Origin of the sequence: Yoonia rosea (assembly GCF_900156505.1) — a bacterium.
GTDB lineage: Bacteria > Pseudomonadota > Alphaproteobacteria > Rhodobacterales > Rhodobacteraceae > Yoonia > Yoonia rosea.
Map to the genome: position 1 here is coordinate 1754610 of NZ_FTPR01000001.1, position 114145 is coordinate 1868754.

At 58.4% G+C, this 114145-nt stretch carries 106 protein-coding genes and 2 tRNA genes (2 of these 108 only partly in view); 63 read left to right on the forward strand and 45 right to left on the reverse strand.

Annotated features, from left to right (window positions below):
- Positions 1-368 carry the 5' portion of an Lrp/AsnC family transcriptional regulator gene (locus B0B09_RS08755; RefSeq protein WP_076659238.1) on the reverse strand. The gene continues 130 nt to the left of window position 1, outside the view, so only the first 368 of its 498 coding nucleotides appear in the window; its start codon is at positions 366-368; the stop codon falls past the left edge of the window.
- 106 nt (positions 369-474) lie between these two features.
- Here B0B09_RS08755 and putA point away from each other — a divergent pair, with 106 nt between their 5' ends.
- On the forward strand, positions 475-3957 hold the full coding sequence (gene putA / locus B0B09_RS08760; RefSeq protein WP_076659239.1) for a bifunctional proline dehydrogenase/L-glutamate gamma-semialdehyde dehydrogenase PutA: 3483 nt from the start codon (positions 475-477) through the stop codon (positions 3955-3957).
- Between the two features lie 31 nt (positions 3958-3988).
- Positions 3989-4723, forward strand: coding sequence for a rhomboid family intramembrane serine protease (locus B0B09_RS08765; protein ID WP_076659240.1), 735 nt, complete (start codon positions 3989-3991; stop codon positions 4721-4723).
- Here B0B09_RS08765 and B0B09_RS08770 read toward each other — a convergent pair.
- Positions 4720-5508 (reverse strand): inositol monophosphatase family protein, encoded by a 789-nt coding sequence (locus B0B09_RS08770; protein WP_076659241.1) that lies wholly within the window; start codon positions 5506-5508, stop codon positions 4720-4722. The genes B0B09_RS08765 and B0B09_RS08770 overlap by 4 nt on opposite strands.
- Before the next feature lie 160 nt (positions 5509-5668).
- On the opposite strand from B0B09_RS08770, the gene B0B09_RS08775 reads away from it, so the two are divergent.
- Entirely contained in the window at positions 5669-7621 is a 1953-nt protein-coding gene (locus B0B09_RS08775; protein WP_076659242.1) for a putative bifunctional diguanylate cyclase/phosphodiesterase, read from the forward strand.
- Here B0B09_RS08775 and B0B09_RS08780 read toward each other — a convergent pair.
- Positions 7618-8523 (reverse strand): LysR family transcriptional regulator, encoded by a 906-nt coding sequence (locus B0B09_RS08780; protein ID WP_076659871.1) that lies wholly within the window; start codon positions 8521-8523, stop codon positions 7618-7620. The two genes, B0B09_RS08775 and B0B09_RS08780, sit on opposite strands and share 4 nt — an antisense overlap.
- 92 nt (positions 8524-8615) lie before the next feature.
- Between B0B09_RS08780 and metF the strand changes: the two genes are divergently transcribed.
- Positions 8616-9482 carry a methylenetetrahydrofolate reductase [NAD(P)H] gene (gene metF, locus B0B09_RS08785; RefSeq protein ID WP_055294211.1) on the forward strand — a complete coding sequence of 289 codons (867 nt, stop codon included), beginning with the start codon at positions 8616-8618 and terminating at the stop codon, positions 9480-9482.
- 37 nt (positions 9483-9519) lie between these two features.
- A complete protein-coding gene (locus tag B0B09_RS08790) occupies positions 9520-10005 on the forward strand; it encodes a PaaI family thioesterase (protein WP_076659243.1) in 486 nt (161 codons plus the stop codon).
- On the opposite strand, the gene B0B09_RS08795 is transcribed toward B0B09_RS08790, so the two are convergent.
- Positions 9967-11034, reverse strand: coding sequence for a T6SS phospholipase effector Tle1-like catalytic domain-containing protein (locus tag B0B09_RS08795; protein ID WP_076659872.1), 1068 nt, complete (start codon positions 11032-11034; stop codon positions 9967-9969). The genes B0B09_RS08790 and B0B09_RS08795 overlap by 39 nt on opposite strands.
- Positions 11021-13321: a xanthine dehydrogenase family protein molybdopterin-binding subunit gene (locus B0B09_RS08800; protein ID WP_076659244.1), complete on the reverse strand. Its 2301-nt coding sequence runs from the start codon at positions 13319-13321 to the stop codon at positions 11021-11023. Before B0B09_RS08800 ends, B0B09_RS08795 begins: the two co-directional genes overlap by 14 nt.
- A gap of 170 nt (positions 13322-13491) precedes the next feature.
- Between B0B09_RS08800 and B0B09_RS08805 the strand changes: the two genes are divergently transcribed.
- A complete protein-coding gene (locus tag B0B09_RS08805) occupies positions 13492-16548 on the forward strand; it encodes a valine--tRNA ligase (protein ID WP_076659245.1) in 3057 nt (1018 codons plus the stop codon).
- Positions 16549-16621: 73 nt separating this feature from the next.
- On the opposite strand, the gene B0B09_RS08810 is transcribed toward B0B09_RS08805, so the two are convergent.
- Positions 16622-16783 carry a Tat pathway signal protein gene (locus B0B09_RS08810; RefSeq protein WP_076659246.1) on the reverse strand — a complete coding sequence of 54 codons (162 nt, stop codon included), beginning with the start codon at positions 16781-16783 and terminating at the stop codon, positions 16622-16624.
- Positions 16784-16860: 77 nt separating this feature from the next.
- On the opposite strand from B0B09_RS08810, the gene B0B09_RS08815 reads away from it, so the two are divergent.
- Together B0B09_RS08815 and B0B09_RS08820 are read left to right on the forward strand one after the other, a co-directional pair.
- Positions 16861-17976, forward strand: a complete 1116-nt coding sequence (locus B0B09_RS08815) for a pyridoxal phosphate-dependent aminotransferase (protein ID WP_076659247.1) — start codon at positions 16861-16863, stop codon at positions 17974-17976.
- Positions 17977-18024: 48 nt separating this feature from the next.
- The gene (locus tag B0B09_RS08820) at positions 18025-18210 is read left to right on the forward strand and encodes a hypothetical protein (RefSeq protein WP_076659248.1); all 186 of its coding nucleotides are present in this window, start codon (positions 18025-18027) and stop codon (positions 18208-18210) included.
- Here B0B09_RS08820 and B0B09_RS08825 read toward each other — a convergent pair.
- On the reverse strand, positions 18207-19385 hold the full coding sequence (locus B0B09_RS08825) for a pyridoxal-phosphate-dependent aminotransferase family protein (RefSeq protein WP_076659249.1): 1179 nt from the start codon (positions 19383-19385) through the stop codon (positions 18207-18209). The two genes, B0B09_RS08820 and B0B09_RS08825, sit on opposite strands and share 4 nt — an antisense overlap.
- A gap of 129 nt (positions 19386-19514) precedes the next feature.
- On the opposite strand from B0B09_RS08825, the gene B0B09_RS08830 reads away from it, so the two are divergent.
- The gene (locus tag B0B09_RS08830; protein WP_076659250.1) at positions 19515-21305 is read left to right on the forward strand and encodes an ABC transporter ATP-binding protein; all 1791 of its coding nucleotides are present in this window, start codon (positions 19515-19517) and stop codon (positions 21303-21305) included.
- Positions 21298-22032, forward strand: coding sequence for a CAF17-like 4Fe-4S cluster assembly/insertion protein YgfZ (gene ygfZ, locus B0B09_RS08835; protein ID WP_076659251.1), 735 nt, complete (start codon positions 21298-21300; stop codon positions 22030-22032). Before B0B09_RS08830 ends, ygfZ begins: the two co-directional genes overlap by 8 nt.
- A 2-nt stretch (positions 22033-22034) precedes the next feature.
- Here the strand turns inward: ygfZ and efp are convergent, their stop codons facing one another.
- Positions 22035-22598, reverse strand: a complete 564-nt coding sequence (gene efp / locus B0B09_RS08840) for an elongation factor P (RefSeq protein WP_076659252.1) — start codon at positions 22596-22598, stop codon at positions 22035-22037.
- A gap of 225 nt (positions 22599-22823) precedes the next feature.
- Between efp and B0B09_RS08845 the strand changes: the two genes are divergently transcribed.
- Positions 22824-23147: a DUF6280 family protein gene (locus B0B09_RS08845; protein WP_055294189.1), complete on the forward strand. Its 324-nt coding sequence runs from the start codon at positions 22824-22826 to the stop codon at positions 23145-23147.
- Positions 23148-23203: 56 nt separating this feature from the next.
- Here B0B09_RS08845 and B0B09_RS08850 read toward each other — a convergent pair whose 3' ends face one another.
- Complete coding sequence (locus tag B0B09_RS08850) at positions 23204-23782, reverse strand: cobalamin biosynthesis protein CobQ (RefSeq protein ID WP_076659253.1); 579 nt, start codon at positions 23780-23782, stop codon at positions 23204-23206.
- Between the two features lie 52 nt (positions 23783-23834).
- On the opposite strand from B0B09_RS08850, the gene B0B09_RS08855 reads away from it, so the two are divergent.
- Positions 23835-25280 carry a cobyric acid synthase gene (locus B0B09_RS08855; RefSeq protein ID WP_076659254.1) on the forward strand — a complete coding sequence of 482 codons (1446 nt, stop codon included), beginning with the start codon at positions 23835-23837 and terminating at the stop codon, positions 25278-25280.
- Here the strand turns inward: B0B09_RS08855 and B0B09_RS08860 are convergent.
- The 6 genes from B0B09_RS08860 to B0B09_RS08885 all read right to left on the reverse strand — a co-directional run bounded on the left by B0B09_RS08860 (position 25277) and on the right by B0B09_RS08885 (position 30914).
- Positions 25277-25945, reverse strand: a complete 669-nt coding sequence (locus B0B09_RS08860) for a hypothetical protein (RefSeq protein ID WP_084190766.1) — start codon at positions 25943-25945, stop codon at positions 25277-25279. The two genes, B0B09_RS08855 and B0B09_RS08860, sit on opposite strands and share 4 nt — an antisense overlap.
- 78 nt (positions 25946-26023) lie before the next feature.
- On the reverse strand, positions 26024-27388 hold the full coding sequence (locus tag B0B09_RS08865) for a TolC family outer membrane protein (protein WP_076659256.1): 1365 nt from the start codon (positions 27386-27388) through the stop codon (positions 26024-26026).
- A 56-nt stretch (positions 27389-27444) separates the two neighbouring features.
- On the reverse strand, positions 27445-28071 hold the full coding sequence (locus B0B09_RS08870) for a protein-L-isoaspartate O-methyltransferase family protein (RefSeq protein ID WP_076659873.1): 627 nt from the start codon (positions 28069-28071) through the stop codon (positions 27445-27447).
- A 195-nt stretch (positions 28072-28266) separates the two neighbouring features.
- Positions 28267-29874 carry an ArnT family glycosyltransferase gene (locus B0B09_RS08875; RefSeq protein ID WP_076659257.1) on the reverse strand — a complete coding sequence of 536 codons (1608 nt, stop codon included), beginning with the start codon at positions 29872-29874 and terminating at the stop codon, positions 28267-28269.
- A gap of 1 nt (position 29875) precedes the next feature.
- The gene (locus B0B09_RS08880) at positions 29876-30166 is read right to left on the reverse strand and encodes a lipid-A-disaccharide synthase N-terminal domain-containing protein (RefSeq protein WP_055294178.1); all 291 of its coding nucleotides are present in this window, start codon (positions 30164-30166) and stop codon (positions 29876-29878) included.
- A complete protein-coding gene (locus B0B09_RS08885; protein WP_076659258.1) occupies positions 30159-30914 on the reverse strand; it encodes a glycosyltransferase family 2 protein in 756 nt (251 codons plus the stop codon). Before B0B09_RS08885 ends, B0B09_RS08880 begins: the two co-directional genes overlap by 8 nt.
- A 216-nt stretch (positions 30915-31130) precedes the next feature.
- On the opposite strand from B0B09_RS08885, the gene B0B09_RS17950 reads away from it, so the two are divergent.
- Both B0B09_RS17950 and B0B09_RS08895 read left to right on the forward strand, forming a co-directional pair.
- Entirely contained in the window at positions 31131-31313 is a 183-nt protein-coding gene (locus B0B09_RS17950) for a hypothetical protein (protein WP_165689267.1), read from the forward strand.
- Between the two features lie 144 nt (positions 31314-31457).
- Positions 31458-32492, forward strand: a complete 1035-nt coding sequence (locus B0B09_RS08895; protein ID WP_076659260.1) for a hypothetical protein — start codon at positions 31458-31460, stop codon at positions 32490-32492.
- Between the two features lie 522 nt (positions 32493-33014).
- Here B0B09_RS08895 and B0B09_RS08900 read toward each other — a convergent pair.
- On the reverse strand, positions 33015-33449 hold the full coding sequence (locus tag B0B09_RS08900; RefSeq protein WP_055294174.1) for an FKBP-type peptidyl-prolyl cis-trans isomerase: 435 nt from the start codon (positions 33447-33449) through the stop codon (positions 33015-33017).
- A gap of 133 nt (positions 33450-33582) precedes the next feature.
- Between B0B09_RS08900 and B0B09_RS08905 the strand changes: the two genes are divergently transcribed.
- The 13 genes from B0B09_RS08905 to B0B09_RS08965 all read left to right on the forward strand — a co-directional run bounded on the left by B0B09_RS08905 (position 33583) and on the right by B0B09_RS08965 (position 45361).
- The gene (locus B0B09_RS08905; protein ID WP_076659261.1) at positions 33583-34260 is read left to right on the forward strand and encodes a haloacid dehalogenase type II; all 678 of its coding nucleotides are present in this window, start codon (positions 33583-33585) and stop codon (positions 34258-34260) included.
- Entirely contained in the window at positions 34260-35078 is an 819-nt protein-coding gene (locus B0B09_RS08910) for an alpha/beta fold hydrolase (protein WP_076659262.1), read from the forward strand. The genes B0B09_RS08905 and B0B09_RS08910 overlap by 1 nt, the downstream gene beginning before the upstream one ends.
- Complete coding sequence (locus tag B0B09_RS08915; protein WP_076659263.1) at positions 35075-36046, forward strand: threonine ammonia-lyase; 972 nt, start codon at positions 35075-35077, stop codon at positions 36044-36046. Before B0B09_RS08910 ends, B0B09_RS08915 begins: the two co-directional genes overlap by 4 nt.
- Before the next feature lie 30 nt (positions 36047-36076).
- Positions 36077-36868 carry a 3-oxoadipate enol-lactonase gene (gene pcaD, locus B0B09_RS08920; RefSeq protein WP_076659874.1) on the forward strand — a complete coding sequence of 264 codons (792 nt, stop codon included), beginning with the start codon at positions 36077-36079 and terminating at the stop codon, positions 36866-36868.
- Positions 36869-36917: 49 nt separating this feature from the next.
- The gene (locus B0B09_RS08925) at positions 36918-38135 is read left to right on the forward strand and encodes a TCR/Tet family MFS transporter (RefSeq protein ID WP_076659875.1); all 1218 of its coding nucleotides are present in this window, start codon (positions 36918-36920) and stop codon (positions 38133-38135) included.
- 73 nt (positions 38136-38208) lie between these two features.
- Positions 38209-39288 (forward strand): zinc-binding dehydrogenase, encoded by a 1080-nt coding sequence (locus tag B0B09_RS08930; RefSeq protein ID WP_076659264.1) that lies wholly within the window; start codon positions 38209-38211, stop codon positions 39286-39288.
- A 63-nt stretch (positions 39289-39351) separates the two neighbouring features.
- Positions 39352-40581: a mandelate racemase/muconate lactonizing enzyme family protein gene (locus tag B0B09_RS08935; protein ID WP_076659265.1), complete on the forward strand. Its 1230-nt coding sequence runs from the start codon at positions 39352-39354 to the stop codon at positions 40579-40581.
- Between the two features lie 191 nt (positions 40582-40772).
- A complete protein-coding gene (locus tag B0B09_RS08940; RefSeq protein WP_131825018.1) occupies positions 40773-41768 on the forward strand; it encodes a hypothetical protein in 996 nt (331 codons plus the stop codon).
- 244 nt (positions 41769-42012) lie between these two features.
- Positions 42013-42612, forward strand: coding sequence for a TetR/AcrR family transcriptional regulator (locus B0B09_RS08945; RefSeq protein ID WP_076659267.1), 600 nt, complete (start codon positions 42013-42015; stop codon positions 42610-42612).
- Between the two features lie 98 nt (positions 42613-42710).
- The gene (locus B0B09_RS08950; RefSeq protein ID WP_076659268.1) at positions 42711-43391 is read left to right on the forward strand and encodes a PspA/IM30 family protein; all 681 of its coding nucleotides are present in this window, start codon (positions 42711-42713) and stop codon (positions 43389-43391) included.
- Positions 43392-43426: 35 nt separating this feature from the next.
- A complete protein-coding gene (locus B0B09_RS08955; RefSeq protein ID WP_055294159.1) occupies positions 43427-43705 on the forward strand; it encodes a hypothetical protein in 279 nt (92 codons plus the stop codon).
- Positions 43706-43781: 76 nt separating this feature from the next.
- Positions 43782-44423, forward strand: coding sequence for a lysophospholipid acyltransferase family protein (locus B0B09_RS08960; RefSeq protein WP_076659269.1), 642 nt, complete (start codon positions 43782-43784; stop codon positions 44421-44423).
- Positions 44420-45361 carry a phosphatidate cytidylyltransferase gene (locus tag B0B09_RS08965; protein WP_076659270.1) on the forward strand — a complete coding sequence of 314 codons (942 nt, stop codon included), beginning with the start codon at positions 44420-44422 and terminating at the stop codon, positions 45359-45361. Before B0B09_RS08960 ends, B0B09_RS08965 begins: the two co-directional genes overlap by 4 nt.
- Here B0B09_RS08965 and B0B09_RS08970 read toward each other — a convergent pair.
- Genes B0B09_RS08970 through B0B09_RS08995 form a run of 6 tightly spaced genes read right to left on the reverse strand, consistent with a single transcriptional unit; the run spans position 45352 to position 51249 of the window.
- The gene (locus B0B09_RS08970) at positions 45352-46107 is read right to left on the reverse strand and encodes a glycosyltransferase family 2 protein (RefSeq protein WP_055294154.1); all 756 of its coding nucleotides are present in this window, start codon (positions 46105-46107) and stop codon (positions 45352-45354) included. The two genes, B0B09_RS08965 and B0B09_RS08970, sit on opposite strands and share 10 nt — an antisense overlap.
- Positions 46104-47024, reverse strand: a complete 921-nt coding sequence (locus B0B09_RS08975) for a glycosyltransferase family 2 protein (RefSeq protein WP_076659271.1) — start codon at positions 47022-47024, stop codon at positions 46104-46106. The genes B0B09_RS08970 and B0B09_RS08975 overlap by 4 nt, the downstream gene beginning before the upstream one ends.
- Positions 47021-48157, reverse strand: a complete 1137-nt coding sequence (locus B0B09_RS08980) for a glycosyltransferase (RefSeq protein WP_076659272.1) — start codon at positions 48155-48157, stop codon at positions 47021-47023. The genes B0B09_RS08975 and B0B09_RS08980 overlap by 4 nt, the downstream gene beginning before the upstream one ends.
- Positions 48154-48723 carry an acyltransferase gene (locus tag B0B09_RS08985; RefSeq protein ID WP_076659273.1) on the reverse strand — a complete coding sequence of 190 codons (570 nt, stop codon included), beginning with the start codon at positions 48721-48723 and terminating at the stop codon, positions 48154-48156. Before B0B09_RS08985 ends, B0B09_RS08980 begins: the two co-directional genes overlap by 4 nt.
- Positions 48716-50050 carry an oligosaccharide repeat unit polymerase gene (locus B0B09_RS08990; protein WP_076659274.1) on the reverse strand — a complete coding sequence of 445 codons (1335 nt, stop codon included), beginning with the start codon at positions 50048-50050 and terminating at the stop codon, positions 48716-48718. The genes B0B09_RS08985 and B0B09_RS08990 overlap by 8 nt, the downstream gene beginning before the upstream one ends.
- A complete protein-coding gene (locus B0B09_RS08995; RefSeq protein WP_084190767.1) occupies positions 50035-51249 on the reverse strand; it encodes a lipopolysaccharide biosynthesis protein in 1215 nt (404 codons plus the stop codon). Before B0B09_RS08995 ends, B0B09_RS08990 begins: the two co-directional genes overlap by 16 nt.
- A 190-nt stretch (positions 51250-51439) precedes the next feature.
- On the opposite strand from B0B09_RS08995, the gene B0B09_RS09000 reads away from it, so the two are divergent.
- Positions 51440-53413 (forward strand): GumC family protein, encoded by a 1974-nt coding sequence (locus B0B09_RS09000; protein WP_076659276.1) that lies wholly within the window; start codon positions 51440-51442, stop codon positions 53411-53413.
- Between the two features lie 36 nt (positions 53414-53449).
- Here B0B09_RS09000 and B0B09_RS09005 read toward each other — a convergent pair whose 3' ends face one another.
- The 7 genes from B0B09_RS09005 to B0B09_RS09035 form a co-directional block, all read right to left on the reverse strand.
- The gene (locus tag B0B09_RS09005) at positions 53450-55054 is read right to left on the reverse strand and encodes a hypothetical protein (protein ID WP_076659277.1); all 1605 of its coding nucleotides are present in this window, start codon (positions 55052-55054) and stop codon (positions 53450-53452) included.
- 2 nt (positions 55055-55056) lie between these two features.
- On the reverse strand, positions 55057-55314 hold the full coding sequence (locus tag B0B09_RS09010) for a spike base protein, RCAP_Rcc01079 family (RefSeq protein ID WP_055294139.1): 258 nt from the start codon (positions 55312-55314) through the stop codon (positions 55057-55059).
- A 120-nt stretch (positions 55315-55434) separates the two neighbouring features.
- On the reverse strand, positions 55435-56091 hold the full coding sequence (locus B0B09_RS09015; RefSeq protein ID WP_084190814.1) for a sugar transferase: 657 nt from the start codon (positions 56089-56091) through the stop codon (positions 55435-55437).
- Between the two features lie 146 nt (positions 56092-56237).
- Positions 56238-56314 (reverse strand) — tRNA-Arg (locus B0B09_RS09020).
- Positions 56315-56367: 53 nt separating this feature from the next.
- Positions 56368-56679, reverse strand: a complete 312-nt coding sequence (locus tag B0B09_RS09025; protein ID WP_055294137.1) for an ETC complex I subunit — start codon at positions 56677-56679, stop codon at positions 56368-56370.
- A gap of 120 nt (positions 56680-56799) precedes the next feature.
- Positions 56800-58035 (reverse strand): aminopeptidase, encoded by a 1236-nt coding sequence (locus B0B09_RS09030; RefSeq protein ID WP_076659278.1) that lies wholly within the window; start codon positions 58033-58035, stop codon positions 56800-56802.
- Between the two features lie 76 nt (positions 58036-58111).
- Positions 58112-58549 carry a DUF6636 domain-containing protein gene (locus B0B09_RS09035; RefSeq protein WP_131825019.1) on the reverse strand — a complete coding sequence of 146 codons (438 nt, stop codon included), beginning with the start codon at positions 58547-58549 and terminating at the stop codon, positions 58112-58114.
- 238 nt (positions 58550-58787) lie between these two features.
- Here B0B09_RS09035 and uvrB point away from each other — a divergent pair, with 238 nt between their 5' ends.
- The 3 genes from uvrB (at position 58788) to B0B09_RS09050 (ending at position 63046) form a co-directional block, all read left to right on the forward strand.
- Complete coding sequence (uvrB, locus tag B0B09_RS09040) at positions 58788-60995, forward strand: excinuclease ABC subunit UvrB (protein WP_076659280.1); 2208 nt, start codon at positions 58788-58790, stop codon at positions 60993-60995.
- Positions 60996-62153: 1158 nt separating this feature from the next.
- Complete coding sequence (locus tag B0B09_RS09045) at positions 62154-62582, forward strand: excinuclease ABC subunit B (RefSeq protein WP_076659281.1); 429 nt, start codon at positions 62154-62156, stop codon at positions 62580-62582.
- The gene (locus tag B0B09_RS09050) at positions 62582-63046 is read left to right on the forward strand and encodes a pyridoxamine 5'-phosphate oxidase family protein (protein ID WP_076659282.1); all 465 of its coding nucleotides are present in this window, start codon (positions 62582-62584) and stop codon (positions 63044-63046) included. Before B0B09_RS09045 ends, B0B09_RS09050 begins: the two co-directional genes overlap by 1 nt.
- Here the strand turns inward: B0B09_RS09050 and B0B09_RS09055 are convergent.
- The 4 genes from B0B09_RS09055 to B0B09_RS09070 all read right to left on the reverse strand — a co-directional run bounded on the left by B0B09_RS09055 (position 63020) and on the right by B0B09_RS09070 (position 66883).
- Positions 63020-63517, reverse strand: a complete 498-nt coding sequence (locus tag B0B09_RS09055) for an NYN domain-containing protein (protein WP_242654368.1) — start codon at positions 63515-63517, stop codon at positions 63020-63022. The genes B0B09_RS09050 and B0B09_RS09055 overlap by 27 nt on opposite strands.
- A 112-nt stretch (positions 63518-63629) precedes the next feature.
- Positions 63630-64964 carry an ABC transporter permease gene (locus B0B09_RS09060; RefSeq protein WP_110549931.1) on the reverse strand — a complete coding sequence of 445 codons (1335 nt, stop codon included), beginning with the start codon at positions 64962-64964 and terminating at the stop codon, positions 63630-63632.
- On the reverse strand, positions 64964-65767 hold the full coding sequence (locus tag B0B09_RS09065) for a taurine ABC transporter ATP-binding protein (protein ID WP_076659284.1): 804 nt from the start codon (positions 65765-65767) through the stop codon (positions 64964-64966). The genes B0B09_RS09060 and B0B09_RS09065 overlap by 1 nt, the downstream gene beginning before the upstream one ends.
- Before the next feature lie 108 nt (positions 65768-65875).
- Positions 65876-66883, reverse strand: coding sequence for a taurine ABC transporter substrate-binding protein (locus B0B09_RS09070; protein ID WP_076659285.1), 1008 nt, complete (start codon positions 66881-66883; stop codon positions 65876-65878).
- Between the two features lie 474 nt (positions 66884-67357).
- On the opposite strand from B0B09_RS09070, the gene B0B09_RS09075 reads away from it, so the two are divergent.
- The 11 genes from B0B09_RS09075 (at position 67358) to B0B09_RS09125 (ending at position 80554) form a co-directional block, all read left to right on the forward strand.
- Positions 67358-68740 carry an aminotransferase family protein gene (locus tag B0B09_RS09075; RefSeq protein ID WP_076659286.1) on the forward strand — a complete coding sequence of 461 codons (1383 nt, stop codon included), beginning with the start codon at positions 67358-67360 and terminating at the stop codon, positions 68738-68740.
- Between the two features lie 259 nt (positions 68741-68999).
- Positions 69000-70460, forward strand: coding sequence for a MocR-like pyridoxine biosynthesis transcription factor PdxR (gene pdxR / locus B0B09_RS09080; RefSeq protein ID WP_076659287.1), 1461 nt, complete (start codon positions 69000-69002; stop codon positions 70458-70460).
- 160 nt (positions 70461-70620) lie between these two features.
- On the forward strand, positions 70621-72393 hold the full coding sequence (xsc, locus tag B0B09_RS09085) for a sulfoacetaldehyde acetyltransferase (RefSeq protein WP_076659288.1): 1773 nt from the start codon (positions 70621-70623) through the stop codon (positions 72391-72393).
- Positions 72390-73142, forward strand: a complete 753-nt coding sequence (locus B0B09_RS09090; RefSeq protein WP_076659289.1) for a sulfite exporter TauE/SafE family protein — start codon at positions 72390-72392, stop codon at positions 73140-73142. Before xsc ends, B0B09_RS09090 begins: the two co-directional genes overlap by 4 nt.
- A gap of 1 nt (position 73143) precedes the next feature.
- Positions 73144-74079 (forward strand): phosphate acyltransferase, encoded by a 936-nt coding sequence (locus B0B09_RS09095; RefSeq protein ID WP_076659290.1) that lies wholly within the window; start codon positions 73144-73146, stop codon positions 74077-74079.
- Complete coding sequence (locus B0B09_RS09100) at positions 74076-75140, forward strand: acetate/propionate family kinase (protein ID WP_076659877.1); 1065 nt, start codon at positions 74076-74078, stop codon at positions 75138-75140. The genes B0B09_RS09095 and B0B09_RS09100 overlap by 4 nt, the downstream gene beginning before the upstream one ends.
- Before the next feature lie 3 nt (positions 75141-75143).
- Complete coding sequence (locus B0B09_RS09105) at positions 75144-75905, forward strand: sulfite exporter TauE/SafE family protein (RefSeq protein WP_076659291.1); 762 nt, start codon at positions 75144-75146, stop codon at positions 75903-75905.
- A gap of 11 nt (positions 75906-75916) precedes the next feature.
- Entirely contained in the window at positions 75917-78748 is a 2832-nt protein-coding gene (locus B0B09_RS09110; protein ID WP_076659292.1) for a molybdopterin oxidoreductase family protein, read from the forward strand.
- On the forward strand, positions 78745-78924 hold the full coding sequence (locus B0B09_RS09115) for a hypothetical protein (RefSeq protein ID WP_076659293.1): 180 nt from the start codon (positions 78745-78747) through the stop codon (positions 78922-78924). Before B0B09_RS09110 ends, B0B09_RS09115 begins: the two co-directional genes overlap by 4 nt.
- The gene (locus B0B09_RS09120) at positions 78921-79682 is read left to right on the forward strand and encodes a 4Fe-4S dicluster domain-containing protein (RefSeq protein WP_076659294.1); all 762 of its coding nucleotides are present in this window, start codon (positions 78921-78923) and stop codon (positions 79680-79682) included. The genes B0B09_RS09115 and B0B09_RS09120 overlap by 4 nt, the downstream gene beginning before the upstream one ends.
- Complete coding sequence (locus B0B09_RS09125) at positions 79682-80554, forward strand: dimethyl sulfoxide reductase anchor subunit family protein (RefSeq protein WP_076659295.1); 873 nt, start codon at positions 79682-79684, stop codon at positions 80552-80554. The genes B0B09_RS09120 and B0B09_RS09125 overlap by 1 nt, the downstream gene beginning before the upstream one ends.
- A 69-nt stretch (positions 80555-80623) precedes the next feature.
- Here B0B09_RS09125 and B0B09_RS09130 read toward each other — a convergent pair whose 3' ends face one another.
- Together B0B09_RS09130 and B0B09_RS09135 are read right to left on the reverse strand one after the other, a co-directional pair.
- A complete protein-coding gene (locus B0B09_RS09130) occupies positions 80624-81685 on the reverse strand; it encodes an ABC transporter ATP-binding protein (RefSeq protein WP_076659296.1) in 1062 nt (353 codons plus the stop codon).
- 3 nt (positions 81686-81688) lie between these two features.
- Positions 81689-82483, reverse strand: coding sequence for an IclR family transcriptional regulator (locus B0B09_RS09135; protein WP_076659878.1), 795 nt, complete (start codon positions 82481-82483; stop codon positions 81689-81691).
- A 171-nt stretch (positions 82484-82654) separates the two neighbouring features.
- Between B0B09_RS09135 and B0B09_RS09140 the strand changes: the two genes are divergently transcribed.
- The 15 genes from B0B09_RS09140 to B0B09_RS09210 all read left to right on the forward strand — a co-directional run bounded on the left by B0B09_RS09140 (position 82655) and on the right by B0B09_RS09210 (position 98787).
- On the forward strand, positions 82655-83917 hold the full coding sequence (locus tag B0B09_RS09140; RefSeq protein WP_076659297.1) for an ABC transporter substrate-binding protein: 1263 nt from the start codon (positions 82655-82657) through the stop codon (positions 83915-83917).
- A gap of 125 nt (positions 83918-84042) precedes the next feature.
- Complete coding sequence (locus B0B09_RS09145) at positions 84043-84996, forward strand: carbohydrate ABC transporter permease (protein ID WP_076659298.1); 954 nt, start codon at positions 84043-84045, stop codon at positions 84994-84996.
- Positions 84996-85844 carry a carbohydrate ABC transporter permease gene (locus tag B0B09_RS09150; RefSeq protein ID WP_055294087.1) on the forward strand — a complete coding sequence of 283 codons (849 nt, stop codon included), beginning with the start codon at positions 84996-84998 and terminating at the stop codon, positions 85842-85844. Before B0B09_RS09145 ends, B0B09_RS09150 begins: the two co-directional genes overlap by 1 nt.
- A gap of 5 nt (positions 85845-85849) precedes the next feature.
- Entirely contained in the window at positions 85850-87931 is a 2082-nt protein-coding gene (locus B0B09_RS09155) for an alpha-galactosidase (RefSeq protein ID WP_076659299.1), read from the forward strand.
- Entirely contained in the window at positions 87928-88686 is a 759-nt protein-coding gene (locus tag B0B09_RS09160; protein WP_076659300.1) for an SDR family NAD(P)-dependent oxidoreductase, read from the forward strand. The genes B0B09_RS09155 and B0B09_RS09160 overlap by 4 nt, the downstream gene beginning before the upstream one ends.
- Positions 88683-89588 carry a 2-dehydro-3-deoxygalactonokinase gene (locus B0B09_RS09165; protein ID WP_076659301.1) on the forward strand — a complete coding sequence of 302 codons (906 nt, stop codon included), beginning with the start codon at positions 88683-88685 and terminating at the stop codon, positions 89586-89588. The genes B0B09_RS09160 and B0B09_RS09165 overlap by 4 nt, the downstream gene beginning before the upstream one ends.
- Before the next feature lie 3 nt (positions 89589-89591).
- Positions 89592-90197: a 2-dehydro-3-deoxy-6-phosphogalactonate aldolase gene (locus tag B0B09_RS09170; protein WP_076659302.1), complete on the forward strand. Its 606-nt coding sequence runs from the start codon at positions 89592-89594 to the stop codon at positions 90195-90197.
- The gene (locus B0B09_RS09175) at positions 90194-91015 is read left to right on the forward strand and encodes an SMP-30/gluconolactonase/LRE family protein (RefSeq protein WP_076659303.1); all 822 of its coding nucleotides are present in this window, start codon (positions 90194-90196) and stop codon (positions 91013-91015) included. Before B0B09_RS09170 ends, B0B09_RS09175 begins: the two co-directional genes overlap by 4 nt.
- A gap of 34 nt (positions 91016-91049) precedes the next feature.
- Positions 91050-92954 carry a beta-galactosidase gene (locus tag B0B09_RS09180; protein ID WP_076659304.1) on the forward strand — a complete coding sequence of 635 codons (1905 nt, stop codon included), beginning with the start codon at positions 91050-91052 and terminating at the stop codon, positions 92952-92954.
- On the forward strand, positions 92951-93922 hold the full coding sequence (locus B0B09_RS09185) for an aldose epimerase family protein (RefSeq protein WP_076659305.1): 972 nt from the start codon (positions 92951-92953) through the stop codon (positions 93920-93922). Before B0B09_RS09180 ends, B0B09_RS09185 begins: the two co-directional genes overlap by 4 nt.
- A gap of 188 nt (positions 93923-94110) precedes the next feature.
- Positions 94111-95505, forward strand: coding sequence for a cytochrome ubiquinol oxidase subunit I (locus B0B09_RS09190; RefSeq protein ID WP_076659306.1), 1395 nt, complete (start codon positions 94111-94113; stop codon positions 95503-95505).
- Between the two features lie 6 nt (positions 95506-95511).
- Positions 95512-96522 carry a cytochrome d ubiquinol oxidase subunit II gene (locus B0B09_RS09195; protein ID WP_076659307.1) on the forward strand — a complete coding sequence of 337 codons (1011 nt, stop codon included), beginning with the start codon at positions 95512-95514 and terminating at the stop codon, positions 96520-96522.
- A 106-nt stretch (positions 96523-96628) separates the two neighbouring features.
- A tRNA-Met gene (locus B0B09_RS09200) sits at positions 96629-96705 on the forward strand.
- Positions 96706-96776: 71 nt separating this feature from the next.
- Positions 96777-97313 (forward strand): GNAT family N-acetyltransferase, encoded by a 537-nt coding sequence (locus tag B0B09_RS09205; protein ID WP_076659308.1) that lies wholly within the window; start codon positions 96777-96779, stop codon positions 97311-97313.
- Positions 97314-97374: 61 nt separating this feature from the next.
- Complete coding sequence (locus tag B0B09_RS09210) at positions 97375-98787, forward strand: FAD-binding oxidoreductase (RefSeq protein ID WP_076659309.1); 1413 nt, start codon at positions 97375-97377, stop codon at positions 98785-98787.
- Between the two features lie 5 nt (positions 98788-98792).
- Here B0B09_RS09210 and hemC read toward each other — a convergent pair whose 3' ends face one another.
- Complete coding sequence (gene hemC, locus B0B09_RS09215; RefSeq protein WP_076659310.1) at positions 98793-99728, reverse strand: hydroxymethylbilane synthase; 936 nt, start codon at positions 99726-99728, stop codon at positions 98793-98795.
- Between the two features lie 94 nt (positions 99729-99822).
- On the opposite strand from hemC, the gene hemE reads away from it, so the two are divergent.
- Positions 99823-100857: a uroporphyrinogen decarboxylase gene (gene hemE, locus B0B09_RS09220; RefSeq protein WP_076659311.1), complete on the forward strand. Its 1035-nt coding sequence runs from the start codon at positions 99823-99825 to the stop codon at positions 100855-100857.
- Between the two features lie 54 nt (positions 100858-100911).
- Positions 100912-101301, forward strand: a complete 390-nt coding sequence (locus B0B09_RS09225) for a hypothetical protein (protein WP_076659312.1) — start codon at positions 100912-100914, stop codon at positions 101299-101301.
- Between the two features lies 1 nt (position 101302).
- Here B0B09_RS09225 and hemF read toward each other — a convergent pair whose 3' ends face one another.
- A complete protein-coding gene (gene hemF, locus B0B09_RS09230) occupies positions 101303-102181 on the reverse strand; it encodes an oxygen-dependent coproporphyrinogen oxidase (RefSeq protein WP_076659313.1) in 879 nt (292 codons plus the stop codon).
- Positions 102182-102252: 71 nt separating this feature from the next.
- Here hemF and B0B09_RS09235 point away from each other — a divergent pair, with 71 nt between their 5' ends.
- On the forward strand, positions 102253-102669 hold the full coding sequence (locus tag B0B09_RS09235) for a hypothetical protein (RefSeq protein WP_242654369.1): 417 nt from the start codon (positions 102253-102255) through the stop codon (positions 102667-102669).
- On the opposite strand, the gene B0B09_RS09240 is transcribed toward B0B09_RS09235, so the two are convergent.
- Genes B0B09_RS09240 through clpS form a run of 3 tightly spaced genes read right to left on the reverse strand, consistent with a single transcriptional unit; the run spans position 102670 to position 104829 of the window.
- A complete protein-coding gene (locus B0B09_RS09240; protein ID WP_055294060.1) occupies positions 102670-103473 on the reverse strand; it encodes an SDR family NAD(P)-dependent oxidoreductase in 804 nt (267 codons plus the stop codon).
- 21 nt (positions 103474-103494) lie between these two features.
- Entirely contained in the window at positions 103495-104463 is a 969-nt protein-coding gene (locus tag B0B09_RS09245) for a class I SAM-dependent methyltransferase (protein ID WP_076659314.1), read from the reverse strand.
- Positions 104464-104487: 24 nt separating this feature from the next.
- Entirely contained in the window at positions 104488-104829 is a 342-nt protein-coding gene (gene clpS, locus B0B09_RS09250) for an ATP-dependent Clp protease adapter ClpS (protein WP_055294056.1), read from the reverse strand.
- A gap of 282 nt (positions 104830-105111) precedes the next feature.
- Between clpS and B0B09_RS09255 the strand changes: the two genes are divergently transcribed.
- Positions 105112-106584 carry a serine hydrolase gene (locus B0B09_RS09255; RefSeq protein ID WP_076659315.1) on the forward strand — a complete coding sequence of 491 codons (1473 nt, stop codon included), beginning with the start codon at positions 105112-105114 and terminating at the stop codon, positions 106582-106584.
- 91 nt (positions 106585-106675) lie between these two features.
- Here the strand turns inward: B0B09_RS09255 and B0B09_RS09260 are convergent, their stop codons facing one another.
- Positions 106676-107137: an Lrp/AsnC family transcriptional regulator gene (locus tag B0B09_RS09260; RefSeq protein ID WP_055294689.1), complete on the reverse strand. Its 462-nt coding sequence runs from the start codon at positions 107135-107137 to the stop codon at positions 106676-106678.
- Between the two features lie 124 nt (positions 107138-107261).
- Between B0B09_RS09260 and B0B09_RS09265 the strand changes: the two genes are divergently transcribed.
- Positions 107262-108062, forward strand: coding sequence for a phenylalanine 4-monooxygenase (locus tag B0B09_RS09265; protein WP_076659316.1), 801 nt, complete (start codon positions 107262-107264; stop codon positions 108060-108062).
- On the forward strand, positions 108049-108390 hold the full coding sequence (locus B0B09_RS09270; RefSeq protein ID WP_165689314.1) for a 4a-hydroxytetrahydrobiopterin dehydratase: 342 nt from the start codon (positions 108049-108051) through the stop codon (positions 108388-108390). The genes B0B09_RS09265 and B0B09_RS09270 overlap by 14 nt, the downstream gene beginning before the upstream one ends.
- 99 nt (positions 108391-108489) lie before the next feature.
- On the opposite strand, the gene B0B09_RS09275 is transcribed toward B0B09_RS09270, so the two are convergent.
- The 4 genes in view from B0B09_RS09275 to B0B09_RS09290 are tightly spaced (at most 9 nt apart) and all read right to left on the reverse strand, a layout consistent with a single transcriptional unit that may run on beyond the window.
- Positions 108490-110088 (reverse strand): ABC transporter ATP-binding protein, encoded by a 1599-nt coding sequence (locus B0B09_RS09275; RefSeq protein WP_076659318.1) that lies wholly within the window; start codon positions 110086-110088, stop codon positions 108490-108492.
- Positions 110085-111269 carry an ABC transporter permease gene (locus B0B09_RS09280; RefSeq protein WP_076659319.1) on the reverse strand — a complete coding sequence of 395 codons (1185 nt, stop codon included), beginning with the start codon at positions 111267-111269 and terminating at the stop codon, positions 110085-110087. The genes B0B09_RS09275 and B0B09_RS09280 overlap by 4 nt, the downstream gene beginning before the upstream one ends.
- Positions 111269-112348, reverse strand: a complete 1080-nt coding sequence (locus B0B09_RS09285; RefSeq protein WP_076659320.1) for a microcin C ABC transporter permease YejB — start codon at positions 112346-112348, stop codon at positions 111269-111271. Before B0B09_RS09285 ends, B0B09_RS09280 begins: the two co-directional genes overlap by 1 nt.
- 9 nt (positions 112349-112357) lie before the next feature.
- Positions 112358-114145: the 3' portion of an extracellular solute-binding protein gene (locus tag B0B09_RS09290; RefSeq protein WP_076659321.1), read on the reverse strand. The gene runs 129 nt beyond the window's last position; 1788 of the gene's 1917 nt are visible here — the last part of the coding sequence; its start codon lies off the right edge, out of view; it ends in the stop codon at positions 112358-112360.

Genomic DNA, 114145 nt, shown 5'->3' on the forward strand with positions numbered 1-114145 from the left:
TAGCCTGTCATGCCTGCGGTGCGGACTTTCAGCAGATAATCGAATGCCCCTGCGATCAAATGACACTGCTCGACTTCGGGCACCAACATCACGGCACTATTGAACGCGGCCAATGCGCGTTCGCGCGTATCCGACAGCTTGACCTCAACAAAGGCAACATGATCGCGGCGCAGCCGGATCGGATCATAGAGTGCGCGGTAGCCGCGAATAATACCGTGATCTTCCAGTCTTTTCAGCCGCGCCTGCGTGGGCGATTTCGACAAACCGATACGGCGGGCAAGCTCGGTGACGCTGATCCGCCCTTCAACCGTGAGAATATCAAGTATCTTGAGATCAAACCGATCCAGCCCAGCAGGCGTTTCAGCCATGATTCATCCAGTTAATAAGTTAAACCGCCCGCGAGATTGGCACATTGCAGTGAGAATGGCCATGTATTTCTTGCTAGAGTAGGACAAATTCAGAAAGGAGCCTGCCATGCCGCGCGATCATTCAACAGATGTCCGTCACCAGATTGACTTGTCCATGTATCAGGATGAAGACAGCGCCGTTGAAGCGCTTGTTGCGTCAGCCCAGCTGACACCGCAAGACCGCGCGCGGATTTCCAAACGCGCGGCAGAGCTTGTCACCCAAATTCGCAACAGCTCTGATCCCGGCCTGATGGAGGTCTTTCTGGCTGAATACGGCCTGTCCACCGATGAAGGCATCGCGCTCATGTGTCTGGCCGAGGCGCTCTTGCGCGTGCCGGACGCCGATACGATGGACGAGTTGATCGAGGATAAGATCGCCCCCTCTGACTGGGGCAAGCATCTGGGCCATTCCGCCTCATCACTGGTCAATGCCTCGACCTGGGCCTTGATGCTGACAGGGCGCGTGCTGGATGATGAAAAGCCTGGCATGACCCGCCATCTGCGCAGTGCCATGAAACGTCTGGGCGAACCTGTCATCCGCACAGCAGTTGCCCGCGCGATGCGCGAAATGGGCCGGCAGTTTGTGCTGGGCGAAGATATCGGCAAAGCGATGAAACGCGCACAAGGCATGCAGGAAAAGGGCTTTACCTATAGCTATGACATGCTGGGCGAAGCCGCGCGGACGGATGCCGACGCCAAGGGTTATCACCTGTCCTACTCGCGTGCGATCAGTGCGATTGCCGACCACTGCAAGTATGACAGCGTTGCGGAAAACCCCGGTATTTCGGTGAAACTCTCGGCCCTGCACCCGCGTTATGAGGTGGCCCAAGAGGCCCGCGTCATGGAAGAGCTGGTGCCGCGTGTCCGTGCACTGGCGCTTCTTGCGAAATCGGCCGGTATGGGCTTCAACATTGATGCGGAAGAGGCCGACCGCCTCTCGCTCTCGCTTGATGTGATCTCTGCCGTGTTGTCCGAGCCCGCTTTGGCCGGTTGGGATGGTTTCGGCGTTGTGGTGCAGGCCTACGGCCAGCGCGCGCCTCTGGTGATTGACTGCCTGTACGAGATGGCCACACGGCTTGACCGCAAGATCATGGTCCGGCTGGTCAAAGGCGCCTATTGGGACGCCGAGATCAAGCGTGCACAGGTCGAAGGCATAGAAGGCTTTCCTGTCTTCACCGCAAAACAGCACACCGACATCAGCTACATCAGCAACGCCCGCAAACTGCTGCGCATGACGGACCGGATCTATCCGCAGTTCGCCACGCATAACGCGCACACTGTCGCCGCCATTCTGGACCTTGCCCAGCAATTGGAGCGCAGCAGCAACGACTACGAATTCCAGCGCCTGCATGGCATGGGCGAGACACTGCATTCCATCGTGCTGAACGCCGAAAAGACCCGCTGCCGCATTTACGCGCCCGTCGGCGCGCATGAGGACCTGCTGGCCTATCTGGTCCGCCGCTTGCTTGAGAACGGTGCCAATTCGAGCTTTGTGAACCAGATCGTCGATGAAGACGTCCCTGCCGAAGTCGTCGCGGCCTGCCCGTTCGACTATGCAGGACAGCGGCCTGCGTTAAAGACCGGCCCGGAGCTCTATGAACCCGAGCGTGTGAACTCGAAGGGATGGGATCTGACCCATACGCCTACGCTTGCAGAGATTTTCAACAGCCGGACCGTTTTGCAAAATGCCAAATTCAAAGGCCACGCTTTGACCACGGCCGCCCATAAATACCCCAAGGCGAAACTGCAGAACGCGCAACCGGTCAAAAACCCCGCGATGCCCGGAGATGTGGTTGGACAGGTTCAGGTCGCGACCGAGAAAGAGATTGCCACCGCCCTTGATACCGCCACCCCTTGGCAAGCGGATGTCGCAACGCGCGCTGAGATCCTGAACGCCGCCGCAGATGCCTTTGAAGCCAATGCAGGCGAGCTTTTCGCCATTCTGACGCGCGAGGCGGGCAAGTCTTTGCCTGATGCGGTGGCAGAATTGCGTGAAGCGGTGGATTTCCTGCGCTACTACGCGGCACAAGCCACCAGCCAGCAACAGGCACGCGGTATCTGGACCTGCATCAGCCCTTGGAACTTTCCGCTGGCGATTTTTACCGGCCAGATCGCAGCAGCACTTGCTGCGGGCAACGCTGTACTGGCAAAACCGGCCGAGCAAACCCCGCTGATTGCGACCCGCGCAACAGCCTTGCTCCATGACGCAGGTGTACCGCCCAGCGCGTTGCAACTGTTGCCCGGTGGGGGTGACGTCGGCGCGGCGCTGACAGCGGATGCGCGCATCAATGGTGTGGCCTTCACCGGCTCGACCGCGACAGCGATGAAGATCCGCAGCACGATGGCGGCCAATTGCGCCCCGGGCACACCGCTGATTGCAGAAACAGGTGGTTTGAACGCGATGATCGTGGATAGCACCGCCTTGCCCGAACACGCCGTGCGCGACATTATCAATGGGGCGTTCCAATCCGCCGGTCAGCGGTGTTCGGCGCTGCGTTGCCTTTATGTGCAAGAGGATATCGCCGATAACCTGCTGAAAATGCTCAAAGGTGCAATGAACGAACTCAATGTAGGCGACCCCTGGCATCTGTCCACAGATGTGGGCCCCGTCATTGATGAGGCCGCCTATACCGGCATCGCAAACCACATCGCGCAAGCCGCCAGCGAAGGCCGCATCCTGCATCAGATCAAGGTGCCCTCTACAGGCTATTTCATTGCCCCCACGGCAATACGGATTGACGGTATTGCGGACATGACCAAAGAGATCTTCGGTCCGGTTCTGCATGTGGCAACCTTCAAGTCATCCGAACTGGATGACGTCATCAATGCCATCAATGCCACGGGCTATGGTCTGACGTTTGGTCTACACACACGCATCGACGACCGCGTGCAGACGATTGTCGAAAAGGTTCACGCCGGCAACATCTATGTCAACCGTGACCAGATCGGTGCAATTGTGGGCAGTCAGCCCTTTGGCGGCGAGGGCCTTTCAGGGACGGGTCCAAAGGCAGGTGGCCCCCACTATCTGCCCCGCTTTGCCGCACGGCCTGCACCACAGACAGAAACGACCTGGTCCGCAGCTGCCGACATGAAGGCGCTGAAAAAACGTCTGGCAGAGGCAATGGCCCCCGCACCGGCCAAACCTTCCGATCTGCCCGGCCCAACCGGCGAATCCAACCGCCTCAGCACGACGGCCCGTGGCCCGATCCTTTGCATGGGGCCGGGTGCGGATGTCGCGCAAGAGCAGGTGGCCGCCGTGAAGGCGCTGGGTGGCATCGGGATCAGCACCGAGGGCGCTTTGACGGCCTCGCAACTGAGCGAGATTGCAGAGCTGGGTGCCGTGATCTGGTGGGGCGACGCCCAGACCGGGCGGGCGCTTGAGACAGCTCTGAGCACGCGTCAGGGCCCGATCACCGCGTTGATTACAGGAATGCCCGATGCCGCGCATGTGCTGCATGAACGCCATGTCTGCATTGATACGACCGCAGCGGGCGGAAATGCCGCACTTCTGGCCGAAGTTGCGGAGGTCGCCACCCCAGCTTTCTCTTGACCGCTGGGGCGGCTTCGGGGACGGTCGCGCTATGTTTCCAATTCGCGACCACAACCCATCCGAGCGCACGCCTTATGTGACCCTTGTATTGATCGCGGCGAATGTCGCGATCTTTCTGGCGGGGCTTGTTCTATTTCAGGATCAGCGGGCCTTGTCGCAGCTTTACTATGACTATGCCTTGCTGCCGATCCGCCTCTCGAACGGGGAGAATTACACCGCACTGGTGACGTCGATTTTCCTGCACGGCGGCTTTATGCACCTTGCAGGAAATATGCTGTTTCTGTGGATATTCGGCGATAACCTCGAAGACGAAATGGGGCATATCCCGTTCCTGATCTTCTATCTTGTCTGCGGCATCGCCGCATCACTGGCGCAGTACGGGGCAGACCCTTATTCTACCATTCCCACAGTCGGCGCATCAGGCGCGATTGCAGGGGTCATGGGCGGCTATCTGCTGCTGTTCCCGAAAGCACGGGTCGATATCTTTATCTTCTTTATCGTGTTCTTCCGCATCTTGCCGATCCCCGCGTGGATCATGCTGGGGCTCTGGTTCGTCATCCAGCTGTTCAGTGGCATCAATGTTGATACGTCAAACGGCGGCGTGGCCTATTGGGCGCATGCGGGTGGGTTTGTGATCGGAGCCATCCTCACGGTCCCGCTTTGGATCAAGCGAGGGGCCACCCTGTTTTGGCGCCAAACACACGGGCACCCACCCCACCCCGAGGCGGAATATACCCGCAGCAATATTCCGATTGTGCGGCGTTAGGCCTTGCGAATGACTTTCGCGAAAGTCTCGAAAATAGGCTCGTTAGCACAGATCAACTGACCATCGGCGATCACATCACCTTCGGGGTTGATGGGCTCAAGAATACCGCCCGCTTCACGAACAATGATGATCCCGGCGGCAATATCCCACGCATTCAACCCACGTTCCCAAAATCCTTCGTAGCGGCCGGCGGCTACATAAGCCAAATCCAGCGCCGCAGCGCCAAAGCGACGGACACCCGCACAAGCCGGCAGAATGCGCGCAAGATCCTGGATCGTTTCCGGCAGATCGGCACGGCCTGCAAAAGGCAGGCCTGTGGCGAAAATGCTTTCAATCATCCGATGGCGGCCGGACACGCGCATCCGGCTTTCGTTCATCCAGGCACCGCCGCCTTTTTCAGCATAGAACATTTCATCCTTGACCGGGTCGTAGATCACGCCGGCCACAATCTGGCCCTTATGCTCAAGCGCAATGGACACGGCCCAATGCGGTAATCCGTGCAGAAAATTCGTCGTCCCGTCCAGCGGATCAACGATCCAGCGGCGGGTGGGATCTTCCCCCTCGATTTCTTTGCCCTCTTCGCCCAGAAAACCGTAGGAAGGGCGGGCGTGCATCAGCTCTTCCATGATCATCGCTTCTGCGGCCTTGTCGGCACGGCTGACAAAATCGCCGGGGCCTTTTGTGCTCACTTGCAGGTTCTCGACTTCGCCAAAATCCTTCAGCAAACCGCGGCCTGCTTTGCGGGCGGTTTTCATCATCACGTTTAGGTTTGCGCTGCCAGCCATCTGCGAGGTCCTTCATAGGGGATCAAGCGCGGCGTATAGGCCGTCGGGCTAGGCGGAACAAGAGGCAAGAGGCTTTCCGCTGTATTCACGTAATCTGGATATTTTAACGGCTTGTTTGCCGATTGCTTGCATAAACGCCCGCAGTGACGAGTGGGACAGCATGCAACCGCACCTGATTAATCATTTCCTGCATCAAACGCAGATCGTTGGCCATATTTCTGGTCGCGACTGCATAAAACGCGCCGGTGTGGCCGTGTTGATGACTGGCATCTGCATCAATGCTGGATTCTGGATGCAGGCGGTCATCTTGTTGTCCTTCACCGCCGTTTTAGAGCTTATCTCCTACCCGCTGAACAAACGGGCCTCAAAAATCGACTCCCCTTTACGGCTGCGTTCGGGCCTCGCTGTGTTCTTCGTTAATTGGCTGGCAATGTTGCCGTATTCGGCTTTCGGGTTGATTCTGTCACAAAGCGACAGCGTACCCTACGTCGTCACCGGATATGTGTGGGTTTTCGGGGTCAGTGTTCACGTCAGCAACACCTTCGGCTTGCTTCCATTTTATAATTGGAGCCAGATGCTCGTCGCCTTTGGCGCTATGTTTCTGATGCACCTGAACCTGCTGGACAATCCTGCCTTCGCGCAAGACGCGACCGCATGGTTGCTGACCTCAATTCTGACAATCGTGTATATCTCGAACACCCTCGATACGATGAACCTGCAAAAAGACACGAATCAAGCACTTGAGCGGGCGCGACAAGAAGCCAATGCGCGCCTTGCCGATCTTGAGAAGCTTTCGCGCAGCGACAGTCTCACCGGCTTAATGAATCGGCGCGCCTTTGATGAAGTCGTGCAAAGCATGATGACCCAGCATGCCAATAAACAGGGTGTGACCGTCTTTTTGATTGATTTGGACGGCTTTAAACCCATCAACGACAGCTATGGACACAAAGCTGGTGACGCCGTGCTTCTTGCGATCGCGTCAAGGCTCAACTCGCTGGCTGTGCGCGGCGATCGTGTCGCGCGTGTGGGGGGTGACGAATTCGCCTTAATATCAGCGAATATTACGTCCTTGAAACAGGCTAAGGCCTTCGCGGACAAACTTGTGAACACGTTACGCGAGACTATTCCTTTCGAGCAAAAACAGCTTGATGTGGGCGTTAGTATCGGTATCGCGCGTCAGGGACCGGCAGCAACGACGCCGCCGGAGCTGCTCTCGGGTGCGGATCAGGCCATGTATCGTGCCAAGCAGGATTCAAACAAGAATGTCATGATCTATGACAAGAACGCGTTTCCTGTACGCCCCACGTTGAAGGACCGTGAGATTCTGATAGCCGCGATGCACAACGGAGAGATCGTGCCGTACTATCAACCCAAAGTGCGGATCGACACCGGTGAAATCATAGGGTTTGAGGCATTGTCACGCTGGGAACATCCGCAGCGCGGTCTCCTTGCCCCATCCCATTTTTTGCCCATGATCAACGAGTTGGCGTTGCAAGGCAGCTTTATGGCAAGTACCGCTGAACGCGTGCTTCAGGACCTTGCCCAGATGAAGCAAGAGGGGCTTGATCCCGGACAGGTTTCAATCAACATGTCCGAGGTCACGCTTGCCACCCTGCTGGGCCGTAAAGAACTTTTTGCGATAATCGACCGTTATCCCGAACTGCGCCATCATCTGACATTCGAGATCACCGAAGACATCTTTCTTGCGCGTGCGGGTGAAATCATGCGTCGGTCGATCCAGCTCTTTCGCAATGCAGGTGTCCGTATTTCGCTGGATGATTTTGGGACCGGCTACGCCTCGCTTCAGCACCTCAAGGAAATGGAGTTCGATGAACTCAAACTCGACACCGGCTTTGTGCGCGATTTGGGAATTGATCCCGCCGCAAGAGTGCTGATTGAAGGGCTGCTGACGATCAGCAGGGGACTCAAGGTCGACCTGATCGCGGAAGGTGTCGAGACCGAACAACAACGCAACATGCTGCGCGATATGGGCTGCAAATACGTGCAAGGATATTTCTATGGCGCTGCAATGCCGTTTCGCGAAACCTGTTTGCGCCTGGATGCACGCGGGCAAGATCTGATCGCACCCAAGGGCGTCACATCAGCGGCCTAGGCGCGCTGCATTTTCACGGCTTCCTGTCGGGCAAGACGGATCAAATGGGCCATGAAAGGACGGCTCGTGTCCTCTGCACGCGTTGCCGCGTAAAGACGGCGCGTGATGCCCTGTTGCGTCAAAGGCCGCGTGACGTAATCCGAATTAAAACGCACCTGCCTGACAACCCAATCCGGCAGAACCGCAACACCGCGGTTAGAGGCCACCAAAAGCAAGATGACGGCGGTCAGTTCGACCTGCCGCACTGCTGCGGGTTCGACTTTGGCGGGTGTCAAAAGCTGCGAAAAAATATCAAGCCGCGCGCGATCAACAGGATAGGTAATCAAGGTCTCACCGCGAAAATCCTCGGCTTCGATCACGTCCTTTTGCGCCAAAGGATGATTGGCAGCGGCCACGAACACGGGCTCGTAATCAAATAGCGGTGTGAAATCCGTCTCTGGCAAATCCTCGGGATCGGAAGAGACAACCAGATCAACCTCTTCCTTGCGCAAGGCAGGCAAAGCATCAAACGCGAGGCCGGGGCGAATATCGACATCAACCTCTGGCCAGGCTTTGCGGAACTGCTCCAACACAGGGAACAGCCATTCGAAACAGGCGTGGCACTCGATCGCGATATGCAATCTGCCTGCACTGCCCGCCACCAGACCAGAGAATTCGGCCTCCAAGGCCGCCACTTGTGGCAGGATCTGCTCGGCTGCGGCGAGCATCTTCATCCCTGCGGCAGATAGTTTCAACGGCTTTGATCGCCGCACGAAAAGTTCGACACCCGCCTGATCCTCGATCCCCTTGATTTGATGCGACAGAGCCGATTGGGTAATGTTCAACTGGTCCGCCGCCCGCGCAAGCCCGCCGGTGTCATGGATGGCCTTGATTGTCCGCAGGTGTCGAAACTCGATATGCATATATGAGGCGTCCTCATGACCTTGGTGAAGTTTATGAAATTGCGTCAACTTCATACTGATGACAAAAGATCATGGCAAGCAAGAGGTGCATCATGTCCAAGCCGAACGTTTCCTTCGAATTCTTCCCCCCCAAATCCCTTGAGGGGTCTTTTCGTCTGTGGGATTGCGTCAATACGCTTGCCCCCCTGGACCCCACTTTTGTTTCCGTGACCTATGGTGCCGGCGGTACGACCCGCAAACTGACGCACGAGGCCGTCACGACAATCCACAAAACCAGCGGTTTGAACGTTGCGGCGCACCTGACATGCGTGGACGCGACACGCGCCGAGACCTTGCAGATCGCAGAAGACTACGCCGCGGCAGGTGTGCGCGAAATCGTGGCGCTGCGCGGCGACGCCCCTAAAGGTGCTGCGAAATTCACTGCCCATCCCGAAGGTTTTGACAGCTCGGTCGCGCTGATCGAGGCATTGGCCAACACCGGCCAGTTCACCATCCGCGTGGGCGCCTATCCCGAAAAGCACCCCGAAGCGACCGACCACGCCGCCGATATTGCCTTCCTCAAGCGCAAGTTTGACGCTGGCGCGACCTCTGCCATCACGCAATTCTTCTTTGAGGCCGAGACGTTTTTCCGGTTCCGTGACGCCTGCGTTAAGGCAGGCATTGATGGCCAGATTATCCCCGGGATCCTGCCGGTTGAAAATTGGAATGGCACCCAGCGCTTTGCAAAACAGTGCGGCACGCATATCCCGCAGGTGATCCATGACGCGTTCGAGAATGCCACCCGTGATGGCAGCACCGAACTCTTGGCAACCGCCGTCGCAACAGAGCTGTGTGATGACCTGCTGCAAGGTGGCGTTGATCATCTGCACTTTTACACACTGAACCGTCCCGAATTGTCACGTGACGTGTGCCATGCGCTTGGGGTGACGCCAAAAGTCCGGTTGCAAAACGTAGCCTGACGCGCCAGCTTCGGGCGAAAAATTGTCCGGAGCGCCAATGTTTACTGCCACCACACCTGAAGAAATGCCCGATCTTGAGACAACCCTGTCCATGTCGGGCCTTGAATTCATGCAAGCAATGCAGGACGGCCGCATCTCGCGGCCACCGATCTCGGCTTTAATGGGGTATTCATTGGAAGCCGTGGAGAAAGGCCAAGTCACCTTCCGCGGCAAGCCCGAATTCCAGCACAGTAACCCCGCGGGCGGTGTGCATGGCGGGTGGTACGGGACGTTGCTTGACAGCTGCATGTCCTGCGCCGTGATGACGATGACGCCCAAGGGCTCTGTCTATACCACCTTGGAGTATAAGGTTAATCTGGTCGGCGCTATTCCGATAGGGGCCGAAATACTCGCCACGGGGATCATCGAACATGCCGGGCGCTCTACCGGGGTGGCGCGGGGCGAGATCCGCGATGCGACAACAGGTAAGCTTTATGCCACCGGCTCAGCCACTTGTCTGATCATGAAGCTGCGGGGCGACTGACACAGACGCTCCGGCATCGCTGATGGTTTCATGCAGGCGTTCCGAGCGATCCTGTCCCACAATACGCCTGCGCCGCGACAGAAACACTTTGGCCCAGGCCCGCCAATTTCCGATAGACGGGGCAGCCGGATCTTGCGCGAAGCGCCCGCGCCAGCCTTCGGGAAAAGGCACCCCGCACTCTGACAAACGCTCCAGCATCCACACCAAGGGGATGTTGGCCAAAGGCCGCGATGCGGGGTGCTGCCAGACCTGCCCACCCACGTCACCATGATTGCCGCGAAACCAGACTTGCTCCACATGGCCGGACCAGCCGTCGGGAAACTCCCACATCACAGGGGCATAGGCCTGGCGGGTCTCATCAATCGCCAAGGCGTGAAAGCCGTTGCGAATATGCGGGCCAAGCGCGTGGTTGTGGAAACTGTGCTGTGCTTCCGCCCAGCGCCAGATGATCGGCAACCGCAGGCCCAGCGCTTTGACCGTATCCCAGACGGCGACCGCTTCAACTTCGATGGACGGATGGCAATAAAGTGACCGGAACGCATCTACCGTCTGGCTTTGTTCACCGCTGCGGTAGTGACGGTAGGCTTGGCGGATCGTCCTGACGGTGGCATGTTCGGACCGGACCAGCCCAACCATATCAATGACGCCAGCCAGCGAGCGCACGGCATATGCCCCCCTTGAATAACCGACAAGAACGATCCGGTCACCGGGGCGATACCGCGAGGCAACGACGCCATAGGCGCGCTCGATCTGCCGATTAATCCCTTTGCCGGTCATCACGTCCCAGGTTCCTGCCCAGTCACGCCATTGGATCCCGGCCTCGTAATGGACAGTCACATTGGCGGTGCGTCCGACCTCACACAAGAGTTTGAACGTCAGCCCCGCGTTCGTTTCGCAGCCCTCGGCAAGTGACGACATTGTCCCGTCAAGGATAACAACATGAATAGCAGGCCCACGCTTGCGCACGGCCCCTTCTTCGCTGCGTGGGCCCCTGTCAAAAAGCCCGAAGAACCAATCACGCAGCTGCACGCGCATCCTTTGCTTTCCGGATCGTTTCCCAGACACGGTGCGGGGTGAACGGCATTTCCACCTCGCGCACACCTATATCCCACAGCGCATCCAGCACAGCATTCGCCATTGCGGCAAGCGCGCCAACAGTGCCGGCTTCACCGCAGCCTTTCATCCCCATGGGGTTATAGGTTGACGGCACGCATTCAGTTGAAAACCTGATCATAGGCAGATCATCCGCGCGCGGCATCCCGTAGTCCATAAAACTTGCTGTGAGCAGCTGGCCATCCGCATCAAATACCACCCGTTCGGTCAGCGCCTGACCAATGCCCTGCGCCACACCACCATGCACCTGTCCTTCGGCCAGCATCGGGTTGATCAGATTGCCGAAGTCATCAACAACGGTATAGCGGTCGACAGTGACAACGCCGGTTTCAGGATCAATCTCGAGCTCGACCACATGTGCCCCGTTCGGAAAACTGCGGTTGTCGAGTTTGATCGTCGCCGAATGGCGCAACAGATCATCGCGCCCAGCAGCCCGCGCCAAATCCGCCACCTCAAGCATTGTCGGCGTCAGGTTCGAGCCTGCGATCCGGAAGCGTTCATCATCAAAGCTGACGGCACCGGCATCGACACCTTCGGCATCTGCAAGAAAAGCGGTAAAACCCTCAAGTATCACATCAACCGCTGCCAGTGTTGCCGTATTCTGCACGGTGACCGAACGCGACCCGCCCGTCCCTCCGCCTGTGGCGATACGGTCGCTATCGCCCTGTACGACAGTAATCTGGCCCGCAGGAATACCGGTCTGGTCCGACAGGAATTGCGCATAGACTGTTTCATGGCCCTGCCCGTTGGACTGGGTGCCGACATAGATTGTGGCACCCTCGGGCGTAAATTCGACGGCAGTTGTCTCGGACGGATTTCCAAGGATACTTTCGATATAATAGCAAAGCCCCAGCCCACGCAGTTTGCCAGACTTGGCCGATGCTGCCTTACGCATAGCATAGCCTGCGCGGTCGGCCTCGCGGCCTGCACTGGCCAGAACCATCGCGAAATCACCCACGTCATAGGTGACCCCTGACACGGTCGTGTAGGGAAATTTGTCAGGTGCGATGAAGTTCTTTTCGCGCAAGACCCATGGATCAACACCCAGCTGCCGTGCCGCCTCATCCACAGTCCGTTCCAGCACGAAAATCGCCTCGGGCCGTCCGGCACCGCGATAGGCATCAACGGGTGTTGTATTGGTATAGACCCCCCGCGTGCGCATGTAGGCGGTCTGTACGTCATAGGTGCCCATCAGGACCTTGGAAAAGAGCTCGGTCTGGATGTTTTGCGCAAATTGCGAATTATACGCACCCATATTTGCAATCGTATCAAGCTGATACGCGGTGATGCGATAGTTATCATCAAAGGCAAGTGTCGCCGTCGAGATCAGATCACGGCCGGCATTGTCCGACAACATCGCCTCGCCCCGGTCCGACATCCAGCGCACAGGGCGGCCGAGGACGCGGGCGGCATGGGCGACACAGAACGGCTCGGGATAGCGCATGGCCTTCATCCCGAAACCGCCGCCCACATCGGGCGTTGTCACACGGATATCGGCAGGATCAAGATTGAAGTGCCGCGCCAGATCGCCCTTAGGCACCCAAACCCCCTGCCCGTTCAGCGCCACATGCAAACGCCCGTCCGCAACCTCGGCATAGCATCCGCGCGGCTCGAGCGCGTTGGCAATAATGCGGTTGTCCATCACGTCGACGGTGACGACATGCGCGGCCTCTTGGATGCGCGCCTGTGTGGCGGCTGCATCGCCAAGCTCCCAGTCAAACGCCAGATTTTCGGGCGCCTCCGCATGGATGGCGTCACCCCCAACCGCCAAAGCGACATGCACCGGCAGATCATCAATTTCCATGAGGATCACCTCGGCGGCGTCTTTGGCGGCCGATAAGGTGTCAGCGACGATCATAACAATGGCCTCACCCACATGCCGCACACGGCCCCGCGCAAGCAGAGGGCGCTCGGGTGCGGCACCCCGCGATCCATCACGGTTCTTCACAGTTGATCCGGCCAATCCCAAAACCACACCGGCCGCCGCAAGGTCATCGGCCGTTACAACGAGATGGACGCCAGGCATCGCGCGCGCCTCATCGACATCAAGCGTCGTGATCTCGCCATGGGCGGTGGTAGCCCGCAGGAAATATGCGCAGAGCGCGTCCGGCGGCGCAACGTCATCAACATAGCGGCCCTGACCGGTCAAAAACCGCTGGTCTTCAACCCGTGTCACCGATTGGCTCTTGCCGAATTTTTCCATTGCTGCACCTCGCTTGCTTGATGCAAACCCTAGCGGTCGATCGGTCCAAGTCCAGCGACAACCGCGAAAAGCCACTTTTCAGCGGGTAAGGTGGGTTTCAACCCACCTTACTCTTCCCCTCACCCCATCAGCGGGTTATTTGCGCAGCAAACACAGCAAGGACCAAACCGATGCCGATGGAAAAGACATTCGACGCCAAGACAGCAGAACCCCGCCTTTACAAAATGTGGGAAGATGCAGGCGCTTTCAAAGCAGGCGCCAATGCCAGCCGGGACGAGACCTTTTGCATCATGCTGCCACCCCCCAATGTGACAGGGCACCTGCATGTCGGCCACGCCTTCAACCATACCATCATGGACATGCTGACCCGCTGGAAGCGGATGCAGGGGTATGACACGTTGTGGCAGCCGGGGCTGGATCATGCGGGTATTGCCACGCAATTGATGGTGGAAAAAGACCTCGCCGCCAAAGGCCTGCCAAAGCGTACCGAGATGGGGCGCGAGAAATTCCTCGAGAAAGTCTGGGAATGGAAGGCCGCCAACGGTGGGCAGATCGAACAACAGGCGCGGCGCTTGGGCGACAGTATGGATTGGTCCCGCTCGGCCTTTACCATGTCGGGCGCCGAAAGCGCGCCTGCGTCCGAGAAACCCGGCAATTTCCATGACGCTGTGCTGAAAGTCTTTGTCGAGATGTACAACAAGGGCCTGATCTACCGCGGCAAGCGGTTGGTTAACTGGGACCCGCATTTCGAAACTGCGATTTCCGACCTTGAGGTCGAGAACATCGAAGTCGACGGCCACATGTGGCACTTCAAATACCCGCTGGCCGGTGGCGAGACATATGAATACGTCGAGAAGGACGAAGACGGCAACGTGACCCTGCGTGAAACGCGGGATTACATTTCCATCGCCACGACCCGCCCCGAAACCATGCTCGGCGACGGCGCTGTGGCCGTGCACAAGGATGACGAACGCTATGCGCCCATCGTTGGCAAGCTCTGCGAAATCCCTGTTGGGCCGAAGGAACAGCGCCGCCTGATCCCGATCATCACTGACCCCTACCCTGACCCCGATTTCGGCTCCGGTGCCGTGAAAATCACCGGCGCGCATGACTTCAACGACTATGAGGTCGCCAAACGCGGTAATATCCCGATGTATTCGCTGATGGACACCAAGGGGAACATGCGCGCAGACGGCAAGCCCTACGCCGAAGAGGCCGCGATTGCCCAAGCCATCGCCAATGGCGAACAGGATTTCGACGAGGCGATGATCGCCGCGATGAACATGGTGCCTGAGGAATACCGCGGGCTCGACCGGTTCGAGGCACGCAAACGTGTGGTTGCGGATATCACGGCAGAGGGTAACGCGGTGATGACCACGGAGATGGTCAAGAATGACGATGGCGAAGAGGTTGAAACAATCGTGCCTTACGTCGAGGCGAAGAAAATCATGCAGCCCTTCGGCGACCGCTCAAAAGTTGTGATCGAGCCGATGCTCACCGACCAATGGTTCGTCGACACAGCCAAGATCGTCGGTCCCGCGCTTGATGCGGTGAAGGAAGGCCGCACCAAGATCATGCCCGAAAGCGGCGAAAAGGTGTATTACCACTGGCTGGAGAACATCGAGCCTTGGTGCATCTCGCGCCAGTTGTGGTGGGGGCATCAGATTCCGGTTTGGTTTGATCTGCAAGGAAATCAGTTCTGCGCGCCCAATGAAGCTGAAGCGATTAAGAAAGCCGAAGAATTCTACTCAGACAAATATCCTGGGCAGTCAGTAGATGTCCGAGTCGAAAATGTTGGGGATCAGCGCCTAAGTCCAGATGAAGCTGGTCGTCGGCTACAGGCAATTACTAATGTCGAAACAGGTTGGGTCGCGGATAAGATCGAAGGCAGACCCGGAACTCTTTCTGTCGAGCTAAGACGTGATGAAGACGTCCTCGACACATGGTTCTCCTCCGGCCTCTGGCCCTTCGGCACCCTCGGCTGGCCTGCCGAAGATGAGGCGATGAAATACTTCCCCGGCGACGTTCTTGTCACCGGCCAGGACATCCTGTTCTTCTGGGTCGCCCGCATGATGATGATGTCCGAGGCGGTCTTGGGGCAGGAACCCTTCCACACGGTCTATCTGCACCAACTCGTCCGCGACGCGAAGGGCGAGAAGATGTCCAAGACCAAGGGCAACGTGATCGACCCGCTGGATATGATCGACGCCTACGGCGCCGACGCCCTGCGCTTTTCCAACGCTCAGATGGCGGCCTTGGGTGGCGTGCTGAAAATCAGCGAAGACCGGATCAAAGGCTATCGCAACTTCGGTACCAAACTGTGGAACGCCTTCAGCTTTGCCGAACACTACGAAATCGCCTACCCCGGCGATGCGGCGCGGCCTGCGGCGACACAGACCCTGAACAAATGGATCATCGGCGAGACCGGCAAGGTGCGCGAAACCGTGGACGCCGCGATGGAGGCCTACCGCTTCAACGACGCTGCGGATGCGCTTTATGCCTTCACATGGGGCAAGGTCTGCGACTGGTATCTGGAGTTTTCCAAACCCATCCTGCAAGGCGATGATGCGGCGGCAAAGGCGGAAACCGAGCAGACGCTGCGCTGGGTGCTGGACCAATGCCTGATCATGCTGCACCCGATCATGCCGTTCATCACAGAAGAGTTGTGGCAGCAGGCGGACAACCGCGCCAAGATGCTGGTGCATGCCGAATGGCCGACCTACACCGCCGCTGATCTGGTGGATGCAGACGCCGATCGCGAAATGAACTGGGTGATTGATCTGATTGACAATGTGCGCTCTGCCCGCGCGCAGGTGCATGTCCCTGCCGGGGCAAAGGTGCCCCTTCTGGTGACGGGGCTAGACGACAAGGGCCAATCCGCATGGGACAACAACCATGTGCTGATCCAGCGCCTTGCCCGCATCGAGAGCCTGTCACATGTGGATGACTTTCCCAAAGGTTGCGTCACCATCCCAATGGCAGGTGGCACCTTCGGAATCCCGCTGGCCGATCTGATCGACGTCGGCGAAGAAATCGCGCGTCTGGAAAAGACGATGCAGAAACTGGGCAAAGAGCTCGGTGGTCTGCGCGGCCGTCTGAACAACCCCAAATTTGTCGAATCCGCCCCGGATGAAGTTGTCGCTGAGGCGAAAGCCAACCTCGCCCTGCGCGAAAACGAAGAAGCCCAACTCAAGGCGGCCATCGCGCGCCTACAAGAGATCGGCTAGGCCAAACAGGGGGCGGCCGTGTCACTGCCCCCTGACTTTCCATGTCTCTTCAAACTTCCGCCGGAGGCAATCCTCAGGGCACCACACGCTCAACAGCGCGCATCATTCCCAAGGCCTTGTCATAAACCAGCGTTAAGATCCGCCGCCCGCCGGCCTTGCCTGCGACCTGCGGGACAGTGCGCACCGCAAGAGCGGCCCCGGTACTTGCCAAAAATCCGCGTCTACTCATTTTCATCGGGGTCACTCCTTTTTGCGAACCATTCTCATATATGAACGCTTGCGCAGAATTCAAGCAAACGATTATCTGGCCCCATGACAAAACCTGCCCTTACCCCCCTCGCAGAAAGCCTGCCGGCCTCGGTCCCATTCGTCGGACCCGAAGCGCAAGAGCGCCAGATGGGCCGCACTTTTACAGCGCGCCTTGGCGCAAATGAAAGCGCCTTTGGCCCCTCGCCCAAAGCCATCGCAGCCATGCAAAAAGCCGCAGGCGAGGCGTGGATGTATGGCGATCCCGAAAGCAATGACCTGCGCCATGCGCTGGCCGCACATCACGGGGTTCAGCCTGAAAACATCATGGTCGGCGAAGGCATTGATGCGCTCTTGGGGCTTCTGGTCCGGCTTTATGTTGGCGCAGGCGACGCCGTCGTCACCTCGGCAGGGGCCTATCCAACCTTCAATTACCATGTCGCGGGTTTCGGCGGGAGGCTGCACACGGTGCCTTACAACGGCGATCATGAAGATCCCGACGCGCTTATTGCCAAGGCAACCGAAGTATCGGCGAAACTGATCTACATTGCCAATCCCGACAATCCGATGGGCAGTTGGCACAGGGCAGAGGTAATCCAGCATATGATCGACCGCCTGCCCTCTGGCTGTCTGCTGGTTCTGGACGAAGCCTATATTGATCTTGCCCCTGACGGCACAGCACCTGCGATTGATCCGGATGCGGCAAACGTCATCCGTATGCGCACCTTCTCAAAGGCGCATGGTATGGCCGGTGCGCGTGTCGGCTATGCGATTGGGTCGGCAGAGGTGATCAACGGCTTCAACAAAGTGCGCAACCATTTTGGCATGTGCCGGATCAGTCAGGAAGGCGCGTTGGCCGCATTGCAAGATACCGGTTGGCTCTCGCACGTCCGCCAAGAAGTTGCACAAGCCCGCGACAGAATTGGCGCGATTGCCCAAGCGCATGGTTTACATCCACTGCCCTCAGCCACCAATTTTGTCACGATTGATTGTGGTCATGACGGCGATTTTGCCCGCGCCGTTTTGGCCGCTCTTGTTGCAGAGGGCATCTTTGTGCGGATGCCTTTTGTCCCCCCGCAGGACCGCTGCATCCGTGTCAGTTGTGGCACTGAAGCACAGCTCGATGCCTTTGCGCAGGCCCTCCCAAAGGCGCTGGCGCAAGCACACGAAAAATTAAGGTGATTTTTATTTTGGGCTGATTATTCTTCCGCAATCACAGAAGGATAAATCATGTCGCAACACCGCCCAATCCAAGCCGTCGAAGACTATACCGATGCGTTTCTGGGGACGCTTTGGGTTTTCTTGTTCATGGGCTTTTGGGTGATCGCGGCCGCCGTAGGTTACCTTTGGGTCGCCGCCACCGCCTACGCCCTTCTTCAGTTCGTCAAATGGATCGACCGCATCAAAAACGGCTAGGCACGCGCCGCAATGGCCTGTGCGGCGGCAGACAAGGCACCTTGCCCGTGCGGAATATTCAAGGCGTTTAACCCGGCCTCAATCGTGCCCAGCGCGCCCATGATCATATGGGCGTTCACATGACCCATGTGCCCCACCCGGAAATAGGCATCAGCCGGCGACCGCCCCAAACCGATCCCCAGCGTCAGACCACATTTATGTTCACACCAGTGGCGCAGCGCATCCCCGTGGGGCGCGCCGATACTGACAGATGTCACCGCATGTGAGCGATGTGCAGGGTCCGCGATATTCAGGTGCATCGGCCCCTCGGTCGCCCAATGGTCAAAAGCAGTCCAGATGACTTGCGCGAGCTTTTCATGCCGCGCGAAAACGTTGTCCAAACCCTCAGCCTTGATCATGTCAAGCGCTGTGCGCAAACCATAGAGGTGGTGCGTCGGAGCCGTGCCATCGAAATACTGAAAGTAGAACTCGGGGTTCGTGCGCGGCCGCCAGTCCCAATAGGTTGTCACACGGTCACCACGCGCTGCATCGGCTTTGGCATTGAACCAGACAAAACTGATGCCTGCTGGCGTCATCAAACCTTTTTGGCACCCCGCGACCATGACATCCACGCCCCATGCGTCCATTTCAAACCGGTCACACCCTAAAGACGCGATACAATCTGCCATCAGCAGCGCCGGATGCCCGACGCGATCCATGACATCCCGCAGGGACGCAATATCGTTTTTGACGCTGGTGGATGTGTCGACATGGACAGCAAGAACCGCCTTGATCCGGCCCTCTTTGTCCTTGGCCAAAACCTCTTCTACCTGTGCAAGGCCAATCGGTGATTGCGCGCCATAGTCGATGGTCTCGACCTTTGCGCCCAGCCCCGCCGCCATTTCCCCCCAACCGATGCAAAACCGCCCTGTCGCCAGCACCAGCACGGTGTCGCCAGCCGAGATCGTATTGGCAAGGGCCGCTTCCCAAGCGGCGTGGCCGTTGCCGATGTAGATCGCCACATCGCTGTCTGTCATCGCAATCTCTTTGAGATCGGGCACGAGACTGGCGGTCAACTCATGCAATTCACCCTCATAGATATTGGGCGAGGCGCGGTGCATTGCGCGCAGGACTTGATCAGGAATGACGGACGGACCGGGGATGGCCAGATAGGCACGGCCTTGGGATAGCGACATGTTCGGGGGCTTTCTATATTTCTGGGCAGGACCTTAATACGGCGCAGTGCAACGTCAACCTTGCCTTGCTTGCTCTATAGCCCCATTTGCGCGTAGACGAGAGACAGCAGAGTTCGCAAAAGGCCCGTGATGCCCCCTCCTACCCCAAAATCCGGCTCCGAAAAGCAGCAGTCTGCCACCAAACTTTTTCATTGGCTCTGGCGCGATTATTTGCGCAAGCATAAATGGCTTCTGGCCGCGGCCGTTGCGTTGATGATGATCGAAGGGTCAATGCTGGCACTGATCAGCCGCATGATCCAACCGATGTTTGACGATGTCTTCGCCCAAGGCGACCGGAACGCGCTCTACTTTGTCGGCTTCGGGATCATGACGATCTTTTTCGTTCGCGCGCTCACATCCTCCTGCCAGCGCATCTTGTTGCAATGGATCAAAGAACTCGCGTCGGCTGCCATGCGCAAACACCTGCTGCGGCACATGATGTCACTCGACAGCGGCTTTTTTCAAATTCACCCGCCCGGGCAATTGATCGAACGCGTGCAAGGCGACGTATCTGTCATCAACTCGGTCTGGAGCAGTTTGCTGACGGCCGTCGCGCGCGATCTGGTGTCACTGATCGGTTTGCTTGCTGTCGCGATCTGGATCGACTGGAAATGGACCTTGATTGCCATCGTCGGCATCCCGCTTTTGATCCTGCCATCCATTCTTGTGCAGGCCTATATTCGTCGCCGTTCACGCAGTGCACGCGAAATTGCAGGCAATGTCTCGACCCGCCTCGATGAGGTGTTTCATGGCATCAACCCGATCAAGCTCAATGCCCTCGAAACCTATCAGGCGAAACGGTATGACGCGCTGATCCAGAAGGGTGTTACGGCAAGGATGCGCACGACAGCGGGCCAAGCGGCGGTGCCTGCCTTGATTGATATCATGACAGGGATCGGGTTTCTGGCCGTCCTGCTTTATGGCGGGTCCGAGATTATCGACGGCGAAAAGACCAACGGTGAATTCATGGCGTTCTTTACGGCCATGTCGCTTGCTTTCGATCCGTTGCGCCGCCTTGGCCTCATGAGCGGGCAATGGCAGATGGCTGCTGCGAGTGTCGAGCGTCTGCAATACGTGCTGAACTTGCAGCCGACGATCCTGTCACCGGCCCAAGCCAAAACGGTTCCACACAGCGCCCCGGCGGTCGCTTTGGACAATGTATCCATGAACTATGGCGATCTGCCTGTCTTGCGCGGGGCCAGCTTTACCGCTGAAGCGGGCAAAACCACCGCACTTGTCGGCGCATCGGGGGCCGGCAAAAGCACCGTCTTTAATGTACTGACCCGTCTGGTCGAACCACGCGAGGGGGCCGCGATGGTCGCGGGCATTCCGATCGGCGACTATGATCTGGCCGACCTGCGTAGCCTGTTCTCTGTCGTCACCCAAGATGCCGCCCTTTTTGACGAAACCCTGCGCGATAACATCCTGCTCGGCCGCGAAGGCGTGGACGAGGCGCATTTGAAATCTGTTCTTGATGCAGCCCACGTCAGTGACTTCCTGCCGTCCTTGCCCAACGGCCTCGATAGCCCCGCCGGACCACGCGGATCAAATCTTTCGGGTGGTCAACGGCAGCGTGTGGCCATTGCGCGCGCGCTCTTGCGTGACACGCCCATCCTGCTGCTGGACGAGGCGACAAGCGCGCTGGATACAAAATCCGAAGCAATCGTGCAGCAAGCGCTTGAAAGGCTTTCGACGGGGCGAACAACCCTGGTCATCGCGCATAGGCTCTCGACGATCCGCAACGCGGATTCAATCGTGGTCATGGACCACGGCCGCGTTGTTGATCAGGGCGACCACGAAACGCTTTTGGCACGAGGCGGCATTTACGCAGACCTGCACCGCCTTCAATTTTCGCAAGAGGAGAGCACAGAAGATGTCTGACCGGACCGTCCTTTCGATTGGTGGCGATGATCGCGTTTCTTTTTTGCAAGGTTTGGTGACGAACGATGTGAAACGTGCCGATGGTGCCATTATCTACACGGCACTGCTCACACCGCAGGGTAAATTCATTGCCGATTTTTTTGTGATCGGACAGCAGGACCGCCTGCTGATTGATGTTGCCACATCCCACGCGCAGAAACTCGGTCAGCGGCTTATGATGTACCGGTTGCGCGCGGCGGTGACGGTTGAGCAGACTGATCTGGTTGTGTCACGCGGCACGGGCACCGCACCCGAGGGCGCTTATACCGACCCACGCCATGACGCACTTGGGTGGCGCGCCTATGGCGATACAGATATCAGCGACGAAACCGATTGGAACGCGCTCCGCGTCGCAAACATGATCCCCGAGACCGGCATCGAACTCGACGATGAGACCTATGTCCTGGAAGCTGGCTTTGAGCGTCTGCACGGCGTGGACTTCAAAAAAGGCTGTTTTGTCGGGCAGGAAATTGTTGCGCGGATGAAACACAAAACGACGCTGAAGAAGGGTTTGGCGCTCGTTTCTGTCACCGGCAAAGCCGCCCCGGGTGATCCGATCACGTCTGACGGAAAACCGGTGGGTACATTGCATACGATTGATGGCGATAAGGCGATCGCATTTCTGCGCTTTGACCGGGCCGAAGGCCTGATGCAGGCAGGCGAGGCAACCCTCACCCGCCTGAAGTAGTTTTAGGCGCGTTCGGCGTATTCGAACGTTTCAGTGTTCACCACGATATCTTCGTCCTGACCGACGAAAGGCGGGATCATGACGCGCACACCATTGTCGAGGACCGCAGGCTTGAAGCTGTTGGCGGCTGTCTGGCCCTTCACGACAGGCTCGGTCTCAACGACTTTGCAGACAACTTTCTGTGGCAGGCTGACGTTCAGCGCCTCTTCGCCATAGTATTCGATCTTGACCATCATACCGTCCTGCAAGAACGGGCGGCGGTCGCCCAGGATATCGGATGGTAATGCAATTTGTTCATAGGTGTCGCTGTCCATAAATGTCAGCATATCGCCTTCTTCAAACAGGAACTGCTGGTCCTTCTGGTCCAAGCGTACACGTTCGACCTTGTCGGCGGACCGGAAACGTTCGTTCAGCTTGCGCCCGTCGCGCAGGTTCTTCAGTTCTACCTGTGCAAAGGCACCGCCCTTGCCGGGCTTGACGTGATCTACTTTTACAGCGCCCCAGAGACCGCCCTCGTGTTCAAGGACATTGCCGGGACGAATTTCATTACCGTTGATTTTAGGCATGGGTCTAGGGCTCTTTAGATTGTTAACAAAGGTTGAAAGGTGTCAGCCACAGCCTATATCCAGCCTGTGGGGACCTGGCAAGTTGATCCAAACGTGTTCTCTTTTTGGGGCGCAAGCCATGCACTTATTGCATACCTGCCATTCCAAAAGAGAACCCCCGAATCGGATCAAAACGGGCATAAGGGCCCCTACGCGGGAACTACAAGAGCAAAAAAAGGAAATATGATGAGAGATTTCGTCGACGGTACAGCCTTTAATAACGAACAAGGTAACCGTGCCCGCAAACTCTTTGCTGCCGTGGTACTGGCAGCTCTCGACGATGCTATTGCAGATGACAAGAAATATGGAAATGGTCCAGAGCAGATTGCACGCTGGGCGCGGTCACGTGATGGCCGTGAAGTATTGTCATGTGCGGGGATCGACCCGAACGAGCGGGTTGTAAGCGGTTTGATGGAATTCGTGGGTAAAGGTGTGCGGACATCCGTGGCACTGTCACGCGAAGAAAGCGAACGCCGCAATGCAGCCGAGCAAGAGGCACGTGCTGCCTAGGTTTAGAGCAGCAGTTTTGCGTTAAAGACGCGGCCCAATGGGCCGCGTTTTTTGTTTCACGGCCCTGCAAACATGATCGCGAAGAGAACAAAGGGGGCGAATTCACTCAGCCCCAGCAACGCAATCAACCCGCGCATCCAAGGGCCCCGATAGCGTCGCCAAAGAATACCGCAACACAACAGCGACAAGGCCACCTCGACCGCACCGGCGATATTGCCGTAGTGCTGTGGATCCCAATAGCTGACGGGACTCTGAAAGACCCAATTGCTCACGGGCCAGAAATGCGCGCGCGCGTCATCGTTGTGCAGCAAAAAATCAAACCCGAGATGCAGCAGCGCAGCGCCACAGAGCGCGATCAACACCGGTGCGCGGTAGAGCCCCGCAAGCGCGAGTGCGATCCCCCAGATGATAAAGGAATTGTCGATCCGAAAGATGCTTTGCCACGCGGCCGAATAGTAAAGCTGGCCAAAAACGATATCGGGCGACGTACCCAAAAGCAGCAGGTGCCAACCCGCCAGCACGTAAAGCGACAGGTCAGGGATCAAGGCGCCAGCAAAAGCCGCCCCTGTGATTGCAGGCCGCCCTGCCTTGCCAAAGGCGGTTAGTCCGAAAATCAGATGCGCTGGTGTGTTCATGCTCTTTCCCCGCGCCCCTTGCGCCCCTATGAAGTTAGCTAAAGGAGCACCGATGACCAGAGCGATCATGATCCAGGGGGCTGGCTCGAACGTGGGCAAATCCATGCTTGTGGCGGGCATTGCGCGGGCCTGTGTCAAACGCGGCATATCTGTCGCCCCATTCAAACCGCAGAATATGTCCAACAACGCAGCCGTCACCGCAGATGGCGGCGAGATCGGGCGCGCGCAGGCGTTGCAGGCCTTGGCCTGCGGGCTGGAACCGATGGTTGATATGAACCCGGTGCTTTTGAAACCCGAAACCGATATCGGCGCGCAGGTGATCGTGCAAGGCAAGCGCTTTGCCACGATGAAAGCACGCGACTATGGCAAGCAAAAAGCGAAACTGCTACCGCCTGTGTTGGAGAGTTTCCAACGGATTGGCTTGGGCCGTGATCTGGTCATTGTCGAGGGCGCGGGCAGCCCCGCCGAAGTGAACCTGCGCGCGGGCGATATCGCCAACATGGGCTTTGCCTGTGCTGCCAATGTGCCTGTCGTGCTGGTAGGCGACATTGATCGAGGCGGCGTGATTGCACAACTCGTCGGCACCCATGCGATCCTGCCACCAGAGGACCTCGCCCTCATCAAAGGTTTTGCCATCAACAAATTCCGCGGTGATCCGACGCTCTTTGCCGCAGGCATGGATATCATCGCCGAACGCACGGACTGGGCCCGGCTGGGGATCGTACCTTGGTTCGCAGATGCGTGGAAACTGCCTGCCGAAGACGTGATGGACATTGCCAGCCGCAAGGGCGGTGCGATCAAAATTGCCGTACCCCGCCTGAACCGTATCGCGAATTTTGATGACCTTGACCCGCTGACCGCGACGCCTGATGTGACCGTCGAGATCATCGAGGCAGGCCGCCCGCTTCCCGGTGATGCAGATCTTGTCATCATTCCTGGGTCCAAATCCACGATTGCCGATCTCGCGCATTTCCGCGCGCAAGGGTGGGACATTGACCTGCGGGCGCATGTGCGGCGCGGCGGCCATGTCTTGGGCATCTGTGGCGGCTATCAGATGCTGGGCAAAGAGATCATCGACGACGACGGGATCGAAGGTGCGCCTGCGCGGGTCAAAGGACTGGGCCTTTTAGATGTCCGCACAGTCATGGCCCCGCAAAAGCGGCTGGCACTGTCAAACGCGTCCTATCTGCCCAGTGGGGACAAGGTGAGCGGCTATGAGATCCACATCGGCCAGACGGACGGCCCTGACTGCGCACGCGCATGGCTGTCACTGGATGGGCGCGGTGAAGGGGCGGCATCCCCTGACGGGCGGGTGATGGGCTGCTATCTGCACGGGTTGTTCGCGGCTGATGCATTCCGCGCGGCATTCCTGGCCGATATCGGGAAACCCGTCACGCATCATGATTATGCGCAAAGCGTGACCGACACGCTTGATGCGCTGGCCGACCATCTTGAAACCCACATGGATATCAACGCGCTACTCGACTTGGCGCATTAGCCTTGGTCCATTTCACGGCTGGTCAGTACGCGGTTAATCTCGCGACGGACCAGCTTGCGCACATTGCGGGTGATCCGTTCACCAAGCTCTCCGCCCAGTTCCTCATGGACAATTTCGGCCACAAGGCGACGCAGCGCCTTATCATCAAGGCCGGACAACACAGAGGCAACCACCGCATCTTTTGTCGCTTCAACTGCGGCTTCCGAAGTCATTGCCGGCTGCGAAGACTGTGGCGCAACCGCATCAGTTTGCCGTTCTGAATGTACAAAAGGCGGCTCTGGATCGGTCACTTGCAACGAATCATTCTGAGGCTTCTGGAAGGCGCTGGCCGCCCATGCCGCCTTGGCAAAGCATTCGCCCTCGTCGGCCTCCCAGTCATCGAACTGGGCCGTGACTGCGGCCTCCAGTTCTGCAATCGTGGCTTCCAGACCCGCCTTGTCATAGGTCTTGACCGGCGGCAGGTTCCTGACCCCCACGTGCGATGTTGCACCATTCCGGGCCGCATTTGTTGGGCTTTCCGGCAGATTGCCACCATCAACCCGCAGGTCTGGCGTTAGGATAAGACGGTCCAACAGGATGCGTGAGCGCGACCGTTGCGGCTCTTTATGCGAGACGAAATCACGCACTGACGATACGAGGTCATCAATGTCTTCATCATGCGCCATTCTTGACATCCAGCTCATCCCAAACTTGCCCCGATTTCAGGATTTTAGCGAAGGCAGATGCCCCTAACAACTCTGTGATTATTCTTTTCCAATCGCCTGCAAAACACGGTCCAGAGCGGCACCCTGTGAAGACAGGGCCGATGGCGCATCTTTGACCAGGTTATAATAGGCCGAAGGATCATATTGCTGCACCGGCAGGTTCAGATGATCAGCTGTCAAAAGCCCCATTGCGGACAAAAGCGCATAAGAGGCAATCACTTCGTTTGACTGGGCCGCGATCCGGTTCGCCCGCGCATCAAGCAGTTCCTGCTCCGCGTTCAACACATCCAATGTGGTCCGCGATCCAAGGGTCGCTTCCTCGCGTACACCCTCAAACGCGACGCTGGCCGCGCGGATCTGCTGTTCAGATGCCTGACGTGATGCCTGCGCGACCTGCAGCGAAGCAAAAGCATTGCCCACCTCTTGTTCGACAGCCATGACACGCAGGTGCAGACCGGAACGTGCAGCATCACGGTTGGCCTGCACTTGGCGGAACTGGCTCAGAATCTGGCCGCCGCGATAGATCGGGCCACCAATGCTCAGGCCCACTTGGGCCGAGGTGTTCGATTCCTCGTCAGAGCCGACTGAACCACTCAAAGAAACCGAAGGCCGCGTGGCAGCTTCGGCGCGACGGATGTTAATCTCTGCCGCAGCAACGGAATGCTGTGCTTCAAGCACGCTGGGGTGGTTGCGCACGGCAAAGGCCTTGGCATCGTCAAGCGTACGCGACACCGGCGCCGGGCTGACCGACCGCACACCGGCGGGCGTCCGTCCGATCGCCGCCTGATATTCTTCGGCGGCACGCGCCAGATCACCCTGCGCTGCTGCCAACAGGCTGCGTGCGGCGGCAAGACGTGCCTCGGCAAGGGCGACATCTGTCCGTGTCACTTCGCCAACCTCGAACCGGTCCTGCGCGGCGCGGAATTCCTGCGTGATCAGGCGCACGTTATTCTGGCGCAACTGGACAAATTCGCCTGCACTCAGGACATTCATATAGGCCTGCACTGCACGCAGCAGCACATCCTGCTCAACGCCGCGCAGTGACTGCCGTGTTCCGAGCACCACTTCTTTCTGGGCCTCGACCCCAAACCGTCCGACACCAAAGTCGAACAGTGTCACATCACCTGAAATCTGCGCCAGAACTGAGTCGGTTGTCGTCACCACCGGCACTTCAACGCGCCTTCTGGTCGCCGAAACCGACCAGTTGATGACTGGCAAAGTTGCCGCAACAGATTGCGCGACACCTTCGTCCGCAGCACGAAGCAACGCGCGGTTTTGTTCAAGCAGGCCCGAGTTGTTATATGCCGCAGCCAAGGCGTCAGCCAGAGTATCAGCCTTCAATGCGGGTGCGCCGATAAATGTCAGTGCAATTGCGACAACGGCTAGTCCCTTACGTCTCATCATGCGAAACTCCAAAGCTTTCAATTAATTACGTCATGGCCTACGCGACCGATCACTCATCAGAGTGCAAAAGCGCGGTCTTTCTCAAAACCCGTCAACACCGGCGCGCTGGCATTGAACGCAAAGCGCCAGTTCACGTTGCCATCGATCTTATGACCGATGCGCACGACGCCGAGCGTCCCTTCCGCAAAGACAGCGGCAATCCGGCCACCTTCGCGCAGCTGCTCCAACAACGCGGCAGGCACCTGCTCTGCACCACCTTGCAGAATAATGACGTCATAGGGTCCGGATTTGGCGGCACCGTCAGCCAATGCGCCAAACATCACCGCCGCATTGTCAACGCCCTGCCCCGACAGAAGCGACTGCGCCTCTTCGGCGCGCGCCTCGTCATCCTCGATCGCCACGACAAAGTCGCACATATGCGACAGGACAGCCGTCGAATATCCGAGACCACATGCGATATCGAGTATGACGTGGCTTGGCTGGATATCCAGCGCATCAATCATTTTCGCCAAAGTGCGCGGTTCAAGCAGCACACGGCCACCACCAATTTCAAGGTTCTCACCGACATAGGCCGCTTCGCGCTTGCCATCCGGTACAAAGGCTTCGCGCGGAACAGACAGCATTGCATCAATAATTGGGAACTTCGTTACATCAGAAGGTCGCACCTGCGTATCGACCATCATTGTACGGCGGGAGGTATAGTCAGTCACGATCTAAACTCTTTCGTTCAGTTTGTTTGATGTCTCATGCCATAGATGTCACGACACGGCAACATTGAAGATGACACAAACCAGCACTCCATGACAAAGCGCGCCGCATGCGCTGCATCTTTGTCGCCCCTTTGCGCACATCGTTTACGAATGCCTGCCTTGGCAGCATTAGTTGGATTGTCGCGCGCTCCGGCTCACAACATCATAGCGGCCACCTGCCCCGTTGATTTCACGGCTATCGAGAAGCTCAAAACCCATCAAATCAAGTTCGTCCAGATGGCGCTTGCGCCCTGCAATGACAATCGCGCTGTCTGATGCAATCAGTGCCGCCAGGTCATTTCGGTTATCAATCTGTACGACATCGCGACCGGCATAATATGAAAAGATGCCAGGATAGGTCCGATAAGCCACAGGTGTATAGCCGTTCTCGGCAAGCCGGCCAAGATGCTCTGCCGTGATACGGGTCGATGCGCTCTCATTCAAACCCGGCAGCAGGACAGCCGCAAGCAAGAGACTCCACCCAACCATTACGGCCGATTGCACCAATAAGGCCGCATGCCCCGCTTTGCGCAACCAGACCAGCAACGCCGCGAGGACAACCAGAAGCCCGCCACAGAGCAGTGCGCCAAGTTGATAGGCCGCAGCTTCCTCGCTGAAGGAAAATGCCATCAATGCCGCCCCGAAGACTGCCATCATCGCCGCGACACCCACCCACGCGCGGGGCACAAAGCCCGAGGCGAGGAGCGCACCAATCAGCAAGGACACCTGCACCAAGATGGGCAGGACATAGACACCGACTTTGCCATCAAGCAGCGACAACGTCATGAAATGCGCAAAAGCACCGATTGCGAGGATGCCAACAGGGCTCAGCTGACGGCGGGTTTTCCACATGGCAGCCGGCCACTGCAAAACGCGGGCCCAAGGCAGCGCCAGCGCAAAGCCGGTCCAAGGCAAAAGCAGAACGGGCAGCACGATAAAGTAATAGATGAACGGTTCGCTGTGGTGGAACGTATCTGTGGCCCGTGCAACAACCTGCTGGCCAATGATCTGTTCGCTAAAGAACGCCCACCCCTCGACCATGATGATCCCAACGGCCCAGCTCGCCATGACCAGTACGGACAACAACAAGCCCAAGACTGTCGTGAACCGCAGGATCGCCGCGCCGCGCCCGGCCCAAAGTGCAGCACCCCAGACAGCGACCAGCGGCAACAGCAGCCCAAGCGGGCCTTTGACCAGCACGGCAAGACCGCAAAGCGCAAAGCCGAGGTAGGCATGTTTCGCCGCTTCGCCGTTATAGTAGTGTCGGTGCAGATAGGCCTGCCCACCCATCATCAGGGCCACAAAAAGCAAATCCATGCGCACGTAATGCAGCAAGAGCACCATGCCAAAGATGCTGAGTTGCACAAGCATTCCGGCAGCAAACCCCGCGCGGCCAATGCCGACGGCATTTGCCAGCGCACGCATCGCAAAAAGCAGGAAAATCGCCGACACGGCAGAGCCAAGCCACATCAGCCCCGGCATCTCGACGCCCGGAATCAGATCAAGCGCTGCGAGCAGCAGGAAATAAACAGGGGGCTTGTCTGGATAGGCCTCACCATTGAGGTTCAGGACAATCCAGTGGCCATCACGCACAAGGTTGGAATAAACCTCAGCATAGCGGACTTCGTCAGAAAACCACAGCCACCGTGCATCGAGCACAGGCAGCGTTTGCGTCAAAATCATCGCGATTCCGATCATGATCGGAAAACGCACCACAAAATCCCATAGTTTTGTCATTTCATCCCAAACGTTCGCGACGGATCAGCCAGAGATTGCGGGAATAAATAATCACGCCCATGGACTGCCCCAGAATAAAAACCGGATCGCCTCGGTAGATGGCGTAAGACAGCAATACCGTCCCCCCAACGATCGAAAAATACCAAAAGGCGACAGGCACAGTTGAGCGCCCCGCCTTTTCAGAGGCGATCCACTGCACCAAAAACCGCGCGGTAAAAGCCATCTGCCCGCCAAGGCCGATCATGACCCACGTAAATTCAGCCCAACTGTCGACATTCAGAAACTCAAACATGGGGCAAATTTCCTGTATTGTGCCGCAGCACTTCCGACATCTTATTGACGCGCTTGCGCCGGCGGATCAGCCAGCTGACCCCGATCAGATCAAAGATCCCGACGAGCCCGCGCTGGAAGTTATTGTATTTTGAACGGCCTGCACCGCGTTCACGGTGACTGACGTCAACATGTGTAATGTCCCATCCGTCGCGGATGAACAAAGCGGGCAAATACCGGTGCATGTGGTTAAAGACCGGCAGGACCAAAAACGCGTCACGGCGAAATGCCTTGAGCCCGCAGCCGGTGTCGCGGGTGCCGTCCTTCAAAAGCGCCGAGCGCAGCTTGTTGGCAAATTGAGATGCAAGCCGTTTCGAAAGCGTATCGCGCCGCCCCACACGCTGGCCTGCGACCAACGCCAGATTGCCGGACGTATCGGCCAGCAAAGGCGCAACCAGCTTTGGCAGCTCGAACGGCGGGTTCTGGCCATCGCCATCAAGCATGGCAATAATTGTCCCCGTTGCGCGCAAGACCCCGCTATGGATCGCCGCACTCTGTCCGCCCACGTGAGGGTGCGTCACGACAACAATGCGCGGCTCTTGCGCTTCCAGAGTGTTGAGAACATCTTGTGTGTGGTCAGTTGAAGCATCATCGACAAAAATGATTTCATGCAGCGGATAGGCCGCGCCCGTTTCCAGTATCTCGGCCACCAATGTGGCGATGTTGTCCGCCTCGTTATGCACGGGGACCACGATTGAAACGTTTTGCATGTGTCGCTCGAACTCTCGTTTTGCGGCCGTCCGTGAAGAATTGACCCATCTTGCAAGAGCTGTGATGCTCAAAGTCAATGCGCCAGACCCAAACCCCACCGGTCGCGCAGGGGCCGTTTCGCGTGCATGTCGGCTAGCGAAGGGTACAAAAGAAGTCAATCTTGATCAGGGTAAAGTCACTTGTGCGACCGGTTTGTTCGTTGCGCATATGTCGCTTTGAAGCTTGAGACACCTGCGCCCACAGGCAAACTTCCGCTCAAGAGCCGGCGGACCGGCACACAACACACCGATCAGAACGCGCACCAGCCCGCCAGCGCCACGCTTGAGGGCGGCACGGCCATTTACCTTGCCTCCGATGCCGGGCGCCTGCACCACGGGCCAGATCATTCGCATCGCTAGTGGCTATGGAACCATTGCTGGTTGTAACGTCGCCTGAATTTGTTTTGATGACATTCGTCGGACCTCCCGTATCATGAAGGCAGGTTCTCACGATAAGGAGGGAACACAGGAAACATGCCTCTTGCACGAATATTTGGAGCGATCATGACAGCATCAGCATCTGCACTGGTTGCGGAAACATCCGTTTTTGTAGAGGCGACCGCACCTTATTCGCTTGAACTACGAATTGATCGAAATGGCGAGACACTCTGTGATGTCAGCATGGACGTCACAGAGTTTGACGACATGCCGATTGACACGGGTTGCTCCCTTTCGACCTCGGGCAACGCGCCCATGACGGTGTCGGGGCGTGTCTCTGGGGCGGATATGCGTGGGAGATTCAACCATACGTTTCAAGCTTTTGACATGGCACCAGTCACGCAAGCCTTGCGTGACACGTCAATGGATATTGGCGCCCGCATAGATGCCTATCATCAGGCAGTTCTGGCAATTGATCCAGATATCGGTGACCGGTTCTTGATGCGATCAGTTGACCTTCCGCATGATCTATCGCTTGAAGGCGTCATCGCTGACGCAGCCGTCAGCGCAGGCGCACCAATGCCCGACGCAATGGCCGCTTTTGTGACACGCAAGATATCGCTCGGAGACAGCAACTACATTGGACCGATGAACCTAAGATCCAAGGGCACAGCGCCTCTTGACTGGCCGAGTTTGTCTGAACACCTTGTGTACGAAACGCTTTCACCAGAGGATTTACCGCCCCCCGGAACAGAACTGCGTGCGTGGTATGATCGCGTGCGTGTGGTGTTCTTCTATCTTGCAGGCAACCATGCAATGATTGTGTGGGATCCGGTGGCTGAAGCGGGCGCTGCGTCGTTCTACAGTGTTTCAATGGACAACTACCAAGAACCAAGACCTTTCTTATATGCCGACGGCACACCGGTTGTTGCAGTAGACGCTTTATTGGCGCCCCTTGTACCAAAGGACTGGCAGGACTGGTTTGACCTCTATTTTGAAGACATGGGCATCGATCCCGAGAGTTCGGATCAGTTGATCTATGACAGCAGCGCTCCTCAAGGCCGGTTCGTATTGCAGTTTGAGCGGACCAGAGGCACCTTCATGCGCACAAAAGTCTTGCCAGCGATGCAGTTTCAGAACCAAGCTTGGTGGGTTCGGTAAAGCGGAAATGCAAATCCACCGAACCGACAATTATTGAACAAGCAGTCTTTTGGCGCGTCGCAGATAAGTTGTGACATTGCGCTGTAAGCAGACACGTGCTGCAACCTGCACAAATGTCCGCGCCACTATTGCAAGCACTTGAACACTCCAAAACCAAAAAGCGCCCCGTGTTGAAGTCACCTACTTGCAGGCGCTTTGCGCCTTCGGGCGGGACGCTTGGGGGCGGCAATCTGAACGTATGGGGTGGCTGTCCGCGTTGCAGGACGCAAGCTGCCGTTGGGCAGAAGCTTTTTAAACTCTGCTTTGACACTCGAAAACCTTCAACGCATTGGTGTCGCCGCCGCAACTCGTAGATACTTCAGTATCGTCTTAAACACTAAGAAGAAGACTTGGGCGCTAAGCCGATGGTCACTGCGACCTGAATACGTGTCTGTTACGAACTTGCATGCAATGAATACTGCAAAATCAAAAACGCGCACCCCGTTTTCACAGAGTGCGCTTTGCCTTGAAAGATCGGCGTGCTTAGGCGGCTTTGATCTCGACAACCTCGATATCGAAGTTCAGGTCCTGACCTGCCAGCGGGTGGTTGGCGTCCAGCGTCACTTCGGCCTCGGTGACTTCGGCAACAGTCACCGGAACAACCTGCCCCTGCGGTGTCTGCATCTGCAACTGCGTGCCGATCTCCAGCGGGATTTCAGCAGGGATCTGTTCGCGTGGCACGGCTTGCCGCGCGTCCGGGTTCGCATGACCATAGGCCTGATCACATGGCACGTTGACGGTCTTTTTGTCGCCCACGCTCATGCCGGGGATCGCGCTATCGAGGCCCTTGATGATCTGACCGGAGCCGACAACAAATTCCAACGGGTCACGGCCTTCGGAACTGTCGAACATCTGCCCGTCGTTGAGTGTGCCGACATAGTTGATCTTTACGGTATCGCCTGTTTTTGCTTCGGTCATAATCTCGCTTTCTCATCCTTTTCAAAATTTGAAGGCGCACCCTATGCAATCATAGGAGGGGATGCAAACGCATTGCCCCTTTTCGTGGGCGGACGGGCATGCCACGATGGATTTCACCCAAAGGGAGACCCCCATGCCGATCACCACTGCCGTCTTTGATGCCTATGGTACGCTCTTCGATGTCAACGCCGCCGCAATGCAAGCCGCGCAAGACCCCGCGCATGCGGGTCTCGCCGCTGTCTGGCCCGCATTGGCGCGCGATTGGCGGCGCAAGCAGCTCGAGTATTCATGGCTGCGCGCAGTGGCAGACCAGCATTGCGATTTCTGGAAAGTCACGCAGGATGGACTGGACTGGGCGCTTGAGGCCCACGGCCTGGCCGATCCCGCCACGCGCACCCGCCTGTTGGAGCTTTACTGGGAACTCAGCCCCTATCCGGAAGTCCCCGCCATGTTGCGCAGCCTCAAGGAACACGGCATCGCCATGGCCATCCTGTCGAACGGATCCCCTGATATGTTGCAAGCAGCGGTCAATTCCGCCCAGATCGGCGACCTGCTGGATGCGCTGCTGAGCGTCGAAAACGTCAGCGTCTTCAAACCCCATGCCCGCGTCTACGATATGATCGGCGCGCATTTCGGATGTCCCAAAGACGAGGTCCTCTTCGTGTCCTCCAACGGCTGGGACGCCGCCGGTGCCGCCGGATACGGGTTTCAGACCACTTGGGTGAACCGCGCAGGTGAGCCGGTCGACAGGCTTTATGCCACTCCGCACCACGTGCTTTCCGACCTCACCACAATACCGGAGCTTTTGTGATGCCCAGCTACACCTCTACCGACGGGCTGCGCCTGCATTATACGGACGAAGGCACCGGCTTGCCGGTCCTCGCGCTTGCGGGGCTGACGCGCAACGGCGCTGATTTCGACCATGTCGCGCCCCACCTGCCTGTCCGCCTGATCCGCCTCGATTATCGCGGGCGCGGCCAATCGGACTGGGCCGATCCCGCCACCTACACGATCCCGCAAGAGGCCGCAGATACGCTAGCGCTGATGGATCATCTGGGGCTGGAAAAAGCCGCAATCCTTGGCACTTCGCGCGGCGGGCTGATTGCGATGATTCTGGCAGCGACGGCCAAAGACAGGCTTACCGGCGTCGCACTCAACGACATCGGGCCTGAAATTGCGCCAAAGGGCCTTGATGTCATCAAGGACTACATCGGGCGCAACCCTGCCCAAAAAACCTATGCCGAAGCCGCCGAGGCCCGCGCAAAGCTCTGGACCCATTTCACCGATGTGCCGATGGACCGCTGGCTGGCCGAAGTGCGGGCCCACTATCAGGAAACCCCTGACGGCCTGATCATCCGCTACGACCCCAAGCTACGCGACGCAGTGCTGGCCAGCGGCGCGCAACCCACCCCTGATCTGTGGCCCCTGTTTGACGCGCTGGCGGGATTGCCGCTGGCCCTGATCCGCGGCGCAAACTCGGATTTGCTGACCCAAGCGACCGCAGACGAAATGCAACACCGCCGCCCCGATATGATCCGCGCCGATATTACAGGGCGCGGGCATGTACCCTTCCTTGACGAACCTGATGCCGTGGCTGCCCTGCACCGCTGGCTGGAGAAACTACAATGAACATCGACATGATCCGCGCCGCTGCCACCCGCATCAAAGGCCACGCAAGGCGCACCCCGATCCTGACCTCTCCCTTCTTGGACGACATCGCAGGCAGGCGGGTTTTCGTCAAAGCCGAGTGCCTGCAACACACCGGGTCTTTCAAGTTCCGTGGTGGCTGGGCGTCGGTCTCGGCCCTCTCGGACAACGCCCTGAAAACCGGTGTCATCGCCTTTTCCAGCGGCAACCATGCCCAAGGCGTCGCATTTGCCGCCCGTGAACACGGCGCACCAGCGGTCATCATCATGCCCGCCGATGCGCCCGTCGTGAAAATCGAGAACACCCGCGCGCTCGGGGCCGAAGTGATCCTTTACGACCGCGAAACCGAGGACCGTGACGAAATCGGCGAACGGCTGTCGGCAGAACGCAACCTGACCCTGATCAAGCCATTCGATGCGGAAATGACGATTGCAGGCCAAGGCACAGTCGGCCTCGAGATCGCAGAAGACATGACCGCCCTTGGCGTGACACAGGCCGATGTGATGGTCTGTTGCGGCGGTGGTGGGCTGACCTCGGGCATCGCCCTTGCATTAGCCGCAGACGCGCCCGGCCTGCGCGCGCGGCCCGCCGAACCGGAAGGTTTTGACGATGTCACGCGCTCGCTGCAAAGCGGCAAGATTGAACGCAACGCGCGCCAGAGCGGGTCGCTTTGCGATGCAATCATCACCCCGCAACCGGGCAATCTGACGTTCCCGATCATGCAAAGGCTTTGCGGCCCCGGCGTTGTGGTGACCGAGCATGAATGCCTGCGCGCCATGGCGCTTGCCTTTGAACGCCTGCGCATCGTCGTGGAACCGGGCGGTGCGGCGGCCCTTGCTGCGGCACTGTTTCATCCCGATGAATTCACCGGCGATGCGGTGATCGCTGTCGCCACAGGCGGCAATGTGGATGCCGCAGTCTTTGCCAAAGCGCTGGAAACACTGGCCTGACGGCAGAAAGACAAGATGATGCAAGAGCAGATGATCACACGTCCCGATGGCACCCGCATTCATGCCCGGATCACAGGGCCGCAGGATGGCCCCGCCGTGGTCTTCTCAAACTCGCTTGGCACGACCCTGCACCTGTGGGATGCGATCCTGCCTTTTCTGCCCGAAGGTCTGCGTATCCTGCGCTATGACATGCGTGGCCACGGGCGCTCCGACGCACCAGAGGGGCCTTACAGCATGGGCCAGCTGATCAGCGACGCCGAAGCTGTCTGCGATGCCTTTGATATCAAAGATGCGATGTTCGTCGGCCTGTCCGTCGGTGGCATGATCGCGCAAGGGCTCGCCGTGAAGCGGCCCGACCTGATCCGCGCGCTGGTGCTATCAAACACCGCCGCCAAAATCGGCAACCCCAAACTGTGGCAGGACAGGATCAGCTTTATCACTGCGAACGGTCTGGCGGCTGCCTCGGACGAAATCATGCGCCGCTGGTTCGGGCGCGATTTTTACGGAACGCCAGACATGACCCCGTGGAAAGCGATGGTCGAGGCCACTTCGGTCGCAGGCTACACTGGCGTCTGTGCAGCCATCGCAGGCACTGATTTCTACACGCCGACCAGCGGGCTGCGCATCCCGGCTTTGGGCATTGCCGGAACCGAAGACGGCGCGACACCGCCCGATCTTGTGCGCGAAACAACCGACCTGATCCCCGGCTCGAAATTCGCGCTGATCCGTCGGGCCGGCCACCTGCCCTGTGTCGAACAACCGGCAGAGTTCGCGCAGCATCTTTGTGACTTTTTCTCAGCAACGGGGCATTTGCGCGCTTAGCTCATTGAACGCGCTTGCAAACCCGACCGCGCGCACTAATCCTGCGCGGATGAACAAACGCTTTGCCGTCATCTTTATCTTCATCTCGGTCATGCTTGATAGTATGGGGATCGGTCTGATCATGCCGGTGATGCCGGACCTGATCCAAGAGGTCGAAGGCCAAGGCATCGGCGGTGCGGCCGTTTGGGGCGGTATCCTTGCAACAATCTTTGCTGCAATGCAGTTCCTGTTCGGCCCGACCTTGGGCAGCCTGTCGGACCGCTATGGCCGCAGGCCTATCCTGATCATCTCACTGGTGATTATGGCCTTCAACTACGTTTTGATGGCGCTGGCGTTCACCATCTGGCTATTGATCATCGCGCGGGTGATCGGCGGGATCACAGCGGCGACGCAATCAACCTCGGCGGCCTATATGGCCGATATTTCCGCGCCAGAGGAGAAAGCCGCCAATTTCGGTCTGATCGGTGCCGCCTTTGGTGTGGGATTTGTGCTGGGCCCGCTGATGGGCGGGGCGCTGGCGGAATTCGGCACGCGCGCGCCGTTCTGGGCCGCGGCGTTTCTGGCCATGACCAACGCCATCTTTGGCTACTACGTTCTGCCCGAGAGCGTGACCGACCGGATCCGCCGCCCCTTTGAATGGCGGCGCGCCAACCCGCTAGGCGCGTTCCAAAACATCGGTGGCCTGCCGGGGGTGAAGCGGCTGCTTCTGATCAGCTTTGTCTACACCATCGCCTTTTTCGTCTACCCCGGCGTTTGGGCCTATTTCGGCGCGGAACGCTTTGGCTGGGGGCCGGGCATGATCGGCCTGTCACTGGGGATCTTCGGTATCGGCATCGCGGTTGTCCAAGGCCTGCTGATCCGGCCGATCCTGAATCGTATTGGCGAACGCAAGGCCGTCATCCTTGGGCTGTCGATTGACGTGCTGGCCTTTGTCGCGCTGGGTTTCGTGACGAACGGATGGGTCGCACTGGCACTGACACCGCTCACCGCATTGGGCTCGATCGCGGGACCTGCGCTGCAAGGGATCATGTCGCGCACTGCGGCAGATAACCAGCAAGGCGAATTGCAAGGCACCGTCAGTTCCATCAACGCGGTGGCCACCATTGTTGCTCCGCTGATGGTCACGCAGACCTTCTGGTTCTTTACCGACGGCCACGGCCCCGTCTATGCGCCCGGAGCGCCTTTCATTCTATCGGCGATCCTGACCATCGGCTGTATTCTTGTCTTTGTCCAAACCCCCCGGCCAAAGCGCCCCCGCGGCACATAAGGTCGCGATCAGACTTGCAAGACGCATCTGACCAAAGCAGGGTCAGGGCCAGACAGGTTCCAAGGATACAGCCATGCCAGAGATCAAAGCCGCCGTTTGCCGCCAGTTCGGCGCCCCGCTCACCATTGAAACGGTCACACTTGCCGCCCCCGAAATGGGCGAGGTTGAGGTCAAGCTCAAAGCCTGCGCGATCTGCCACTCCGACATCTCCTATATCGACGGCGGCTGGGGCGGCACCTTGCCCGCCGTCTACGGACACGAGGCCGCTGGACACATCAGCGCTGTCGGCGCGGGCGTGCGCGGCGTAGCGGTCGGTGATCCTGTGGTGGTGACACTGATCCGCGCCTGTGGCACCTGCCCGGCCTGCGCGGGTGGCAAGCCGGTGGCCTGCGAAAGCGATATGGCCAGCGGCCCTCTGACGGACGCGACTGGCGCGCCACTGCATCAGGCAATGAACACCGGCGGCTTTGCCGAACGGGTGGTCGTCGATCAAAGCCAAGTGGTGAAGCTCAGCGAAGGCATCGCGATGGAGGCCGCAGCACTGCTGGCCTGTGGCGTGATCACGGGCGTCGGCGCAGTTGTGAATGCAGCGGGGCTGCGTGCAGGCCAAGATGTCGTGGTGATTGGCGCAGGTGGCGTCGGGCTTAACGCGATCCAAGGTGCGCGCATTGCAGGCGCGCGTCGGATCATTGCGGTAGATATGTCCGACGAAAAGCTTGCCATTGCCAAAGAATTCGGAGCCACCGACGGGGTGCTTGCGACCTCTGAAAAACCGTGGCGCGCCGCGAAAAAGGCAATGGGGCGCGGTGCGGATGCGGTTTTTGTGACCGTGGGCGCGATACCGGCCTATGACACCGCGCCGCAATACCTTGCCAACGGCGGCAAGGTCATCATGGTCGGCATGCCCCATTCGGGTGCGATGTCCACCTATGAGCCGGTGATGCTGGCAGCGACCGGTCAGGGCATGGTGGGGTCCAAGATGGGGGATGTTGTTATCGCGCGGGATATCCCGTGGATGGTCGACCTTTACGAACAAGGACGGCTGAAGCTGGATGAGCTGATCTCGGGGCGCTGGACGCTGGAGCAGATCAACGGGGCAATTGCGGATACCAAGACAGGCTCCGCCAAGCGCAACGTCATTGTCTTTGACTGACGGAAGCCAACCCGTAAGGTGGATCAAGATCCACCTTACCTTCCCCGCAGGACGTAGACAGACATGAAACTCGCCGATCTAGATATCATCGTCACCGCACCGCCTGCGCCGGGCTGGGGTGGACGCTATTGGATCATCCCGAAGGTGACGACAGACACAGGGGTGGTGGGCTATGGCGAATGCTATGCCTCTTCCATCGGACCCGAGGCGATGAAGGCTGTGATCAAAGATGTTTTCGCGCGGCACATGGCGGGCGAGAACCCCGAAAACATCGAGCTGATGTTTCGCCGCGTCTATTCCGCAGGTTTCACCCAGCGCCCTGACCTGACCGTCATCGGTGCCTGGTCCGGCCTTGAAATCGCCTGCTGGGACATTTTGGGCAAAGACCGCGACCGCCCTGTGCACGCATTGATCGGCGGGCGTATGAACGACCGCATCCGCGCCTATACCTATCTTTACCCCCGCCCCGACCACCCGCTGCCTGAATTCTGGTCCAGCCCAGAAATGGCTGCCGAAGTCGCGCTGGATATGGTCGAAAAGGGCTATACAGCCGTCAAATTCGACCCGGCCGGCCCCTACACGATCCGCGGCGGGCATATGCCGGCAATGTATGATCTTTCGCTCTCGGTGGCCTTTTGCAAAGCAATCCGCGAGGCTGTGGGCGACCGTGCTGATCTTTTGTTTGGTACACACGGCCAGTTCAGCACCGGCGGCGCAATCCGGCTGGCCAAAGCCATTGAACCCTATAGCCCCCTTTGGTACGAAGAGCCGATCCCCCCTGATAACGTCAACCAGATGGCGCGTGTCGCCAGCGCCACCAGCATCCCTGTCGCCACCGGCGAACGCCTGACAACCAAGGCTGAATTCGCCCCTGTTCTGCGGTCAGGGGCCGCAGCAATTTTGCAACCTGCTTTGGGCCGTTCGGGTGGCATTTGGGAAACCAAGAAAATCGCCGCAATGGCCGAGGTCTATAACGCGCAGATCGCGCCGCATCTTTATGCAGGCCCCGTCGAATGGGCCGCGAATATCCAACTGGCGGCCTCGATCCCCAACATTCTTATGGCCGAAACGATTGAGACACCGTTCCATAACGCGCTTATCAAAGGCAGTATCACGGTCGAGAACGGGTACATACCGGTCCCGACAGCGCCCGGCCTTGGGATCGACTTCGACGAAGAGCTCGCCCGCGCGCACGCCTATGAGGGCGACGGACTCCACCTGCAAATGCAGGAGGAGCCGATTGGATATCATGATGTGAACAGCTTTGCGGGTGGGGCGCCGGTGAAGACGTAGGCAGGCGGTGCGGGGCTTGACCAGAACCGCCTGAAACAGACGGAAGGCAGGTTTGAGCCCAAACTGTATTATGCTGCAAGTTGCACGAATGGCGGCTAACTACAGGGCTGGATTTGTCATTTAAATTCATGAGTGCTTAGCTGAGATCAAGTGCGGCCATTCATTGCCAATACGTGGTGCGGAGGTTCCATTTGTTTAAACGAACGTCAATTTTGATAGCAATACTGCTCGTATTGTCCAATTTCACTGCTGCAACCGCCGAGCCAATCGAGTCGCTTGCCGGAACGCTGCCCGCGTCTGGTGACTATGGCGAAGTATTGATGGCAATTGATGAAATCGGGGCCATGGCAACCTCGCTGACGCTCTATTGGGATGATCTGCAGCGCGAGGGCGAATATGCCGCGGATCCCGATTGGCCTGTCATAGCTCAGGCGGTGTATCCGCCTCGACAGATCCGGATACAACTGACCTTTGCTGTAATCGACACGCTTGCCGACAGACGCCCTGCCGAGTTTCGCGATCTAGCTTGGGACGATCCGCGCGTGAGCGACGGATTTGCAGCTCTGGTCTTGGAAGTTTTTTCACGTATGCCTGATGTAGATCTCGTCTCGGTTGCGATTGGCAATGAAGTCGATGGGTACTTGGCAGATGCATCCCTTGATGAATATGGACGTTTCTTTGAACGGGCGCGCGAGGCCGTTCATTCCATTCGACCAAACGTTCCCGTGACGACCAAGGTGACTTGGTCAGGATTGCGAGATCGGCCCAACCTGCTTGAACTGACGGAACGCGGCGATGCCTTGTCGATCACGTGGTACCCGATGGACGATAAATTCCATTTTTCAGACCCCGATGTCGCACTTCGCGAGCTGTCAGAAATGGCAGAGATGGCGAACGGTCCTTGGGAGTTAAGCGAGGTGGGGTATCCATCAAATGGGTGCGGGGCGTCTTCATCGGAGGCGCAAGCTCGCTTCCACCAAGGCCTTTCTGTGGCCGCGGGTATGCAACCGAATTTGCAGCTTGTGCAACGCGTCTGGTCTCATGACATCTCTGCCACTGAAGTTGCGGGCTATGCGAACTATTATCAAACCAACTCAATTTGCTTCTCGTCGTTTCTAAGCAGCCTCGGCCTTCGTACGGCCAGCGACGAGCACAAGCCAGCGTTTGAAACACTGACTGAGCGATAGGTCTAATTAGTAGCCGATCATCGCTCATCTGAGAATTGGCGCATCCTGCAACAACCAAAAAAATGCGATCCAGGCACAAGCCCGCAACGCCAAAGCAGTCATTGGCGATGTCGCAGCGAATGCTCATTCTGTCCCGCAAACCAGCCAATCACCTGCCCCACTTTTTCGTCACCCATCCCAAACACCTTTCCAATCCTGCCAAGCTATTCTATCATTGAACTGCGTTCATTGAGATGAGGCCCCCATGGCAACGAAAACCGAAATCCGCAGACAGGAACTCCGCGACAAGCTGATCCTCATTGCCGAACGGACCATCGCGCAAAATGGCCTGTCCGCCCTGCGTGCCCGTGATCTCGCGGCCGAAGCAGGCTGCGCTGTGGGGGCGATCTACAACGTCTTTGGTGACCTCACGGACCTGACACTCGCCGTCAATGCCCGCACCTTTCACCGCCTTGGTGCGGATGTGGCCGAAGCCTTGGCCGCGGCCCCCGAGGACCCTGTCGAGCAACTGGTCGTCATGGCGCAGGCCTATCACCACTTTGCAGCAAGCAATCACTTAAGCTGGCGCGCGCTCTTTGATGTCGAACGCCCTGCGGGTGAAGCAGCACCCGATTGGTACCTTTCCGAAATGGGGCAGCTTTTCACCTATATCTCTGATCCGCTTGCTGTGATCTTTCCCGAACGGGGGGCTGAGGAACTTGGGCTCTTGACCCGCGCGCTCTTCTCCTCGGTCCATGGGATCGTGCTCTTGGGGCTGGACGAGGCAAGCGCAGGTGTGTCGACCGACAAAATCGACCACATGATCGCCCTTGTTCTACGGCAATTCACAGCGTCCCGAAAATAATTTGAACAATGTTCATTTTTATCTTGCAACCACAGGACCGACTCGCTATCTCTATTTCATGAACAGTGTTCACGCACTGAAACGAAACGGAGAGACAGATGTTCAAGACACTTGCCACACTCATCAACGGCCAGAACGCCCGCGCCGAGGATCGCGTCCGTGATGCCTTTGCGATCGAGCTGATCGACCAGAAAATTCGCGAAAGCGAGGCCAGCCTGCGCGCAGCCAAAGCGACGCTTGCAAGCCTGATCCAGCGCCAGCGATCCGAGGAAAAGCAACACGCCGGCCTGAAAAACCGCATCAATGACCTGACCAAACGCGCCAAGGAAGCATTGGACAATGACCGCGAAGATCTGGCCACCGAGGCCGCCCGCGCGATTGCCAATATGGAAAACGAATTGGCCGTGCGCAGCGAAACCCTTGATCGTCTGGATCAAAAGGTGGTCCGCCTGCGCACCTCGATCGAAAGCGGGCACCGCCGGATCATCGACCTCAAGCAAGGGGCTATTCAGGCCCGCGCGGTCCGCCGCGAGCAAAACATCCAGATGCAGATGACGAAAACAGGCGTGCAGAATGGCAGCGTGGAAGAGGCCGAAGAACTGATCGCCCGCGTTTTGGGCCGCGACGACCCCTTCGAGCGCAGCGAAATCCTTGCCGACATCAACCGCGACCTTGAAGGCGGCAATCTGACGGACCGCATGGCCGACGCAGGTTTCGGCAATGCCACCCGCGCCACAGCCGATGATGTGCTCGCGCGCCTCAAATCATCCAAGAAGTAAATCAAACCCCTCAATTCACGAAAAAGGACAGACAAATGCTTAAGAACAACTCTGACAACGGCCTGATCATGACAGTCAACCTGCTGGGCGTAGTGATCGCCTACGGCATGCTCGGGATTTCGCTGTGGCTTTCAACCGATGTGCCGCTATCGACCAAAGGTTTCTGGGCCATCTCGGTCATGATGCTGACACTCTCACTCGTGAACTTCGTTAAGTACCGCTTCGACGAACGCATGGCCGAAGACCGCATCCAGCGCATCGAAGACGCCCGCAACGAAAAGCTGCTGGAAGATTACGTTGGCGAAAACCGCTAAGCCCCTCGCACCCTGCCCCATTCGGGGCAGGGCTTTCCTCTTTTCAAAACGCAAGCCCTGCGCCAAAGTCAAATCCATGAAATTCTTACGCCAGTTCGCAGCACGTATCGTTGGCCAGTCCATCCGCATCTTCGCCCGCGCGATCACTGCCGTGCGGGCCGAGTGGAAGGGCATCGAACCCGTCCCGCGCCAGCGCGTCTATTTCGCCAACCACACCAGCAATGCCGACATGCCGATGATCTGGTCGGTGCTGCCGCCCGCAATGCGCCGCACGGTGCGCCCCGTTGCTGCCGCCGATTACTGGCTGAAAAACAAATTGCGCGCCTTTGTCGGCCCGGAAGTCTTCAACTGCGTCCTCGTGGATCGCCGCCCCGAGGTGCAGGACAAACCGATGGACAAGATCATCGCGGCGCTTGACGAAGGATCATCCCTGATCATCTTTCCCGAAGGCAACCGCAACATGACCGAAGACCCGTTGCTGCCCTTCAAGGCGGGGCTTTACAACATGGGCGTCGCGCGACCGGATGTCGATCTGGTGCCCACCTGGGTCGCCAACCTGACCGAAATCATGCCCAAAGGCGAGGTGATCCCCCTGCCCCTGATCTGCACCGTCACCTTTGGTGAACCGATCCATGTGCGTGAGGGCGAGAGTAAGGACGACTTCCTGAAACGTGCCTCCGAGGCGCTCTTGGCCCAACGTCCCGAGGCCCGCCAATGACCAGCACAACAGCGGATATCCTTCTCTTGGCCTTTGGCAGTTTTGGCATCCTGATTGCCCTCACGGTGCTGGGTGAAATCCTGCGCGCACGCCAGCCTGTCCATGACGCCAACCCGATGCTCGACACCTATATGACCCGCGTTCAAAGCTGGTGGGGCATGGTCGCATTCATTGGTGCTGCACTCTTGCTGGGCAAACCGGGGATCATGACGCTGTTTGCCTTCGCCTCATTTGCCGCCCTGCGCGAATTTCTGACGCTGACAACCAAAACACAGGCCGATCACCTGTCGCTGGCGCTGGCCTTCTTTGCGGTTCTGCCCCTGCAATATATCTTTGTCGGCTTCGGCTGGACCGGCCTTTATACTGTGTTCATCCCCGTCTACGCCTTTCTTTTCCTGCCCATGATCTCGGCCTTGCGGGGCAATCCGCAACGCTTTCTTGTGCGCGTCGCGGAAACCCAATGGGCACTGATGATCGCGGTCTTTTGTGTGAGCCACGTGCCCGCGCTGATGTCACTCGACATTGCCGGATATGGCGACCGCTCTGTGCTGCTGATCGCTTTCCTCGTGATGGTCGTACAATTCGGAGACCTGCTGGATTTCTTCTTTGGTCGCCGGATCGGCCGCACCAAGATCGCCCCCGGCCTGTCACCCAAAACATGGGAAGGGCTGGTCTGCGGTGTGCTCAGCGCCATGGTCATCGGCGCAATGCTCAGCTGGATCACACCTTTCGGCCTGTGGGGCGCGGCACTTATGGCGGGCATTGCGTCGCTTGTCGGCATGTTCGGCAACCTCGTGGTCACCGCAATCAAGCGCGACCGCGGTGTGAAAGACTGGTCGCACCTGATCCCCGGACAAGGCGGATTTGTCGATCAACTCGACAGCGTGATCTTCGCGGCGCCGATTTTCTATCAGCTGACCAAGTTTTTCTACACCTGACCCCGACTGATGAACTGCGGCAGCTTGGACAGGTTCTTGGCGACCAATGTCCTGATCCCGCCCACCCCGTGACGGCGGATCGCGCGGTAGTCCTCGCGGCTTTTGCGGATCATATGGGCAAAGGATTTATTGCTTGCACCGCCCATCTTCATGCGCACCATCACCTTGGGTATGTAGGCCAGCCGCACCTGTCCTTGGGTCAGGAACCGCAGCATCCCGTCATAATCCCCCGCGATGCGAAAACTCGTGTCGTAGAGCCCCGCGCGTATAAAGACCTCGCGCCGCAGATAAAGCGTCGGATGCGGCGGCATCCACCCGCGCCGCAGCAAGGCCGCCGAATAGGCCCCCGCTTTCCAATGCCGGATCACACGGCTAGGATCATTGCGGGCAACATATTGCAGGTCACCGTAGACGCCATCAATCGCAGGGTCCTCCAAGGCCTTGGCAACCCATGCAAACACATCTGCGTCCACCAGCTGATCGTCCGCATGCAAGAGCCCGATCACTTCACCTGTCGTGCGCTGGATGCCATGATTGATCGCATCATAAATGCCGGTGTCAGGGCAGGACTCCAGCATCATGTTGCGGTGTCCATGCGCCTGCAAATAGGCAAGCGTCCCGTCGGTCGATCCACCATCCTGCACGATATGCTCGACATCCAGATGCCCTTGGGCCGAAAGGCTTTCCAGCATCGCAGGCAAGGTCGCGCAGCCGTTCATTACTGCGGTTACGACTGAAATCCTCATGCGACCAAGACCTTCTTTGCGGGTACGGGCACAATCACGTCAATGCCCAGAACATCCTTGATCGCCGTGACAGGTGATGCACCATTGGTCGCCATGTAGCGGCGGACCTCGGCCAGCTTTGCGTCGACCAGATAGCGGTACCAGAACCCCTGCAACACATGAAAGGACCGCGCCCGCCTGCCATCGAGAAACCCCAACCGCAGGACGTAGCGGTAAAAGAAATAACCTCCCGCCCGCAGACCCGCAGGCAAACGGGCGTAAATGTGCAGTTTCACCCAGCGTTTGGCGGCTGCGCGGCCATGCCCGGGCAGGACGCCGGCACAGGGCAGAAACCCGAACTCCGCGTTCAGAACATCCACAACCTCGCGACTGGCATAGCCGTTGTGTTTCTGCACCCACCAGTCCAGCGGATGGCGGTTGTCATCAATCACCTGACCGCGCAAATGTCCGGTCGGACCGGAGACCACGATATGCTCATCCATCCACAGCGCCTCGCACCGCCCGCGTCCGTTGCGGAACAGGCGCAGCGTAGGCGTCCGGCAAATGCCGCCATGCCTGACAAGCTGGCCCATGAATTTGATCCCGCGCCCGATGTAATACCCGTCCACATCTTCAGGCAGGCCCGCCCTGATCTCATCGGCAAGGGTCTGGGTCATCACCTCGTCCGCATCCAGTCGCAGCACCCACCCCGGTGTGTCCGTGATCTGGTCCAGCGCCCAGTTGAATTGGACCGCGTGGTTGACCCAACCATGCCGCAGCACCTTGGCACCGTGACGTGCAGCGATCTGCACAGTGCCGTCAGTGGAGCCGCTATCGACCACCAAGATGCGGTCCGCCACATCACGGACCGACAGAATGGCGCGGGCGATGTGTATCGCCTCGTTACAGGTCAGAATGATCACTGTCAGCTGTGTCATGCCATCACCCCGTCAAAGGCATCCTGCGCCAGCCCGCGATACAGATCGGCAAAAGCATCCACCATCGCTGCGGTTGAGAAGTCGCGACGCATCCACGCGCGGCCCCGTGCGCCCATCTGCACGAGATCCTGCGCTGGCAAGGCCAATATCTCGGCCTCCAGATTACTGCGCGGCAGGTCAATGCAGCGGCCGCAGCCGTGCCGTGCAAGGTCTTGCCAAGGCGTGTTCTGGGTCGTCAGCACCGGCACACCGTGGGCCAGCGCCTCGGCCACGACGATCCCGAAGTTTTCCGAATGTGACGGCAGCACAAAGAGATCGGCCTGCGCAAAGGCCGCCGCCTTGGCCGCACCGTCAACATGCCCATGCAGCCGGATACGGCCCGCCGACAGGTTCGCACGCATCTGCAACATGCGCACATATTCGGCATCTCCCGTCCCGTAAATATCTAACGTGAAGTGGGGTGGCAGGCGCGTCATCGCCGCGAAAAGCGCCTCAACACCCTTCTTGGGGTGCAGGCGGCTGAGAAAGAGCAAACGGCACTGCCCGTCACGCGGGCGGCGGGGCGACAATTCCGCAGGAACATCCACCGCATTGGGAATAATGGCGCGGGCAATCTGCCCCAATCGGGCCGTGCCATGCGACGCTTCCTGCGCCGAGGTGACATGCAAAACAGCCCCCTTGGGGCGCAGCAGGTGGGCCAGATGCTCGAACCCGTGTTTGATGCGCCGCTTGGGAGCGTCCGGCCAATCCGCCGTGGCCTGCAATCCGCCACGGGGCGACCAGACCACAGGCTTGCCCATCGCACGCGCCAATACAAAAGCTGGCAAAGTCGGCATGTTGTAGGTGCCTGTCACATGCACGACATCCGCCCAGTGGATCGCCGCAGGCATCCGCGCCAAAAGTCCCGGCGCGATGCAATGTCCCGCCAAGCGCCGCGCATAATGCACAGTATAAGCCAATGGCACCGGCACCACCCGATCTGCAATGGCAGGGCCTGCCGCATCAGCCGTCAGGACCCGCAACTGGACGCCATCCAAGGCGGAAACCCCGTCACAAATCGCCTTGGTGGACCAGATCGGACCGCCCCAATAGGTGGCTGGATAGAACGCGGGAACGATGTGTAGAATCTTCATGCGGCAACCTCCTTGGTGCTGCGCTGGCCGATGATGCGCGCCGGATTACCTGCCACGACGGCCCCGGCTGGCACGTTCCGGGTGACAATCGCGCCAGCACCGATGACCGCATCCGCCCCGATCTGCGCACAGGACGGCAGGATCACTGCACGCGCGCCAATCCAGACGCCGGCACCAATGACCTTGGGTGCAGGACGGGCCAGACTATGCGGATCAAGCCCGTGATCATGGGTGAAAATCAGGGCGTGTTCGGACACCATCACATCATCGTGGATGGTCAGCCCGCCCTCTATGTCCAGATGGGCAAACTGGTTGACCTGCACGCGGTCCCCGACCCGCAGGCAGGCATGCGCGCCCCTGCCCGATACCCCGACACCGCGCCAGAAATAGCAGTCCGCACCCAGTTCAACCTGCGCAGGGCTGTCGAACCGCACCCCCGTCTGAAACCGCGTTCCGGCACCGGTTTTCGCAAGGCTGGCACGGTGCAGCCTTGTCGCCAGCACCGCGCCCGCGCGGCGCATCAAAGCGGCCGCGATGCGTAGGACCCAGAACAGCGCCCTAAACATGTGCCACCCCCGCGGACCTGACAGGGCGCGCGCGCAAACGTGGCACGAAGACCACAATCATCGCCATGATCAGCACGGCCTGTACAACCGCAGCAACGATAAATCCGCTGAACGATGAATGCAGCGTGGCCTGCACGAAAGGGTAAAGCAGAAGGGGATAAAGATAGAACGCGCCAAAGCGCAGGCAGTGACGCGGTGCAAGCAAGACCACCTCGGCGCGCCGATACACCCAGCCCAGCACAAACCCGACAAAGGCCCCCGCCCAGCCGAAATTCATAAACGCCTCGCCGGGACCAGTGACGTTAAAGGCCCCGCCCGTCATCACACCCATCACGTCGCGTTTGAAAAAGACGCCCAGATCAATCGCAGGTTTGTCCAGCCACAGCGCCCGCGGCACCCAGCCGAAGGTCCACCAGCCATAGCTTTCGCCGAGCAGATAGGTCTCCGGCCCGACCTGATCAGTGACCATGACGGCGGCATTGATATCCAGAAAATAGGTGGATCTGACGATCTGTTCCCACAGGCCCGCATCAACACCGCGCAGCGCGGTCATATAGGCAGCCATAGTGAACACGCCGACCGCTCCGCCGATCATCCAGAGTACCGACCGCAGCCCTAGAAAGCTCACCACAATGAGATAGGTCGCGCAGGCGAAAACCAGCAACTCGACCAGTTCAAAGCGGTCCCCCGAGACCAGCGCAATCATCACCAGCAAAAGCGCCAGAACACCTGCCTGCAACATGAGCCACGGCGCACGCAGCACCAGCCCCTGCGCCAGAAGCATCACAAAGGCGCATTTGGGCACGACAAACAGCATCTTGATCCCTGCAAGCGTTGCGCCCACACCGTCGCGGTTCACATTGATCTGCTTGTCCTGATTGAACGCCGTCAAAAGATCAGTGGAAAAGAGCGACATACCACGGGCTTGCAGGATCAGCGCAAAGGTCAGACCCGCCACAGCGAAAGCCGCAACAAACAGCCATCCCTGACGCGCCAAACCGCCCGCGATCAGACGCGCCTCGCGGATCGCCAATCGCGGATCACAGGGCCGCAGCGCCAGGCGATAGCCAAGACACATCAGCATCACAAAGGCCGCCAGATAGCCCGCCCCGCGCAGCATCGCCCCTGCTGTATCGATGAATCTGGTGTAGAAGGCCAAGTCAGGATCAACACTATAAACCGCAACCTTGATCAGGAACCCGAAGGCGCAGAAATAGGCCAGCAAATGCATCGGCGAGACAAGACGCACCAGCCCGTAGCGTTCCCCCATCCAGAACGGGACGATGGTGCACGTCAGCGCCAAGAGGATGATCAGGAGGTTCTCCACTGCCCCTCCTTTGCCAGCCACAACGCCATGGCCGATGTATCAATGCCCAGTTTCCGCCAGACCGCCCACCACAGGGCAAGACCGCCCAGTGACAATGCGCCGACATAGCCCAGCGCATTGGTCAGCGCAGTCAACTCAGCGCCCCACCACGCAAACCACGCCAGATAAAGCCCTGTCATCAACAGCCGCGCGGCCAGTGCAGACCGCTGCAATCCACACAGCGTTGCGACAGTGAAGCTTGATGCCAGCATCACCTGCCCCAACGCCCCAAGCAACAGGACGACAAAGATCATGGACAGCGCTGCCCCAGCGGTTTGCGGAAACATGGCAGGCAAGACCGGCAACACCAAAAAAAGCGCCATGCCAAACAGCGCAAGCCCGGGTAACATCGCAATCTGGCTGCCCTGCGCGCTTGCACGGGCAAGGGCGGCCATGTCACCGGCACCCTTTGCCGCCGACACCGCAGGCCCGCTGACCCATGTCGCCACACTGACAGGCAGCGCCACAAGGTTCGCGACACGGCGCAGCAAGGCATAAACGCCCAAAGCCTCACCGGAAATCACCGCGCCGCCGACAATCAGATCAATCTGCGCCACGACCATACCCGTGACCGATGTCGCCCAGAGCGACAGGCTCAGATAGGGCCGGTACCGCCGCGCCAGAACATGCGTCCCTTGCATTCTCGGGATCGCCCAAAGCACGCCAACCGTGGCGAAACCCGCCATCACCAGCGCACACAGCAAAAGGATGGCTGCAACGCCTGTCTCGGGCAGCACAAGCCCGGCGACACCAAGCGCCACCTGCGGCCCCGCATCGCGCAAGGCCATTGACAGATGCACACTGCCCAGCGCCCGCATGATGCTGGCAAGACAGCCAAGCAGATTGACGCAAAAACCGACACTCATGATGGCCAGCCATGGCATGGCAGGCCAGATCAGCGCCCCGCAACCCCAAGCAACCAGAGCGAGTATTACCGGATAAAGCACAGCGACCCAAAAAATATCTAACGCGCGCAGCCCCCCCCCGTCTGTCAGCACCCGCAGCAAGATCACAGGACCACCCAGCGACACCAGCGTGCCCGCGACAAGCCCGGCCCCCCAAAATGCTGCCAGCCTGCCGAAGGTCTCAAGCCCCAGCCAAGCGGCAAGGCCCAGCATGACAAGGAAATTGACACCAACGATGCCTATCCTCAGGCCCATCGACCCTGTGGCGCCTTGGCCTGCCAACCTTGCTAATCCCGATACTGGCATCACACGAAAACCGTTGCTAAGCGCCGTTAACCAAAGAAGGCGCAGCTTTAGTCCTCATTCATTGTGATTAATTAAAGGTTAACTCCTTTGTGGTGTTTTGCGGGGACGAACCCGGACAGAAACCCAGACCTGGACTGCAATGACACAGCGCAACGACGCCGCCAGACCGGACCCGTATGACGGGTACCGCGACACCTTTGACCGGATCACCCCGCTGGATGTCGCGGCCATGTTGCGCGTCCTGTGGCACGGCAAATGGCTGGTCCTTTGTGTGCTTCTCTTCACAACGGGCGTGACCGGATACTATGCATTCCGGATGGCCCAGCCCCAGTACACGGCTGTGGCAACATCCCACCTTGGCGGTACCGATGATGCAACGTCCGGCATGGCCGCCCCGCAGGACCGCGATGAAACGGCACTGAACACCGCCGCCGCCCTTGTTACCTCGGACCCGGTGCTTACACGTGTCGTCGCGGCGCTGGATCTGCTGGCAGACCCCGAATTCAACCGATACCTTACGCCGACAAAACCCTTTTCGCCCAATGCCTTGCGCACGCAGCTGCGGCACTGGCTGGCCGGCACGACAGAACAGCCCCCCGATGAAGCCGCCATTCTGGACAAGACGATCCAGAACCTGCGCCGCGCACTCACGGTCACCCGCCAGGCCGACACCTATATTCTGCACATCACAGCACAGAGCCACGACGCGGACAAAGCGGTAACGCTCGCCAACACGACGGCGGCGCTTTACCTGACCCATATGGAAGCAGCGCAAAGACAAAAACAGGTCACAACGGAGGCCCTACTGCAAGCGCGCGTCACTGATCTGCGCGCCGAACTCGCGCAGCAAGACGCGCAGGCTGCCGCGATTATCGCCTCGGCGCAAATTCAGGGTGACATTGCATTGGATGCGCTGACGGCACAGGTGCTTGCCGCAGATCAGGACCTGAGCGAAGCACGCAACGCGCTGCGCGCGCTTGAAGTCGCGCCCGACAGCGGAAGCGCGCGCAACACAGCCGAAATCGCGCAACTGCGTGAGAAAATTAACGAAATTGCCGCACTCAAAGACCGGCGCAGCGCACAGCTTTCCGTACAGTCGGAAGGGCATGCAGCCCTGCAACAGATTGCACTTCAAACCGAAGCCACGCGCCTGGTTTATCAAAGCTATCTGGCGCAACTGCAGGAAAACCGGATGCAACAGGGACTGGGCACCGCCGCAGGCTTGCGGATCACACCAGCCACCGAAGGCGCATATGCAGGACCGCAAAAGATGCTGCTTCTGACAATCGCAACCGTTTTGGGCACCATGCTGGGCATTTTCGCGGTCGTCATCCGGCACATGACACGCAAGGGTTTCATTGACGCCAGCAGCCTGCACGATGCCACCGGCCTGCCGGTTCTGGCACAGTTCTCGCGCCGCGCCTTGCGCGATTTCAACAAAGGTGGGCGCGCCTTGGCCACACGACCCCAGACAGGACTTTCGCAAGCGGGCCGCAGGTTGCACACAGCGCTGGCGCTGACCCAGCAAGGCAGTAGCGCAAAGGTGATCCTGTCAACGTCGAGCACAGCCGGCGAAGGCAAAACGCACCATGCGCTCCTTTTGGCGCGGACTCTTGGGATGTCGGGCAAGCGGGTGGTCCTGATCGGCGCAGATACGTGCGATCCACTCTTGCAATCCTTGCTTGGCGCAGGTCCCTTTCTTGCCGCGCAACACAGCTGGACGCACGGCGCACTGGCAACCCACTGCGAAAATCTCGGGGCCGATGTTTTGGTGATCCCCGATATGACAGACCGCCATGCGCCGCTTTTGCCCGACGCGTTGACGCTCAAGCTGGACAGCCTGCGCAAGAGCTATGACCATATCATCATTGACGCACCACCTGTGATGGCCGCTCCCGAGGCGCTGCTATTTGCGCGCCAGTCCGATGCGATCATCTATGCGGTCCGCTGGTCAAAGACCCCGCGCGACATGGTGCAACGCGGCCTTGAGGCACTTCGGGATATCGGGCATCCGGCCACAGGGCTTGTCCTGTCACACATCAACCTGCGCAGGATGCGGCAATGGTCCAACGATCCTTGCCTATCCGCGCTCCATGCGGCGCAAACGCTCTAGGGTCAGAAAAAGGGCCGCACGCGGCGGCCCCAATCTTTACGGCATCACCGAGATCACATGCCGGTTGTAAAACTGCAAAGTATCGCCCTCTTGCAGGGTCAACCCGCCATCCACATTTGCACTGATATAGGCCTTTGCGGGCCAATCAATTGATCCGCTGGCGGTCCGGCCTTCGATATTTGGCAAGACGAACGCATCAAACGCATCAAGCCTGTTGCCCGCCACCGAAAGTGCGCCCGCCTCATGGCCATAAACAAAACTGCCCACGGCTGTGACACCCGTCAAACCCAGCTTGCCGGTGGCGGGAAAGGCCACCAGATCATCCGTCTGGCCCGCATAATCCGCAGGGCTGACGACCGTTCCGTTTTCCGCCGTCAGGGTCTCGATCACCGTCGCCGCTGTTTCGCCTTCCCAGCGGACAAAGGGCAACATGCCGGCATAGAACCATTCCACATCAAAACTGGCGGCGGTGACAGCGACCTGCACAGTGTGGTGGATCGCACCGGCTGTGATCGCGCGGCTGGTCTGGCAGGACGCCAGTGGACCGCTGCCGCCACCTTGCCATGTCGAGGTCTCGACCATCGCGATCCGGCGTCCCACGCTCAGGCCGTTGCCCGTGGTCGCAGGCACCCAGGGCACACCATCAAGTGTGATCGACCGTGCATCCAGCGTATCACGGCCATGGGTCTGTCCACCCACCTCCACGACACTGTCACCGACATCAAGACGCGCGGCATATTCGCGCTCGGACGCATAATCGATGATGGCAAAGCTCGGATAGGTCGGGCGGCTGTCCACCCGCCAATCCAGCGCCCCGTCCGAGGCGATCCCGCTCATGTGGGTCGGGCCCGCTGTGCCGCTGATACCATTGGCACGGGCGGCATAATACATCCCGCCGAATTGCACCTCGTCCCCCATCGCATAGGCCGTGTCCGGCGTCCAAAGCGGCGGCAGGATATGCGGGTCGGCCAAGGCACCCGTGATCGCCACGGCCTCAATCATGATCGCCCCGCCACCGGGCGTGGCGGCACCACCAAAGCTCAGGGTGACAGTGTGTTCGCCCGTCAGGCCACTCGCCACCTTGATCGACTGGCGACGGGTCAGATCGGTCGCGGAATAGCTCGAAAAGGCCTTAAAGCCCAAACCGGCAGGATCGGTGATTTCATTCACCAGCGTCTGCGCACCATCAATCTCGACCTTCACGTAGCCGCCACTGGTGCGACCGGTATAGTTGATCCACATGTCATAGCGCGCCTCCCTGTCCACCTGCACGGTGGCACTGGCGCCGGTTGACCCGGTGCTGATCGCGCGATTGCCGGTATAGCTGGCCGCGAACCCCGACCCCGAGGTCTGCAATTGCGACCAACTGCCCGCCAGGGTCATGCGGCCCACAGGATAGACATTGCGCAGTTCAACCAGTTGCGTTTCACGCCATGACATCCGCATTGTCGGATCCGTCTGGTCCAGACGCAGACGGGCCGCATGATGGGGTCCCACTTCGGTCCAGATGGTCAGACCATCCTCAAAACCGGGCGCAAGAGCGACAGACCGGCCCCCGCCATGGGCAAAGAACGCAGCCATCGGCTGCGGTGCGGGCACAAGGCCCGATACCGCAGCCGGCGAAAGCTCTAAACCAATCATGCTCAGTACCACGCCACCAGTTGCGCCGTGGTTCCGGAGGCCAGGACGCGGGCAGGCCGGATTGATAGCACAGTCCCTGCCGCCAGATTATAGGCAACGATCTCTCCGGCGGCATCCTGTAAGGCGACAGTGCCTGCCGTATTGACGTAGAGCGCACGCGGCCGCACCGGCAAGTCCGAAACATCAGAAGGTGCGATTACATAGTGCGCGACGGCTGGCGAGGTCAGGTTCACATAATCGGTGTCAAAAGGATCAGGCATTCTCGGTCTCCAGTTAGGAATGAACCTCAATGCTTAAGAACCTAAACTTACCAATCGCCTCGATGAGCGTCCGTAGGACCACGCAACACCTTCAGCGTCTGCCCCAGATATGTCCTAACCCTAGCGCCCCTTGCGTCGTGCAATCACACACAGCGTGCGCCACGCGATCCACAGATCAAAACGCAGGCTGGCATGCGCGATGTAGTAGTGGTCAGCCGCAACCTTACGCCTGATTCCCTTCATGCCGTCCACATAGCCGATCTCGGTTTGCGCAAGACCGCTGATCCCCGGCATGACCTGATGACGTGCGGCGTAGCCGGGCACCTGTTGTTGATAGGCGAGCGCGTGATCAAAAAGGTCGGGACGCGGGCCGATCAGGCTCATCTCTCCGCGCAAGACATTCAGGATTTGGGGCAGTTCATCAATCCGGCATTTGCGCAATAGTGCCCCGAGCTTGGAAATGCGATCTTCCTCCAAGCGGTCAAAAGCGCCCCGTGTTTGCGTTACGACATGACGCATTGAGCGGAACTTATAGGCCATGAACGGCTGACCCGCATATCCCATGCGCAACTGCCGATGCATCAAAGACCCGCGATTGAACAGAGGGTTGAACACCAGCAAGCCCGCGGCAATCGTCGCCAAGACAGGCAGCAATAACGCGGACAAAGCGATATCAAAGACCCGTTTGGACCAATGCATCTGGCGCGAAGGTAAGTGAACGTCTTCCAAGACAGACCGAGTGGTCACATCTAGGATATCCTCCTGAAAATCAAACATTGCTGATTGCACTCTCACAAACCCGACAGACACGTCAGACAATGTCCTTCGCTGCCAACAGCTTTCACGAAGAACGTTAAAGAGTGATTAAGGTTAAACTTGACCCGAAAAAACGGTCCTAAGCAGGTCGGCCTACCCTGTGCAAATGGCGATCCGAGAAGGAATCGAACCCTCAACCTGCTGATTAGAAGTCAGCTGCTCTATCCAATTGAGCTATCGGACCGCGTGTATTGGGTATCGCGCGTGATGCAGGGCTTTGGCAAGCCCCAAGAGGCGCTAATGCGTCCAAGCCCCACGACGATTGGTGGCGAAATTCTCGCCATATCCTCCGGGGCGGATATTCGCTTTGCGCGGCTTGGGCTCGCGGACAACCGCATCGATGCCATGTTCGCGCGCGTATTCCAAAGCCGCCTCTTTGCTGTCGAATTCCAGCTTGACCTGCGCCTGCGTATCCGAAGACGAGGTCCAGCCCATCAGCGGATCAACCTCACGCGCCGTTTCGGCCACATGTTCCAGAACCCAATGCTTGGTCTTGGCCGTGCCTGACGACATGGCTGTCTTTGCTGGCTTATAGATTCGTGCGCGCATCGCGGTCTCCCTTGGCTGGTCTCTATATGTGCAAACTGTCGTGATGACGCAAGCATTTGCCGCATCACACACCAAAATCTTCCAAGATTTTGGCCCAGAATTTTTGAAAATTCTGGCCGCTTACGCCCACTCACCACCCCGCATCACCGGCACGCGCGCACCTGTCTTGGTAATCCCGTCAATATCCACCGCATCCGACCCCATCATCCAGTCAACGTGGATAATGCTCTGGTTGCCGCCCTTCTGCTTCAATTCTTCAGGCGACAACTCTGATCCGCCTTCAATCGTATCGGCATAGCACTGGCCCAGCGCGATATGGCACGACGCGTTCTCATCAAAGAGCGTGTTGTAGAACAGTGTTCCTGACTGGCTGATGGGGCTGGAATGCGGCACCAAGGCCACCTCGCCGATCCGGCTTGCACCATCATCAGTTTTGAGCAGCGACTGCAACACATCTTCGCCCTTGCTGGCGGTCGCCTCGACAATCCGCCCCGCCTCGAAGCGCACGGCGATATCCTCGATGACAGACCCCTGATGCGCCAGCGGCTTGGTCGCGGCCACCGTGCCATCGACCTTATAGGCATGCGGGCAGGTAAAGACCTCTTCAGTGGGAATATTCGGCTGACAGGTCACACCATTCAGCGCAGGCGACGCACCGCCTTTCCAGATATGCCCCTCGGCCAGCCCCAACATCAGATCCGTACCCGGCCCCGTATAGTGCAGCGCCGAAAAGTTCTGGTCATTCAGCCAGTTCACCCGCTCTTTCAGGGTGGCGGTATGCGCCGCCCAATTCGCCACAGGATCATCGCCCTCCAAACGCGAGGCCGCATAAATCGCGTCCATCAACTTGCCCTGTGCCTCTTCCACCGGCAGATCGGGAAACACCTTTGCCGCCCATGCAGCACCCGGGTAGGCCACGATATTCCAGTTTACCTCGAACCCGACAATCGGCCCCATCGCGGGTTTGGCGGCAAGCGACGTTGCCTTGCTCAGCCGTGCCACCTTGGCAGGGTCCTGGCCCGCCAGGAGCATCGGGTCATCGCCGGTGATCGCCATCCGCGCAGCCCCGCCTTTGAACGCAGCCGCCATCCCCTCAAAAAACCAGTTCGGCGCCCGATCAAAGCTTTCATCGGGCGCATGTTCATAGCGCGCCAAGGTGATCGCATCATCGTTGAAAAAAGGCGTCACAATCCCTGCCCCTGCCTTATAGGCATGGACCGTAATCCGACGCACCAGATCAAGGGCGGCCATGGGTGCTGTAATGACCAGATCCTGCCCTGGTTGCAGGTTCACACCTGTGCGCACCGCCACTTCGGCAAGACGGTCAAGTTTGACGGGATCAATATAGTCGGACATGGGGCACCTCGATTGTTTGCGCTGACACTATTGCGTGACGCGCCAAGGTCAACCAACTGCGCATCAGCGCCAAGCGTCAAAAGACCCGCTGCGCGGCCCGGCGCACTTCAAAACCGCCGCCTTCAAGATTGGTGCAGGTCACACCCGAGAGCTCTGACTGGCAAGTGATACCATCCAGTATTGCGCGGCGTCCGTATGGCAGCACATTAGACGGCTCTGGCAGGCGATCCGGCTCTGTCACACAAACTAGACGGCCACGCCCCGTCTGATCGACACCAAAGGTTGTCCCCCAATCGCCCTCACAGGACGCCGGACGATCGGTATAGCTCTGGACATCCACACCCAGATCACACCGTACAGCCAGCGGCGCACCGCGGGTCATTTCACAGCGGATATTCCCGGAGGGAGACTGGAAAGCAATATCAGCATGCACCGCGCCAATGCCGCCGCAAACAGCAAGCACCACCGCCGAGACACAGCGGCTTAGAGGGAATGACAATACACTACTCTTCACTTCGAAAGAGTTAACACGATCATTGGGCGAGTCAAAACTCACACTCATGCGACCAAAAGTGAGGGGGCGTATTGGAAACAGTGCTGCACGGATCATCACCTCTGTTGCGATCGCGAAAGCTGCAACAGACACGTGGCACCCACGCGACAGGTTACTCCTGACACGTCCTGTCAGCAGCCACCCTTGAACCCCACCTCAAACACATCAACTATAGGGCAACCCCAAAGGACCGATCCCAATGGCCTACGCCCAGACCGATAAACGCGAGATAGAACAATTCCTCGCCAATCCCGCCCCCGACGTCAAAACCCGCGAAAAGCTGGAAGGCGGCAAGCAATTCGTGCTGAAAACCGAGTTTGAACCGGCTGGCGACCAGCCCACCGCGATCAAGGAACTCTCCGAGGGGATCATGAACGGTGAACGCGATCAGGTGCTTTTGGGCGCAACGGGTACCGGCAAAACCTTCACCATGGCCAAAATGATTGAAGAGACCCAACGCCCCGCGATCATCCTTGCGCCCAACAAAACTCTCGCAGCGCAGCTTTATGGTGAATTCAAAGGCTTCTTTCCTGATAACGCCGTCGAGTATTTCGTGTCCTACTACGACTACTACCAGCCCGAGGCTTATGTCGCCCGCTCGGACACCTATATCGAGAAAGAAAGCCAGATCAACGAACAGATCGACCGGATGCGCCACTCGGCCACCCGCGCGCTGCTGGAACGCGACGATGTGATCATCGTGGCCTCTGTGTCGTGCATCTACGGTATCGGGTCGGTCGAAACCTATGGGGCCATGACGCAGGATATCCACGCGGGCAACGATTATGACCAGCGCCAGATCATCGCCGACCTGATCGCCCAGCAATACCGCCGCAACGATGCCGCCTTCCAGCGCGGCACCTTCCGCGTGCGCGGCGACAGCCTCGAAATTTGGCCTGCCCACTTGGATGACCGTGCATGGAAACTCTCGTTCTTTGGCGAAGAGCTGGAATCCATCACCGAATTCGACCCGCTGACGGGCGAGAAAACGGGCAGCTTCGACAAGGTGCGCATCTACGCCAATTCGCACTATGTGACGCCAAAGCCCACAATGCAGCAGGCCATCATCGGGATCAAAAAAGAGCTGCGCATGCGGCTCGACCAACTGGTTGCTGACGGCAAACTGCTCGAGGCGCAGCGGCTGGAACAGCGCACAAACTTTGATCTGGAGATGCTCGAGGCGACAGGCGTTTGCAACGGCATCGAGAACTATTCGCGCTACCTGACAGGCCGTGCACCGGGTGAGCCGCCCCCAACGCTGTTCGAATTCATCCCCGACAACGCCATCGTCTTTGCCGACGAAAGCCACGTCTCGGTCCCGCAGATCGGCGGCATGTACAAGGGTGACTACCGGCGCAAATTCACGCTGGCCGAACATGGTTTCCGCCTGCCCTCCTGCATGGATAACCGGCCCCTGAAATTCGAGGAATGGGACGCCATGCGCCCGCAATCGGTCTTCGTCTCGGCCACGCCCGCCGCGTGGGAGCTGGAACAGACCGGCGGTGTCTTCACCGAGCAGATCATCCGCCCCACAGGCCTGATTGATCCACAGATCGAAATTCGCCCCGTGGATATGCAGGTTGACGACCTGCTGGACGAGGTCCGCAAAGTCGCCGCAGACGGCTACCGCACGCTGGTCACAACCCTGACCAAACGCATGGCCGAGGACCTGACCGAATACATGCACGAACAGGGCATCCGTGTGCGCTATATGCACTCGGATATCGACACGATCGAACGGATCGAAATCCTGCGCGACCTGCGGCTTGGGGCCTTTGACGTGCTGATCGGGATCAACCTGCTGCGCGAGGGGCTCGATATCCCTGAATGTGGGCTGGTGGCGATCCTGGATGCGGATAAAGAAGGCTTCCTGCGCTCGGAAACATCCCTTGTCCAGACCATCGGCCGCGCCGCGCGCAACGCCGAGGGCCGTGTGATCATGTACGCCGACCGGATCACCGGTTCGATGGAACGCGCGATGAAGGAAACCGAACGCCGCCGCGCCAAACAACTCGCCTATAACGAAGAGCATGGCATCACCCCGATGACGGTCAAAAAGAACGTCGAGGATATTCTGGCGGGCCTCTACAAAGGCGACGTCGACATGAACCGCGTCACCGCCAAGGTCGACAAACCGATGGCGGGTGCGAATTTGCAGGCCGTGCTTGACGGTCTGCGGACCGACATGCGCAAAGCCGCCGAAAACCTCGAATTCGAAGAGGCCGCGCGCCTGCGGGACGAAGTGAAACGGCTGGAAACCGTCGAACTCACGATCTCGGACGACCCACTGGCACGGCAACAGGCCGTGGATAAAGCCGTCGACGACGCGCAGAAGGCGTCAGGTCGGAGTACTGGCGGGCGTGGTGGGATGCGTGGCGGGAAAAGCAGGTATGGGGGGAAGCGGTGAAAAAGTGCCTATTCTGCTGCGCCAATTTGGTTTCTGCCTCAAACCATCCGCAAAGAGGAACTAGAGAGCACATATTCCCGAAATGGCTTCTAGAAGATAAAGACGCCAAAAAACATCCAATTTCGTTCTCTCATTTAGAGATGGCACGCGAGGATGGAAATTCACTTCAATTGACGCCACCTGAACCCCACCGGAGGCTAGCCCTAAATTCATTTTTGTTGGGGAATGTTTGCGCGAGTTGCAATAATGGATGGATGTCAACTCTTGAGAACGACGTAAAGAATGATCTCATAGTTTTGTCTCGAGGTTCTAGCACAACGATAAGAGATCGTGAAAAGCTGGCTATTTGGTGTGTAAAGACAGCATTCACATTGTCAGAGTATCTACAACCGAATGTGGGCGCGCTACCGAAAGAAATAGGTGGAAATCTTCACAGGGTTCGCGATCATCTTCCGACGGATACGGCAGTATTTTACGTTCCGTCCACAAATAAGCAGTTTTGGTTTTCGATACCTTCCACCCACCAAATAATAGCCGGTGATCAAACATCTGCCAAAAAACTATGGAGCAGGTCGTCTAAAATTGTCTTTCAAGTTGGAAAAGCAATCTTCCAAGTGGTGCACGCGCCGGACGCCAGAGAGATAAGTTACAATCTAAAGGACTGTGTTCTTTTAGGAGCAAGTTTGAAGATAAGACCGCAGTTAGGTTCATCTGTCCGAGACACTGGTATCAAAGATGATCTTTTCGTTTTCATGATGTCAAATTCGTTGCTGGCTTGAGGCGCGACGAAGCCGTAGAGTGGGTGAAACCCACGCGCCGCTACATCGGTGGGTTTCACCCACCCTACCCCCATGCAGTCCCGGACTTGATCTGGGACTTCAAGGCACCCAAAACCCCGCCCGGCATCGCCGGGCAGCGGCCGACCTCCCCCCGGAGGCCGCTTTTGCAACGTCGCAATCTGCATCCCCCTCAGACGTGCTGCGACCACACACCGCCAAACACCCCTCCGAAGCGTCCACCAGGTCGGCCGCTGCCCTATGTTGTGCAACCCCACAAACACGCAGCCCCTGACCTGATCAGGGACCTCAACGCCTGCCCCCACCGCGCGTTGCGTCGCCGCGGCCTTGCCCACCGCCGCGCGCCGCCTACATTTCCCTCATGCGCACCGCTCTCGCCTTCCTCCTCCTCGCTTCCCCCGCCGCCGCGTGGGAGTTTTCGGCCTCCCCGATCTGCACCCTGACGGACACGCAAGCGGCAGGTGAAATCACCGTCACCTACGACCCTGCAATCACGGAATATGCCGTCACCGTGACCCTGCCCCAAGGGCGCTGGGCCGGTGATCCGGTCTTTGGCATGGCCTTTGCCAATGACCGTCCGATCAGCATCCAGACTGACCGCCATAGCGTCAGCCCCGATGGCCGCAGCATCACCGTGAAAGACCGTGGGTTTGGCAATGTTCTGGACGGGTTAGAGTTTAACGCCCGCGCCTACGCCATACTGGGTGACACGACCGTCGGCTTTGATCTGGACGGGATTGGCCCCGCCATGACCGCCTTTCGCAACTGCCCCGCCGCCAACCTTGCCTAATGACCGACCCGATCAACCCGACCGACGATAGCGCCCGCGCACTGGCCCAAAACCTGTTGCAAAACACCCGCTTCGCCGCCCTCGCCGTCACCCATCCCGACAGCGGCGCACCCTATGTCGCCCGCACGGCGATGCTCTGGCACGAAGGCGCGCTTCTGACGCTGGTCTCGACGCTGTCACTGCATACAAAGGCGCTTGCCAAGAACCCCGCCTGTGCTGCGCTGATCGGTGAGCCGGGCGCGAAAGGTGATCCGCTTACACATTCGCGCATGACATTGATGTGCACGGCCCACGAGGTTGATAAATCCGCCTTTAAGGCGACGTGGCTGGCGGCCATTCCCAAAGCGAAACTATACTATGATTTCAGCGACTTCAGGCTGTATGCACTGGCGGTCTCCGAGGCGCATCTCAACGGCGGTTTCGGCAAGGCGTTCACCCTAGGCGCGGGCGACCTGCGCGTTTAGTTTCCCCCGCCAGACAACAGTGCCTTCGCGCCATGTGCCATCAAGCAGAACACCCTTCTTCGCGGCATGCGGAAACTGGACCCGCCAATCGCGATATTTGTCATTGCTGACAACACGCAAACCGTGATCCGTAGCCATCGACAGGATCGACACATCCGCAATCACCCCTCTGTTGACAACGCAAATATGCTCCTGCGGGACACCCAAAAGCGGGGCCAGTTTCGCCTCGCTATAGTAATGATCATCAAGGACATAGCCCACACTGGCATCGAAAAACACAATCGGCGTATGGCCTGCGCGTTCAAGGCTGCGCAGCACTTGGGCCAGAATTTTGGCCGACGGTTCAGGCCCCCAATGCATTACGTTCGAGCCATCCACCAGAATGGCGTTTGGCGGCAGCGTATCTTGGGGCGCAAGAGGGACCGGTGGCGTGCGCAGCAACCGCGCCCACAGCAAAATAACAAAACCCAACAAAGCGGGCGCAAGTAAGAGAAGGTCAGAAGCTGCCATAGCGTGAATGAAGTAAGGGCGAGGGATCTCTACCCTCGCCCCTGTCGTTCAGGTTGTCAATGAATTGGCAGATTCAACCCTTGCCCTTCCAGGGCACCAGCCATTTTTCGGCCTGCCGCATCAACATATCAATGCTGAACCCGATGATGCCGATCAGGATAATCCCCATCAGCACGATGTCCGTGCTCTGGAATTTCGAGGCCACCATGATCATCATGCCAGCACCCTTTTCCGCCGCAACCAGTTCTGCCGCCACAACAGTGCCCCAGCAGACACCCATGGCAACGCGTGCACCAGTAAAGATTTCGGGCAACGAGTTCGGTATGATCACATAGCGCATGATCTGCCACTTCGATGCGCCCAGCGAATAGGCCGCATGGACCTTGGAAATTCGCACCCCAGACACACCAGACCGCGCCGCGATCGCCATGATCCAGAGCGCCGCAAGAAACAGCAGGATAATCTTGCCCACTTCCCCGATCCCCGCCCAGATGATCACAAGCGGGATCAATGCAAGCGGTGGCACAGGGCGCATGAATTCGACAATCGGGTCAAACCAGCCGCGGAACCAGTTGGACAGGCCCATGGCATAGCCCAGCGGAATTCCCACAAGCGCGCCCAACAGGAAACCGACGATCACGCGGAAAAGCGAATAGCCCAGATGTTCGGCCAATGTTGAATTGCGATAGCCCACGGTCGCGATTTCACCCAGCCTGCTCCAGACCGCTTCGGGCGATGGCAGCCAGATGGGTTCCATCTGCATGCCGGTGGCGGGTATGATGTTCAGCGTCCCTTTGTCCGACATTGCGACGGTACCAAAACCGACCGCGACACTGCCGCCCGGCGCAATTGCTTGGCCATCTACGGCGGTAATAAACGTCTCTTCATCGCGGCCCATTTCGTCATTGCGGTCCACACGCAGCAATTCACTGCGATAAACAGGGATTGCAATTGCGTCGTTCTTGGCGATGCCATCGCCCGGCGCGACCTCGGGTGCGGCCACGTCTTCACCTGTAGGGTGCACAACAACGCTGACCGTGGCTGTGTCGCTGTCCCCTGCAGGCGTCGTGATCGTATATTCAAACGATCCATCCCCCTGAAACGGGCCCGGTGCATGCATGAACCCGGGCAAGAGCTTCGAGCCGGTAAAGGCGCCCCACAAGATAAAGATCAGCACGATCGAAACAACAGAAGCGACCGTGTTTGACGTGACCGCGCTTTCATCCCCGAAGGTGACAGTCTTGAGCGAGCTGTAGTCATGTTTGGGCGTCAGCAACCGCTTTACGCCGTTCCAGATCACCATCATCAACAGAATGATCAGGACATAACCGATGATATAGGGTGCAGCAGCAAAGAGCGTTGTCAGAACCGCCCAGAATTCGCCCCAGAGGTTTCCTAGCAATTCCATTATGCGTCCTCCGTCCGACCCATGATTTCTTCTTCCATGTCCCAGATCATGCCCAGAATTTCCTCACGGGTTTCGGCGAATTTGGGATGTTTCTTGACCTCGCGTAGGTCCTGACCCACACCCATTTCGGCAAAGGGGAGACGGTATTCGGTGTGAATACGGCCCGGACGCGGCGCCATGACGATCAGGCGTTCGCCCAGCAAAAGCGCCTCTTCCACCGAGTGAGTGATCAGGATGATCGTCTTGCCGGTCTCTTTCCACAGCTTCAGAACCAGACCCTGCATCTTTTCGCGCGTCAACGCGTCAAGCGCGCCCAGCGGTTCGTCCATCAGGATCACATCAGGTTCATTGGCAAGGCAACGCGCCAGCGCAACCCGCTGTTGCATCCCGCCTGAAAGCTCATAAACCGCCTTTTCCTTGAAATCCTGCAAGCCCACAACGTCGAGCAGATGGTCAACAATCTTCGCTTTTTCGGCCTTGGGCATCCCTTTCATTGACGGACCAAAGCCCACGTTTTCACGCACGCTCATCCACTCAAAAAGCGCGCCCTGCTGGAACACCATGCCGCGTTCGGCGGCAGGGCCGGTAACCTTGTGACCGTTCAGCGTGATTGTGCCCTCGGTCGGGGCCAGAAAACCCGCCACGATGTTGAGGAGTGTCGTCTTGCCGCAACCTGATGGTCCCAGAACCGACAGCAACTCACCCGCCTTGAGATCAAGAGAGACGTCTTTCAATGCCTGTACAGATGACCCGTTCGGTAGGTCGAACCGCATCGACAGCTTATCTATTTGTAACCCTGACATGGCTTATCCCGTTGTTTCCCTTGAGAAACCCTACCCGATACGCGGGCAGCGCTTGTCACGAGAAAAGACGGTCGTCTGGCGCGGGGACGACCCGCGCCAGACTCTAACTTACATACCGTCCGCGGCCGTCAGCGGGCCGATATTGATCGCGCCTTCATAGCTGTCCAGCGCAGCAGGGATCGAACCGGATTCGACGAAGACGTCTGCCACACCCTTCATGAAGGAAGGTGCTGCACCGCCAAGCCATGCGCCGGAAAGCTGTGTTGACACGTCGGGGAAGACGAATGTCGCCATTGTTTCAGCAGTCGCGGCCTCATCCATGCCAGCGTCCTGCGCGATCACAGGCAGCATCGCCTCAACACCAGAGCCGTCGTTCCATGCGCTGTTCGCATCGGCGGTCACTTTCAGGAACTTTGCAACAAGGTCGGGGTTCTCTGCAACAAAACCGGCAGGTGCGGATGTGACGTCGAATACCAGAATGCCCAATTCTTCTTTCTCGGCACCGGTCAGCAGGACGTTGCCGTGCTCTTTCATGCGGCGCAGCGCACCGCCCCAACCGCAGGACATATCAACCTGACCTTGGGCCAAAGCTGCGGCACCTTCGGCAGGCGCCATGTCAACCACATTCAGCGATGCAAGATCGACACCGAAGTGATCCATCTGGCGCAAGAAGCCATAGTGGGCCGCCGTGCCAAGTGGCACTGCAACAGTTTTACCCGCCAGTTCGTCCGCGCTGTCCTTGTCAATTTCCAGACCGGAGGACACGACGCAGTTGTCGTTCTCGGCATAGGACACAGCCACGTCCAGAATTTGCAGGTCCTGACCGGCAGATGTGGCAACAACGAAAGGTGGCACACCCTGGCTGACGGAAATCTGTACGTCGCCCGATGCCATGGCCGCCGACATCGCTGTGCCGCTGTCAAAGCTGACCCAGTTTACCGTCACGCCCATCTCTTCATCGTAGGTGCCATTTACCTTGGCGTACTGGAATGGCATCGGCCATTCGAGAAAATAACCAACAGTAATTTCACCGTGTCCGGCCGCAAAAGCCTGCGAGGCACCTGTCATCAGTGCGACACTGGCAGCAGCGCCCATAAGTGCTTTCTTCATTGTCATTTCAGTCTCCCGTGTTGCGACCCTTGGCTAAGGATCGATCATTTGGCGGTTTGCCCGCCTTAAGTTAGCTGAACATGAATAGACATCTGTTCCAAGTCTCATCACCCCCAGCCGGTTTTCTGATGGCCATCTGCCATCCGTTTCGCCTCGTGCCTGATCGCGTGCTCAATTAGGCAGCAAGTCGGTTCCCAGCGAAAGAAATTCAAAGGCGCACGTCAATGATGGATTCATGCTATTTTTCACAGGCATGTTGTTTGGACTGGGGCGGATAAGGCAACTTATTGCCTGTATTTCATAATGTTAGGTAGGATTTACAGTCAGATCAGGCCAACAACATCCCTATTTTGGCCATAACTAAGCGTCCGAACTGGCCCTATTGAGATTGCACAGCCTATAGGCACACTCTGGACATGAGAGGCAGGGACGAGTGTGGATTCGTCCCGCCCTTACCCGCATTCTTTTGGAGCATCGGATATGGATACGCTGAACTTCGCAAATGATCCCGGAACCGTCATTGAGGCCGACCGGGCGCATGTGTGGCACCACCTCAGCCAGCACAAGCAATACGAGACGATTGATCCGCGCATCATCGTAGAAGGCAAGGGCCTGCGCCTGTGGGACATCAAGGGCAAAGAACATGTCGATGCGGTGTCCGGCGGTGTCTGGACGGTGAACGTAGGCTACGGACGCGAACGGATCGGCAAAGCGATCTCGGACGCTGTGACCAAGATGTGCTTCTTCGGCGGCTCGCTGGGCACAATCCCCGGCGCACAATTTGCCGAGATGCTGATCGACAAAATGCCCGGGCTGGACCGGGTCTATTATGCGAACTCCGGCTCGGAGGCGAACGAGAAAGCCTTCAAGATGGTCCGTCAGATCAGCCACAAGCACTATGGCGGCAAGAAGCAGAAAATCCTCTACCGCGAACGCGACTACCACGGCTCGACCTTGGCAACGATGTCCGCTGGCGGACAGGACGAGCGCAACGCGCAGTACGGCCCTTTCGCACCCGGCTTTGTGCGCGTGCCACACTGCCTTGAGTACCGCTCACAGGATGGAAGCGTGGGCGAGGAATATGGCGCAAAGGCTGCACAGGCGATCGAGGATGTGATCCTTGCAGAAGGTGCCGACACCATTGGCGCGCTTTGCCTTGAGCCGATCACTGCGGGCGGCGGTATCATCGTGCCACCCAAAGGCTATTGGGACCGAGTGCAGGAAATCTGCAAGAAATACGATATTCTGCTCCACATCGACGAAGTGGTCTGCGGCATTGGCCGCACCGGCACATGGTTCGGCTATCAGCAGTTCGGCGTGCAGCCCGACATCGTGACCATGGCAAAAGGCGTAGCTTCAGGTTACGCCGCGATCTCATGCTGTGTGACCACGAACCGTGTGTTTGACATGTTCAAGGACGACACCGATCCGCTGGGCTACTTCCGCGATATCTCGACCTTTGGGGGCTGCACAGGCGGCCCTGCCGCCGCCATCGAAAACATGAAGATCATCGAAGAAGAAGATCTGCGTGGCAACTCTGCCGTCATGGGCGAGCACCTGAAAGGCAACCTTCAGGCGCTGATGGAAAAGCACAAATGGATCGGCGATGTGCGCGGCATGGGGCTCTTTGCGGGCGCCGAACTGGTGCAGGACCGCGCGACCAAAGAACCTGTGTCGGAAAAGCACGTCGGCGCCATCGTGGCCGACTGTATGGCGCAGGGCGTGATTATCGGCGCGACCAACCGGTCCGTGCCGGGCTATAACAACACGCTTGTGTTTGCTCCGTCATTGATTGCGACAGCTGACGATCTGGACCACATCACCTCTGCGGTTGATGCGGCCATTACCCGCGTTCTGGGCTAAAATTATCCGGTGCAGGGACAGTCTGTTCCTGCACCCACCCCACCTGAAGCGTCTTGGACGTTGCGTATGTCGCAAAGCATAGCGTGCCCAACACAACCAAAAATCCGACGTGCAGCAGCTTCATTGGTCTTCTCCACCTCATTGCACCTTTGATACGTGCCGGCGCAGGGTTTCCGTCGCGGACCACAGGATTCTCAGCAGCACCACTTGCCGTAGACACGAAATAAGTCCAGTCTGAGCCACAACCTAAGGCCAGACCATGTCTTTATCCGTCGAAACCTTCTTTCTTGACCCTTCCGCAGAAGGCACCTTGCAGGCGCGCATCCAGCAAATGGTGGCGCAGGGTATTCTTACGGGCCGTATCCGCCCGGGCGAGCGGCTGCCGTCGTCGCGCAAGATGGCGGCGCATTTGGGTGTCAGCCGGATCACCGTGACGCTGGCTTACACCGAACTGGTCGCCGATGATTATCTGACCTCACGCGGGCGGTCTGGTTATTTTGTGTCCGACAATGCCCCGGAACCACCCGCCTTTCCGGCCCAACGCGCAAACATTGGCACCGTGGATTGGACACGAACCATTGGCCAGCGCTTCACGCCCGGCCTGAGCATGGACAAACCGGCAGACTGGGCCGACTACCGCTATCAGTTCATCTATGGGCAGACAGATAAAACACTCTTTGACAGCGCTAACTGGCGGCTTTGTGCCTTGCGGGCGCTGGGGATGCGGGACTTTAGCGCGCTCACATCGGATTATTTCGATGGCGATGATCCGCAACTTGTTGATTTCATCGCGCGCCAGACGCTGCCAAGGCGTGGCATCCTCGCCAACCCCGATGAGATCCTCGTGACGATGGGCGCGCAAAATGCGCTATGGCTTTCGGCGCAGGTTCTGTTGAACAGCCGCAGGCGTGCGGCCATCGAAGACCCCTGCTATCCCGCACTGCGCACGATCTTGACGCAATCGCGTTGCCAGCTGAGCGTCGTTCCCGTTGATCAGGACGGACTGCCGCCCGAAAACCTTCCCGAAGATACGGACGTCGTTTTCACAACGCCCAGCCACCAATGTCCGACTGCCGCCACGATGCCACTGGACCGGCGCAATGCCCTGCTGGAAAAAGCGGAAGCCGAGGATTTCATTATCGTCGAGGATGATTACGAATTCGAGATGTCGTTTCTGAAATCGCCGTCACCATCTCTCAAATCGCTCGATAAGAACGGGCGCGTGATCTATGTTGGGTCGTTTTCAAAGTCGCTGTTTCCGGGATTGCGCCTTGGCTATCTGGTCGGTCCCGCACCGTTCATCCGCGAGGCCCGCGCCCTGCGCGCCACAGTCCTGCGCCACCCACCCGGTCACATACAGCGCACCGTCAGTTACTATCTGTCTTTGGGGCACTATGATGCGCTGATCCGCCGGATGAGCAAGACCTACCATGAACGGCGGCAATTACTGGTTGGCGCACTTGATCAACACGGGCTGACGATTGCCGGACAAGGGACATACGGCGGATCATCCGTCTGGCTCAAGACACCTGCGGGCATTGATACCAAGGTTTTGGCCGAGACCTTAAGGGCGGATAGCGTTCTGGTCGAACCCGGTGCACCCTTCTTTGCAGGTGAAACCCCACCGACCGAATACTTGCGGCTTGCCTACTCCTCAATCCCCTCGGCGCGCATCCCTGAGGGGATCAACCTGATTGCCAAGGCAATCCAAAATTATTGATTTTTGAGACTTAGTGTCTCAAAATAATTTACGCTGGCCTTAGGGACGCAGGGCAACTGGACCTAACGTCCGCGCCGTGCAAAACCTAGTGTCAAGAAAGCGAAACTGGGGGGATTCTGCGCTCCCTTTTTCTTTGGAATTTAGGGAAGGACCCACCGCCATGAAAATGACCACTGAAGAAGCATTCGTCAAAACGCTGCAGGCGCACGGCATTCGCCACGCCTTCGGGATCATCGGATCTGCCATGATGCCGATCTCTGACATTTTCCCCGCCGCCGGCATCACATTCTGGGACTGCGCCCATGAAGGCTCTGCCGGTATGATGGCTGACGGTTACACCCGCGCCACCGGCGAGATGTCGATGATGATCGCGCAGAACGGGCCAGGCATCACCAACTTTGTCACTGCCGTCAAAACTGCCTATTGGAACCACACCCCTTGCTTGCTGGTCACACCGCAGGCTGCGAACAAGACGATCGGTCAGGGCGGTTTTCAGGAAATGGAACAGATGAATCTGTTCAAAGACTGTGTGGCCTATCAGGAAGAAGTCCGCGACCCGTCCCGCATCTGCGAGGTTCTGGCCCGCGTCATCGCCAAGGCCAAGCGTCTGTCCGGTCCGACCCAGATCAACATCCCGCGCGATTTCTGGACCCAAGTGATCGACATTGAAATCCCCGAGCCGGTCGAGTTTGAATCCAGCCCGGGCGGCGAAACATCCATCGCGAAAGCCGCTGAGCTTTTGTCCACAGCCAAATTCCCTGTCATTCTGAATGGTGCTGGCGTTGTTCTGGCCGAAGGCGGGATCGAGGCCTCTAAGGTTCTGGCCGAAGCGCTCGATGCGCCTGTCTGCGTCGGATACCAGCACAACGACGCATTCCCCGGCAACCACCCGCTGTTTGCAGGTCCGCTGGGCTACAACGGGTCCAAAGCCGGCATGGAACTGATCAGCAAGGCTGACGTTGTTCTGGCCCTTGGCACACGCCTGAACCCCTTCTCGACCCTGCCCGGTTACGGCATCGACTATTGGCCGACAAATGCGAAAGTCATTCAGGTTGATATCAACCCTGACCGCATCGGCCTGACCAAGAAGGTTACCGTCGGCATCGTCGGTGATGCGGCCAAGGTTGCCAGAGGCATTACAGCGCATCTTGCGGATACGGCAGGCGACGCGGGCCGCGACGAGCGCAAGGCGATGATCGCGCAAACCAAATCGGCTTGGGCGCAGGAACTGTCCAGCCTCGATCACGAGCAGGATGATCCGGGCACAACATGGAACGAGCGTGCGCGGCAGGCCCGTCCTGACTGGATGTCACCGCGTCAGGCATGGCGCGCTATTCAGGCCGCAATGCCGGAAAACGCGATCATTTCGTCCGACATCGGCAACAACTGCGCCATCGGCAACGCCTACCCAAGCTTCCCTACCGGTCGCAAATACCTTGCACCCGGCCTCTTTGGTCCGTGCGGCTACGGCCTGCCATCCATCGTGGGCGCGAAAATCGGCCAGCCTGATGTGCCTGTGATCGGTTTTGCAGGCGACGGCGCTTTCGGTATCGCGGTGAACGAACTGACAGCGATTGGCCGCGATGAGTGGCCAGCCATCACGCAGATCGTGTTCCGCAACTACCAGTGGGGCGCGGAAAAGCGCAATTCGACCCTATGGTTCGACGACAACTTTGTCGGCACCGAACTGGACATGAAAGTGTCCTACGCGGGCATCGCACAGGCCTGCGGCCTGATCGGTGTGCAAGCCAAGACGATGGAAGAGCTGACAGCGCTGTTGAACCAGGCGATCAAGGATCAGATGGAGAATAACAAGACCACGCTGATCGAAGTGATCCTGAACCAGGAGTTGGGTGAACCCTTCCGCCGCGACGCCATGAAAAAGCCTGTCAAAGTGGCCGGCATCTCGGCGTCCGACATGGCAGCTGAATAGGTTTGCCATTCGACCTTGGCCCCGGCACAGCGGCGGCCCTTGCAATTGCTTTGCTAGGGGCCGCCTTTGTCCGGGGCTATTCGGGTTTCGGGTTCTCGGCGATCTTTATCGCCTTTGCTGCCCTTGTGACAAACCCGCTTCCTTTGATCCCGGTGGTCTTTGCATGCGAAATCTTGATGACAGTCTTTCAGGCCCGCGGCATTCGCGGATATGTCGACTGGCGCAGGGTACTTTACATGCTGTGCGGGGCCGCAATTGCACTGCCCTTTTCGGTCACGGTCATGCTGTCGGTGGGCACAGATACCGCGCGGATCGTGATCTCTGCGATCATTCTGGTGATGTCACTGGTGCTGCTGTCCGGCTGGACATTGCAGCGGCGGATCGGGGCATTGGGACACGGCGGGGTCGGCATCATCTCGGGGGCGTGCAACAGCGCAGGCATCGGCGGCTTGCCCGTCGCCGCCTTCATGTCCGCGCAACCGATGCAGGCCGCAACCTTTCGGGCCACCATGATTGTCTACCTCACAGGGCTCGACATGATCACCCTGCCACTGTTGTGGGCGGGCGGATTGGTCAGCTGGGATACCGCCATTGGCCTAGTCATGGCCTTTCCCTTGCTGGGTCTGGGTGTCTGGCTGGGCGGACGACAGTTTCTTTCCGCTTCCCCTTCGACATTCCGGCGCTTTGCGGTGATGCTGCTGATGACGCTCTCGCTTCTGGGGCTCTTGCGCGCAGTGAAAGGCATATAAAATGACATCACCCTTCCTTTCCACCCGTGCGGCACAGGCCCCGGCAGATTTGATTGCCCTCGCCCAAAGCTATGGCGCACCCCGCGTCGCCATTGCACGTGCGGGTTCGCCGCTGCCAATGGAAGCCGCCGAGGACGCCACCAAAGCCGGCATTATGGTACCCGTTTTTGTGGGTGAGGCCGATCTGATCCGCGCCGAGGCGGCAAAGCTCGATTGGGATATTTCGGGCTATGACCTGCACGACACCAAAGGCGAGGAAGAGGCAGGTCGCACCGCCGCCGCCTTGTGTGGCGCAGGCGAGGCCGATGTTTTGATGAAAGGGCAGCTGCATACCGATGTCTTTATGAAGACCGCCGTTGCCCGCGATGCGGGGCTGCGCACAGGTCAGCGCTTTGTGCATATCTTCCACATTTCCCACCCCGATGGCGGCAAGCCGATCCTGATCTCGGACGCGGCTGTCAACGTGGCCCCCGACATCAAGACGCGCCAGTCGTCGATTATCGAAGTCAAGAAACTGCTGAACAGACTGGGCAATGACCGCCCCAAAATTGCGATCCTGTCAGCCACTGAAAGCGCCATTCCTTCGGTACCATCATCCATGGACGCCAAAGAATTGGCGGACTGGGCGCGCGCCGAAGTCGAGGGGATTGATGTGTCCGGCCCGCTGGCCTTTGATCTGATCATGTCACCCGAAGCGGCGGCGACCAAGAAGCTGACTGACGATCCTGTCGCGGGCCATGCCGATGCCATCATCGTGCCCGACATCGTTTCCGGCAACGCGCTGTTCAAAGCCTTCGTCTATCTGACCGGCGGTTGCGCTGCGGGGATCGTCACGGGCGCAAAAGTGCCGATCCTGCTGACCTCACGCGCCGATCCACCTGCGGCCCGGATCGCCTCTGCAGCCTTGGCCGCCATCAGTTGCGGGTTGGCAAAGTGATCTTAGTTCTGAACGCAGGCTCCTCCTCGCTCAAGATCGAGGTCTTTGACGAAGCGCTCCGCTCTGTCACTGCGGGTCGTGTAACGAACCTTGGGTCTGCGGGCGAATTGCGGTTGGGTGACAATACAAGTGCGGTAAAGGCGAGGGACCATGCGCAAGCGCTTGACCTGGTGCTGGCGGCCTTGCGTGACGCGGGCTATCCGTTGACGGCATTTTCTGCCGCTGCGCATCGCATCGTCCACGGCGGCGCGGTGATGACAGCGCCCGCGCGCCTGCGCCCGCCGGTGATTGCCACCATTGAAAGCGTGATCCCGCTGGCCCCTTTGCACAACCCCAACAACCTTGCAGGCGTCTATGCCCTGCAAAAACTGGCCCCTGATCTGCCGCAATATTGCAGCTTCGGGACGGCGTTCCACGCCACCAACCCCGAGGTCGCGACACGCTATGCGATCCCGCAAACACACCATGATGCAGGCATCCGGCGCTATGGCTTTCACGGCCTGTCCTACGCCAATATGGTTGCCGAATTCGGCACGGAATTGCCGGAGCACCTGCTGGCCTTTCACCTCGGCAACGGGGCCAGCCTTTGTGCGATCAAGGGCGGCAAATCCATCGCCACTTCGATGGGATATTCTCCGCTCTCGGGTCTGACCATGGGTACAAGGTCTGGTGACATTGACGGTGCTGCGGTGCTGCGCATGTCAAAGGCGCTGGGTGAGGACGAGACTGACCGGATGTTGAACAAGACCTCTGGTCTGCAGGCGCTTGCGGGCGAAAACAACATGAAGACGCTACTTGAGCGCACAGACGACGCCGCCAAATTCGCCGTTGAACATTTCTGCTATTGGGCCGCGCGTCACGCGGGATCGGCCATCGTTGCCATGGGCGGGGTGGATGCGGTCGCCTTCACTGGTGGGATCGGCGAAAACGCGGCGCCTGTGCGCGACCGGATCATGGCGCTACTGTCCTGCTTTGGAACCGTTCCGGTCCATGTCATCGTCGCCGACGAAGAAAAACAAATCGCCCGCGACGCGCTGGCGCTGATGGCACAGGGGCGCTGAGTGATGGACGGCTTGCTTGCAACACTTGATCTGACAGGACAGGAATTCCTGATCCTGACGGTGATCGTGATTGTGGCTGGCATTGTGCGCGGTTTTTCGGGCTTTGCGCTTTCGGCGGTTGTGATGGCAAGCGCCGTCATCATTCTGCCACCCGTGCAAATCATCCCGATCTGCTGGTGGCTTGAAATGACGGCCTCGGTGCTGATGGCAAAAGGTGGATGGCAAGAGGCGGACCGCGGTATCGTCATGGGCCTGGTGATTGGATCAACCATCGGCGTACCTTTCGGTCTGCTCCTGACGACTTCTGTCTCTGTTGAAGCCAGTCAGTTGATTGCTCTGACCGTCATCATTGCGCTGGCGCTGACTCAGTTGGCCAAGATCCGGCTTGCGTTTCTGGCCACCAAACCGGGGCTCTATGGGTCAGGTTTCGCCGCCGGTGTCGTGACCGGCCTTGCCAGCGTGGGCGGCATGGTGATCGCAATCTATGTCTTGTCGCAAGATGCGCCCGCCGCGAAAATGCGTGCAGCCCTCGTGCTCTTCCTTTTCGTCAGCTCGCTGACCTCGCTTATCATGCTGCTCTGGTTCGGCGTAATGAATAGCACTGCCGCCGCGCGCGGGCTGAGCCTTGCTCTTCCGACAACGCTGGGTGTGTTCTTGGGTCAACGCCTGTTCACGCCGCGGTTTGCCCCGTACTATCGCCCTGCCTGCCTGTCACTGCTTTGTGCTTTGGCAGGTGCCGCCCTTGTCCGCACCCAATTCGCTTGAAAGGTACACATATGTCACTTGATCAGCCCCAACTGGATACATCGCCGAAAGTGTCGGACGAAGTGCGCAAGACGACCTGTTACATGTGTGCCTGCCGCTGCGGGATTAACGTGCATATGAAAGACGGCAAAGTCGCCTATATCGAAGGCAACAAGGACCATCCCGTGAACCAAGGCGTGCTCTGTGCCAAAGGGTCCGCCGGCATCATGCAGCACAACGCACCCTCACGGCTGCGCGCACCGCTCAAGCGCGTGGGGGAACGCGGCTCGGGCGAGTTCGAGGAGATCAGCTGGGAAGAGGCGCTGACACTGGCAACCGAATGGCTGGCGCCGATCCGCGAAAAAGCCCCCGAAAAGCTCGCGTTCTTCACAGGCCGCGACCAGTCACAATCCTTTACCAGCTTCTGGGCACAGGGCTTCGGCACGCCCAACTATGCAGCCCACGGTGGGTTCTGTTCAGTCAACATGGCGGCAGCGGGCATCTATACGATGGGTGGCGCGTTTTGGGAGTTCGGCCAACCCGATTGGGACCACACAAAGCTTTTCATGCTGTTTGGCGTGGCTGAAGACCACGACAGCAACCCCATCAAGATGGGCATCGGCAAACTCAAGGCACGCGGCGCGCGGATGATCGGTGTGAACCCGATCCGTACGGGCTATAACGCGGTGGCCGATGACTGGGTGGGTATTACCCCCGGCACGGATGGCTTGTTCATCCTCGCAATGGTCCACTGTCTGATGAAAGCGGGCAAAATCGATCTGGACTATCTGGCGCGCTTCACCAATGCCTCCGTGCTGGTGAACGAAGATCCGAAGTCCGAACAGTTCGGTCTGTTCCTGCGCGATGAAGACGGGCAACCACAAGTCATCGACCGGCGCACCGGCGATCTGGCGCCTTGGAACGGTCAGGGGGTCGAACCCGATCTGGCCGCAACCTACCGCTCCAAAGGTGTCACACATCGCCCTGTGTTCCACCAGATGGCGGACCGCTATCTGTCCGAAGACTACGCGCCGGAAGCCGTGGCCGAGCGGTGCGGGATTTCCGCCCAGCGCATCCGAGCAATCGCCGCCGATCTGGCCCGCGTTGCCTTTGACGAAGCGATTGAACTGGACCGCCCCTGGACCGATTTCCGCGGCAAGAAACACGACAAGATGGTCGGCCGCCCTGTCAGCTTCCACGCAATGCGTGGCATCTCGGCGCACTCCAACGGGTTCCAGACCTGCCGCGCGCTCCATGTGCTGCAAATCCTGCTCGGGTCTGTCGAAGTCCCCGGTGGTATGCGTTTCAAACCGCCCTACCCCAAACCAGCCACAGCCCACCCCAAGCCGCACGGCAAAGTCACCCCCGGTGCCGCGCTTGACGGCCCGCACCTTGGCTATACCCAAGGGCCGGAAGACCTCTTGCTGGATGCAGAAGGTAACCCGACCCGCATCGACAAAGCCTATTCATGGGAAAACCCGATGTCGGCGCACGGGCTGATGCATATGGTGATCTCGAACGCCCATGCGGGTGTGCCCTACAAGATTGACACGCTGTTTATGTATATGGCGAATATGTCTTGGAACTCGTCCATGAATGTGGGCGGCGTGCACAAGATGCTCACCGACAAGGACGAAAACGGCGATTATGTCATCCCGCGGATCATCTATTCCGACGCCTATTCATCCGAAATGGTGGCCTACGCCGATCTGATCCTGCCCGATACCACCTATCTGGAACGGCACGACTGTATCTCGCTTCTGGACCGCCCGATCTGCGAGGCCGATGGCGTGGCTGATGCGATCCGCTGGCCGGTCGTGGAACCTGACCGTGATGTGCGCGGGTTCCAGTCTGTGCTCTGCGATCTGGGCGCGCGGCTTGGCCTGCCCGGTTTCGTGAACGAGGACGGCAGCCAGAAATATGAAGACTACGCCGATTACATCACCAACCACGTCCGCCGCCCCGGTGTCGGGCCGCTGGCCGGATGGCGTGTTGGCGAAAACGGGAAACTACAGGGCGGACGCGGTCAGCCTAATGGCAGCCAGTTGCAGAACTACATCGACAATGGCGGCTTCTGGATTGAACACGTCCCCGAAAACGCCGCCTACTACAAACCCTTCAGCATGGAGTACCAGGATTGGGCCGTGAAGATGGGCTTCTATGATGTGGTCCAACCCTATATCTTCCAGCTTTACGTCGAACCCCTGCGCAAATTTCAGGCCGCCGCCGAAGGTATCGGCACACGGCAACCGCCGGAACACTTGCGCGAACGGCTGAAACTGACAATGGACCCGCTCCCGTTCTGGTACCCCCCGCTTGAGGACGGCCACGCCGATCCGGTCGAATACCCGATCCACGCGCTGACCCAACGGCCCATGGCGATGTACCATTCCTGGGGCACGCAGAACGCCTGGCTCCGGCAGATCCACGGGCATAACCCGCTTTATGTGCCGACAAAGATCTGGGAGGCCAACGGCTTTCAGGAAGGCGACTGGGCATGCGTTTCCTCGGTGCACGGGTCCATCACCGTCCCTGTCGCCCATCAGGCGTCGCTCAACCCCAATACCGTCTGGACATGGAATGCGATCGGAAAACGCAAAGGCGCATGGGCGCTGGATGAAAAGGCACCCGAGGCCACCAAGGGTTTCCTGCTCAACCACCTGATCCACGAATTGCTGCCACCCAAAGGTGACGGCCTGCGCTGGGCCAACTCTGACCCCATCACCGGACAGGCCGCGTGGTTCGACCTGCGGGTAAAAATCGAGAAATCCGCCGTACCGAACGAGGCGCAACCGGTCATGCCGGCGATCAAATCCCCCGTCCCCAAAGGACCGAAAAATCTCGCATGGAAGGTCGGCAAATGACCAACCGACAAGTGCTCTTGATTATTGCTACCTTCGTCGCCCTGACCTTGGGCAGTTTCATCTGGTACATCGCCACATGGGACAGCCGCAAAGGCGGCGATCAGACGACCCTTATCATCTTGCCTGAAAAACTTCCGCCGGAGGCTCCGGTGCTTGCAACAGGGACAAAGCTATGACCCAACTCCCGCCACCTTCCGCCAAAAAACTCGGCCTCGTGATCGACCTTGATACCTGTGTGGGCTGCCATGCCTGTGTCGTCTCATGCAAAGGCTGGAATACCGAAAATTATGGCGCGCCACTGTCGGATCAAAATGCCTATGGTGCCGATCCATCCGGCACCTTTCTGAACCGCGTCCACTCCTACGAGGTGCAACCGGCAGAGGGCGAAGCCCAACTCATCCACTTCCCCAAATCCTGCCTGCACTGCGAGGACGCGCCTTGCGTTACCGTCTGCCCCACAGGCGCCAGCTATAAACGCGCCGAGGACGGCATCGTTCTGGTCAACGAAAGTGACTGCATCGGCTGCGGTCTTTGCGCATGGGCCTGCCCTTACGGCGCGCGGGAACTGGACGCAAAGGAAGGGGTGATGAAGAAATGCACCCTCTGCGTGGACCGCATCTATAACGAAAACCTCCCCGAAGAAGACCGCCAGCCCGCCTGCGTGCGCACCTGCCCTGCCGGTGCCCGCCACTTCGGCGATCTGGGCGATGCAGACAGCGATGTGTCCAAACTGGTGGCCGAACGCGGCGGGTTTGATCTGATGCCCGAACAAGGCACCAAGCCGGTCAACAAATACCTGCCTCCCCGCCCCAAGGACGAAATGCCCGAATTCGACGTGCTTGCCCCCTACCTCGAACCCATCGCCAGCGACGGCAAAGGCTTTGTCGGCTGGCTCGACAAAGCTCTCTCATCCCTGCCCGGAGGCGCCAAATAATGCATCCCGCAGCTTCTGTTATCATATTCAACACATTCTCGGGCCTCGGCTTCGGCCTGCTCTTCTGGCTTGGCATGGGCGCAATCGTACCGACCGGGATGGGCGCGTTCATCTGGTTCACCATCGCCTATCTCTTCGCGGTGGGCGGGCTCATTGCCTCGACATTCCACCTCGGCCACCCCGAACGCGCGATCAAAGCCTTCAGCCAATGGAAAACCAGCTGGCTCAGTCGTGAAGGCATCTGCGCGGTCTTCGCGCTGCTCGTCATGGCGGTCTACGGTGCCGGTCTGGTCTTTGCCGAAACGCGGCTCACTCTGGTCGGTATCATCGGCGGGCTGGCATCGCTGGGTGTGGTCTTCACAACGTCGATGATCTACGCGCAGATGAAAACCGTTCCGCGCTGGCGGCACTGGACGACACCGGCCATGTACTTGCTCCTGTCGGTCGGCGGCGGCGCGCTCTTGTCGGGGCAAGTCACCATCGCAACAGTGCTCTTCGTCCTCGGCGCTGCCCTGCAAGTCTTTGCATGGCTCTCGGGCGACACCCGTTTCCAGACCTCCGGTACAGACATGGCAACCGCGACTGGCCTCGGGCAAATCGGCAAGGTCCGCGCGTTTGAGCCGCCGCACACCGGCACCAACTATCTGATGCGCGAATTTATCTATCAAGTCGGGCGTAAACACGCCGACAAACTGCGCATCATCACGATCGCTCTGGCCTTCGTCCTTCCGGTGATCCTGCTGCTTTTGCCGTTCAACCACATCTTGGCCGTGCTGGCGGTCCTCAGCCATATAGCAGGCGTGCTCACGCTCCGCTGGCTGTTCTTCGCCCAAGCCGAACATGTCGTGGGCCTATACTACGGCAAACGCTGACCCGTTATTATTGGCCCGAAAATATCCTGGGGGAGGCCCACAGGGTCGGGGGCAAAGCCCCCTCCACCCTCAGCGCCGGATGCGCAGTTCTGTTTCTGCGTCAAAAAGAAAGATGCGGCTTGGATCAATACGGATTCCGACCGTGGCGCCTTCAGCGGTGCGCTCGTCTCCGCGCTCTTCCACGATGATCCGTTCGCCTGTGTCAGATGTCAGATAGGCAAATGACACGCCGCCAAGGCTTTCAGTCAATTCAACCGTATGCGTCTCCCCATCAGGATCAATGGTGATATGCTCGGGGCGCGCGCCGACACTGACAGCCTTGCCTTCATAGGCAGTGCTGACCAAGCCGTCATATCGGGCGGCCAAACTCGGTGCGTCAACGCTGCCGCCCTTGACCGTACCGTTCACAAAATTCATCGCGGGTGACCCGATAAAGCCCGCCACAAACTTGTTGTCCGGATCGCGGTAGAGATCCATCGGCGCGCCCACCTGCTCGATGACGCCCAAGCGCAACACGACGATCTTATCGGCCAATGTCATCGCCTCAACCTGATCGTGCGTGACATAAATCATCGTGGCGCCGATTTCCTTGTGCAGACGGGCAATCTCGACGCGCATCTCGACCCGCAGTTCGGCATCAAGGTTGGACAGGGGTTCATCAAACAAGAACACCTCAGGCCCCCGCACAATGGCCCGGCCAATCGACACGCGCTGGCGCTGGCCGCCGGACAGGGCCGCCGGCTTGCGATCCAGATAAGGCTCAAGTTTCAGAATTCGGGTCGCCTCGGCCACCTTGGCGGCGATCTCCGCTTTGGGATGGCCGTTCATTTTCAGGCCAAAGCCCATGTTGTCCTTGACCGTCATATGCGGATAGAGCGCGTAGGTCTGGAACACCATCGCGACACCCCGCTCGGAGGGGTCCATGCGCGTGACATCCCGATCTCCGATATGCATCGCGCCTTCGGTGGTTTCTTCCAGCCCCGCAACCATACGCAAAAGCGTCGACTTGCCACAGCCCGACGGGCCAACAAAAACGCAAAACTCGCCATCCGCGATTTCAAGGTCAATGCCGTGAATGACCTGTACATCGCCATAGCGCTTGATGACGTTCTTCAGCGTTACACCTGACATGGCTTATATCCCTGTTGTTTCTTTTGTCTGGTAGTCGGGAAAGCTCCAGTTCTGGGCATCCCGTGTAATTTTATCGGCTGTCTCGCGCAGGATCGGCACATAAGCCTCCAGTCCTGCAAGATTGGTCCGGCTGGTCGTGCTGGTGACCGAAAGCGCCCCCAGGACGCGGCCAGCCGAGGTCAGGATCGGCATCGCCACACAGATAATTCCGGGCTCGTGTTCTTCGCGATCAAAACCATAGCCGTTCTGGCGGATGTCACTCAACTCCGCCCGCAGCGCATCCGCACTATCAAGCGTGTGGTCCGTAAAGCCATGAAAGGACTGTTGTTCGATGACACGCTCGATGGCATCCTCATCCAGAAACGCCAACATCACCTTGCCGACACCTGTGCAATAAGCAGGCCCGACCTTGCCCGCCTGACTGTACATCTGCACGGGATTATTCGCGTTGCGCTTGTCAATATAAAGCACCTGCGCATGATCCAACTGCGCAAGATGGACAGTCTCGCCCACGGCTTTGCTCAGGGCATCCAGATGCGGACGCGCCACAGGGGCAAGTGTCGATTGATCCCAAGCCGTATGGGCCAGACGCACGAGACGCAGGCCAGGTGTGTAGGTCTGCCGCTCGGGATCATAGGCCAGCATCTGTTGATTGGTGAGGGTTTGAAGGAACCTGTATAAGGTCGGTTTGGGAAAGTCAGACTGCGCCAGAATCTCGCTGAAACGCACAGGCCGCCCGAAGGCCGCAACCTGATCCAGCACCTCAAGTGCCTTTCCAACTGTGCCGTCACCGGTCACCCGCCCCATGTGTCCTCCCTTTGTCGATCCGGGCAATTCGCACCGCTCCCCTCACGGTGCTGCCTTCGACTGTTGACAAGGCTAGCCTGTTCACGGTTTAGTATCAACATCCAAAACCAAGTTTCAAATAATGAAACCTGTTTACACACGGAAGCATACTGGGAGGAAACCATGCATTCCATTTTGAAAACGTCGCTCGCGGCGTTGGTCGCAGCTGGCGTCACGGCGTCATCCGCAGCTGCAGACGCTCACGGACTGTCCGGAGAGCTGAATATCATATCTGACATGTCCAACCCCGCACCACGCGCGGTGATGGAAGGTCTGGCAGCCGATTTTGATGCGCTGCACCCGAACCTTGAGGTCAACCTGACAATCGTTGACCGTGAAGCATGGAAAACGCAGATCCGCAACGCGCTGGGTGCGAACCCGCCGGATGTGGTGAACTGGTATGCTGCCAACCGGATGCGCCCCTACGTCGACGCGGGCCTCTTTGCGGACATCTCTGACCTCTGGGCCGAACCTGAATTCGAAGCGCTGGCATCGACCAAAGGTGCGATGACACTCGACGGCGCACAGTGGGGTGTGCCTTACACATACTACCAGTGGGGCGTTTACTATCGCAAAGACATCTTCGACCAGTACGGCCTGTCCGAGCCGACAAACTGGGAAGAAGAGATGGCAAACTGCCAGACACTGCTCGACAATGGCGTTAAATGCTACACCATCGGCACCAAGTTCCTTTGGACGGCTGGCGGCTGGTTTGACTATATCAACTCGCGCACCAACGGGTACGATTTCCACATGGCACTCGCCCGCGGTGAAGTCGAATGGACAGACGACCGTGTCCGTCAGACATTCGCCAACTGGCGTCAGCTGATCGACATGGGCGCCTTTATCGACGACCACCAGACCTATAGCTGGCAGGAAGCCCTGCCCTTCATGGTCAATGGCGAAGCCGCAGCGTATCTAATGGGCAACTTTGCGGTTGCTGCCATGCGTGACGGCGGTCTGACCGATGATCAGCTGGACTTCTACCAGTTCCCTGTGATCAACCCTGACGTTGATTTCGCCGAAGACGCGCCAACCGATACGTTCCACATCGCATCGGGTGCACAGAACATGGACGCCGCAAAGGAGTTCCTGCGCTATGTCACCTCTGCCGAGGTCCAGACAGCGATCAACGCAGGCGATGCTTTGGGCCAGTTGCCTGTAAACGCGAACGCGTCGATCGACGCGGACAAGTTCCTTGAGCAAGGCTTCGACATGCTCTCGAACAACGCGGGCGGCGGGATCATGCAGTTCTTTGACCGTGACTTTGATGCGGAAATGGCCTCTGTCGGCATGGAAGGCCTGCAAGAGTTCATGGTGTTCCCTGACAACCTTGACGACATCCTGATGCGTCTCGAAGAAACACGTCAGCGCATTTACAACTAACGCTACGGTGGGTTTTACCCACCATACAGCACCCACCCAACGAGGGTGGGTGCACCCCACGCCCGCAACCCATCTGCAAGCCCACTTGTGGTTTTCACATGTGTTGACCCAGCAGGAGAAACGCCATGTCGGTGTCACCCGCCTTCCCAAACACCCACGCCGACAGGCCGCAGCGCGGCTGGTACAAGCGCAACGAGATTGCGATCACCCCGTGGCTGTTCCTGCTGCCGGCGATGATCTTTTTTGCGATCTACGTCATTTTTCCTATTGGCCAGTCGTTCTGGATTTCATTTCACGAATGGGACGGGCTGGGCGAGAAAACATGGGTCGGCACCGCCAACTACGAACGCCTACTTGGGTGGGGCGATGCCAATGTTGACCGCAAGTTTTCGGTGTCGTTCTGGAACAACCTCAAATGGCTGGTGCTCTATCTGCTGGCGATCCCCGCAGGCCTCTTTATTGCGCTTTTCCTCAACCAGACCGTCACAGGCATCCGCTTTTACAAGTCGATGTTCTTTTTCCCTTTTGTCATCAGCCAGGTCGTTGTGGGTCTGGTGTTCAGCTGGTTCTACCTGCCGCGCGAAGGGCTTTTGAACGCGATCCTTGGTTTCTTTGGTGCAGGCCCGATCAACGTGCTGGGCGATCCGACATTGGCAACCTACGGCATTATCGCGGCTGGCCTGTGGCCACAGACGGCATACTGCATGATCCTCTATCTGACGGGTCTGAACGCCGTTGATCCCGAACAGGTCGAGGCCGCGCGCCTTGATGGCGCGAAGGGTCCAAAGATGCTGTGGTATGTGATCCTGCCCCAACTCAAGCCTGCGACCTTTATCGCCTTTGTCGTCACCATCATCGGCGCGCTGCGGTCCTTCGACCTGATCAGTGTCATGACCAACGGCGGGCCTTTCGGATCAACCCGCGTGTTGTCGTTCTATATGTTCGAGGAATCACTATCCGAATTCGGGTTTCGCATGGGCTATGGTGCGGCCATTGCCGTGATCCTGTTCTTCATCATGCTGGGGTTCATCACCTATTTCCTCTACGCGATGTACCGTGACGAAAAGGGAGCGCACTGATGTTTCCGACACCGATCGCAAAGACCTCGCGCACGTGGCAGATCTCGTATCAGGTTCTTTTGCCGGTGATGTTGATCATCTGGCTCTTGCCGCTAATCGCCGTAGCCAACTTCTCAATCAAACCCGAGTCAGATTTCGTCAACGGCAACTACTGGGGCATCCCCAGCAGTTTTGAGGCCTTCTCGAACTACGGACGCGTTTTCTTTGAATCTAACATGCCGCGCTATTTGTGGAATTCGCTCTTTATTACGATCCCCACGGTGATCGGGGCGGTCGCGCTGTCTGCCATGGCCGGTTTTGCACTGGGTGTGTACAAGTTCAAAGGTAATCTGCTGATCTTTTTCATCTTCATTGCGGGCAACTTTGTTCCGTTCCAGATCCTGATGGTGCCCGTGCGGGACCTGACACTGAGCCTGAACCTCTATGACACCAAAACAGGTCTGGTGCTGTTCCACATCGCCTTCCAGACCGGATTTTGCACACTCTTCATGCGCAACTTCATCCGTGCGCTGCCCTTTCCGTTGATCGAGGCTGCCCGTGTCGAAGGCATCGCCGAATGGCGGATCTTCCTTTTCGTGGTCCTGCCTTTGATGAAGCCCGCGCTGGCAGCGCTTGCCGTGCTGATCTTTACCTTCATCTGGAACGATTATTTCTGGGCTGTTGTCCTGACCCAAGGACCGGATGCACAACCCGTCACCGCCGGTATCACCGAGTTCAATTCACAGTACCGCGCCGCCTATCACCTGATGAGCGCGGGCTCGATCGTGGCCGCCTTGCCGCCGGTTGCCATGTTCTTTTTGATGCAGAAACACTTTATCGCGGGCCTCACCCTCGGAGCAGTAAAGTAACCACGATGAACCGAACCTACCGTATCGACGATGGCCGTCAGACCCTTGTGCTGGCGGCCCGCAACGACCGACTGCCTGAAGTCGTCTATTGGGGTGCGCTGCTGCCAGCGGGGGAAAACCTCGACACCTTGCAGGCGGCTCACAGGATTGATGTCACAGGCGGGATGCTGGACGAAAATCCGGACCTGTCCGTATGCCCCGAAGCCACGCGCAGTTTTCCCGGCCAACCCGGTCTGATTCTGCGCGACAGCGACGGAACACCCTTGCTGCCCAAGTTCTGTTTCGAGAGCGTTGCACAGAATGGTGCGCTGGAACTCACCTACAAAGACAAAGACAACGGGCTGACGCTGACCGTGCGCTTTGAGAGCGATCAAGACACGCATGTGATCACCTGCCAGACAACACTCGATGCGACCCGCCCTGTGCACCTGCACTGGCTTGCCGCCCCTGTCCTGCCCGCCCCACAACAATCGGACGAGATGATAGACGTGTCGGGGCGGTGGTGTGGCGAATTCCAGCTGTCCCGCACCGCTTGGGCGCCCGGGATGCGTTACCGTGAAAACCGCACGGGCCGCACAGGGCACGAGCACTTTCCAGGCCTGATCGTGCCGTGCCGTGGCGCCACCAATACCCAAGGCGAGGCCTATGCCTTCCACTACGGCTGGTCCGGCGGGCACAAGATGATCGCCGAAGAATTGCAAGACGGCCGCCGCCAGATCCAATGGGGGCACGCGGCCAGCATGGAACCACAAGCGGCCACGCAGTTCAAAACCGCGCCGCTCTATATCGCCTATTCTAATACTGGCCTGAATGGCTGCGCCGTGGCCTTCCAACGCCACCTGCGCGACAGGATCGTGACATGGCCCAAACCAAACGCGCCACGCCCTGTCCATTACAACTGCTGGGAGGCCGTTTATTTCGACCATAAACTGCCAGTTCTCAAAGACATCGCTGATCGTGCGGCGGCGCTGGGGGCGGAACGCTTTGTGCTGGATGATGGCTGGTTCGGCAATCGCGATGACGACACCCGCAGCCTCTCGGACTGGACGGTCGATCCGCGCAAATATCCCGACGGCCTGCACCCGTTGATCGCACATGTGCACGGGCTTGGCATGACCTTCGGCATCTGGTTCGAACCCGAGATGATCAATGAGGACAGCGACATTCACCGCGCGCATCCGGACTGGGTGCTAGGCAGCGCGGACCAGACCCTTGGCCGCCAGCAAAAAGCGCTGAACATGGCACTGCCAGCGGTGCGCGACTATCTCTATGACCGCATGTCAGCGATCCTGCGCGACCACGCCATCGACTATATCAAATGGGACCACAACCGCGTACTGCCGATGCCCGATGCGTCGCAGACACGCGGGTCCTATGCGCTGATCGACAGGCTGCGCACGGATTTTCCTGAAGTCGAGATCGAAAGCTGTGCCTCGGGCGGTGGCCGGATCGACTTTGGCATCCTGCAACGCACCCAACGTGTCTGGCTCTCTGACAGCAACGACGCGCTGGAACGGCTACGCATCCAGCATGACGCGGCTTTGTTCCTGCCGTTGTCGGTCACCGGCAGCCACGTGGGCCCACGCCATTGCCATACGTCGGGGCGTACCCTCGATATCACATTCCGTGCATGGGTCGCGGCCCAGCGCCATATGGGGTTCGAGATGGACCCACGCGAACTGGATGCACGCGAAACGGCGGTGCTCACGCAGGTCACAGGCTGGTGGAAAGCCAACCGCCACTGGATGCAAACGGCCGACATTCTGCGCCTTGATAGTGCTGATCCTGCGGTCATCGCCGAACAGCAACTGGCCCGCGACAAGGACCGCTTTGTGGTTTTTGCAGGCAAGGCCGCAACCAGCGCCCAGATTTCCCCGCGCCCCTTGCGCCTGACGGGGCTAGACCCCGACGCCATGTACCGCATCGACCTGATCAACCGCGCGGATCTGCACCACCTGTCACGGGGAACACCCGCGCTGAAGGATGCCCCACTGGAACTCTCCGGTGCCTATCTGATGCGCCATGGCCTTACCTTGCCATGGTCCTTCCCCGAACGCATGTGGGTCGTGGAAGGAGCGCGGCTATGAACGCGACCTTCCATGACCTCAAAGGTGCCTCGGTCTTTATCACCGGCGGCGGCAACGGCATTGGTGCCGCACTCACCGACGGGTTTCTGGCGCAGGGGGCACAGGTCGCCTTTGTGGGCCGCTCGGATGCGTCGGATTTTGTGCAGAAGATGGGCGACGAACACGGCACCGCGCCGTGTTTCATCCAATGCGACATCACCGACACGCCCGCACTTCAGGCCGCCATGGATCAGGCGGTTGCAGCGCATGGTCCCTTGAACGTGCTGGTCAACAATGCCGCCAACGATATGCGATATGATGCGACACAGATTTCCGAGGCGGATTGGGACAGCCAGCATGCAATCAACGCGAAAGCCTATTTCTTTGCATGCCAGAAGGCTGCGGCTCTGATGGCACCGAAAGGATCCATCATCAACTATTCCTCGATCACCTATCTGATGGGCTTGGCAGGCATGGTGCCTTATGTGACCGCCAATGCGGGCATCACAGGCATGACCCGCGCGCTGGCCCGTGAATGGGGACCGAAAGGTATCCGCGTGAACGCCATTGCCCCCGGCTGGGTCTTTACCGAAAAGCAGGAAACCATGTGGGCGACACCCGCCTCCAAAGCAGCGTTTCTGGAAAAGCAATGCTTGCAGGAATTCATGCGTCCCGAAGACATGGTCGGCGGGACACTGTTTTTAGCCTCTTCTGCTTCCGCTATGATGACGGGGCAGACCATTGTAATCGACGCAGGCGTGGTAGGAACCGGATGACCCAAGCACAGATCAAAGCCGATTGGATCGCCGTGGACTGGGGCACCAGCAACATGCGCGCCTGGGCCATGTCGGCCAGCGGCACGGTTCTGGCCGAGGCCAGTTCCGATCAAGGCATGAGCAAACTACGCCGTGAAGAGTTCGAGGCAGCTTTGCTGTCCGTGGTGAAGGACTGGATCGACGGCCCGACAACCGTGATGGCCTGCGGTATGGTCGGGTCACGCCAGGGCTGGGTCGAGGCCCCTTATGCCGCGGTCCCTTGCGCCACCCTGCCCGAAGGTTTGGTCAAGGCGCCCGTGACGCATCCTGACCTGACCGTCTATGTCATACCCGGCATCAAGCAGGCGTCCCCCGCAGACGTGATGCGCGGCGAAGAAACGCAAGTCACCGGCTTTCTGGCGCGCAACAAGAATTGGGACGGCGTGATCTGTCTGCCGGGCACACATACCAAATGGGTGCATGTCAGCGCGGATGAGGTTGTCAGCTTTCAGACCTTCATGACCGGTGAACTCTTCGACACTATCGCCACGCAAACGGTATTGCGCCACTCAATCGCCGCCGATGGCTGGGATGATGCCGCCTTTGCCGAGGGGCTCGAAATGGGGCTGTCGCGCCCTGAACGTATTGCCGCGCGGCTGTTTTCATTGCGCGCCAACGGGTTGCTCAACGATATGGCAGGGACAGCGGCCCGTGCGCAACTGTCCGGCCTCTTGATCGGCACTGAACTGGCCGCGGCAAAACCCTATTGGCTTGGCCAGAACATCGCGGTGATCGGGGAAAGCAAGCTGTCGAAACTCTATGTCGATGCTTTGGCGACACAAGCCGCACCCGCAACCCAAGTCAACGCGGCGACGATCACATTGGCTGGCCTGACGGCCGCCTATCAGCGCCTGAAAGGATAACATATGCATCGCCCCTTGATCGCAATTTTGCGCGGCGTGACACCCAGCGAAGCGGCCCCCATGGCCGCCGCCCTGATTGACGCAGGCATCACCAAAATCGAAGTCCCGCTGAATTCGCCGGATCCCTTCGCCAGCATCAAGGCGATGGCCGATGCCCATGGCAGCGATGCGCTGATCGGCGCGGGTACGGTCCTGTCGACCGACGATGTGGGACGCGTGGCGCAAGCGGGTGGCAAGCTCGTGGTTTCGCCCAACTGCGACCAGCGCGTGATTGTCGCCACCAAGACCGCCGGCATGCAAAGCTGGCCTGGCGTGATGACCCCGACAGAGTGCTTTGCGGCCCTGAAAGCGGGGGCTGACGGGCTCAAGATCTTTCCCGCCAGTCTGCTTGGGCCCGAAGGCATCAAGGCAATCCGTGCGGTGTTGCCGACAGGCACGCAGGTCTATGCAGTGGGCGGCGCAGGGGCTGACAACTTTGCGGAATGGATGGCTGCCTCGGCCGATGGGTTCGGTATTGGCTCTGCCCTTTACAAACCCGGTTTTTCGGTGGCCGACGTCGCAGCAAGGGCGCGCGATATGGTCGCCGCCTATGATGCGGCTGCGACATGATTTACGATGACACCCAGTGCCAGCTTGGTGAAGGACCGCTCTGGCATCCTTTGCGCAAGCAACTGTTCTGGTTTGATATTCTGGGAAAACGTCTGCACACGAAAGGCCAGCACTGGCAGTTTGACACCTATGTCAGTGCCGCCGGCTGGACCAGTGAAAGCACCCTGCTGATCGCGTCCAGCACCGCGTTGATGCATTTTGATATCTCGACCGGAGAAACCGAGATCATCACGCCACTGGAGGCCGACAATCCGGTCACGCGCTCGAACGACGGCCGGGCGGACCCGCAGGGTGGTTTCTGGATCGGAACCATGGGAATTGATACCGAAGACGGCGCGGGCGCGATCTATCGCTATCATAAAGGCGAGCTGCGCCAGCTTTACGCGCCGATCACGATTTCCAATGCGATCTGTTTCGCGCCTGATGGCAAGACCGCCTACTTTACCGACACGCCGACGCAGCAGATCATGCGCGTGGCGCTTGATGACCAAGGCTGGCCCATGGGCGACCCTGTGCTGCACATTGACCTCAGCCGCACAGCCTTCCGTCCAGACGGCGCGGTCGTCGATGCCGCAGGCAACCTGTGGAACGCGCAATGGGGTGTCGGGCGGGTGGCCGTCTATGACCCGTCCGGGGGTTTCCTCGAGAGCTACAATTTTGCAGCGCGCCAAACCTCTTGCCCGGCATTTGGCGGTGACGATCTGCAAACGCTGTTCTGCACCAGTGCCGCCGTGGGGATAGAAGGCCCTGAGCAGGGCAAAACATTTGCCGTCCCGACGAAGGCTGCTGGACAAGCCGAACATCAGGTTATCCTCTAAACCGCACCCCAATCTTTCAAGAAGGTTCCACACCATGAAACGCACGCTTGGCGTCTGTTATTATCCCGAACATTGGCCCGAGGACCAATGGGCAACTGATGCCGCCCAAATGGTGGCGACAGGTCTGTCTTGGGTGCGCATCGGTGAATTCGCATGGGCGCGCATGGAACCCAGCCCCGGTACCTTCACATGGGACTGGCTGGACCGTGCGATTTCCGTTCTGGGAGAAGCGGGCCTGAAGATTATCCTCGGCACCCCCACAGCGACACCGCCCCGTTGGATGGTCGACAAATACCCCGACATGCTGGCGGTCGACGCGCAGGGGCAGCCCCGCAAATTCGGATCGCGCAGACACTACGACTTCAGCCATCTTGGTTACCGCGAGGAATGCCGCCGCATCGCGGGGCTGATGGGCGAACGCTATGGCAGCAACCCGCATATCGCTGCGTGGCAGATCGACAATGAATACGACTGCCACGACACAACGTTGAGTTACTCAGATGCGGCGCGCAAAGGGTTTCAGGACTGGCTGGCGCAGAAATACCAGTCCACTGACGCGCTGAACCGTGCGTGGGGGAATGTGTTTTGGTCGATGGACTATGACACTTTCGACCAGATCGACCTGCCCAATCTGACGGTGACAGAACCCAACCACCCGCATCAGCTTGCTTTCCGGCGCTATAGCTCGGATCAGGTGGTCGCCTTTAACAAAGTACAGGTGGACGAACTGCGCAAACATACCGACGCGCCACTGATCCACAACTACATGGGGCGGATCACAGGTTTCGATCATTGGAAAGTCGCTGCCGACCTCGATATCGCGTCCTGGGACAGCTATCCGATCGGGTTTTTGTCGGACCGCCTTGAAGGGACGCCGGAATTCAAACGCGCGTTCCTGCGCCAGGGCCACCCCGACAATCAGGCCTTCCACCACGATCTCTACCGCGCTGTCGGCAAGGGCCGGATGTGGGTCATGGAACAACAACCGGGCCCTGTGAACTGGGCCCCCTATAACCCTGCCCCCCTGCTCGGCATGGCACGTCTTTGGGCGTGGGAGGCCTTTGCCCATGGGGCCGAAACCGTCTGTTATTTCCGCTGGCGGCAAGCCCCTTTCGCGCAAGAGCAGATGCATGCGGGGCTTTTGCGTCCTGACAGCGCGCCTGCACCTGCATTGGCCGAAGCGCGCCAAGTCGCTGATGAAATCGAAACGCTGGCCAGTGTTGGCACAGCAAAGGCGCAGGCCGCATTAGTCTTTGACTATGAAAGCGCATGGGGCTGGGATGCCCAGCCGCAGGGTGCCGATTTCGAGATGTTCCGTCTTGCCTTTGCCGCCTATCGCGCGCTGCGCAGGGCAGGATTGAACATCGACATTCTGCCGCCCGATACCGCTGACCTTTCAGCCTATAAGCTGGTGATGGCACCAGGGATCATGTCACTGTCCGCACCACTGCGTGCGGCTTTGGCCCGGTTTGAGGGCATCGCCCTGATCGGCCCGCGCAGCGATACCAAGACCGACGAGTTGAGCATTCCCACACCGCTTGGCCCGCATTTGCCAGGCGTTGATATGCGCGTGGCTTTGACCGAAAGCATGCCACCCGATGACGGCATTCCATTGGAAGGCGGTGGACAATTCCTGCACTGGTTCGAGCACCTTGAAGGCAGCGCCGAGACGTTTGTGGCAACCGCAGCAGGGCAGCCTGCGATCATGGGCGGCAAAAACCTGCGCTATCTTGCGGGCTGGCCAGATGACCGCACGTTTGATCAGTTTGTCGCGGGCTTGTGCGACGCGCTTGGTCTGGAAACCAAACAGCTGCCTGAAGGTCTACGCCTGCGCGACACCGAAACGCACCGGTTCTATTTCAACTATGCCGCTGTGCCGTTGACGTGGGAAGGCGTGACCATACCTCCTGCGGGTGTGCATTGGGAGGACCTGCGATGACCCACTTCGGAACAACGAAAGACGGGCAAGACGTGCTTCAGATCACGCTTTCAAGCGGCGAGCTGAGCGTTGATATTCTGACACTGGGTGCAACCGTTCAAGCGGTGCGCCTTGCAGGCGTGCCCTACAATCTGACCTTGGGCTCAGAGCGGTTCGCGGATTACGCCACCACGATGGATTATTTCGGCCCGATTGTTGGCCCTATCGCCAATCGCATCGGCAACGCGCGCGTACGGCTTGACGGGATGATGCACGAACTTGAACGCAACGAGAACGGCGATTGTCACCTGCATTCAGGCAGTGAGGGTGTCCACCGCAAAAACTGGGCGGTGCTGGAAAAGGCCGCTGATCGCGTCACGTTGGGTTTGCGCCTGCCCGAAGGTGTAGCGGGCCTGCCCGGCAACCGCGATATCCGCGTCACTTATCAGGTCACAGCACCTGCAACGCTGACCATGCAGATTGACGGCACGAGCGACGCAACCACCTGCATGAACTTTGCCAGCCACATTTATTGGAACCTTGATGGCAGCGAGACATGGGAAGGCCACGCGTTGCGCATCGCGGCAGATCACTATCTGCCGATTGACGACCGCACCTGCCCCACAGGTGAGATCGCAGCCGTCGATGGCACCGACATGGATTTCCGCACCAGTCGCAAGCTGGTAAAAGGGGCACCGGCGCTTGATCACAATTTCTGCCTTTCGCAAGAACCGACCGATCTGCGCGATGTTCTCTGGCTAACGGGTGCCTCGGGGATTCGGATGACGCTCGCAACAACGGAACCCGGGATACAGATCCACGATGCGGCAGGCTCACACCGTCCGGGCAAGCCGGTGTATGAGGGCGTCGTGATTGAACCGCAGCGTTGGCCGGACGCGCCGAACAACAGCAAGTTTCCTTCCATCAAGATCACGCCTGATCAAGCATACCATCAAGTGACCCAATGGCGCTTCGACAAGGCGACGTGATCGCCGACAAGTGCGCACCCGACCTGGCAAAAGTTGCTGATCACTTTATATATATTTCATAGATTTCGTCATAAATGCAGACCGGATGGGATAGCGCGCTTTGCTGTCGCACCCCCCTGACTTACGGGCTTTATGTGCTATCTAGCGTTTCAAGCGGATTAGGCCGCCCAGAAAGACGACATCACGTTATGGAACTTGAAACCCTACTGCTATCGCGCATCCAGTTTGCAGCGAATATTTCATTTCACATCCTGTTTCCCACGATCACGATCGCATTGGGCTGGGTGCTTTTGTTCTTCAAACTACGCTATAACCGTACCGGCGAAGAGCGCTGGATGGAAGCCTACCGTTTCTGGGTGAAAATCTTTGCACTCTCGTTCGCGATGGGTGTCGTCTCGGGCATTACGATGTCTTTCCAATTCGGCACGAACTGGCCCGGATTTATGGAAAAAGTCGGCAACATCGCAGGGCCTTTGCTGGCCTACGAAATCATGACCGCATTCTTCCTTGAAGCGGTGTTCCTTGGGATCATGCTCTTCGGTTTTAGCCGTGTGCCCAATTGGGTCCACACGCTGGCAACCTTCCTTGTGGCCTTTGGCACTATGATGTCGGCCTTCTGGATCATTGTCCTGAACTCATGGATGCACACCCCCCAAGGGTTCGAGATGATCGACGGCGTTGCACATGCGACCGATTGGTCGGCTATTATCTTTAACCCCTCCATGCCGTACCGCTTTACGCATATGGTGCTGGCCAGCTTCCTGACTGTCAGCTTCCTGATTGCCGGTGTCAGCGCCTTCCGCTGGCTCATTGGCGGACGCACCGAAGGGGTACGCGTGGCAATGAAAACGGCCATTATTGCCGCTGCTGTGCTGATCCCCGTGCAAATCCTTGTCGGCGACATGCATGGACTGAATACAAAAGAGTATCAGCCCGCGAAGGTTGCCGCGATGGAAGGGAATTGGGAAACCTCCACTGGCGTGCCTTTGGTCTTGTTTGCGATCCCCGATGAAGAAGCACGCGAGAACCGGTTTGAAATTGGTATCCCGAAACTGGCGTCGTTTATCTTGACCCATGACTGGAATGGTGAGGTGAAAGGCCTGAACGAGTTTGTCACCGAAGACGGAGAGGTGCTTCACCCGCGGGTCTCGCCGGTATTCTGGTCGTTCCGCGTGATGGTCGGCACGGGGCTCTTGATGCTCCTGGTCAGCTGGAGCGCCACTTACATGATCATGCGCCGCAAGCGCGGAGTCGAAGGCCTGCCGCAACCAATGCTCTATGCGCTGATCGGCATGAGTTTTAGCGGCTGGTTGGCCACGCTGGCGGGCTGGTACACAACCGAAATCGGCCGTCAGCCATGGTTGGTCCAAGGTGTGATGACAACCAAAGAGGCCGTCGCTGATGTGCCTGCACCCTTGGTGCTGTCGACCCTGATCGCCTATCTGCTGGTCTACGCGGGGCTTTTGTTGGCGTATATCTTTGTCATCTTCTATCTGGCACGGAAAACCGCACGCGGCGAAAGTATCGGCACCACGATCGCACCGTCGCCAGCGGCGGTCCCCAAAGCCATGCCAGCGGAGTAAGCGGATATGAATTATTTCGGTGACCCCACCATCTGGCTGCCTTTTGTTTTTGCGGCGCTGATGGGCGTGTCCATCCTGATCTACGTGATCCTCGATGGGTTTGACCTTGGCGTCGGGGTACTGTTCCCCTTCGCCAATGACGACGAGAAAGACAGGATGATCGCCTCGATCGGGCCCTTCTGGGATGCGAATGAAACTTGGCTGGTGCTGGCTGTGGGCCTTTTGCTGGTGGCCTTCCCATCGGCACATGGGGCGATCCTGACGGCGCTGTATCTGCCGGTGGCGATCATGCTGATCGGGCTAATCCTGCGCGGCGTCGCCTTTGAATTTCGTGCCAAGGCACCAGCCCCCCATAAACACCTGTGGAACAATGCGTTCTTTGCAGGCTCGCTTATGACCTCGCTCAGCCAGGGTTTCATGCTGGGCATGTATGTCATGGGCCTCGAATGGACTTTGGCGCATGTGGGTTTCGCGATACTGACGGCGGTGTTCCTGACTGTCGGCTATAGCTTCATCGGGGCCACTTGGATCATCCACAAAACATCTGCTGTGCTGCAGGCCAAAGCGGTGGATTGGGCCAAAGGCGGCATTTGGGGTTTGGTCTTGGGAATTGGCGCGATTTCGCTTGCCACGCCCTTTGTCAGCACCCGTATCTTTGACAAATGGTTCAGCTTCCCCGAAGCGCTTTACCTGTCGCCTCTGCCAATCCTGTCGGGTCTTCTGGTGGTCTGGCTTTGGTCCATGCTGCGCAAAATGCCTTTTGCAGACGACCGACGGTCCTGGCAGCCGTTTGCAGCGGCGACGGCGCTATGGGTGACAGCATTCGGCGGGATGGCCTATAGTTTCTATCCCTATGTGGTGCCCGAGCAGATCACAATCTACGAGGCCGCCAGCGCGCCGGAGAGCCTGTTTATCATCCTGATCGGCACTTGCATCGTGTTGCCGACGATCATGGGGTACACAGTTCTATCTTACTTTATCTTCCGCGGCAAAGCGACCGAGTTGCGGTACGACTAGGGGGTGCGCCCCGATTGAGACAAGGTAAGGTGGGTTTAAACCCACCTTACTGTCAGAATCGGTTTGACACCCCTTCCCCCATTGCGTAATCGGACGCTCGTGGAACGGCGCGGTAGCTCAGTTGGTTAGAGCGAACGACTCATAATCGTTAGGTCGGGAGTTCAAATCTCCCCCACGCCACCACCACCCCTCGATCAGTCAGCTTAGAAAGTTCAGACTTCAGTTTGGAATGCGCCTATGCGAGGCTGGTCGCCATGACGGATCTGCCTCCCCACTATACCATCCTGACCAATCGCCTACGGCTCGAACCATTCGCACCGGAGCACGCGCCGTTGTTGAACGCCATCAACAACGAACCCGAGGTGATGGAGTTCTTGTCAGACGGCACGCCCGAGACGATGGAAAAGACGCATGAGGGCATTGCCCGCGTATGTGACCGGTGGCAGCGTCTCGGCCACAGCTGGTGGACGATCATTGAGCGCGAAACCGAAACAATCATCGGCGCCGCCTGCCTGCAAAACGTTAGCCATATCGAAGGTGCGGAGCTAGAAATCGGCTGGCGGCTTTCGACCGCGGCGACGGGCAAGGGGTACGCGACCGAGGCAGGACGCGCCGCCGCCCGCTTCGCGTTTGACGTGATCGGTGTGGATCATGTGATCTCGGTCGCCAATCCGAAAAACGTCAACTCGCAACGCGTGATGCAACGGATCGGCATGACCTACCGCGGGCGCGAAACCCATTATGGCCAAGAGGTTGAAACCTACACCATGCCGAAGGCCAACCTGCCCTGATCACACCTTCCTCTGGCGTCGGTTTACCGCTAACTTTCCCCCAAGTTATTCAGGGGGAGCCATGACCGTCATCGACCAGATCACCGCAGCTATCGGGCAGGACCGCGTCCTCACGGGCGCAGATGCGGCACCCTACGGCAAAGATTGGACGGGCGCATATACCTCCACCCCTCTCGCGGTCCTGCGTCCGGCAAACACGGCCGAAGTAGCTGCCATCCTCAAGATTGCAAATGAAACCAAGACCCCTGTCGTTCCTGCCTCTGGCCGCACCGGCCTGACCGGCGCGACGCTGGCGCAGGACGCGCTGATGCTATCCGTCGAACGCCTGAACGCGATTTCCGAGATCAATGTTGAGGGGCGGACCGCAACAGTCGGCGCGGGCGTGATTCTGTCAAATCTGCACGACGCGGTCGAAGCGCATGACCTGATCTTTCCCCTGACCCTTGGCGCGCGCGGCTCTGCCATGATCGGCGGGCTGTTGTCGACCAATGCGGGCGGTTCCAACGTGGTGCGTTATGGCAGCACACGGGGGCTCTGCCTGGGGCTCGAGGTCGTCATGGCCGATGGCCGGATCATGAACCTGATGAGCGCGCTGCACAAAGATAACTCCGGTCTTGATCTGCGCAACCTTATTATCGGGGCCGAGGGAACCTTGGGCATCATCACCGCAGCAGTCCTGAAGCTCCAGCCCAAGCCACGGGCCTATGCAACGGCGATGGTCGCCGTGTCCTCGCTGCCCGATGCGCTGACCCTGCTTTACAAGCTGAAAGAGGCGACAGGGGACGGTGTTGAAGCCTTTGAGTACATGCCGCGCAGCTATATCGCCAAGCACCGGCAACTCTTCCCCGATGCCACGGGGCCGTTTGATACCGATTATGACGTCAACATCATGATCGAGGTCGCAGCAACGCGCGCCCAAGACGCAATCACGCATCCGGACGGGAGCCTGCCTGTTGTCAGCGCCTTGGAAGAAACTTTGGGCGCAATGCTGGAAGACGGCACTGTCCTTGATGCGATTATCGCACAGAACGAAGCGCAGCGCCGTGAAATCTGGAAACGCCGCGAGGACGCAGGTGAAGTGGCCTTCTTTGGCGGCGTCTTTGTGAACACCGATGTGGCGGTGCCACTGGATAAGGTCGCAGCCTTTGAGCAAATGCTGACACCGCGCATCAAAGCGATTGACCCTGATGCAGAAGAAGTGATCATCGCCCACCTTGGGGACGGGAATATCCATCACACCAGTTACATCAGCCGCAATGATCCCGAGGCCATGAAGGCGCTGGTCGCGGCGGTGGAGGATGTGGTGCAGGAACTGGGCGGATCGTTCAGCGCCGAACACGGGATCGGTGTGTCAAAGCTCGATACGATGAAGCGGCGCAAGGATCCTGTGGCGCTGGATGCCATGCGCGCAATCAAGGCAGCCCTTGATCCTAACAATATCCTGAACCCCGGCAAGGTGATCCCGCCGGCGTAAGAGCCTTAGAAAAAGTCGGGCCCCGCTTGCGCCAGCAGTTTGGCCGCCATCACACGGCCCATCTCGGCGCCGTCTTCGATTGCACCGGTCATGTCATCGGCAAAGACTTCGGTCCCATCCGTGCGCAAAATCTCGCCGCGCAAACGGAGCGAGCCGCCATCCAGTTCCGCCAAGCCGCCAATCGGTGTCTCACAAGACCCGTCCAGATGCGCAAGGAACGCGCGTTCTGCCGCGAGCCGCTGACCCGTTGGGCCATCGTGGATCGCAGCAAGCATGTCTGCGGCGCGGTGGTCATCACCACGGCGCTCAATGCCAATCGCGCCTTGCGCCACCGCAGGCAGCATATCTTCGGGGGCAATCGCGGTGCGCGGCACGTCCGTCATGTTCAGGCGGTTCAAACCCGCCATCGCAAGAAACGTCGCCTCGGCCACCCCATCACCCAGTTTTTTCAGGCGGGTCTGCACGTTGCCACGGAATTCCACGATATTCAGATCGGGCCGCTTGGCCAGCAACTGCGACCGGCGACGCAAGGACGATGTGCCAACCGTCGCCCCCTGCGCCAGATCATCCAGCCCTTTGGCGCCGAGCGACACAAAAGCGTCGCGCACATCTTCACGCGGCAGATAAGTGTCGAGCAACAACCCACCGGGCTGTTCCACCGGCATGTCTTTCATCGAGTGAACTGCGATATCAATTGACCCGTCCAGCAGCGCTTCTTCGATTTCACGCGTGAAAAGGCCCTTGCCACCGATCTCTTTCAGGGGCCGGTCCTGAATAGCGTCACCAGTGACCTTGATCACACAGATTTCAAAGGCATTCTCTGGCAGATTGAAGGCGGCCATCAGCCGCGCACGCGTTTCATAGGCCTGGGCCAAGGCCAAAGGCGAACCACGGGTTCCGATGTTGAAAGGCGAAGCGGGGGTGGGCAAATTCACTGTCATGTCTGGATTGTTAGACGTGTAAACCTAGCCTGACAACTCCCTTGACAACTTCTTCTGCAATTGGGACCACAGGAACAGTACAAAAGGACATCCCATGGCGCAGCAAAAGACCATTCTCCGAGCCCTCGCAGGCGAAACACTTCCCACGCCTCCGATCTGGATGATGCGTCAGGCCGGGCGTTATTTGCCTGAATATAAGGCCACACGCGCGCAGGCCGGTGATTTTCTGTCGCTCTGCTATAATCCGGAACTGGCCGCCGAGGTCACGTTGCAGCCAATCCGCCGCTACGGCTTTGATGCGGCGATTCTTTTTGCCGATATCCTGCTCTTGCCACAGGCGCTTGGCGCCGACCTCTGGTTCGTCACCGGTGAGGGTCCACGGCTTTCGACGATTACCTCGGCAGATGAGCTCGCAAAGCTGAAACCGATCGAGGCGATTCACGACACGCTGAACCCAGTCTATGAAACTGTGAAAATCCTGTCCGAGGAACTGCCCAAAGAAACCACGCTGATCGGTTTCGCGGGCGCACCTTGGACCGTGGCCACGTATATGATCGCAGGCCAAGGCACGCCCGACCAAGCGCCGGCCCATGCGCTGAAGGCAGAAAACAAGCCTGTCTTTGAAGGCATCATCAACCGCCTGACCGAAGGAACGATTGCCTATCTGTCCAAACAGATCGAGGCGGGTGCCGAATGTGTAAAGCTGTTTGATAGCTGGGCGGGATCGCTCGAAGGTGATGATTTCACCAATTATTCCATCAAACCGATGCAACGGATCACCGCCGCGCTGAAAGAAAAGCATCCGGGTATTCCTGTCATCGCGTTCCCACGCGGTGCAGGCACCAAATACGCAAGCGTTCATGCGGCTACCGGGGCTGATTGTGTAGCGGTGGATGACGGCGTCGATGCCGCTTGGGTCGCCGAACACGTGCAGAAAGACGGCTGCGTGCAGGGCAATCTGAAATCCTCGCATATGGTGACGGGTGGTGACACGCTGGTGTCCGAGACACGCCGCATCGTTGATGCGCTCTCGAACGGGCCACATATTTTCAACCTCGGTCACGGGATCACGCCTGATGCCGATCCCGCCAACGTGCAATTGATGATTGATACGGTGCGCGGGGCCTAAGACTGGATATTTCAACGTGAGAGGATAGTCTGGACCCGCAGACAGGAGCCCGCGTTGAAAATTCCGTTCACCTTGCGATTTGCCTATTACAGCTTTCGTGCGATCGTCCGCGCGGGGCTATTGTTGCTTTGCGCTTGGATTTTCCTGATTCCGGCCACCGCCGAGGACGTTGCAGCCCTCGGCGCACGCGAAGGACAAACCTATCCGGTTGGTTTGCAAATGATGCGGGCAGCGAAGGTCTTTGTCGCTGTCGCACCACCGCGGGCCTATGACATGATCGCGATGGGCCTTCCCAGAGACGTCCCGCCCTTCATGGTCCGCCTCGCGCTGATGCAGATGGCAGCGGGCAACGTCTTGCCCGCCTCAACACGTGTATCACCAACCACACCAACCACACCAACCAGTCGTGATATCGACGGGCCACGCTTTATTCAGGTGGATTAGGTCAGACCCACTTTGCCAACGGCGGCAGGCTCATCAGCACCGCGTTCGCGTCATGTCCCGTCGTCAGACCGAACTTGGTGCCACGGTCATAAACAAGGTTATATTCGGCATAGAGTCCGCGGTGAATCAGCTGCGTATCCTTGTCAGCGTCCGTCCAGGGCGTATCACGGCGCTTTTCGACAAGCGGCACATAGGCAGGCAGGAATGCTTTGCCGATATCCTGCGTCAGCGTGAAATCCGCCTCCCAATCGCCGGTGCAATAGTCGTCCATAAAGATACCGCCCACGCCGCGCGCACGGTTGCGGTGCGGGATGTAGAAATACTCATCCGCCCATGCCCTCAGCTTGGGATAATGATCCTCGCCATGCGGATCGAGATGCGCTTTTTGGGTCGCATGGAAATGGGCGGTATCCTCGGCATACTCGATACAGGGATTCAGGTCAGAACCGCCGCCAAACCACCACGCATGGGGTGTCCAGAACATCCGCGTGTTCATATGCACAGCGGGCGCGTGGGGGTTTTGCATATGGGCCACCAATGAAATGCCTGACGCCCAAAAGCGCGGATCCTCGGCCATGCCTGGCACACCACGGGCGGCCATCGCCTTTTGTGCCGCATCCCCCAACTGACCGTAAACGGTAGAGATATTCACACCGACCTTTTCAAACACGCGGCCTCCGCGCATGACGGACATCAAGCCACCGCCGGCGTCTGATCCGTCATCCGACGTCCGTGTGGTCTCGGACACTTCAAAACGGCCAATCTCACCTTCGCCTTTGTGACTGTCTTCCAGCCCTTCAAAGGATGCCACGATGTCGTCGCGCAATGTGCGGAACCATGATGATGCTTTGCTTTTTTCCGCTTCGAAACCGTCTGACATACTTGGTCTTTGTCCCTGATATTGAATAACGTGTCGTGTTTATCTTTAAGCACCATAAAGATCATGCAACGATGATCCAGAACAAAACCGGAGACATCTCAATGCGCCGCGCTCTTTTCATGCTGCCTCTTGTCGTGCTGACAGCCTGCGCCACCCCGCGCGAGCAGTGCATCAGTGAAGTCACACGCGATACCCGTATTCTGAGCAGTCTGATCAACGAGACCCGCGCAAATCTGGCGCGTGGTTATGCGCTTGGAGAACGGCAAGAGATTCGGACGCTGCGCGAGACCTGTCGCGGGCGCAATGAGGACGGAACAACATTCACATTCCGCTGTGATGAGACCGAAACCTTCACCACAACGGTACCCGTCGCCATCGACCTGAATGCCGAGCGCGCAAAGCTAGACTCACTGGAAGAGCGTTTCGCGCAATTACAAGCAGCGTCCAATCAGGCTGTCGCTCAGTGTATCGCGCTACACCCTGAATGATTAATGCGCAGCGACTGCCGCCGGATCAATCAAGGTCCGGCCGCCGTCGACCGTTATGATCTGTCCGGTCACAAAGGCCGCGGCATCTGACGCAAGGTATTGCACAGCATCAGAGACTTCTCCCGGGCTTGCGATACGATGCAGTGGCGTGCTTTCGACAATCGCCTCGCGCATTTCGTCATGATCCTTGAGTGATCCTTTCAGGCTCGCGCTCATCACGCTGCCAAAGGCCACTGCATTCACGCGGATACCATGTGGTGCAAGGGCCACAGCCAAGGAACGTGTCATCTGGTCTGACGCGGCAGAGCTGACCGAATAGGCCAGCAGATCTGGATGCGCGCGGCGCGCGGCAATCGAGCTGAGGTTCACGATGGCACCAATCGGATCACCTGTTTCGCCATCGGCCTGTTTGATCATGCGCCGCGCCACGGCCTGACTGACCCGCAGGGCTGTCATCGCGTTTTGCTGGAGCAGTTCCTCGACAGAGTTGTCATCAGGGTCGAGCGGGTCGGTTTCCATGACCTGCCGCGCGGCATTGACCAGAATATCCACCCGTTCAAACGCATCAACCGTGGCGGACAGCAGGTTCGCGATTGTCAGTTTCTTGCGCAGGTCACCCGCAAAGATGCGGATGTTTTCCTCTTTCTCGGCCTCATCCCCGATTTCATGGATCAGTGCTTTTTCATCCATATCGGCGAAAACGACATTCGCACCCATTCTGACAAAGTGCCGTCCGATGGCCAAGCCGACACCATTGGCTGCACCCGTCACAATTGCCGTCTTTCCAGAAATGGAAAATGACATCTTTGCTCTCCCTTGATCCGGTCAGCGCTGTGGCCGGTTGGCGTGGAATACTTTGAACGCACCATTACCCGCGATCATGTCCACATTGCGGAAACATTCGGTCAGTGTCGCCTCATAGGGCAAATGACGGTTGGCAACCATCCAGAGTTTGCCATGCGGGGCCAGCAGGCGGGCCGCCGCTTGGATAAAGCTGCGCCCAAGGCTCGGATCAGAGGCGCGGGATGTGTGGAATGGCGGGTTCATGACAATGCCATCGTAGCCGGATCCATCAAATTGCGTCGCATCTGCCCAATGAAAATGGACGCGCGGGTCACTGACATTCAGCTTGGCGCAATGCAAGGACAGCGCCTCTGCCTCGATCAGATCAAGCGATTTCACACCATCGCGTGCCAGAACAGGTGCGGCCAAATAGCCCCAGCCAGCACCCAGATCAGCCATGCGCGCGGGCAATTTCGCGGGAAGTGCTTCGGCCAACAAAGCCGAACCCGCATCAACAGCGCCATCCGAAAATACACCGGCGGTGGTGAAATATCCGTGCGGGCCTTTGGCAGGCTCCGGTGCGGTCCAATCGGCAAAAGCATCTGTTGCAGCAAACCAGAAAATCCGTCCATGACCTTTCGGGATCGAGGGGAGATCACCCAAAATCTTGCGGCAGGATTTGAACAGACTATCCACACCATCGGTCTTTTGCCCGTCCACGATCACAAAGTTGGCCTTGGCACAGGCCTCGGCCACCATCGCACGTGCCAGCGCTTTGGAGCGTGGCACAACGACGATGGCGACAGCACACTCCTGCAAATCCTGGCGGACGTCATAGCCCGCTGCCTGCCAAGCCGCGACATCAGGGTAAAATCCGTGCGCGATGTGGATGTCGTCGCGCGGCAAGGCAGAAATATCGTAGGTTGCCGATGGGCGCATCAGGGAAATGTTGCCCGAAGGCAACGCGATCATGCCATCTGCGATAGCGGTGCTGAGACGGGATTGGGACATCTGAGGGTGCGAATAGCGACGGCGCTACTCTTTCTCCATCGTACATTGGAGGGGATGTTGGTGCCGCTGGGCAAAATCCATCACCTGCGCAACTTTGGTTTCGGCGATCTCGTGACTGAAGACGCCGACAACAGCGACACCCTTTTTGTGCACCGTCAACATCAGCTCGAATGCCTGCGCATGCGACAGACCAAAGAAACGTTCCAAAACATGGACGACAAATTCCATTGGGGTGAAATCATCGTTCAAGATCAGCACCTTATACATGGGCGGGCGCTTGGTCTTGGGCTTCGTCTCAAGCGCCACGCCGACGTTGCCGTCGTCGTCACCCTTTTTGTCAGCCATCATGTAAAACTCTTTGCGCATTCCATCCGCCCTGTGTGCTTGGCGTTATATATAAGGCACAGGTGGGGCATGAAAACCCCATCTGTCACAATCAATAACATGCCGTGAAAGACGGGAAAATCAGCTATCTTGCGCCATGATCGCGTCACCTTACTACATGTTGCGAATATACGCGAGAAGTGCCGGAAAAGTCTTTGAATTTAGGGTATTTTCTGAAAACGCGACTTATGCTAGCCTTTCTTCATAACAATAAGACCACCGGAAAAATCCGGGGTCATTGAGGCAGAAAAAGAGGCAAGCGACGTGACAAGTCGTCTGGGACAGCGGGCCCTCCACGGGCTATTTCTATGCGTAATTCTGGTATGCTTACTGGTTGCACCGATCCGTGCGATTGCGGCACCCTATGCGGCCATGGTGATGGATGCGCGAACGGGTGAGGTTTTGCATTCACGCAACGCCGATACGCCACTGCACCCCGCATCCCTGACCAAAATGATGACGCTTTATGTTGCCTTTCAGGCGATCGAGCGCGGCGAGATCACGCTTGATACCCCTGTCCGCATCAGCCGCCTTGCAGCATCCGAACCCCCGTCAAAACTGGGGTTGCGCGAAGGGCAAACAATTGCCCTACGCTTCTTGTTGCGCGCCGCAGCTGTCAAATCCGCCAATGATGCTGCCACGGCCATTGGTGAAGCGATATCGGGCTCTGAAGCGGCCTTTGCCACGCGCATGAACCGCACCGCCCGCGCGATGGGGATGCGCGACACAAACTTTCTCAACGCCCACGGGCTGACCCAGTCCGGCCATTTGTCGACTGCGCGCGATATGACCGTGCTTGGCCGTCACGTGATTTATGATTTCCCGCAGTATTATAACCTTTTCTCGCGCCGCTCTGCCGATGCAGGCGTTGCCACCGTCCGCCACACGAACCGTCGCTGGCTGGATAGCTATGAAGGCGGGGATGGCATCAAAACAGGCTATACCCGTGCTGCTGGCTTTAACCTCGTCGCTTCGGCGCAGCGCGGTCAGGAACGTATTATCGCAACTGTCTTTGGTGGATCGTCCACCTCGGCCCGGAATGCACGCATTACCGAGCTTATGGACATGGGTTTTAACCGTGCGCCATCGCGTGCGACAATCCGGCGTCCGAACCCACCGGCGGCGATGCTCTCAAGCTCGGACGGCAGCGGGCAGGTAAACCCCGGCAAGATCGTCCGTGTCAGCGGTCTGATCACGCGCAGCATCCGCCCCGTTGCGCGCCCGACAGCCGCGCCGGTCTCCGAAGAATTGCTTGTTGCCGCTGTTGATACCGACGTGATCAACGCAGCCATCTCTGAGTCCGTTAACGCGGCCCTCGCCGAGGCGCTTGGCGCTTCAGCACCAACAGCAGCACCCACGCAAGTCATTGCGGACGCCGTTCCCGCGGTCACACCTGTCCCTCGCCCCTCACCACCGACACAGGTTGCCGCATTGCCCCCCCAAACTGCCATCACAGACACAGGACCAGAAGTTGTGACACGCATCTCGACATCCGGAGGACGGCATTGGGGTGTCAATGTGGGACGGTATAACACACGGCATGACGCCGAACGGGTCCTGCTGCGGGTTGCGCTGAACGAGATGAGCGCGCTTGACGGCGCGCTCCGGCGCGTGGTGCAGCGGTCCGGCGGCTTTGATGCCAACTTTATGGGGCTGACCCGTGAAGGGGCCGACCTGGCCTGCCGCAGGCTGCAGGCGCGTGGAACCACGTGTTTCATGGTTGGATCCGAAGGGTAGGACGCGGTCACAGCGCCACTGTTCGCCCCTGACACACCAGATTGACGTTGGCGCGAACCAGTGCCGGGTTGGGTGATTTCAAAAACACCGCCTAGACGTCAATGGGGAGCCCGCCGGACACTTTCATTTGACGGAGAATAAAGTTGGTCGTGGTTGTACGAACCACACCAAGGCGGAGGATTTGTTGCATGATGAATTGCTCCAGCGCTTCCGGATCTTTCGCTGCGATCTTCAGAATGAAGTCGAAGTCACCGGTTATCGACGCACACTCCAACACATGTTGGTCACGTTCGATAAAGGCCTCGAATGCTCTGATCGTGGCCTCGCTGTGATCAACCAGCGAAACTTGGACATGCGCAAATGCATGCAACCCGAGCTTTTTACTATCCAGAATGGCTGCGTACCGCAAAATATAGCCGTCCTCCTCCAATCGCTTCATGCGTCGCCAGCAAGGCGATGGAGAAAGGCCTACAGCCTCTGACAATTCATGCGTACTCGCGCGTCCATTGCGCTGCAGGACTTTCAGAATAAGCCGCTCAAACGTATCAAGCATGATTTGCCCCAATCCATATATTTTTCAAAATTATTTGCCTCATATTGGCGTGGATCAATACTCTTAGGTAACTCTATTCTGCATTCTCACAGCATCATGCCTCAAGCAATGCATGAGGTCAAAGATGCCGAAAGATACCAAATATGTCGCTAAGCAACCTGATGAAAACGGGTTTATCGCATATTCCGATGCCGAGAATGCCGTATGGCGTGATCTGGTCGCACAGCAGCAACCGAGTGTGAATGCTCTTGCCGCGCGCGCGTTTCTAGAGGGCCAAAAGAAACTTAACCTGCCCACAGACCGCGTACCGCAATGTGTCGAGGTTTCGCAGGTTCTGACTGATTTGACGGGCTGGAAAGTAGAACCTGTACCTGCCTTGATCGGCTTTTCTCGGTTTTTCAAAATGCTGTCCGAATGCACATTCCCTGCGGCATCTTTTATCCGTGATCGCGAGAGTTTCGACTATATCGAAGAGCCTGATATTTTCCACGAGATCTATGGGCATACGCCGTTGCTGACTGACGCGCGGTTTGCCAAGTTTTCGCAGTTTATCGGCAAAACGGGCCTCGTGTGCGATAAGGCCGATTACGCGTGGTTGATCCGGCTTTACTGGTTTACCGTTGAGTTTGGATTGATCAAAGAGGGCGAAACGATCAAAGCGCTGGGATCAGGCCTTGCATCTTCACCAAGTGAGTTGGGCCACGCAATCCATGAACCATCGGTCGTGCGCAAGCCATTTGACGTGATCGACATTTTACGCACGCCTTACCGGATCGACATTAACCAACCGATCTACTTTGTGCTGGAGAGCGTCGACCAACTGCTTGAGACATGTCAGCGCGACCTGCTGGCCGATATCGCAAACGCCCGATCCCTCGGCCTGCATGCGCCGACATATCCGGAAAAGACAAATGTCAGTGAATGATTTAACGACAAAGAGCTGCGCGGCCTGCGAGGGCTGGGTGCCACCACTGAGCGATGCACAGGTTGCAGCACTCAAAGCCAAGCTTGATCCCGCCTGGCACATGGACGAAAAAGCGGAAAGCCTGTCTCGGAAATTCACCTTCAAAGCATTTGCGAAGGCGGTCTATATGGCCAACCTCACCGCCTTCATCAGTGACAAAGAAGGGCATCATGCAGATATTGCTTTTGGATGGGGCTATTGCCACGTCACATTCACGTCGCATGAACTGGGTCGTTTGTCAGAGAACGATTTCATTTGCGCAGCAAAGCTGGACGCCGCCGTTGGCTAATTGAGAATGGCGGGGGGGGCGAAAAAGCGTCCCCGCCCGCAGAGCAAGGGACAATCCTTCTATCCCGCTCGGTCGCCAGTCACAACGGCATCACTTTTCTCAGGCAACCTTGCCTTCGAAAGCCGCTGCCATCAGCGCGCGCGTATATTCGGTCTGCGGCGCGTCAAAGATCGCATCGGCATCGCCTGCCTCGACGACATCGCCCTGTTTCATCACCATCACCTTATGGGACAGCGCGCGCACAACCTTCAGGTCGTGACTGATAAACAGATAGGCCAGCGCATATTTCTGCTGCAATTCGCGCAGCAAATGCACGATCTGCACCTGTACTGTCATATCCAGCGCCGAGGTCGGTTCATCAAGGATCAGCAATTTGGGCCGCAGGATCATCGCCCGCGCAATCGCGATCCGCTGACGCTGGCCACCTGAAAACTCATGCGGATAGCGATCCATCAGGGCCGGATCGAGGCCCACTTCGGCCATGATTTCCCCAACCATATCACGGCGGTCACGTCCGGGTTCCACGCCATGCACGCCCAGACCTTCGGCGATAATTTCAGCCACCGTCATCCGCGGGCTGAGCGAGCCATATGGGTCTTGAAACACGATCTGCATGTCACTGCGCAAAGGCCGCATCTGGCGTTGGTTCAGGTGCTGAATATCCTTCCCGCGAAAGGCGATCCGCCCTTCCGAGCTGATCAACCGCATCATCGCGAGCGCCAGCGTGGTCTTTCCCGATCCGCTTTCCCCCACAACTCCCAAGGTTTCGCCCGCGCGCACGGTCAGCGTCGCGTCGTTTACCGCTTTGATATACCCCACCGTCCGTTTGAGCAGACCGCGTTGGATCGGGAACCAGATGCGTGCCTGTTCTGTTTCCAAAATCACGGGTGCATCCGGTTGCACCGGTGATGGCACGCCGGTTGACTCCGCAGCCAAGAGCATCTGGGTGTAAGGGTGCTGCGGGTGCGCAAACAGTTCTGCTGTCGGGCCTATTTCAACGATCAGCCCGTCCTTCATCACACAGACCCGATCCGCAATCTTGCGCACAATCGTTAGGTCATGGGTGATGAACAGCATGGACATGCCTTCGTCGCGTTTCAGATCGGCCAGCAAGTCCAGTATTTGTGCCTGAATAGTCACGTCCAGCGCTGTCGTCGGCTCATCCGCAATCAAAAGCTCTGGCCCGTTCGCCAGCGCCATCGCGATCATCACCCTTTGGCGCTGCCCGCCCGAGAGTTGATGGGGATAGGACCCAAGGCGGCTTTCAGCGTCACGGATCCCGACACGCTCAAGCAGTTCGATGATCCGCGCGCGCACCGCTGGGCCACGCAAGCCCTGATGCAGCTCAATACTCTCGGCCAACTGCTTTTCCAGCGTGTGTAGCGGATTGAGCGAGGTCATAGGCTCTTGGAAAATAAAGCTGATGTCATTGCCGCGCACACGGCGCAAAGCGCGTTCATCCGCGCCGACCATTTCTTCGCCCGCGTATTTGATTGAGCCCGCCATTACAGCGCTGTCGCCAAGCAATTGGACAGTGGACAGCGCGGTTACGGATTTTCCAGACCCGCTTTCGCCCACAATCGCGACGGTTTCACCCTTTTGCACCTGAAAGGACACACCCTTGACCGCATGGGTTGGTGTGCCTTCCTGCCGGAAAGCAACGCGCAGATCTTTCACATCAAGGATCGGGGTGGTCATGATGCACGGGCCTTTGCGGCTTCGGTCTCAAAAAGCGTGTCGTCCTTCACCACGTTGCCATCCGCCACAAAGGTTTTGCGCGGATCAAAGGCATCGCGCACCCCTTCAAAGATGAACACCAGAAGCGACAGCATGATCGCGAAGGTAAAGAAGGCGGTAAAGCCAAGCCACGGTGCTTGCAGGTTCTGTTTGGCTTGCAAGGTCATCTCGCCCAGTGACGGGGCCGAGGACGGCAGGCCGAAACCCAAGAAATCGAGCGACGCCAAACCGCCAATCGCCCCTGTCACCAGAAAAGGCAGCATCGTCACCGTCGCTACCATCGCGTTGGGCAGCATATGGCGGAACATGATCGTCCGGTCGCGCACGCCCAGTGCGCGGGCCGCACGGACGTATTCAAGGTTGCGCGCGCGCAGGAACTCGGCCCTCACAACACCCACAAGGGCGGGCCAACCGAACAGCACTGTGAGGAATACAAGGAGCCAGTAACTTCGCCCCAATATCGCAAAGACAATGATGATCACATAAAGCGACGGCATCCCCGTCCATATCTCGATAAAGCGCTGAAAGATCAGGTCGGTCCAGCCGCCAAAATACCCCTGCACAGCCCCCGCCATGATCCCGATGATAGATGCCGCCACCGTCACAGTCAGCGCGAAGGTCACCGATAACCGGAACCCGTAAATCACCCGCGCCAGCACATCGCGCTTGGTATCATCGGTCCCAAGCCAGTTATCGGCACTGGGCGGGGCGGGTGCGACACCGCCCACATCCACGATGGTGTTGTAGGAATAAGGGATAATGGGCCAGAGCATCCACCCTGCCTGAAAGTCACCATCCAGCGTCTCGCCTGCATCGACAGCGGCGATGAGTGTCTCGGGATCATTAAAACACTCTTGCAGGCCGCCTGTGACAATCAGACAATCGACCTCAACCTCCCCGTATCCGGCCTCGGTCGGGAAATCACCGCCAAAGTCCTGCTCTGAATAAAAGCTGAAGATCGGCATCCGAATTTCGCCGCGATAGCTGACGGCGATGGGTTTGTCGTTGGCGATGAATTCGGCAAAGAGCGAGAGGCCAAAGAGAATACCAAAGATGATCAGTGACCACATCGCGCGCCTGTTGCGGCGGAAATTGCGCACACGACGCTGGTTCAATGGCGAAAGAAAAGGACGTTTAGCCATCAGTTCCGCGCCTCGAAATCAATGCGCGGATCAATCAACACATAGGTCAAATCTGTCAAAATCCCCACAACAAGCCCGATCAGCGAAAAGGCAAAAAGCGTACCAAACACCACCGGATAATCGCGTGCCACGGCAGCCTCAAACCCCAGTCGGCCCAGACCATCAAGCGAGAACAGCGTTTCGATAATCAGCGACCCGCCGAAGAATACGCCGATAAACAGCGCCGGAAAGCCAGAGATGACAATCAGCATCGCGTTGCGGAAGACGTGGCCGTAAAGCACCTTGCGTTCGGACAGGCCCTTGGCGCGGGCGGTGATCACATATTGCTTTTTGATCTCGTCAAGAAAGCTGTTCTTGGTCAGCAACGTCAGCGTGGCAAAGGCCGAAATCGTCGAGGCCAACACCGGCAAGGTGATGTGCCAGAAGTAATCGAGGACCTTACCGATCAGCGACAGCTCTTCGAAGTTGGCCGAGGTCAAGCCACGCAGCGGGAAGAGACGGAAATAGGAGCCGCCTGCAAAAAGTACGATGAGCAGGATCGCGAACAAAAATCCCGGGATCGCATAGCCGACAATGATCGCACCGGATGTCCATGTGTCGAACGGCGTGCCATCTTTAACAGCCTTTTTGATCCCCAACGGGATCGAGATCATATAGGCGATTAATGTCGACCAAAGCCCCAAAGTGATCGAGACCGGCATCTTTTCCAGCACCAGATCAAGCACGCTGATTGACCGGAAATAGCTTTCGCCAAAGTCAAACCGCATGTAGTTCCACATCATGTTGAGGAAGCGTTCAAGCGGGGGTTTGTCAAAACCGAACTCGCGCTCAAGCTCGGCAATAAATTCGGGTGGCAAACCGCGCCCGCCGACATAATCGCTATCAGATCCTTGGCCCAGATCGGCGTCACCGCCGCCACCCGAGATACCCTCGAACACATCCCCCTGCCCTTCAAGATTGGCGAGGATTTGTTCGATCGGCCCGCCGGGCACAAACTGTGTCAGCGTAAAATTGATGATCATGATCCCCAACAGCGTGGGGATCACAAGCAACAAGCGTCGGAGGATATAGGCGCCCATGGAATTCGCTTATTGAAACGCGCCGGCGGCGACAAGATCGTTATATTTATCCTGATTGATCCACCAGTAATCCAGATGGCCCAACCCGAATTCCGGCAGGTTCTCGGGGTATTCATAAAAGTCGTAATAGGCGACCCAGTTCTTGCCCAGATACCACGCCGGCACGATGAAATAATCATAACGCATGATCCGGTCAGCGGCCCGGATCAAGGCGGCCATTTCATCATAGTCTGCGGCTTCGGGGATCATTTCACCGATACGGTCGATCGCCTCGGTACAATAGGCGGCGGGGTTAAAGACATCATCCTTGTCTTCACAACCATAGCGCTGGGAAAACCCTGTGCCTTCCTGCAAACCACTGCTGTAGCCGCCAAAAATCATGTCATAATCTTTGGCCTGACGCCGCGCCTGATACTGTGACGGGTCAACACGGTTGTAGGTCACGTTCACGCCCAGACGGCGCAGGTTTTCGATATAGGGGTTGATGATACGGTCAAAGGATTGGCGGGTTTCCAGAAACTCGACATCCAGCGTATTGCCATCGGCATCGCGCAACAGCCCGTCCGCGTCCGAGGTCCAGCCCGCCTCTTCCATCAGCGCCAACGCGGCGCGCAGGTTGCCACGGTCAAGCGGTCTGTCGCCCGAGGTATGGGGCAAAACCGCATCTTCGGTGAAAATCGCATCGGGCAGCACGTCGCGCAGCCCTTCCAGGATTTCCAGTTCGCGCCCCTGCGGCAGGCCCACAGCCTTGAGCCGGTCGTTTTCCCAAAAGCTTTCGCGCTGCTGGAAAAGCCCGTATTGCAGCGTGTCGTTGGTCCATGTGAAGTTGTAAACAAGCCCGATGGCCCGCCGCACGTTGCGGTCGGCGAATTTTTCACGATCCATGTTGAACACAAAACCCGTGGCACCGGGCAAGGTGCCGTCGTCCAATTCTTCGCGCACAACCCATCCCTGATCAAGCGCAGGGAAATCATAGGCCGTGGCCCAGTTGATCGATGAGTTTTCCTGACGGAAGGTAAACTCGCCCGCCTTGAAGGCCTCGAAAGCAGCAGAGCTATCGGCGAAATACTCGATCCGGATGCTGTCGTAGTTGCCACGCCCGACATTCATCGGCGCGTTAGCCCCCCAATAATCCGGATTGCGCACATAGATAATCTGGCGTCCCGGATCGACTTCACCGATCATATATTCGCCCGTACCGGGTGAGACCTCGAGTCGCGACTCGTCCAGACGTGCACCGGTTTCTTCGAACCATGCTTTGGACATGGCAAGTGCAGATCCCATTTGCGGGATGCGGGCGCGGATCGGTGCATCGGAAGAGAAGCTGAACTTTACCGTGAAATCGTCCAAAGCCTCATAGTCGGTCACGAGCTGCTGAAGGCCGATCTGGATCGAAGGTGTGCCCTGTTCGCGAAATAGCTCATGCGTATGGATGATGTCATGTGCCGTCATCTGGGTGCCGTCCGAAAAGAAGACATCATCACGCAGGTTAAAAATGACCCAAGACATGTCTTCGGGATATTCCAGCGTGGTACAGAGCACGCAGTAGTACGACCCCACCTCGTCCGAGGTCACATCCATAATCCGTTCAAACATGATAGATGAAAGCCCCCCCGGCGACCCTGTCAATGTCGCGAAAGGGTTCATGCTGTCGAAAGAGCCCACGGTCGAGATACTGATCTCGCCACCGAGTGGTGCATCGGGGTTCACATAGTCAAGATGGACAAAGCCGGGTCCGTATTTGAGATCACCATATTCGTTAAAACCATGGCTTTCGATGATGACCTGATGCGCGTC

What these genes read in the sequence shown, in the direction of transcription:
- B0B09_RS08860 (WP_084190766.1), bottom strand. Translation starts at nt 25,945, where the DNA reads ATGGCGCATGATGAAGACATTGATGACCTCGTATCGTCAGTGCGTGAT.
- B0B09_RS09125 (WP_076659295.1), top strand. Translation starts at nt 79,682, where the DNA reads ATGCATCCCGCAGCTTCTGTTATCATATTCAACACATTCTCGGGCCTC.
- B0B09_RS08805 (WP_076659245.1), top strand. Translation starts at nt 13,492, where the DNA reads ATGCCGATGGAAAAGACATTCGACGCCAAGACAGCAGAACCCCGCCTT.
- B0B09_RS08915 (WP_076659263.1), top strand. Translation starts at nt 35,075, where the DNA reads ATGAACATCGACATGATCCGCGCCGCTGCCACCCGCATCAAAGGCCAC.
- B0B09_RS09045 (WP_076659281.1), top strand. Translation starts at nt 62,154, where the DNA reads ATGCGCACCGCTCTCGCCTTCCTCCTCCTCGCTTCCCCCGCCGCCGCG.
- B0B09_RS08780 (WP_076659871.1), bottom strand. Translation starts at nt 8,523, where the DNA reads ATGCATATCGAGTTTCGACACCTGCGGACAATCAAGGCCATCCATGAC.
- B0B09_RS08970 (WP_055294154.1), bottom strand. Translation starts at nt 46,107, where the DNA reads ATGAGGATTTCAGTCGTAACCGCAGTAATGAACGGCTGCGCGACCTTG.
- efp (WP_076659252.1), bottom strand. Translation starts at nt 22,598, where the DNA reads ATGCCTAAAATCAACGGTAATGAAATTCGTCCCGGCAATGTCCTTGAA.
- B0B09_RS08830 (WP_076659250.1), top strand. Translation starts at nt 19,515, where the DNA reads ATGCCCCCTCCTACCCCAAAATCCGGCTCCGAAAAGCAGCAGTCTGCC.
- B0B09_RS09195 (WP_076659307.1), top strand. Translation starts at nt 95,512, where the DNA reads ATGAATTATTTCGGTGACCCCACCATCTGGCTGCCTTTTGTTTTTGCG.
- uvrB (WP_076659280.1), top strand. Translation starts at nt 58,788, where the DNA reads ATGGCCTACGCCCAGACCGATAAACGCGAGATAGAACAATTCCTCGCC.
- B0B09_RS08910 (WP_076659262.1), top strand. Translation starts at nt 34,260, where the DNA reads ATGCCCAGCTACACCTCTACCGACGGGCTGCGCCTGCATTATACGGAC.
- B0B09_RS09140 (WP_076659297.1), top strand. Translation starts at nt 82,655, where the DNA reads ATGCATTCCATTTTGAAAACGTCGCTCGCGGCGTTGGTCGCAGCTGGC.
- B0B09_RS09285 (WP_076659320.1), bottom strand. Translation starts at nt 112,348, where the DNA reads ATGGGCGCCTATATCCTCCGACGCTTGTTGCTTGTGATCCCCACGCTG.
- hemF (WP_076659313.1), bottom strand. Translation starts at nt 102,181, where the DNA reads ATGTCAGACGGTTTCGAAGCGGAAAAAAGCAAAGCATCATCATGGTTC.
- B0B09_RS08775 (WP_076659242.1), top strand. Translation starts at nt 5,669, where the DNA reads ATGCAACCGCACCTGATTAATCATTTCCTGCATCAAACGCAGATCGTT.
- B0B09_RS09010 (WP_055294139.1), bottom strand. Translation starts at nt 55,314, where the DNA reads ATGCCTGATCCTTTTGACACCGATTATGTGAACCTGACCTCGCCAGCC.
- xsc (WP_076659288.1), top strand. Translation starts at nt 70,621, where the DNA reads ATGAAAATGACCACTGAAGAAGCATTCGTCAAAACGCTGCAGGCGCAC.
- B0B09_RS09075 (WP_076659286.1), top strand. Translation starts at nt 67,358, where the DNA reads ATGGATACGCTGAACTTCGCAAATGATCCCGGAACCGTCATTGAGGCC.
- B0B09_RS09280 (WP_076659319.1), bottom strand. Translation starts at nt 111,269, where the DNA reads ATGGCTAAACGTCCTTTTCTTTCGCCATTGAACCAGCGTCGTGTGCGC.
- B0B09_RS08930 (WP_076659264.1), top strand. Translation starts at nt 38,209, where the DNA reads ATGCCAGAGATCAAAGCCGCCGTTTGCCGCCAGTTCGGCGCCCCGCTC.
- B0B09_RS09115 (WP_076659293.1), top strand. Translation starts at nt 78,745, where the DNA reads ATGACCAACCGACAAGTGCTCTTGATTATTGCTACCTTCGTCGCCCTG.
- B0B09_RS08825 (WP_076659249.1), bottom strand. Translation starts at nt 19,385, where the DNA reads ATGTCGCTATCCCAAGGCCGTGCCTATCTGGCCATCCCCGGTCCGTCC.
- B0B09_RS09060 (WP_110549931.1), bottom strand. Translation starts at nt 64,964, where the DNA reads ATGGAATTGCTAGGAAACCTCTGGGGCGAATTCTGGGCGGTTCTGACA.
- B0B09_RS08995 (WP_084190767.1), bottom strand. Translation starts at nt 51,249, where the DNA reads ATGGGCCTGAGGATAGGCATCGTTGGTGTCAATTTCCTTGTCATGCTG.
- B0B09_RS08880 (WP_055294178.1), bottom strand. Translation starts at nt 30,166, where the DNA reads ATGTTTGAGTTTCTGAATGTCGACAGTTGGGCTGAATTTACGTGGGTC.
- B0B09_RS08850 (WP_076659253.1), bottom strand. Translation starts at nt 23,782, where the DNA reads ATGAACACACCAGCGCATCTGATTTTCGGACTAACCGCCTTTGGCAAG.
- B0B09_RS09160 (WP_076659300.1), top strand. Translation starts at nt 87,928, where the DNA reads ATGAACGCGACCTTCCATGACCTCAAAGGTGCCTCGGTCTTTATCACC.
- B0B09_RS08945 (WP_076659267.1), top strand. Translation starts at nt 42,013, where the DNA reads ATGGCAACGAAAACCGAAATCCGCAGACAGGAACTCCGCGACAAGCTG.
- B0B09_RS08845 (WP_055294189.1), top strand. Translation starts at nt 22,824, where the DNA reads ATGAGAGATTTCGTCGACGGTACAGCCTTTAATAACGAACAAGGTAAC.
- B0B09_RS09235 (WP_242654369.1), top strand. Translation starts at nt 102,253, where the DNA reads ATGATCCAGAACAAAACCGGAGACATCTCAATGCGCCGCGCTCTTTTC.
- B0B09_RS09120 (WP_076659294.1), top strand. Translation starts at nt 78,921, where the DNA reads ATGACCCAACTCCCGCCACCTTCCGCCAAAAAACTCGGCCTCGTGATC.
- B0B09_RS09095 (WP_076659290.1), top strand. Translation starts at nt 73,144, where the DNA reads ATGACATCACCCTTCCTTTCCACCCGTGCGGCACAGGCCCCGGCAGAT.
- B0B09_RS08925 (WP_076659875.1), top strand. Translation starts at nt 36,918, where the DNA reads ATGAACAAACGCTTTGCCGTCATCTTTATCTTCATCTCGGTCATGCTT.
- B0B09_RS09265 (WP_076659316.1), top strand. Translation starts at nt 107,262, where the DNA reads ATGCCGAAAGATACCAAATATGTCGCTAAGCAACCTGATGAAAACGGG.
- B0B09_RS08815 (WP_076659247.1), top strand. Translation starts at nt 16,861, where the DNA reads ATGACAAAACCTGCCCTTACCCCCCTCGCAGAAAGCCTGCCGGCCTCG.
- B0B09_RS09170 (WP_076659302.1), top strand. Translation starts at nt 89,592, where the DNA reads ATGCATCGCCCCTTGATCGCAATTTTGCGCGGCGTGACACCCAGCGAA.
- B0B09_RS08800 (WP_076659244.1), bottom strand. Translation starts at nt 13,321, where the DNA reads ATGGAAAAATTCGGCAAGAGCCAATCGGTGACACGGGTTGAAGACCAG.
- B0B09_RS09190 (WP_076659306.1), top strand. Translation starts at nt 94,111, where the DNA reads ATGGAACTTGAAACCCTACTGCTATCGCGCATCCAGTTTGCAGCGAAT.
- B0B09_RS08855 (WP_076659254.1), top strand. Translation starts at nt 23,835, where the DNA reads ATGACCAGAGCGATCATGATCCAGGGGGCTGGCTCGAACGTGGGCAAA.
- B0B09_RS08960 (WP_076659269.1), top strand. Translation starts at nt 43,782, where the DNA reads ATGAAATTCTTACGCCAGTTCGCAGCACGTATCGTTGGCCAGTCCATC.
- B0B09_RS08870 (WP_076659873.1), bottom strand. Translation starts at nt 28,071, where the DNA reads ATGATGGTCGATACGCAGGTGCGACCTTCTGATGTAACGAAGTTCCCA.
- putA (WP_076659239.1), top strand. Translation starts at nt 475, where the DNA reads ATGCCGCGCGATCATTCAACAGATGTCCGTCACCAGATTGACTTGTCC.
- B0B09_RS09015 (WP_084190814.1), bottom strand. Translation starts at nt 56,091, where the DNA reads ATGTTTGATTTTCAGGAGGATATCCTAGATGTGACCACTCGGTCTGTC.
- B0B09_RS09175 (WP_076659303.1), top strand. Translation starts at nt 90,194, where the DNA reads ATGATTTACGATGACACCCAGTGCCAGCTTGGTGAAGGACCGCTCTGG.
- B0B09_RS09105 (WP_076659291.1), top strand. Translation starts at nt 75,144, where the DNA reads ATGGACGGCTTGCTTGCAACACTTGATCTGACAGGACAGGAATTCCTG.
- B0B09_RS09070 (WP_076659285.1), bottom strand. Translation starts at nt 66,883, where the DNA reads ATGACAATGAAGAAAGCACTTATGGGCGCTGCTGCCAGTGTCGCACTG.
- hemE (WP_076659311.1), top strand. Translation starts at nt 99,823, where the DNA reads ATGGCGCAGCAAAAGACCATTCTCCGAGCCCTCGCAGGCGAAACACTT.
- B0B09_RS09210 (WP_076659309.1), top strand. Translation starts at nt 97,375, where the DNA reads ATGACCGTCATCGACCAGATCACCGCAGCTATCGGGCAGGACCGCGTC.
- B0B09_RS09065 (WP_076659284.1), bottom strand. Translation starts at nt 65,767, where the DNA reads ATGTCAGGGTTACAAATAGATAAGCTGTCGATGCGGTTCGACCTACCG.
- B0B09_RS09245 (WP_076659314.1), bottom strand. Translation starts at nt 104,463, where the DNA reads ATGTCCCAATCCCGTCTCAGCACCGCTATCGCAGATGGCATGATCGCG.
- B0B09_RS09050 (WP_076659282.1), top strand. Translation starts at nt 62,582, where the DNA reads ATGACCGACCCGATCAACCCGACCGACGATAGCGCCCGCGCACTGGCC.
- B0B09_RS08950 (WP_076659268.1), top strand. Translation starts at nt 42,711, where the DNA reads ATGTTCAAGACACTTGCCACACTCATCAACGGCCAGAACGCCCGCGCC.
- B0B09_RS09145 (WP_076659298.1), top strand. Translation starts at nt 84,043, where the DNA reads ATGTCGGTGTCACCCGCCTTCCCAAACACCCACGCCGACAGGCCGCAG.
- B0B09_RS09185 (WP_076659305.1), top strand. Translation starts at nt 92,951, where the DNA reads ATGACCCACTTCGGAACAACGAAAGACGGGCAAGACGTGCTTCAGATC.
- pdxR (WP_076659287.1), top strand. Translation starts at nt 69,000, where the DNA reads ATGTCTTTATCCGTCGAAACCTTCTTTCTTGACCCTTCCGCAGAAGGC.
- B0B09_RS08810 (WP_076659246.1), bottom strand. Translation starts at nt 16,783, where the DNA reads ATGAAAATGAGTAGACGCGGATTTTTGGCAAGTACCGGGGCCGCTCTT.
- B0B09_RS08875 (WP_076659257.1), bottom strand. Translation starts at nt 29,874, where the DNA reads ATGACAAAACTATGGGATTTTGTGGTGCGTTTTCCGATCATGATCGGA.
- B0B09_RS08900 (WP_055294174.1), bottom strand. Translation starts at nt 33,449, where the DNA reads ATGACCGAAGCAAAAACAGGCGATACCGTAAAGATCAACTATGTCGGC.
- B0B09_RS09205 (WP_076659308.1), top strand. Translation starts at nt 96,777, where the DNA reads ATGACGGATCTGCCTCCCCACTATACCATCCTGACCAATCGCCTACGG.
- clpS (WP_055294056.1), bottom strand. Translation starts at nt 104,829, where the DNA reads ATGCGCAAAGAGTTTTACATGATGGCTGACAAAAAGGGTGACGACGAC.
- metF (WP_055294211.1), top strand. Translation starts at nt 8,616, where the DNA reads ATGTCCAAGCCGAACGTTTCCTTCGAATTCTTCCCCCCCAAATCCCTT.
- B0B09_RS08770 (WP_076659241.1), bottom strand. Translation starts at nt 5,508, where the DNA reads ATGGCTGGCAGCGCAAACCTAAACGTGATGATGAAAACCGCCCGCAAA.
- B0B09_RS09130 (WP_076659296.1), bottom strand. Translation starts at nt 81,685, where the DNA reads ATGTCAGGTGTAACGCTGAAGAACGTCATCAAGCGCTATGGCGATGTA.
- B0B09_RS08895 (WP_076659260.1), top strand. Translation starts at nt 31,458, where the DNA reads ATGACAGCATCAGCATCTGCACTGGTTGCGGAAACATCCGTTTTTGTA.
- B0B09_RS09240 (WP_055294060.1), bottom strand. Translation starts at nt 103,473, where the DNA reads ATGTCATTTTCCATTTCTGGAAAGACGGCAATTGTGACGGGTGCAGCC.
- B0B09_RS09025 (WP_055294137.1), bottom strand. Translation starts at nt 56,679, where the DNA reads ATGCGCGCACGAATCTATAAGCCAGCAAAGACAGCCATGTCGTCAGGC.
- B0B09_RS09155 (WP_076659299.1), top strand. Translation starts at nt 85,850, where the DNA reads ATGAACCGAACCTACCGTATCGACGATGGCCGTCAGACCCTTGTGCTG.
- B0B09_RS08980 (WP_076659272.1), bottom strand. Translation starts at nt 48,157, where the DNA reads ATGAAGATTCTACACATCGTTCCCGCGTTCTATCCAGCCACCTATTGG.
- B0B09_RS09260 (WP_055294689.1), bottom strand. Translation starts at nt 107,137, where the DNA reads ATGCTTGATACGTTTGAGCGGCTTATTCTGAAAGTCCTGCAGCGCAAT.
- B0B09_RS09150 (WP_055294087.1), top strand. Translation starts at nt 84,996, where the DNA reads ATGTTTCCGACACCGATCGCAAAGACCTCGCGCACGTGGCAGATCTCG.
- B0B09_RS09005 (WP_076659277.1), bottom strand. Translation starts at nt 55,054, where the DNA reads ATGATTGGTTTAGAGCTTTCGCCGGCTGCGGTATCGGGCCTTGTGCCC.
- B0B09_RS08820 (WP_076659248.1), top strand. Translation starts at nt 18,025, where the DNA reads ATGTCGCAACACCGCCCAATCCAAGCCGTCGAAGACTATACCGATGCG.
- B0B09_RS08905 (WP_076659261.1), top strand. Translation starts at nt 33,583, where the DNA reads ATGCCGATCACCACTGCCGTCTTTGATGCCTATGGTACGCTCTTCGAT.
- B0B09_RS08865 (WP_076659256.1), bottom strand. Translation starts at nt 27,388, where the DNA reads ATGATGAGACGTAAGGGACTAGCCGTTGTCGCAATTGCACTGACATTT.
- B0B09_RS09000 (WP_076659276.1), top strand. Translation starts at nt 51,440, where the DNA reads ATGACACAGCGCAACGACGCCGCCAGACCGGACCCGTATGACGGGTAC.
- hemC (WP_076659310.1), bottom strand. Translation starts at nt 99,728, where the DNA reads ATGACAGTGAATTTGCCCACCCCCGCTTCGCCTTTCAACATCGGAACC.
- B0B09_RS09165 (WP_076659301.1), top strand. Translation starts at nt 88,683, where the DNA reads ATGACCCAAGCACAGATCAAAGCCGATTGGATCGCCGTGGACTGGGGC.
- B0B09_RS08985 (WP_076659273.1), bottom strand. Translation starts at nt 48,723, where the DNA reads ATGTTTAGGGCGCTGTTCTGGGTCCTACGCATCGCGGCCGCTTTGATG.
- B0B09_RS08790 (WP_076659243.1), top strand. Translation starts at nt 9,520, where the DNA reads ATGTTTACTGCCACCACACCTGAAGAAATGCCCGATCTTGAGACAACC.
- B0B09_RS09030 (WP_076659278.1), bottom strand. Translation starts at nt 58,035, where the DNA reads ATGTCCGACTATATTGATCCCGTCAAACTTGACCGTCTTGCCGAAGTG.
- B0B09_RS09270 (WP_165689314.1), top strand. Translation starts at nt 108,049, where the DNA reads ATGTCAGTGAATGATTTAACGACAAAGAGCTGCGCGGCCTGCGAGGGC.
- ygfZ (WP_076659251.1), top strand. Translation starts at nt 21,298, where the DNA reads ATGTCTGACCGGACCGTCCTTTCGATTGGTGGCGATGATCGCGTTTCT.
- B0B09_RS09180 (WP_076659304.1), top strand. Translation starts at nt 91,050, where the DNA reads ATGAAACGCACGCTTGGCGTCTGTTATTATCCCGAACATTGGCCCGAG.
- B0B09_RS08975 (WP_076659271.1), bottom strand. Translation starts at nt 47,024, where the DNA reads ATGACACAGCTGACAGTGATCATTCTGACCTGTAACGAGGCGATACAC.
- B0B09_RS08965 (WP_076659270.1), top strand. Translation starts at nt 44,420, where the DNA reads ATGACCAGCACAACAGCGGATATCCTTCTCTTGGCCTTTGGCAGTTTT.
- B0B09_RS09110 (WP_076659292.1), top strand. Translation starts at nt 75,917, where the DNA reads ATGTCACTTGATCAGCCCCAACTGGATACATCGCCGAAAGTGTCGGAC.
- pcaD (WP_076659874.1), top strand. Translation starts at nt 36,077, where the DNA reads ATGATCACACGTCCCGATGGCACCCGCATTCATGCCCGGATCACAGGG.
- B0B09_RS09275 (WP_076659318.1), bottom strand. Translation starts at nt 110,088, where the DNA reads ATGACCACCCCGATCCTTGATGTGAAAGATCTGCGCGTTGCTTTCCGG.
- B0B09_RS08955 (WP_055294159.1), top strand. Translation starts at nt 43,427, where the DNA reads ATGCTTAAGAACAACTCTGACAACGGCCTGATCATGACAGTCAACCTG.
- B0B09_RS08935 (WP_076659265.1), top strand. Translation starts at nt 39,352, where the DNA reads ATGAAACTCGCCGATCTAGATATCATCGTCACCGCACCGCCTGCGCCG.
- B0B09_RS08885 (WP_076659258.1), bottom strand. Translation starts at nt 30,914, where the DNA reads ATGCAAAACGTTTCAATCGTGGTCCCCGTGCATAACGAGGCGGACAAC.
- B0B09_RS08765 (WP_076659240.1), top strand. Translation starts at nt 3,989, where the DNA reads ATGTTTCCAATTCGCGACCACAACCCATCCGAGCGCACGCCTTATGTG.